General features: G+C 61.8%; 101 protein-coding genes and 2 pseudogenes (2 of these 103 running past the window's edge). 41 read left to right on the forward strand and 62 right to left on the reverse strand.

The features are described from left to right. The 3 genes in view from BLL36_RS07930 to BLL36_RS07940 are tightly spaced (each overlapping or abutting the next) and all read left to right on the forward strand, a layout consistent with a single transcriptional unit that may run on beyond the window. Positions 1–1,308: the 3' end of an efflux RND transporter permease subunit gene (locus BLL36_RS07930; RefSeq protein WP_076950900.1), read on the forward strand. 1,914 nt of this gene lie to the left of the window's left edge; 1,308 of the gene's 3,222 nt are visible here — the last part of the coding sequence; the start codon falls outside the window, past its left edge; the stop codon is at positions 1,306–1,308. Beyond that, entirely contained in the window at positions 1,298–2,467 is a 1,170-nt protein-coding gene (locus tag BLL36_RS07935; RefSeq protein ID WP_076950901.1) for an efflux RND transporter periplasmic adaptor subunit, read from the forward strand. The genes BLL36_RS07930 and BLL36_RS07935 overlap by 11 nt, the downstream gene beginning before the upstream one ends. Then, positions 2,451–3,863 (forward strand): efflux transporter outer membrane subunit, encoded by a 1,413-nt coding sequence (locus BLL36_RS07940; protein WP_076950902.1) that lies wholly within the window; start codon positions 2,451–2,453, stop codon positions 3,861–3,863. The genes BLL36_RS07935 and BLL36_RS07940 overlap by 17 nt, the downstream gene beginning before the upstream one ends. 162 nt (positions 3,864–4,025) lie before the next feature. On the opposite strand, the gene BLL36_RS07945 is transcribed toward BLL36_RS07940, so the two are convergent. The 4 genes from BLL36_RS07945 to BLL36_RS07960 form a co-directional block, all read right to left on the reverse strand. Next, the gene (locus BLL36_RS07945) at positions 4,026–4,856 is read right to left on the reverse strand and encodes a TIGR03915 family putative DNA repair protein (RefSeq protein WP_076950903.1); all 831 of its coding nucleotides are present in this window, start codon (positions 4,854–4,856) and stop codon (positions 4,026–4,028) included. Further along, entirely contained in the window at positions 4,853–6,073 is a 1,221-nt protein-coding gene (locus BLL36_RS07950) for a putative DNA modification/repair radical SAM protein (RefSeq protein WP_076950904.1), read from the reverse strand. The genes BLL36_RS07945 and BLL36_RS07950 overlap by 4 nt, the downstream gene beginning before the upstream one ends. Before the next feature lie 66 nt (positions 6,074–6,139). Then, positions 6,140–7,477, reverse strand: a complete 1,338-nt coding sequence (locus BLL36_RS07955) for a lysine N(6)-hydroxylase/L-ornithine N(5)-oxygenase family protein (RefSeq protein WP_076950905.1) — start codon at positions 7,475–7,477, stop codon at positions 6,140–6,142. Between the two features lie 119 nt (positions 7,478–7,596). After that, complete coding sequence (locus BLL36_RS07960; RefSeq protein WP_076950906.1) at positions 7,597–8,079, reverse strand: sigma-70 family RNA polymerase sigma factor; 483 nt, start codon at positions 8,077–8,079, stop codon at positions 7,597–7,599. Between the two features lie 369 nt (positions 8,080–8,448). On the opposite strand from BLL36_RS07960, the gene BLL36_RS07970 reads away from it, so the two are divergent. The 14 genes from BLL36_RS07970 (at position 8,449) to BLL36_RS08040 (ending at position 24,492) form a co-directional block, all read left to right on the forward strand. Beyond that, positions 8,449–9,618, forward strand: coding sequence for an efflux RND transporter periplasmic adaptor subunit (locus BLL36_RS07970; RefSeq protein ID WP_076950908.1), 1,170 nt, complete (start codon positions 8,449–8,451; stop codon positions 9,616–9,618). 1 nt (position 9,619) lies between these two features. Beyond that, positions 9,620–11,590: a MacB family efflux pump subunit gene (locus BLL36_RS07975; RefSeq protein WP_076950909.1), complete on the forward strand. Its 1,971-nt coding sequence runs from the start codon at positions 9,620–9,622 to the stop codon at positions 11,588–11,590. Beyond that, positions 11,583–12,986, forward strand: coding sequence for an efflux transporter outer membrane subunit (locus BLL36_RS07980; RefSeq protein ID WP_076950910.1), 1,404 nt, complete (start codon positions 11,583–11,585; stop codon positions 12,984–12,986). The genes BLL36_RS07975 and BLL36_RS07980 overlap by 8 nt, the downstream gene beginning before the upstream one ends. A gap of 104 nt (positions 12,987–13,090) precedes the next feature. After that, positions 13,091–13,834, forward strand: coding sequence for an alpha/beta hydrolase family protein (locus BLL36_RS07985; RefSeq protein ID WP_076950911.1), 744 nt, complete (start codon positions 13,091–13,093; stop codon positions 13,832–13,834). Positions 13,835–13,941: 107 nt separating this feature from the next. Continuing rightward, complete coding sequence (locus BLL36_RS07990; RefSeq protein WP_076950912.1) at positions 13,942–14,712, forward strand: FadR/GntR family transcriptional regulator; 771 nt, start codon at positions 13,942–13,944, stop codon at positions 14,710–14,712. A gap of 351 nt (positions 14,713–15,063) precedes the next feature. Beyond that, positions 15,064–16,266 (forward strand): ABC transporter substrate-binding protein, encoded by a 1,203-nt coding sequence (locus BLL36_RS08000; RefSeq protein ID WP_076950914.1) that lies wholly within the window; start codon positions 15,064–15,066, stop codon positions 16,264–16,266. A 59-nt stretch (positions 16,267–16,325) separates the two neighbouring features. After that, positions 16,326–17,186: a branched-chain amino acid ABC transporter permease gene (locus tag BLL36_RS08005; protein WP_076950915.1), complete on the forward strand. Its 861-nt coding sequence runs from the start codon at positions 16,326–16,328 to the stop codon at positions 17,184–17,186. Position 17,187: 1 nt separating this feature from the next. Then, on the forward strand, positions 17,188–18,198 hold the full coding sequence (locus BLL36_RS08010) for a branched-chain amino acid ABC transporter permease (RefSeq protein WP_076950916.1): 1,011 nt from the start codon (positions 17,188–17,190) through the stop codon (positions 18,196–18,198). Further along, a complete protein-coding gene (locus BLL36_RS08015; RefSeq protein ID WP_076950917.1) occupies positions 18,195–18,944 on the forward strand; it encodes an ABC transporter ATP-binding protein in 750 nt (249 codons plus the stop codon). Before BLL36_RS08010 ends, BLL36_RS08015 begins: the two co-directional genes overlap by 4 nt. Further along, entirely contained in the window at positions 18,944–19,639 is a 696-nt protein-coding gene (locus BLL36_RS08020; RefSeq protein ID WP_076950918.1) for an ABC transporter ATP-binding protein, read from the forward strand. The genes BLL36_RS08015 and BLL36_RS08020 overlap by 1 nt, the downstream gene beginning before the upstream one ends. Positions 19,640–19,652: 13 nt before the next feature. Beyond that, positions 19,653–20,921, forward strand: a complete 1,269-nt coding sequence (locus BLL36_RS08025) for a Zn-dependent hydrolase (RefSeq protein ID WP_076950919.1) — start codon at positions 19,653–19,655, stop codon at positions 20,919–20,921. After that, positions 20,918–22,321, forward strand: coding sequence for an amidase (locus tag BLL36_RS08030; RefSeq protein WP_076950920.1), 1,404 nt, complete (start codon positions 20,918–20,920; stop codon positions 22,319–22,321). The genes BLL36_RS08025 and BLL36_RS08030 overlap by 4 nt, the downstream gene beginning before the upstream one ends. 244 nt (positions 22,322–22,565) lie before the next feature. After that, a complete protein-coding gene (locus BLL36_RS08035; RefSeq protein ID WP_076950921.1) occupies positions 22,566–23,429 on the forward strand; it encodes a LysR family transcriptional regulator in 864 nt (287 codons plus the stop codon). A gap of 58 nt (positions 23,430–23,487) precedes the next feature. Next, entirely contained in the window at positions 23,488–24,492 is a 1,005-nt protein-coding gene (locus BLL36_RS08040; RefSeq protein ID WP_076950922.1) for a LacI family DNA-binding transcriptional regulator, read from the forward strand. On the opposite strand, the gene BLL36_RS08045 is transcribed toward BLL36_RS08040, so the two are convergent. From BLL36_RS08045 to BLL36_RS08095, 10 genes are all read right to left on the reverse strand, one after another. Next, positions 24,489–25,214: an SDR family oxidoreductase gene (locus BLL36_RS08045; protein WP_076950923.1), complete on the reverse strand. Its 726-nt coding sequence runs from the start codon at positions 25,212–25,214 to the stop codon at positions 24,489–24,491. The two genes, BLL36_RS08040 and BLL36_RS08045, sit on opposite strands and share 4 nt — an antisense overlap. Before the next feature lie 140 nt (positions 25,215–25,354). Continuing rightward, positions 25,355–26,887: an FGGY-family carbohydrate kinase gene (locus BLL36_RS08050; RefSeq protein ID WP_076950924.1), complete on the reverse strand. Its 1,533-nt coding sequence runs from the start codon at positions 26,885–26,887 to the stop codon at positions 25,355–25,357. Between the two features lie 2 nt (positions 26,888–26,889). Then, the gene (locus tag BLL36_RS08055) at positions 26,890–27,969 is read right to left on the reverse strand and encodes an alcohol dehydrogenase catalytic domain-containing protein (protein WP_076950925.1); all 1,080 of its coding nucleotides are present in this window, start codon (positions 27,967–27,969) and stop codon (positions 26,890–26,892) included. A 24-nt stretch (positions 27,970–27,993) separates the two neighbouring features. Next, entirely contained in the window at positions 27,994–28,986 is a 993-nt protein-coding gene (locus BLL36_RS08060; protein WP_076950926.1) for an ABC transporter permease, read from the reverse strand. After that, positions 28,952–30,460: a sugar ABC transporter ATP-binding protein gene (locus BLL36_RS08065; RefSeq protein WP_076950927.1), complete on the reverse strand. Its 1,509-nt coding sequence runs from the start codon at positions 30,458–30,460 to the stop codon at positions 28,952–28,954. The genes BLL36_RS08060 and BLL36_RS08065 overlap by 35 nt, the downstream gene beginning before the upstream one ends. Positions 30,461–30,523: 63 nt before the next feature. Then, the gene (locus tag BLL36_RS08070) at positions 30,524–31,447 is read right to left on the reverse strand and encodes a substrate-binding domain-containing protein (RefSeq protein WP_076950928.1); all 924 of its coding nucleotides are present in this window, start codon (positions 31,445–31,447) and stop codon (positions 30,524–30,526) included. 1,083 nt (positions 31,448–32,530) lie between these two features. Then, a complete protein-coding gene (locus BLL36_RS08080) occupies positions 32,531–33,973 on the reverse strand; it encodes a hypothetical protein (protein ID WP_076950929.1) in 1,443 nt (480 codons plus the stop codon). 131 nt (positions 33,974–34,104) lie between these two features. Then, complete coding sequence (locus BLL36_RS08085) at positions 34,105–35,139, reverse strand: lipocalin-like domain-containing protein (RefSeq protein ID WP_231998989.1); 1,035 nt, start codon at positions 35,137–35,139, stop codon at positions 34,105–34,107. 133 nt (positions 35,140–35,272) lie between these two features. Further along, entirely contained in the window at positions 35,273–37,735 is a 2,463-nt protein-coding gene (locus tag BLL36_RS08090) for an ABC transporter permease (RefSeq protein WP_076950930.1), read from the reverse strand. Between the two features lie 2 nt (positions 37,736–37,737). Beyond that, a complete protein-coding gene (locus BLL36_RS08095) occupies positions 37,738–38,406 on the reverse strand; it encodes an ABC transporter ATP-binding protein (protein WP_076950931.1) in 669 nt (222 codons plus the stop codon). A gap of 274 nt (positions 38,407–38,680) precedes the next feature. Between BLL36_RS08095 and pmrG the strand changes: the two genes are divergently transcribed. Together pmrG and arnT are read left to right on the forward strand one after the other, a co-directional pair. Then, positions 38,681–39,343, forward strand: coding sequence for a lipopolysaccharide core heptose(II)-phosphate phosphatase PmrG (gene pmrG / locus BLL36_RS08100; protein WP_076950932.1), 663 nt, complete (start codon positions 38,681–38,683; stop codon positions 39,341–39,343). Positions 39,344–39,520: 177 nt separating this feature from the next. Beyond that, positions 39,521–41,203 (forward strand): lipid IV(A) 4-amino-4-deoxy-L-arabinosyltransferase, encoded by a 1,683-nt coding sequence (gene arnT, locus BLL36_RS08105; RefSeq protein ID WP_076950933.1) that lies wholly within the window; start codon positions 39,521–39,523, stop codon positions 41,201–41,203. Here the strand turns inward: arnT and BLL36_RS08110 are convergent. From BLL36_RS08110 to BLL36_RS30410, 6 genes are all read right to left on the reverse strand, one after another. Next, entirely contained in the window at positions 41,175–41,885 is a 711-nt protein-coding gene (locus tag BLL36_RS08110; RefSeq protein WP_076950934.1) for an ATP-binding cassette domain-containing protein, read from the reverse strand. The two genes, arnT and BLL36_RS08110, sit on opposite strands and share 29 nt — an antisense overlap. Further along, entirely contained in the window at positions 41,885–42,622 is a 738-nt protein-coding gene (locus tag BLL36_RS08115; protein ID WP_076950935.1) for an ABC transporter permease, read from the reverse strand. Before BLL36_RS08115 ends, BLL36_RS08110 begins: the two co-directional genes overlap by 1 nt. Before the next feature lie 8 nt (positions 42,623–42,630). Then, positions 42,631–43,824 carry a YcaO-like family protein gene (locus BLL36_RS08120; RefSeq protein WP_076950936.1) on the reverse strand — a complete coding sequence of 398 codons (1,194 nt, stop codon included), beginning with the start codon at positions 43,822–43,824 and terminating at the stop codon, positions 42,631–42,633. Next, a complete protein-coding gene (locus BLL36_RS08125) occupies positions 43,811–44,617 on the reverse strand; it encodes a SagB/ThcOx family dehydrogenase (protein WP_076950937.1) in 807 nt (268 codons plus the stop codon). Before BLL36_RS08125 ends, BLL36_RS08120 begins: the two co-directional genes overlap by 14 nt. After that, positions 44,614–45,471 (reverse strand): McbB family protein, encoded by an 858-nt coding sequence (locus BLL36_RS08130; RefSeq protein WP_076950938.1) that lies wholly within the window; start codon positions 45,469–45,471, stop codon positions 44,614–44,616. The genes BLL36_RS08125 and BLL36_RS08130 overlap by 4 nt, the downstream gene beginning before the upstream one ends. Before the next feature lie 92 nt (positions 45,472–45,563). Next, a complete protein-coding gene (locus tag BLL36_RS30410; RefSeq protein ID WP_157697313.1) occupies positions 45,564–45,731 on the reverse strand; it encodes a hypothetical protein in 168 nt (55 codons plus the stop codon). 895 nt (positions 45,732–46,626) lie between these two features. Here BLL36_RS30410 and BLL36_RS08135 point away from each other — a divergent pair. Beyond that, a complete protein-coding gene (locus tag BLL36_RS08135) occupies positions 46,627–46,902 on the forward strand; it encodes a DUF6124 family protein (RefSeq protein WP_076950939.1) in 276 nt (91 codons plus the stop codon). Positions 46,903–47,069: 167 nt separating this feature from the next. Here the strand turns inward: BLL36_RS08135 and BLL36_RS31015 are convergent, their stop codons facing one another. Further along, a complete protein-coding gene (locus BLL36_RS31015) occupies positions 47,070–47,210 on the reverse strand; it encodes a hypothetical protein (protein WP_157697314.1) in 141 nt (46 codons plus the stop codon). Positions 47,211–47,244: 34 nt separating this feature from the next. Continuing rightward, entirely contained in the window at positions 47,245–48,177 is a 933-nt protein-coding gene (locus BLL36_RS08140; protein WP_076951014.1) for a pyridoxamine 5'-phosphate oxidase family protein, read from the reverse strand. A 168-nt stretch (positions 48,178–48,345) separates the two neighbouring features. On the opposite strand from BLL36_RS08140, the gene BLL36_RS08145 reads away from it, so the two are divergent. Then, a complete protein-coding gene (locus tag BLL36_RS08145; RefSeq protein WP_076950940.1) occupies positions 48,346–49,422 on the forward strand; it encodes an aldo/keto reductase in 1,077 nt (358 codons plus the stop codon). A gap of 240 nt (positions 49,423–49,662) precedes the next feature. After that, positions 49,663–50,874, forward strand: a complete 1,212-nt coding sequence (locus tag BLL36_RS08150) for a DUF1835 domain-containing protein (protein ID WP_076950941.1) — start codon at positions 49,663–49,665, stop codon at positions 50,872–50,874. Positions 50,875–50,916: 42 nt separating this feature from the next. Here the strand turns inward: BLL36_RS08150 and BLL36_RS08155 are convergent, their stop codons facing one another. From BLL36_RS08155 to gabT, 3 genes are read right to left on the reverse strand one after another with little or no spacing between them, the layout of a single operon-like run. After that, entirely contained in the window at positions 50,917–51,405 is a 489-nt protein-coding gene (locus BLL36_RS08155; protein WP_010449292.1) for an Lrp/AsnC family transcriptional regulator, read from the reverse strand. Positions 51,406–51,450: 45 nt separating this feature from the next. Beyond that, the gene (locus BLL36_RS08160) at positions 51,451–52,095 is read right to left on the reverse strand and encodes an HAD family hydrolase (RefSeq protein ID WP_076950942.1); all 645 of its coding nucleotides are present in this window, start codon (positions 52,093–52,095) and stop codon (positions 51,451–51,453) included. Positions 52,096–52,142: 47 nt separating this feature from the next. Next, on the reverse strand, positions 52,143–53,435 hold the full coding sequence (gene gabT, locus BLL36_RS08165) for a 4-aminobutyrate--2-oxoglutarate transaminase (protein WP_076950943.1): 1,293 nt from the start codon (positions 53,433–53,435) through the stop codon (positions 52,143–52,145). 194 nt (positions 53,436–53,629) lie between these two features. Here gabT and BLL36_RS08170 point away from each other — a divergent pair, with 194 nt between their 5' ends. Then, entirely contained in the window at positions 53,630–54,556 is a 927-nt protein-coding gene (locus tag BLL36_RS08170; RefSeq protein ID WP_076950944.1) for a 2-hydroxyacid dehydrogenase, read from the forward strand. Positions 54,557–55,307: 751 nt separating this feature from the next. On the opposite strand, the gene BLL36_RS08175 is transcribed toward BLL36_RS08170, so the two are convergent. The 12 genes from BLL36_RS08175 to BLL36_RS08230 all read right to left on the reverse strand — a co-directional run bounded on the left by BLL36_RS08175 (position 55,308) and on the right by BLL36_RS08230 (position 69,336). Continuing rightward, positions 55,308–56,387, reverse strand: a complete 1,080-nt coding sequence (locus BLL36_RS08175) for a tartrate dehydrogenase (RefSeq protein WP_076950945.1) — start codon at positions 56,385–56,387, stop codon at positions 55,308–55,310. Between the two features lie 20 nt (positions 56,388–56,407). Beyond that, positions 56,408–57,868, reverse strand: coding sequence for an NAD-dependent succinate-semialdehyde dehydrogenase (locus BLL36_RS08180; RefSeq protein WP_076950946.1), 1,461 nt, complete (start codon positions 57,866–57,868; stop codon positions 56,408–56,410). Positions 57,869–57,985: 117 nt separating this feature from the next. Continuing rightward, on the reverse strand, positions 57,986–59,143 hold the full coding sequence (argE, locus tag BLL36_RS08185) for an acetylornithine deacetylase (protein WP_076950947.1): 1,158 nt from the start codon (positions 59,141–59,143) through the stop codon (positions 57,986–57,988). Between the two features lie 17 nt (positions 59,144–59,160). After that, positions 59,161–60,294, reverse strand: a complete 1,134-nt coding sequence (locus BLL36_RS08190) for an NAD(P)/FAD-dependent oxidoreductase (RefSeq protein ID WP_076950948.1) — start codon at positions 60,292–60,294, stop codon at positions 59,161–59,163. After that, entirely contained in the window at positions 60,291–61,667 is a 1,377-nt protein-coding gene (locus BLL36_RS08195) for an FAD/NAD(P)-dependent oxidoreductase (protein ID WP_076950949.1), read from the reverse strand. Before BLL36_RS08195 ends, BLL36_RS08190 begins: the two co-directional genes overlap by 4 nt. Further along, positions 61,649–61,957 carry a (2Fe-2S)-binding protein gene (locus BLL36_RS08200; RefSeq protein WP_076950950.1) on the reverse strand — a complete coding sequence of 103 codons (309 nt, stop codon included), beginning with the start codon at positions 61,955–61,957 and terminating at the stop codon, positions 61,649–61,651. Before BLL36_RS08200 ends, BLL36_RS08195 begins: the two co-directional genes overlap by 19 nt. Beyond that, entirely contained in the window at positions 61,954–63,795 is a 1,842-nt protein-coding gene (locus tag BLL36_RS08205) for an ABC transporter ATP-binding protein (RefSeq protein WP_076950951.1), read from the reverse strand. The genes BLL36_RS08200 and BLL36_RS08205 overlap by 4 nt, the downstream gene beginning before the upstream one ends. A gap of 1 nt (position 63,796) precedes the next feature. Then, entirely contained in the window at positions 63,797–64,672 is an 876-nt protein-coding gene (locus BLL36_RS08210; protein ID WP_076950952.1) for an ABC transporter permease, read from the reverse strand. After that, positions 64,669–65,625: an ABC transporter permease gene (locus tag BLL36_RS08215; protein ID WP_076950953.1), complete on the reverse strand. Its 957-nt coding sequence runs from the start codon at positions 65,623–65,625 to the stop codon at positions 64,669–64,671. The genes BLL36_RS08210 and BLL36_RS08215 overlap by 4 nt, the downstream gene beginning before the upstream one ends. 13 nt (positions 65,626–65,638) lie before the next feature. Further along, a complete protein-coding gene (locus tag BLL36_RS08220; protein WP_076950954.1) occupies positions 65,639–67,276 on the reverse strand; it encodes an ABC transporter substrate-binding protein in 1,638 nt (545 codons plus the stop codon). Positions 67,277–67,370: 94 nt separating this feature from the next. Then, positions 67,371–68,645, reverse strand: coding sequence for an NAD(P)/FAD-dependent oxidoreductase (locus tag BLL36_RS08225; protein ID WP_076950955.1), 1,275 nt, complete (start codon positions 68,643–68,645; stop codon positions 67,371–67,373). 22 nt (positions 68,646–68,667) lie between these two features. Then, the gene (locus BLL36_RS08230) at positions 68,668–69,336 is read right to left on the reverse strand and encodes a haloacid dehalogenase type II (protein ID WP_076950956.1); all 669 of its coding nucleotides are present in this window, start codon (positions 69,334–69,336) and stop codon (positions 68,668–68,670) included. 593 nt (positions 69,337–69,929) lie between these two features. Here BLL36_RS08230 and BLL36_RS08235 point away from each other — a divergent pair. Both BLL36_RS08235 and BLL36_RS08240 read left to right on the forward strand, forming a co-directional pair. Then, the gene (locus BLL36_RS08235; RefSeq protein ID WP_076950957.1) at positions 69,930–70,781 is read left to right on the forward strand and encodes a GNAT family N-acetyltransferase; all 852 of its coding nucleotides are present in this window, start codon (positions 69,930–69,932) and stop codon (positions 70,779–70,781) included. A gap of 22 nt (positions 70,782–70,803) precedes the next feature. Next, positions 70,804–71,517, forward strand: coding sequence for a cupin domain-containing protein (locus tag BLL36_RS08240; RefSeq protein WP_076950958.1), 714 nt, complete (start codon positions 70,804–70,806; stop codon positions 71,515–71,517). Between the two features lie 3 nt (positions 71,518–71,520). Here BLL36_RS08240 and BLL36_RS08245 read toward each other — a convergent pair whose 3' ends face one another. Then, positions 71,521–72,009: an Hcp family type VI secretion system effector gene (locus BLL36_RS08245; protein WP_076950959.1), complete on the reverse strand. Its 489-nt coding sequence runs from the start codon at positions 72,007–72,009 to the stop codon at positions 71,521–71,523. Between the two features lie 184 nt (positions 72,010–72,193). Here BLL36_RS08245 and BLL36_RS31630 point away from each other — a divergent pair, with 184 nt between their 5' ends. Genes BLL36_RS31630 through BLL36_RS08255 form a run of 3 tightly spaced genes read left to right on the forward strand, consistent with a single transcriptional unit; the run spans position 72,194 to position 73,495 of the window. Beyond that, positions 72,194–72,484 (forward strand): hypothetical protein, encoded by a 291-nt coding sequence (locus tag BLL36_RS31630; RefSeq protein ID WP_394329476.1) that lies wholly within the window; start codon positions 72,194–72,196, stop codon positions 72,482–72,484. 13 nt (positions 72,485–72,497) lie between these two features. Further along, positions 72,498–72,929 carry a hypothetical protein gene (locus tag BLL36_RS31640; protein WP_394329477.1) on the forward strand — a complete coding sequence of 144 codons (432 nt, stop codon included), beginning with the start codon at positions 72,498–72,500 and terminating at the stop codon, positions 72,927–72,929. Then, a complete protein-coding gene (locus tag BLL36_RS08255; RefSeq protein WP_231998915.1) occupies positions 72,926–73,495 on the forward strand; it encodes a hypothetical protein in 570 nt (189 codons plus the stop codon). The genes BLL36_RS31640 and BLL36_RS08255 overlap by 4 nt, the downstream gene beginning before the upstream one ends. Positions 73,496–73,501: 6 nt before the next feature. Here BLL36_RS08255 and BLL36_RS08260 read toward each other — a convergent pair. Then, positions 73,502–73,735 (reverse strand): annotated as a pseudogene (locus tag BLL36_RS08260) (LysR substrate-binding domain-containing protein); the annotation flags it as partial. A 4-nt stretch (positions 73,736–73,739) separates the two neighbouring features. Here BLL36_RS08260 and BLL36_RS30415 point away from each other — a divergent pair. Together BLL36_RS30415 and BLL36_RS08265 are read left to right on the forward strand one after the other, a co-directional pair. Next, positions 73,740–73,943 (forward strand): annotated as a pseudogene (locus tag BLL36_RS30415) (sarcosine oxidase subunit beta); the annotation flags it as partial. Positions 73,944–74,104: 161 nt separating this feature from the next. Then, positions 74,105–75,565, forward strand: coding sequence for an aldehyde dehydrogenase family protein (locus tag BLL36_RS08265; protein ID WP_076950960.1), 1,461 nt, complete (start codon positions 74,105–74,107; stop codon positions 75,563–75,565). Positions 75,566–75,571: 6 nt separating this feature from the next. On the opposite strand, the gene BLL36_RS08270 is transcribed toward BLL36_RS08265, so the two are convergent. The 14 genes from BLL36_RS08270 to BLL36_RS08335 all read right to left on the reverse strand — a co-directional run bounded on the left by BLL36_RS08270 (position 75,572) and on the right by BLL36_RS08335 (position 87,456). Further along, a complete protein-coding gene (locus BLL36_RS08270; protein WP_076950961.1) occupies positions 75,572–76,345 on the reverse strand; it encodes an OmpA family protein in 774 nt (257 codons plus the stop codon). Positions 76,346–76,354: 9 nt separating this feature from the next. After that, positions 76,355–76,747 (reverse strand): DUF4398 domain-containing protein, encoded by a 393-nt coding sequence (locus BLL36_RS08275; RefSeq protein ID WP_076950962.1) that lies wholly within the window; start codon positions 76,745–76,747, stop codon positions 76,355–76,357. 443 nt (positions 76,748–77,190) lie between these two features. Further along, positions 77,191–79,410, reverse strand: coding sequence for a type II secretion system secretin GspD (gene gspD, locus BLL36_RS08280; RefSeq protein WP_076950963.1), 2,220 nt, complete (start codon positions 79,408–79,410; stop codon positions 77,191–77,193). After that, positions 79,407–79,931, reverse strand: a complete 525-nt coding sequence (locus BLL36_RS08285; protein ID WP_076950964.1) for a general secretion pathway protein GspN — start codon at positions 79,929–79,931, stop codon at positions 79,407–79,409. Before BLL36_RS08285 ends, gspD begins: the two co-directional genes overlap by 4 nt. Next, complete coding sequence (gene gspM / locus BLL36_RS08290) at positions 79,928–80,539, reverse strand: type II secretion system protein GspM (protein WP_076950965.1); 612 nt, start codon at positions 80,537–80,539, stop codon at positions 79,928–79,930. The genes BLL36_RS08285 and gspM overlap by 4 nt, the downstream gene beginning before the upstream one ends. Next, on the reverse strand, positions 80,514–81,557 hold the full coding sequence (locus BLL36_RS08295) for a type II secretion system protein GspL (RefSeq protein WP_076950966.1): 1,044 nt from the start codon (positions 81,555–81,557) through the stop codon (positions 80,514–80,516). The genes gspM and BLL36_RS08295 overlap by 26 nt, the downstream gene beginning before the upstream one ends. Next, entirely contained in the window at positions 81,554–82,279 is a 726-nt protein-coding gene (locus tag BLL36_RS08300) for a type II secretion system protein GspK (RefSeq protein ID WP_076950967.1), read from the reverse strand. Before BLL36_RS08300 ends, BLL36_RS08295 begins: the two co-directional genes overlap by 4 nt. Continuing rightward, positions 82,276–82,905, reverse strand: a complete 630-nt coding sequence (locus BLL36_RS08305; protein ID WP_076950968.1) for a prepilin-type N-terminal cleavage/methylation domain-containing protein — start codon at positions 82,903–82,905, stop codon at positions 82,276–82,278. Before BLL36_RS08305 ends, BLL36_RS08300 begins: the two co-directional genes overlap by 4 nt. Next, entirely contained in the window at positions 82,902–83,264 is a 363-nt protein-coding gene (locus tag BLL36_RS08310; protein WP_076950969.1) for a prepilin-type N-terminal cleavage/methylation domain-containing protein, read from the reverse strand. Before BLL36_RS08310 ends, BLL36_RS08305 begins: the two co-directional genes overlap by 4 nt. Then, the gene (locus BLL36_RS08315; protein WP_076950970.1) at positions 83,261–83,692 is read right to left on the reverse strand and encodes a GspH/FimT family pseudopilin; all 432 of its coding nucleotides are present in this window, start codon (positions 83,690–83,692) and stop codon (positions 83,261–83,263) included. Before BLL36_RS08315 ends, BLL36_RS08310 begins: the two co-directional genes overlap by 4 nt. A 9-nt stretch (positions 83,693–83,701) precedes the next feature. Next, positions 83,702–84,127 (reverse strand): type II secretion system major pseudopilin GspG, encoded by a 426-nt coding sequence (gspG, locus tag BLL36_RS08320; protein ID WP_024076412.1) that lies wholly within the window; start codon positions 84,125–84,127, stop codon positions 83,702–83,704. Positions 84,128–84,147: 20 nt separating this feature from the next. Further along, positions 84,148–85,350 (reverse strand): type II secretion system inner membrane protein GspF, encoded by a 1,203-nt coding sequence (gene gspF / locus BLL36_RS08325; RefSeq protein ID WP_076950972.1) that lies wholly within the window; start codon positions 85,348–85,350, stop codon positions 84,148–84,150. After that, positions 85,347–87,077 (reverse strand): type II secretion system ATPase GspE, encoded by a 1,731-nt coding sequence (gspE, locus tag BLL36_RS08330; protein WP_076950973.1) that lies wholly within the window; start codon positions 87,075–87,077, stop codon positions 85,347–85,349. The genes gspF and gspE overlap by 4 nt, the downstream gene beginning before the upstream one ends. 154 nt (positions 87,078–87,231) lie before the next feature. After that, positions 87,232–87,456: a hypothetical protein gene (locus tag BLL36_RS08335; RefSeq protein WP_076950974.1), complete on the reverse strand. Its 225-nt coding sequence runs from the start codon at positions 87,454–87,456 to the stop codon at positions 87,232–87,234. Positions 87,457–87,967: 511 nt separating this feature from the next. On the opposite strand from BLL36_RS08335, the gene BLL36_RS08340 reads away from it, so the two are divergent. Continuing rightward, positions 87,968–90,718, forward strand: a complete 2,751-nt coding sequence (locus BLL36_RS08340) for a beta-glucosidase (RefSeq protein ID WP_076950975.1) — start codon at positions 87,968–87,970, stop codon at positions 90,716–90,718. A 147-nt stretch (positions 90,719–90,865) separates the two neighbouring features. On the opposite strand, the gene BLL36_RS08345 is transcribed toward BLL36_RS08340, so the two are convergent. The 6 genes from BLL36_RS08345 to BLL36_RS08370 form a co-directional block, all read right to left on the reverse strand. Next, the gene (locus tag BLL36_RS08345; RefSeq protein ID WP_076950976.1) at positions 90,866–91,480 is read right to left on the reverse strand and encodes a TetR/AcrR family transcriptional regulator; all 615 of its coding nucleotides are present in this window, start codon (positions 91,478–91,480) and stop codon (positions 90,866–90,868) included. A gap of 74 nt (positions 91,481–91,554) precedes the next feature. Next, positions 91,555–92,343: a Fe(3+) dicitrate ABC transporter ATP-binding protein FecE gene (gene fecE, locus BLL36_RS08350; RefSeq protein ID WP_076950977.1), complete on the reverse strand. Its 789-nt coding sequence runs from the start codon at positions 92,341–92,343 to the stop codon at positions 91,555–91,557. Between the two features lie 4 nt (positions 92,344–92,347). After that, positions 92,348–93,316, reverse strand: a complete 969-nt coding sequence (locus BLL36_RS08355) for an iron chelate uptake ABC transporter family permease subunit (RefSeq protein ID WP_076950978.1) — start codon at positions 93,314–93,316, stop codon at positions 92,348–92,350. Beyond that, on the reverse strand, positions 93,313–94,302 hold the full coding sequence (fecC, locus tag BLL36_RS08360) for an iron-dicitrate ABC transporter permease FecC (RefSeq protein ID WP_076950979.1): 990 nt from the start codon (positions 94,300–94,302) through the stop codon (positions 93,313–93,315). The genes BLL36_RS08355 and fecC overlap by 4 nt, the downstream gene beginning before the upstream one ends. Before the next feature lie 2 nt (positions 94,303–94,304). Continuing rightward, positions 94,305–95,219 carry a Fe(3+) dicitrate ABC transporter substrate-binding protein gene (locus tag BLL36_RS08365; protein ID WP_394329478.1) on the reverse strand — a complete coding sequence of 305 codons (915 nt, stop codon included), beginning with the start codon at positions 95,217–95,219 and terminating at the stop codon, positions 94,305–94,307. Between the two features lie 429 nt (positions 95,220–95,648). Next, a complete protein-coding gene (locus tag BLL36_RS08370) occupies positions 95,649–98,054 on the reverse strand; it encodes a TonB-dependent receptor (RefSeq protein WP_076950981.1) in 2,406 nt (801 codons plus the stop codon). Between the two features lie 445 nt (positions 98,055–98,499). On the opposite strand from BLL36_RS08370, the gene BLL36_RS08375 reads away from it, so the two are divergent. Then, positions 98,500–99,351, forward strand: coding sequence for a lipopolysaccharide biosynthesis protein (locus tag BLL36_RS08375; protein WP_083735269.1), 852 nt, complete (start codon positions 98,500–98,502; stop codon positions 99,349–99,351). 150 nt (positions 99,352–99,501) lie between these two features. On the opposite strand, the gene BLL36_RS08380 is transcribed toward BLL36_RS08375, so the two are convergent. The 3 genes from BLL36_RS08380 to BLL36_RS08390 form a co-directional block, all read right to left on the reverse strand. After that, the gene (locus BLL36_RS08380) at positions 99,502–101,742 is read right to left on the reverse strand and encodes a TonB-dependent receptor (RefSeq protein WP_076950982.1); all 2,241 of its coding nucleotides are present in this window, start codon (positions 101,740–101,742) and stop codon (positions 99,502–99,504) included. A gap of 109 nt (positions 101,743–101,851) precedes the next feature. Beyond that, the gene (locus BLL36_RS08385) at positions 101,852–102,253 is read right to left on the reverse strand and encodes a ParB N-terminal domain-containing protein (protein ID WP_076950983.1); all 402 of its coding nucleotides are present in this window, start codon (positions 102,251–102,253) and stop codon (positions 101,852–101,854) included. Positions 102,254–102,278: 25 nt separating this feature from the next. Further along, entirely contained in the window at positions 102,279–103,169 is an 891-nt protein-coding gene (locus tag BLL36_RS08390) for an HpcH/HpaI aldolase/citrate lyase family protein (RefSeq protein ID WP_076950984.1), read from the reverse strand. Between the two features lie 613 nt (positions 103,170–103,782). Between BLL36_RS08390 and BLL36_RS08395 the strand changes: the two genes are divergently transcribed. The 9 genes from BLL36_RS08395 to BLL36_RS08435 form a co-directional block, all read left to right on the forward strand. Continuing rightward, on the forward strand, positions 103,783–105,177 hold the full coding sequence (locus tag BLL36_RS08395) for a Y4yA family PLP-dependent enzyme (protein ID WP_076950985.1): 1,395 nt from the start codon (positions 103,783–103,785) through the stop codon (positions 105,175–105,177). A gap of 14 nt (positions 105,178–105,191) precedes the next feature. After that, positions 105,192–106,235 carry a PLP-dependent cysteine synthase family protein gene (locus tag BLL36_RS08400; RefSeq protein WP_076950986.1) on the forward strand — a complete coding sequence of 348 codons (1,044 nt, stop codon included), beginning with the start codon at positions 105,192–105,194 and terminating at the stop codon, positions 106,233–106,235. Between the two features lie 36 nt (positions 106,236–106,271). Then, positions 106,272–107,423 (forward strand): NAD/NADP-dependent octopine/nopaline dehydrogenase family protein, encoded by a 1,152-nt coding sequence (locus BLL36_RS08405; protein WP_076950987.1) that lies wholly within the window; start codon positions 106,272–106,274, stop codon positions 107,421–107,423. A 36-nt stretch (positions 107,424–107,459) separates the two neighbouring features. Next, positions 107,460–109,310, forward strand: a complete 1,851-nt coding sequence (locus BLL36_RS08410) for an IucA/IucC family protein (RefSeq protein WP_076950988.1) — start codon at positions 107,460–107,462, stop codon at positions 109,308–109,310. Between the two features lie 13 nt (positions 109,311–109,323). Next, positions 109,324–110,568: an MFS transporter gene (locus BLL36_RS08415; protein ID WP_076950989.1), complete on the forward strand. Its 1,245-nt coding sequence runs from the start codon at positions 109,324–109,326 to the stop codon at positions 110,566–110,568. Between the two features lie 15 nt (positions 110,569–110,583). Continuing rightward, the gene (locus tag BLL36_RS08420) at positions 110,584–111,768 is read left to right on the forward strand and encodes an aminotransferase class V-fold PLP-dependent enzyme (RefSeq protein WP_076950990.1); all 1,185 of its coding nucleotides are present in this window, start codon (positions 110,584–110,586) and stop codon (positions 111,766–111,768) included. Between the two features lie 85 nt (positions 111,769–111,853). Then, positions 111,854–112,369, forward strand: a complete 516-nt coding sequence (locus BLL36_RS08425) for a sigma-70 family RNA polymerase sigma factor (RefSeq protein WP_076950991.1) — start codon at positions 111,854–111,856, stop codon at positions 112,367–112,369. Then, a complete protein-coding gene (locus tag BLL36_RS08430) occupies positions 112,370–113,347 on the forward strand; it encodes a FecR domain-containing protein (RefSeq protein WP_076950992.1) in 978 nt (325 codons plus the stop codon). Positions 113,348–113,442: 95 nt separating this feature from the next. Next, positions 113,443–115,343, forward strand: partial view of a TonB-dependent receptor gene (locus BLL36_RS08435; RefSeq protein WP_076950993.1) — the 5' portion only. It continues 514 nt past the right edge of the window; 1,901 of the gene's 2,415 nt are visible here — the first part of the coding sequence; its start codon is at positions 113,443–113,445; the stop codon falls past the right edge of the window.

Below are 115,343 nucleotides of genomic sequence, written 5' to 3' on the forward strand. Positions count from 1 at the left end.
GGCATTGACATGGCCTACAGCAGCAGCGGCACCATCGGCCCGCAGGATGGCGATATTCAGGTCAGCCTGAAAAAGCACCACGCGCCCACCGCCGACTACGTGAAAAAACTGCGCGAAGCCTTGCCGCAAAGCTTCCCCGGCAGCCACTTTGCGTTCCTGCCCGCTGACATCAGCAGCCAGATCCTCAACTTCGGCGCCCCTGCCCCGCTGGACGTGAAGATCTCCGGGCACAGCGATGAAGAGAACCGCGCCTATGCGGTGGAACTCGAACGCCGCTTGCAACACGTAGCGGGCATCGCCGATCTGCGACTCCAGCAGTCCACCGGCTACCCTTCGTTACAGGTCAACGTCGACCGCATGCGCGCCAATGGCCTGGGCATAACCGAGCGCGACGTGACCAACAGCATGGTTGCCTCACTCGCCGGCAGTTCGCAGACCGCGCCGACTTTCTGGCTCAATCCGGCCAACGGCGTGTCGTACTCCATCGTCGCCGCCACCCCGCAATACCGCCTCGACAGCCTGCCCTCGCTGGAAGCCCTGCCGGTGACCGGCGCCGACGGCCAATCGCAGATCCTTGGCGGCCTGGCCAGCATTTCCCGCGTGCAAAGCCCGGCGGTGGTGACCCACTACAACATCGAACCGACCCTGGACCTGTACGCCAACGTACAAGGCCGCGACCTCGGCGGCGTGGCGCGCGATGTGCAAAAAGTATTGGATGACAGCGCGTCGCTGCGCCCCAAAGGCGCGGTGATCAGCCTGCACGGGCAGATCGATGCGCTGCATGAGGCGTTCAGTGGCTTGAGCCTGGGCCTGCTCGGCGCGGTGGTGCTCATCTATCTGCTGATCGTGGTCAATTTCCAATCCTGGGCTGACCCGTTTGTGATCATCACCGCGCTACCGGCGGCGCTGGCGGGAATCGTGTGGATGCTGTTCCTCAGCGGCACCTCGTTGTCGGTACCGGCGCTGACCGGGGCCATCCTGTGCATGGGCGTGGCCACCGCCAACTCGATCCTGGTGGTGAGCTTCTGCCGCGAACGCCTGGCCGACCATGGCGATGCGTTGAAGGCTGCGCTCGAAGCCGGCTACACGCGCTTTCGTCCGGTGTGCATGACCGCCCTGGCGATGATCATCGGCATGCTGCCCCTGGCGATTTCCGAGGAGCAGAACGCCCCCCTCGGGCGAGCCGTGATCGGTGGTTTGATCTTCGCCACCCTCGCCACGCTGTTGTTTGTTCCCGTGGTCTTCAGCCTGGTCCACGGTCGTCACCCTACTCGCGCAACTGCTGGAGACACGCCTCATGTCGTCTGATCAAAAACCCTCGCGCAAGCGTCTGATGCTCATGGGGGCGGGCGGCCTGACCCTGGCCGCCCTGTTGGTCGCCAACGGCCTGCACGCCCGCACGCTGCACGAACGATCGGTGAGCGCCTGGACCGAAACCGCCGCCGTCGCGCAAGTGATGGTGTTCCAGCCGCAACAGAACGTCGACGGCGATACCCTGCGCTTGCCCGCGCACCTGGAAGCCTGGAGCAAGGCACCGATCCACGCCAGGGTCAGTGGCTATCTGAAGGACTGGAAGGCCGACATCGGCAGCCAGGTCAAGGCCGGGCAGATTCTCGCCGAGATCGACAGCCCCGACCTCGACCAGCAACTGGCCCAGACCCACGCCCGCCTGGTACAGGAGCAAGCCAATGCACGCCTGGCCGAAACCACCGCCACGCGCTGGCAGCACCTGCTGGCCAGCCACTCGGTGTCGCGTCAGGAGGCCGACGAAAAAACCTCCAATGCCGCCGCTGCCAAGGCCAATGCCGAAGCCGCCGCTGCCGACTACGCCAGGCTCACCGCGCTGGAAAGCTACAAGACCCTGCGCGCGCCGTTTGCCGGCACCATCACCGCGCGCAATACCGATATCGGCCAGTTGATCAAGGCCGACAGCGACAGCGATCCAGAGCTGTTCGACCTGGCCGACACCCACCAATTGCGCCTGTATGTACCGGTGCCGCAGAACTACGCCGGTGCCATCCGGCCTGGCCTTGAAGCCGAGCTGAGCGTGCCCGAACATCCCGGCGAACACTTCAAGGCGCGCCTGATCGGCGACTCTACCGCCATCGACCGGCGCTCCGGCACGCTGCTCGCGCAGTTCGTGGCAGACAACCCCAACGGCCAATTGCTGCCCGGCGATTACGCCGAAGCAACCTTGCCGATGCCAGCGGACACCCATGGGGTGAGCATCCCGGCCAGCGCGTTGATATTCCGCGCCCAAGGCACCCAAGTGGCGCTGCTGGACGCGCAGAACCATGTGCACCTGCAAGGCATCCACATCGGCCTGGACCTGGGCGAGCGCCTGGTGGTCGACCAGGGCCTGAAACCCACCGACCGCGTGGTCGACAACCCGCCCGACGCCCTGCGTGAAGGTGACCCAGTGCAACTGGCCAACGCCTCGGGAGGTATGCATGCGCCCGCGGCTTAAACCCATCGCAGCCTTGATGCTGCTGGCGTTGCAAGGCTGCTCGATGGCGCCCGCTTACAAGGCGCCGACGGTTGACCTGCCCACCCACTATCGCGAACAGACCGGCGATGGCCCTTGGCACAGCGCGCAAACGTGCGACCTACTGGCGCCCGAGTGGTGGAAACTCTACAACGACCCGCGCCTGGATGACCTGCAACAGCGACTGCTCAAGGCCAACCCGGACCTGGCAGCGGCACTGGCGCACTTCGATGCGTCCCAGGCGTACGCCAGCCAATTGCGGGCCGGGTTGTTCCCGCAGATCACCGCCAGCGCGCAACCCCTGCGCCAGCGCCAATCAGACTCACGGCCACTGCGCGGGAGTACGCAACCGTCGGTGTATAACAGCGACACCGCCGGTTTTTCGCTGGGCTACGACCTCGACCTGTGGGGCAAAGTCCGCAACCAGGTGGCCGCCGGCGATGCCCAGGCGCAGGCGTCTGGCGATGATTTGGCCGCCGCGCGCCTGAGCCTGCAGCATCAGTTGGCAACCTTGTACGTGCAGCTCAATGGCCTGGACGCACAGGCGCGGATTCTCAACAGTTCGCTGCAGGATTTCAGCCAGGCGCTGCAACTGACCCGCAGCCGCTATGAGGGCCAGATTGCATCGGAGCTGGACCTCACTCGTGCGCAAAACCAGTTGGCCCAGGCCAAGGCACAATGGGATGACGTGCGCGGCCAACGCAACCTTACCGAGCATGCCATCGGAGAATTGGTGGGTGTGGCCGCCAGTGATTTCACATTGGCGCCGAGCCAAGGGTTAATGAAACTGCCGAAGACGCCTGCGCAATTGCCAAGCCATCTGCTGCAACGGCGCCCGGACATCGCGGCGGCGGAACGCCGAGTGTTTGCCGCCAATGCCAATATCGGCGTGGCCAAGGCGGCGTGGTATCCGGATTTCAGCCTGACCGGGCTGATCGGCGGGCAGACGCAAGGCGTCGGCAATCTGCTGTCGGCGAGCAATCGCTACTGGGCGCTGGGGCCGCTGGTCAACATGCCGATCTTTGATGGCGGCCGACTGAGCGCCAATGAGCGCCAAGCCAACGCCGAGTTTGAAGAAGCCTCGGCGCACTACCGTAGCCAGGTACTCAAAGCGGTGCGGGAGGTGGAAGACAACCTGGCGCAACTGCGGGATTTGCAGCAGCAAGCGCAGGATGAACAGGCAGCGGCGGATGCCGCGCAGCACACCCAGTCACTGGCGATGAACAGCTATCAAGCCGGGGCGGTGAGTTACCTGGATGTGGTGACCGCGCAGACAGCGGCGTTGCAGGCACAGCGGACATTGCAGGCTGTACAGACGCGGCAGCTGCAGGCGAGCGTGGGGCTGGTGACTGCCTTGGGTGGCGGTTGGCGGCGCTGACTTGCCTCGATTGACTTGTGTAGTGAGCGGGCTTGTCCCGCGCTGGGTGGCGAAGCCGCCCCAAACCAGGCGATTCGGTTTTAACTGGAACCTTGAGGTGTCTTTGTTGGGGCGGCTTCGCCACCCAGCGCGGGCGGTGCGACGATTCGCCAAGCCCGCTCACTACAAAGGGCTCGGGATTTTCTTCCCGGGCCGGGCGCCAATCAGTTTTGCCTGGCCGTCCTTCTGCTTCCCCGTGCGCGCTTCACTGATCAAGCCCGGGATCAACTTGCCCTCCGGCAGGTTCTTCCAGAAGCGGCTCGGCAAGTGCCCCTCCATCACCTTGGGGTTCAACCGCGCCGGGTTGAAGATGTGGCTGTAGTAGGTCAGCCACATCGCACTGTGCGGGTCCTCGACATTCTGCGCCAGTTGCCGCCATGCCTCGGGGCACTCGCGCTGGTGGATAAACTGCTCACCGTCGTAATACACCCCGTCCAGCGGCGTGGCGATCATCCAGCGATGGCGCCCCATGCGCCCGACAAAATGCTGGCTGGCGGATTTCAGGATGTCGTGCGCCGGTTCGTGCCAAGCCACGTATTCCGGCAAGTCGGGGCCCGCATCCGCGGGTAAGGCGATAAAGCGCACAAACGCATGCAGGTGGTGCGCTTCACGGCTGACCTGCTTGATCCGCCGCTGCAACTCACTGCCCAGCTTGTCCCCCGCCAGCATCGCCGTGCGGTCGCCATGGCTGACGCGCCACAACACTTCATACAACAGGCTCCAGCGCTGGTCGCCGTGGTAACACGCGGCCGATTCCAGCAGTTCCAGCAAGGCCTTGGGCACTCGTGTCTGGAACGGCCCCAGCCCTTCGGGAACGGGCTGGTCAGTGGCAAACAGATCGGGCACTTCGGCTTCACCCCAGCTCACCTGGCTGGGGTCGACCTGATGGCTGAGCAACCAGCGCGCCTGCTCGCGCCAGGTGCTGAACAGGTTGCCGCATTCCAGGCTGATCATCCCCACAATCCCATCTGCTGCGGCGCCGGGCGGTCGCGCAACTGCTCGCGCAGCAACACGCTGGTGCTTTCGGCCTGTTGCGGGTGGTAGTCACTGGTGATGAAGAATGGCTTGGCCTTGGCCAGTACGCAGCGCATGCGTGCCAGGTCTTCGAAGCGGATCTTGCGTTCACGGCGCAGGTCCACCAGGCGCTGGGTGGTGCGCAGGCCAATGCCCGGAATGCGTGCGATCAAGGTGGCTTCGGCGCGGTTCAGGTCCAGGGGGAACACCTCGCGGTGTTCCAGGGCCCAGGCCAGCTTGGGGTCGATATCCAGTGCCAGGTGGCCGGGGCCCTTGAACAGCTCGTTGGCGCTGAAGCCATAGCTGCGCAACAGGAAGTCGGCCTGGTACAGGCGGTGCTCGCGCATCAAAGGCGGTGCCGCCAGGGGAACGCTCTTCGGGCTGTTGGGGATGGGACTGAACGCCGAGTAATACACGCGACGCAGCTTGAAGTTGCCGTACAACGCCTCGGCACCATGCAGGATGGTGCTGTCGTCGGTATCGTCGGCGCCGACGATCATCTGCGTGCTCTGCCCGGCCGGCGCGAAACGCGGCGCACGGGGTTCGTTGAGCACCGTCTGCTCGCCGGTGTAGATGGTCTGCATGGCCTGCTTGATCGAGACGATCTGTTTTTCCGGCGCCAGGGTCTGCAGGCTCGCCTCGGTGGGCAGCTCTATGTTCACGCTCAGGCGGTCGGCATAACGCCCGGCTTCGGCGATCAGCGCCGGGTCCGCGTCGGGAATGGTCTTGAGGTGGATATAACCGCGAAAGTCATGCTCTTCGCGCAACAGTTTGGCGACCCGCACCAACTGCTCCATGGTGTAGTCGGACGAACGGATGATGCCGGAGCTCAGAAACAGCCCGCTGACGCAATTGCGCCGGTAGAAATCCAGGGTCAGGGTGACCACCTCCTCCGGGCTGAAACGCGCGCGGGGCACGTCGCTGGAGCGGCGGTTGACGCAGTATTGGCAGTCGTACAGGCAGAAGTTGGTGAGCAGCACCTTGAGCAACGACACGCAGCGCCCGTCCGGCGTGTAGCTGTGGCAGATGCCCATGCCATCGGTGGAACCCAGCCCCGCCTTGCCCTCGGAGCTGCGCTTGGGCGCGCCGCTGCTGGCGCACGAGGCGTCGTACTTGGCGGCGTCGGCGAGGATGCTGAGTTTTTCGATCAACTGCATGGAAGGTTACCGATACTGGTTTTTTGTACAGTATCAGCCAACCCTCCTGCTCACAAGCGCAGCTGGTCAGCTCGCGGTAGCCAGCAACAAGTCCTGCACCGAGCGGCCCTGGCCACGCCCACGCTCCAGTGTATACAACGAGGCCGCAATTTCATCCGCCCGGATCGGCAGCACCGACAGCAAGGTATCGCTCAAGCCGTGGCTGGCCTGGCTGAAACCCTGGATATAGATACCGGCGTTGCAACGCTCATCGGTGACGATGCGGTAGTCCCGCGCCACTTCAAAGTCGCCCAGGTAGGCTTCCAGCGGCGCCAGCAAGGCGCGGTGCGTCTGGCGCTCGTAGCCGGTCGCCAGGATTACCGCATCATAGTGATTGACGCTGGTTTCGCCGCTGGCATTGTTGCGCAGCGCCAGTTCGATACCCAGCGGGCCGGCGGTGGCCTTTTCGACCACGGTCATGGTACGGAACGCCTGGCGGGCGATGCCGGAGACTTTCTGACGGTAGAAGATGCCGTAGATACGCTCGATCAGATCCAGGTCAACCACCGAATAGTTGGTGTTCTGGTACTCGGCGACCAGGCGCTCGCGCTCGGCGCCCTCCTGCTGGAACACCAGGTCGGTAAAGGCCGGCGAGAACACTTCGTTGACGAACGGGCTGTCATCGGCGGGCTTGAGCGCCGACCCGCGCAGGATCATGTCGACCTGCACCGACGGGAAGCTGTCGTTGAGGTCGATAAACGCCTCGGCCGCGCTCTGGCCTCCACCGATGATGGCGATACGCATGGCCTTGCCCTCGACGCACGGCTGCGCGGCCAGGCGCTCCAGGTATTGCGAATGGTGGAACACGCGGTTATCGCCCTTGAGCGCCTTGAACGCCTCGGGAATGCGTGGCGTGCCGCCGGCGCTGACCACCACCGAACGGGTGGTACGCACATGCTGCTCGCCCAGCGCATCGCGGGAAATCACGCGCAGTGCTTCAACCTGCTGCTGATGCAGGATCGGCTCGATGGCCAGCACTTCCTCGCCATAGCGCGCCTGGGCCTGGAACTGCCCCGCCACCCAGCGCAGGTAGTCGTTGTACTCCATGCGGCACGGGTAGAAGGTGCCCAGGTTGATGAAGTCCACCAGGCGGTCGTGGGCCTTGAGGTAATTGACGAAGGAATACGGGCTGGTGGGGTTGCGCAGGGTCACCAGGTCCTTGAGGAACGAAATCTGCAGTTCGCTCTGGGTCACCAGGGTATTGCCGTGCCAGCGGTAGTCGGCCTGTTTGTCGAGAAACAGCACGTCGAGTTTGCCCTGGGCCTTTTCGCGCTCCTGCAGGGCGATGGCCAGCGCCAGGTTCGAAGGGCCGAAACCGATACCGATCAGGTCGTGAACCGCGGGCGAAGCAATTGCCTGTGTCATTCCAGTGTCCTCTGGATAAGCCCCTTGGCGGTGGGGCGGGAATACCTTCAAGACCTGCACAACAGGTCATGTGTTGATAGGAAACGAGGACAGTGAAATAAAATTTAACTAACAGCGGGTCAGCAGGCTTCCCACTCGCGCATCCGCACCCGGCAGTGCTTCATGGCGTTGACGATGTGTTTCTCCACCAGCGCGCGGGAAATACACAGGCGCTCCGCGATCTGCAGGTGGGTCAGGCCCTCGAGCTTGCGCAGCAGAAAGCTGTCGCGACAGGCCGGCGACAGCTCGGCCAAGGCACGTTCGAGCAGTTCCAGGCGCTGGCCATGGTCGTGCTGGGTGTGCGGCGAGCTGGTGGCGAAGCGTTCTTCGGCGTCAAGCACCTCCAGCGGTTCGACCTGCCGCAAGGCGTTGCGGCGGTGACCGTCGATCACCAAATTGAGGGCGGTGCGGTACAAAAAGGCGCGGGGTTGTTCGATGGGAACCTGGCTGGAACGTTCCAGCACCCGGACATAAGCGTCATGCACCACATCTTCGGCCACCTGACGGTTGCCCAGCTTGGCGTTGAGGAAACACACCAGCTCGCGATAGTAGTTTTCCAACATGACTCCCGACCGCCGGGTGGCGGCATTAGGCCCTTGGGTGCGAAAGAAGACAGCGTTTGTAGGAGCGAGCTTGCTCGCGAAGGTCGTTAACGATAACGCGCACATTCAGGAAGAACGCATAGCCCGGGCGCTCTTCGCGAGCAAGCTCGCTCCTACAAGAAATCAAGCCACTCAGTAATGGCAGATTGGCTACGTGCAATTTATAGTAATTCTCATCTACTTTTAAGCACACTTGCATCAATGGACGATAATTTTTCTTCAAGGGAGCTGTAACCGCTTGTGTAACCGCCTAAATTTGCGTGCAATTCCCTCGTTTACTTGTCAGCTCCCCGCAACCGCGGTCCGAACTTTCCTGGCTGGAACCAAAGCATGAAACGCCCTCGACCTGCCCGACGCGCCTTGCTGGCTATCGCGTGCCTGCTCCCCATCATCGCCATCGCGGCCTGGCAGGTGCTGCCGCCGGGGCGTGACGCGCTCACCACCGTGACCGTCAGCCGCGGCAACATCGAAAACAGCGTGACCGCCCTGGGCACCCTGCAACCACGCCGCTACGTGGACGTCGGCGCCCAGGCATCCGGGCAAATCCGCAAGATCCACGTCGAGGCCGGCGACCAGGTCCAGGAAGGCCAGCTGCTGGTGGAGATCGACCCGTCCACGCAACAGGCCAAGCTCGATGCCAGCCGCTACGCCATCGAAAACCTCAACGCCCAGTTGCAGGAGCAGAGGGCCCAGCACGAGCTGGCGCGCCAGAAGTACCAGCGCCAGCAACGCTTGGCCGCTGGCAACGCCACCCGTGAAGAAGACGTACAAACCGCCAGCGCGGAACTCAAGGCCACCCAGGCCCGGATCGACATGTACCAGGCCCAGATCCGCCAGGCCCGGGCCAGCCTGCGCAGCGACGAGGCGGAACTGGGCTACACGCGCATCTACGCGCCCATGGCCGGCACCGTCGTGGCGGTGGACGCACGGGTCGGCCAGACCCTCAATGCGCAGCAGCAGACCCCGCTGATCCTGCGCATCGCCAAATTGTCGCCGATGACCGTGTGGGCAGAAGTCTCCGAGGCCGATATCGGCCACGTCAAACCCGGCATGACCGCGTATTTCACCACCCTCAGCGGCGGCAACCGACGCTGGACCAGCACCGTGCGGCAGATCCTGCCGATCCCGCCCAAGCCGTTGAACGAAACCCAGGGCAGTGGCAGCCCCAACAGCTCCAATAAAAGCGGCAGTGGCCGCGTGGTGCTGTACACCGTGTTGCTGGACGTGGACAACAGCGACAACGCACTGATGGCGGAGATGACCACCCAGGTGTTTTTCGTCGCCAGCCAGGTCAAGGACGCCCTCACCGCACCCGTTGCCGCGTTGCAAGGCACTTCCAGCACCGACCGGCAGGTCGCGCGGGTCGTGTTGAAAAACGGCCGTATCGAAGAACGTCACGTGCAGCTGGGCATCAGCGACCGCCTGCGCGTCCAGGTGCTCGACGGCCTGGACGAAGGCGATCAACTGCTGATCGGCCCGGCCGACGGCAGCGGGGGTTGAGTTGACCACGCCCCTGATCGAACTCAAGAACATCCGCAAATCCTACGGCGGCGGCGATAGCCCGCAGGTTGACGTATTGCGCGGCATCGACCTGTCGATCCATGCCGGGGAATTCGTCGCCATCGTCGGGGCCTCGGGCTCGGGCAAGTCGACCTTGATGAATATCCTCGGCTGCCTCGACCGCCCCAGCATGGGTGACTACCTGTTCGCCGGGGAAAACGTCGCCCACCTGGACAGCGATGAGCTGGCCTGGCTGCGCCGCGAAGCCTTCGGCTTTGTGTTCCAGGGCTACCACCTGATCCCCTCGGGGTCGGCCCAGGAAAACGTCGAAATGCCGGCGATCTATGCCGGCATCAGCGCCGCCGAGCGCCACGCCCGCGCCAGCGCCCTGCTCACGCGCCTTGGCCTGGCCGAACGCACCGGCAACCGTCCGCACCAGCTTTCCGGTGGTCAGCAGCAGCGGGTGTCCATCGCGCGCGCGTTGATGAACGGCGGTCATATCATCCTGGCCGACGAACCCACCGGCGCCCTCGACAGCCACAGCGGCGCCGAGGTCATGAGCCTGCTGGACGAACTGGCCGGCCAGGGCCACGTGGTGATCCTGATCACCCACGACCGCGAAGTGGCGGCGCGGGCCAACCGCATCATCGAGATTCGCGACGGCTTGATCATCAGCGACTCGGCCGATGGCAGCGATGCCGCACCGGCACTGGCGAACGGTGCGTTGCAAGCCGTGGACCTGCGCCAACGCCTGGCCGACGGCGCCGAGCACAACGGTGCGTGGAAAGCCGAGCTGGTGGACGCGGTACAGGCGGCCTGGCGCGTGATGTGGATCAATCGCTTTCGCACCGCGCTGACCCTGCTGGGCATCATCATCGGCGTGGCGTCGGTGGTGGTGATGCTGGCAGTGGGCGAAGGCAGCAAGCGCCAGGTCATGGCGCAGATGGGCGCGTTCGGTTCCAACATCATCTACCTCAGTGGCTCGTCGCCCAACCCGCGTACGCCGCCGGGTATCGTCACCCTCGAGGACGTCCACGCACTGGCGGCGCTGCCCCAGGTGCAGCGCATCATGCCGGTCAACGGCAGCGAGGCCGGGGTACGGTTCGGCAATGTCGACTACATGGCCTACGTGGGCGGCAATGACACCAACTTCCCGCAGATTTTCAACTGGCCGGTGGTCGAGGGCAATTACTTCACGGCCGAGGACGAGCGCGCCGCGGCCACGGTGGCGGTGATCGGGCATCGGGTGCGCGAGAAGCTGTTCAAGGGCGAAGTCGACCCCATTGGCCAATACATCCTGATTGAGAACGTGCCGTTCCAGGTGATCGGCGTGCTGGCGGAAAAAGGCGCCAGTTCCGGCAACAAGGACAGCGACGACCGCATTGCCATCCCCTACACCGCCGCCAGCGTGCGTCTGTTCGGCAGCTACAACCCCGAATACGTGGTGATCGCGGCGGCCGATGCGCGCAAGGTCCGCGAGGCCGAGCTGGCCATCGACCAGCTTATGCAAAGGTTGCACAACGGCAAGCGTGATTACGAGCTGACCAACAATGCGGCAATGATCCAGGCCGAAGCGCGCACGCAGAACACGCTGTCGCTGATGCTCGGTTCGATTGCGGCGATTTCCCTGTTGGTGGGCGGTATCGGCGTGATGAATATCATGCTGATGACCGTGCGCGAGCGGACCCGTGAAATCGGCATCCGCATGGCCACCGGGGCGCGCCAGCGCGACATCCTGCGCCAATTCCTGACGGAAGCGGTGATGCTGTCGGTGGTCGGCGGCCTGTGCGGCATTGCCCTGGCCCTGCTCGTGGGCGGCGTGCTGGTGCTGGCAGAGGTGGCCGTACAGTTTTCCCTGGTGGCGGTACTGGGCGCATTTGGTTGTGCCCTGGTCACCGGTGTCGTATTCGGCTTCATGCCGGCCCGTAAAGCTGCCCGGCTCGATCCGGTTAAGGCGTTGACCAGTGAATAAACGATCCCTCTGCGTGCCCGGTCTGTGTGTGCTGCTCGGCGCCTGCGCCGGCAACCCGCCCGCTATCGACAGCGGCCTCGCACCGCCGGCCGCCTGGCAATATGCCGAGCGCGACGCCGCGCAAGCCACCAACCGGCAATGGTGGACGCAATTCGGCAGCCCGCAGTTGAACCGTCTGGTCGACCTGGCCCGCCGCGACAGTTTCGACGTGGCCGCCGCCACCGCCCGCGTGCGTCAAGCCCAAGCCAGTGCAGTGATCGCCGGCGCGCCGTTGTTGCCAGAGGTCAAGTTCAACCTCACCACCAGCCATCAGAAATTGCTGAGCGGCCCGGGGGGACCGGATCTGGATGCCTCACAAAGCGACGAAGCCGTCGACAACTTCGGCGCCAATCTCACTGCCAGCTATGAAGTGGATTTCTGGGGTGGTCGCGCCGCTGCGCGCGACAGCGCCCTGCACAGCCTGCGCGCCAGCGAGTTCGACCAGGCGACCGTGGAACTGACCCTGCTCGGCAGCGTGGCCGACCGCTACGCGCAAACCCTGGCCGCCCAGCAGCGCGAGCAGATCGCCGCGCTGAACCTGGCCAACGCGCGCAACGTGCTCGGCCTGGTGCAGACCCGCTATGACGCAGGCTCCGCCACCGCCCTGGAACTGGCCCAGCAAAAAAGCCTGGTGGCCGGCCAGCAGCGCCAACTGCCGCTGATCAAGCAACTGGCCGAAGAGTCGCGGATCACCCTGGCCGCCCTCCTCGGCCAGCCGGTGCAGGCTCTGCAACTCGGTGCCGAGCCCTTCGCGGCGCTGACCTGGCCGACCATCGGCACCGGCGTGCCCAGCCAGTTGCTCAGCCGCCGGCCCGATATCGCCAAGGCCGAGGCGCAACTGGCGGCCGCACAAGCCGACGTTACCGTGGCCCGGGCGGCCATGCTGCCCGCCATCACCCTTGGCGCAACCCTGGGTTCCGACGCCTACAAGGTCGCGGATGTCCTGCGCAGCCCCTACTACACGCTGACCGCCGGCCTGGTCGGCCCTCTCTTCAACAACGGCCGTTTAAGCGCTGAACGCGACAAGGCCCGCGCACGCCAGGATGAGCTGCTGCAAACTTATCGCGGCGCGATCATCAACGGCTTTGCCGATGTGGAAAAAGCCCTCAGCAGCATTACCCGCCTCGACGAGCAACGCCAATGGCAAAGTGAAGAACTGCAACAGGCCCAGAGCGCCTTCCAGATCGCCGAAAGCCGCTACCAGGCGGGCGCCGCAGACCTGCTCACCGTGCTGGAAACCCAACGTACCCTGTACGCGGCCCAGGACCAGAATGTGCAATTGCGCCTGTCACGCCTGCAGGCGAGCATCGCGCTGTACAAGGCGCTGGGTGGCGGTTGGCAGACGCAGATCCGATAAACAAAACTCCAGTTTCGTACGTCAGCTGTCTTCTCACCCTACATTAATCGACCAAAGGTCCTTGGTAAAAAAGCCGCTCTCACCCGGCCGCCCAGGACCTCTCGATGACTGTTGCAAAATACCTGACGTGCGCCTGCCTCTGGGTGACGGCCAGCGCAGCCCAACCGCTGATCCCACCTACCGCCATCGACTGGCTGCTGGACTGCCCCCTGCCCGGCGCGGAACGCCTGGACCCAGAAGTGCTGCAACGCACCCAATGCGGCATCGTCACCGTGCCGCGCAACCACGCCGCGCCCCGACTAGGCAGCCTGCGCCTGTACCTGACCCGCGTCGGCGCCCGTGACCCGCTGAACCGCGAAGGTGTGGTATTTGCCCAGGCCGGCGACGCCGTTAAAAAGAACCAGGCCGGCACCTTTGTCATTCATCTGACCAGCCTCTGGGGCGCCTACTCCAACCCGGCCTATCGCACGCTGGTCAACCGTTACGACGTCATTGAACTGAGCCCTCGCGACCTCAGCAACGAAAACGGCATCGAGCAGGCCGCCCAGGACATGGAGTTCGTCCGTACCCAACTCGGCGACGCCCAACTGCTCTACCTGGGTAACGCCGACGCAGCCCGCCTGGGCAACCATTACGCGGCGCTGTTCCCGGAGCGGGTTGTGCGCATGGTGCTGGTCAACGCGCAACAAGCTGAAACGGCGGCGCCCCATGTGGCGCAACTGCGCCTGAAAGAGCCGGACAAACAGGACGCCAGCGGTTGTATCAACCGCTGGGCCGGTGACTTCCTGGTGTTCGGCAAGCAACCACCACCGTCCACGCGTTGCCTGGATCCAGGCAACGGGGAGTAGCCATCCGTTTGCGACCTTCTGCCATTGAAAACGACACCCAACGTTGACGCTGCGTCGCGATCGTTATTAAGTGCTATTTATCCGCATTAATACGATAAATCGAACCCATGCTAAGCCGCCCGCTGCGACGCAAACGCCAGAAGCTGTCCGATGTGATCGTCGAGTCGGTCAAGCGCTCCATCGTCACCGATGCGTTGAAGCCCGGCGACCGCCTGCCCACCGAACGTGAGCTGATGGAAAGCTTCCAGTGCTCCAAGGGCTCGGCCCGCGAAGCGCTCAAGGCCCTGGAAGTGGAAGGCCTGGTGAGCACGCGCACCGGGCCCAGCGGCGGCGCCTACCTGAACCAGGCCGGCACCGAGCCGGCCAGCCGCGCGTTGCGCAACTACCTGCACTTCCAGCATCTGGATGGCGAACAGGTGTACCAACTGCGCAAAGTCATTGAAGTGGAGCTGGCGGTGTCAGTGCTCGGACGCCTGAGCGAAGACGACTACCAGGCCTTGCAAGACAACGTGGACTTTTGCAGCGCACCGGAAGACAGCGAGGCCGGCCAGCGTGAGCAACGCCTGGCGGAACTGGAGTTCCACAACCTGCTGGCCAAGGCCTGCCCCAACCCGCTGCTGAGTTTCATGGCGCAGTTTCTCAACGACCTGCTGCGCGACCTGGTGGTGCTGAAGAAGGCCTACAAGCCCAAGCGCAAGCAGTTCGACGCGGCCAACCTGGACTACCACAAGCAACTGCTGATCGCGTTTCGCGCCGGGGATGAAAGCGCGGTTCGCAGCCTGATGCATGAGCACATGTGCGATGCCGAACACCATATGACCGCGCTGGAAGGCCAGGTCAGCCCGCATTTTTTGCTGGAGTTCGATCACCGTCCCTGAACACACCAGAGTTTCCCATTTGGAAACCCAACTTGTAGTGAGCGGGCTTGTCCCGCGCTGGGCTGCGAAGCGGCCCCAAACCAGGCGAATTGGGTTTGTCTGAAACTGCGCGGTGTCTTTATTGGGGCGGCTTCGCCACCCAGCGCGGGACGAGCCCGCTCACTACAGGGAGATTTGTCAGCCGTTGAAAGATGTGTCGATACCTATGCGCATCGCAGGCAAGCCAGCTCCCACAGTTGACCGAGTTGATCTGATAAATCGCATCACCCAATAACAGGCCTGCCCACAGGCCCTTGCTCCACCGTATCGCCATTGCCACTCCTGCCAATAACTAAACCAGGGAGTCACCCCATGCAGCGTCGTACGTTGTTGAAAGCCAGCCTCACCGCAGCAGCCGCCCTCAGCCTTCCGCTGGGCATACGCTCTGCATTCGCCGCCGAGCCTTTTACCTTTTACGGCCTCAAGTCCATGTCCGGCGCCTTTGCCAGCTATGGCAAGTTTGCCGACATGGGTTCGCGCCTGGCGGTGGAACAACACCCCGAGATTCTCGGTCGCCCGCTCAACTACAAGGTCATCGACACCGAAGGCAACGCTGGCAAGGCGGTGCGCAAGGTCCAGGAAGCCATCCAGCAGGACGGCGCGCGGTTCTTCCAGGGCTGCACGTTGTCGTCATCGGCCCTGGCGGTGGCCAAGGAAGTCGACAAGGTCGGCGGCGTCTTCATGACCCCGGTGGGTGCCGATGAAGTCACCGGCAAGGACTGCAACCCCGCCACTTTCCGCTGGTCGGTGCCCACCTACGGCGCGATCCGCGAAACCATGGTGCCGCTGATCAAGCTGCTGCCGCAGGCCAAGCGCTGGTACACCATCACCCCGCAATACGTGTTTGGCGAAGCGCTGCTCGAAGGCGCAAAAACCGTGCTCAAGGACAACGGCCTGGAACACGTCGGCAACAGCTACCACTCGTTGCAGGAGCAGGAATTCTCCGGCTATCTCACCAACGCCATCGCCGCCAAACCCGACGTGCTGGTGCTGCTCAACTTCGGCAGCCAGTCGTCCAACACCCTGCGCCAGGCGGTGAACTTCGGCATCAAGGAGCGCATGAAAGTGCTGCTGGTGTGGTCCGCCGGCCTTGATCAATTCCAGGAGCTGGGCAGTGACCTGCTTGAAGGCGTGTACCTCGGCGCGCAGTACTGGCACCAGGTCGACACCCCGCTCAATCGTGAACTGGTCAAGCTGACCCAGGCCAAATACGGCATCAACCCCACCTACCCGCTGGCCGCTGACTACATCAGCACCAAGGTCATGCTCGAAACCATCGTCTCAACCGGCAGCTTCGACGGGAAAACCGTGGCCAAGGCCATGCAGGGCCTGAGTTTCGAAGGCCCCACCGGCAAGGAATCGATCCGCGCCGGCGACCACCAGGTGATCAAGGATTACTACCTGCTGATCGGCAAGGCCAGCGGCGACATGGCAGACAAGGATGACCTGGCCAAAGTGCTCAGCGCCGGCCAGTCGTTCCCGCCGGTGGACGCCACGGGCTGCACGCTGGCCTGATCCTGACCCGTTGCATACGACAGGGTCGCCCGCGCGGCCGCCTGTTCGAGGATTCCTGCATGCTTAATCTGTACCTGTTCCAGATACTCAACGGCCTCGGGCTGGGGATGATCTACTTCCTGATCGCGGTCGGGCTGACGATCATTTTCGGCCTGCTCAACTTCGTCAACTTCGCCCACGGCGCGTTCTTCCTGCTGGGTGCCTACATCTGCTACACCGCCGTGAGCCTCACCGGCAACTTCTGGCTGGCGCTGCTGATTGCGCCGCTGGTGGTGGCCGCGCTGGCCTGGGCCATCGAGCGATTATTGATCCAGCGGATTTACCACTTGCCGCACATGTTCCAGATCCTGGTGACCTTAGGCATAGCGCTGATCATCCAGGAAGCCAGCGTGATGATCTGGGGCCCGGTGGGCAAAAGCGTCGCGGTGCCGGAACTGCTGCGCGGCGTGCTGGTGGTAGGCGACTTCGTCTACCCGTACTACCGCCTGTTCCTCATCGTGTTTTCCGGGCTGGTGGGCCTGGGCCTGTGGCTGCTGCTGGAACGCACACGCTTCGGCGCCTTGGTGCGCGCCGGCAGTGAAAGCACCGAAACCGTGTCGTTGCTGGGCACCAATATCTTCCGTTTGTTTTCGATGACCTTCGCCCTCGGCGTCGCCTTGGCCGGTGTCGCCGGCGTGCTGTTCGCGCCATTGCGCGGCGCCCAGCCCTTTGTCGGCCCCGAGATCCTGGGCATTGCCTTTGTGGTGGTGGTGATCGGCGGCATGGGCTCGTTCAGCGGTGCGCTGGTCGGCGGTTTGCTGGTGGGCGTGGTGCAAAGCCTGATGACCACACTCTGGCCCCAAGGCGCGAGCCTGATGATCTATGGCGCGATGGCCGTGGTGATTCTGGTTCGTCCCTACGGCCTGTTCGGGAGAGCCTGACATGAGCGAGAAAAACCCCCTGCCGTTTGCCAAGACCCAATCGCGCGCGATGCTGCTGTGGGTCCTGGCGGTGCTGATCGGCCTGCCGTTGATACTGCCCTCGGCGACCCTGGCCACCGAGATCCTGATCTTTGCCATGGCTGCGCTGGCCTGCAACCTGTTGCTGGGCTACACCGGACTGTTGTCGTTCGGCCAAGGCATCTTCTTTGGCGCCGGCGCGTATTGCGCGGCGCTGCTGATGATCCACCTGCAACTGGGCCTGTTCACCGCGTTGCTCGGCGCCGCCGTCGCGGGCGGTTTCCTGGCGTTGCTGGTGGGCGCCCTGGCGATCCGCCGCACCGGCATCTACTTCGTGATGCTGACCCTGGCGTTCAGCCAGATGGCCTACTTCGTCGCCTACACCCTCAGCGACTGGACCGGCGGCGACAACGGCCTGCTCAGCGTGCCGCGTCCGGAGATCCGTATCGGTGACACCGTGCTGCTGTCGCTGGTCGACGCCCGCGCCTTCTACGGTTTTGTCGCGGTGCTGTTCCTGCTGATCTTCATCGGTGCACGCCGGGTGATCGCCTCGCCGTTCGGCAGCACCTTGATGGCGATCCGCGAAAACGAAACCCGCGCCTCGGCCATCGGCTACGACACCCGGCACTTCAAGATCCTGGTGTTCGTGCTCTCCGGCGCCGTCACCGGCATCGCCGGCGCGTTGTACGCCATGCTGCTTCACTTTGTGCCGCTGTCGAACATCGACCTGGCGATGTCCGAGAACATCCTGATCATGACCATCGTCGGCGGCACCGGCTCGCTGTTCGGCTCATTGCTGGGCGCCGGTTCCATCGTGCTGCTCGGCGACTTTCTCTCCGACCTGTGGCCGCGCTGGCTGATGCTGCTGGGGGTGATCCTGATCCTGGTGGTGATCTTCATGCGCGGCGGTTTGTGGGGCGGCCTGGCGTCGCTGTTCGACAAGGTGCGCGGCAGCCGCAAAACCGCTGTCGTCGCCAAGGAGCAAGGGCTATGAGCATCCTGCTGGAAACCAAAGACCTGGAACTGGCCTACGGTGCCTTCCATGCGGTGAACGGCGTGAACCTCAAGGTCGAAGCCGGCACCATCCACACCATCATCGGGCCCAACGGCGCGGGCAAGACCAGCCTGTTCCACTGCCTCACCGGTGAACGCCAGGCCACCGCCGGAGAGATTCATTTCGACGGCAAGAACCTGATGCGCAAACCCGCCCACGCTCGCGTCGGCCTGGGCATGGCGCGCTCGTTCCAGCTCACCAGCCTGTTCCAGAACCTCAGCGTACGTGAAAACCTGCGCCTGGCCGCACAGGGCCGTGACGGCGCCCGCGCGCTGAATTTCTGGCGCCGCGTCGACAGCAAACACGAACACCTGGAGATGGCCGACCAGGTGCTGGAGCGCCTGCAACTCAGCGCCCGCGCCGACACCCTGGCCGGCGAGTTGTCCCACGGCCAGCAGCGGGTGCTGGAGGTGGGCATGTCGATCTGCTCCAAGCCCAAACTGTTGATGCTCGACGAGCCCACCTCGGGCATGGGCATCGACGACATTCCGATCATGACCCAACTGATCAGCGACCTCGGTCGCGATCACACGGTGCTGTTGATCGAACACAACATGAGCATTGTCATGTCCATCAGCCAACGCATCACCGTGATGAGCCATGGGCAGATCCTGGTGGAAGGCACGCCGGAATTCGTGCGCGCCGATGAACGTGTGCGCACCGCTTACCTGGGGGAGGCTGCCTGATGCTGATCGTCGAGAATATTCATTCCTACTACGACAAGAGCCACGTGCTCGAAGGCGTGTCGCTGACGGTCAACCCAGGCGAACTGGTGACGCTGCTCGGCCGCAACGGCGCCGGCAAGACCACCACCCTGCGCAGCATCCTCGGGATTATTTGCCCGCGCCAGGGCCAGATCCACTTCAATGGCCAGGCCCTGGTGGGGCAGAAAATCTTTGAGATCGCGCGCCAGGGCCTGGCGCTGGTGCCGGAAAATCGCGGGATTTTCCGCCTGCTCACGGTCGAGGAAAACCTGCGCATCGCCGCACGCAAGACCAGCCGTTGGCAGCTTGAAGACGTCTACATCATGTTCCCGCGCCTCAAGGAACGGCGCAAAAACGCCGGCCACGCACTCTCCGGCGGCGAGCAGCAAATGCTCGCCATCGCCCGCGCGCTGCTCAACGACCCCAAGCTGCTGATCCTCGATGAGCCCACCGAAGGCCTCGCCCCGGTGATCGTCGACGAGTTGGTGAAGATCTTGCGCAAGGTCAAGGACGACGGCCTGCCGGTGCTGCTGGTGGAACAGAACCTGATGGTCTGCGACAAGCTCGCCGACCGCCATTACGTGCTCGAACAAGGCCGCGTGGTCTACGAGGGCAGCGCCGCCGACTTCCGGGCCGACCCGAGCATCAAGAACCGCTATTTGGCCCTGAGTGCCTGACCGGAGAACGCTGATGAATAGTTTTGCGCAACCGCTCCAGAGCAACGCCCCGCTGATCAACCGCGACCGCCTGTGGCAATCGCTGATGGACTTGGCGCAACTGGGCGCCACCGCCAAGGGCGGCGTGTGCCGCCTGGCCCTCACGGACCTGGACCGCCAGGCCCGCGACCTGTTTGTGCAGTGGTGCGAAGCCGCCGGGTGCAGCGTCAGTGTCGACGCCATCGGCAATATCTTCGCACGCCGCGCCGGGCGCAATCCCGCCCTGCCCCCGGTGATGACCGGCAGCCATATCGACACCCAACCCACCGGCGGCAAGTTCGACGGTTGCTACGGCGTGATGGCCGGGCTGGAAGTGATCCGCACGCTCAACGATTTGAACATCGAAACCCAGGCGCCGATTGAAGTGGTGGTGTGGACCAACGAAGAAGGTTCGCGCTTCCCGCCGTGCATGATGGGCTCCGGGGTGTTTGCCGGTCAGTTCGATCTGCAGGACACCCTCGACAAACTCGACGATCAGGGCCTGTCGGTAGGCGCCGAATTGCAGCGCATCGGCTATGCCGGCCCGCGCGCGGTGCTGGGCCATCCGGTCGGCGCGTATTTCGAGGCGCATATCGAGCAAGGCCCGGTACTTGAAGACCAGGCCACCACCATTGGTGTGGTGATGGGCTGCCTGGGCCAGAAATGGTTCGACCTGACCCTCACCGGCGTCGAAGCCCACGCCGGCCCGACGCCGATGCACCTGCGCAAGGACGCCCTGGTGGGCGCCGCCGAAGTCGTCAGCGCGGTCAACCGCATCGCCCATCAGCAGCAGCCCCACGCGTGTGGCACGGTCGGTTGCCTGAGCCTGCATCCGGGGTCGCGTAACGTGATCCCAGGCCAAGTGCAGATGACAATCGACTTGCGCCATCTGCATGCCGACAGGCTGCAAGCCATGGTCGATGAAGTGCGCGGCGTGATCGAAGCCACCGCCGCCCGCCACGGCTTGAGCTTTGAACTGACGCCCACCGCCGATTTCCCGCCGCTGGACTTCCACCCGGCGTGCGTCAACGCCGTGCGCGACGCTGCGAGCGCCTTGGGCCTGAGCCATATGGACATCGTCAGCGGTGCTGGCCACGACGCGATTTTCGTCGCCGAACTGGGCCCGGCCGGGATGATCTTTGTGCCGTGCGAAGGCGGCATCAGCCACAACGAAATCGAAAACGCCGCGCCGGATGACCTGGCGGCGGGCTGCGCGGTATTGCTGCGCGCCATGGTCAAAGCGGCGCAGGGGGATGTGGCATGAGTGAGATTGGCCAACTGACGGCGGTGCAATTGCTGCAGCGCTTTCGCGACAAATCCTTGTCGCCGGTAGAGGTCACCAAAGATGCACTGCTGCGGATTGAGCGCTACAACCCGGTGGTCAATGCCTACTGCCATGTCGACCCGCAAGGCGCACTGCAGGCCGCACGCGCCTCGGAACAGCGCTGGTTCAAGGGCGAGCCCTGCGGTGCGCTGGACGGCGTACCGGCGTCGATCAAAGACCTGACGCTGACCATCGGCATGCCCACCCGCAAGGGCTCGCGCACCACATCCGCCGAAGGACCGTGGGACATCGACGCGCCCTTCTCCGGCTTTATGTGCAAGGCCGGCGCGGTGCTGCTGGGCAAGACCACCACGCCCGAATTCGGCTGGAAAGGCGTCACCGACAACCCCTTGTACGGCATCACCCGCAACCCCTGGGACACCCGCACCACGGCGGGCGGCTCGTCCGGCGGCGCGGGCGCGGCGGCAGCGTTGAACCTGGGCGTGTTGCACCAGGGCAGTGATGCCGGCGGCTCAATTCGGATTCCCTGTGCGTTTACCGGCACCTTCGGGATCAAGCCGACCTTCGGTTATGTCCCGCAATGGCCGGCCAGCTCGATGACGATTCTGTCGCACCTGGGGCCGATGACCCGCACCGTGGAAGACAGCGTGCTGATGCTGCAGGCCGTGGCGCAACCGGATGCGCGGGATGGCTTGATCGGCGCGCCACGCAGCACGCCGTGGCTGACGCCGGGTACTGACCTGAAAGGTTTGCGCGTCGCCTATAGCCCGAACTTCGGTTACGTGGACGTCGACCCGCAAGTGGCCAAGGTGGTCGCGCAGGCGGTGGAAGGGCTGGTGCAACTGGGCGCCCATGTCGAGCAGATCGACCCCGGCTTCAGCGATCCGTTGGAAGTGTTCAGCACCCTGTGGGCAGCCGGCGCCGCACGCCTGACCAGCGCAATGACTGACGCACAAAAACAGCTGCTGGACCCAGGCTTGCTGCGGATCGCACAACGGGGTGAACGGTTGAGCCTGGACGACTTCAACGCCGCCCTCGAAGCGCGCGCAGCCCTGGTGGCGCGCATGGCCGCATTCCATGAGCATTACGACGTGCTGGTGTCGCCGATGCTGCCGATCACGGCGTTCGAGGCCGGGCACGACGTACCGCCCGGATCAGGCCTGGCGCAGTGGACCGAATGGACCCCGTTCACCTACCCCTTCAACCTCACCCAGCAACCGGCGGCATCGGTGCCGTGCGGGTTGGCGGCGAATGGCTTGCCGGTGGGATTGCATGTGGTGGGCGCGCGGTTTGCGGATGATACGGTTTTGCGGGTTTGCCAGGTGTATGCAAAGGCCTTTCCCACCGAGCACCTCCAAGCCCCACGAACCCTGAGCTGAAACGCAATAAAACTGTGGGAGCTGGCTTGCTCGCGAATGCGGTGGGTCAGTTTGATCGTTCCAACGCTCCGCGTGGGAATGCCGCCTGGGACGCTCCGCGTCCCGCCGGTCAACTCAATATGTGCAGGTGACGCAGAGCGTCACGGGATGCATTACCACGCGGAGCGTGGGAACGATCAGCCAGCTCCCACAGTGTTGACTGCATTCCACTACAATGCCCCTCATTCATCTCCCGGGGGGCTTCATGGACATCGAACTGGCACGCACCTTCCTCGAAATCACCCGCTGCGGCAGCCTGGCCGCGGCCGCAGAGAAACTGCACGTCACCCAGACCGCCATCACCGCACGGGTAAAAAACCTGGAAAACCAGCTCGGCAGCACGCTGTTCGTGCGCAACCGCGCAGGCGCCAGGCTGACCGCCGATGGCGAGGCTTTCGTGGTGTACGCCAATCAACTGCTGCAAACCTGGGAAGCCGCCAAGCGTGACCTGCCCTTGCCGGAAGGCTATCGCAATGTGCTGCACATCGGTGGCGAGGTCAGCCTGTGCAACCCGTTGATGCTCGGCTGGGCCCAGGCCCTGCGCCAGCACATCCCCGGGCATGCGCTGCGCACCGAAGTGCGGGAAGGCGACTACCTGCTGCGCCAGCTGGAACTGGGCGTACTCGACGCCGCGCTGGTGTTCCAGCCGCAATACTGGCCGGGCTTGCAAGTGGAGCAGGTGCTGGAAGAAAAACTGATCCTGGTGCAGTTGGTCAGCACGCCGGACCCGTATGTGTATATCGACTGGGGCCCGGGCTTTCGCCAGCAGCATGACGCCGCCCTGCCCGACAAGGCCCGCGCCGCGCTGAGTTTCAACCTCGGCCCGCTGGCGTTGCAATACATCCTGGAAAACGGCGGCGCCGGCTATTTCCGTACCCGTGTGGTGCAGAGCTACCTGGACAGCGGCGTGATGCAGCGCGTGCCCAAGGCGCCGGAATTCAGTTTCCCCACCTACCTGGTGTATTCGCGAGCGCGGGATTCGGCGGTGTTGCAACAGGCACTGGCGTTGCTGCGCGACGTGGTCAAGGCCGAAAGTGACTGGTCGCAGCGCTGGGACCCGTTGATTTGAATCACTCTGCGCCCGCGCGCATGCTAGCCTGCGGGTGTGTCCTTTCGCAGCCCTATCGATGAACAAGAAAAAGCCCGTCACCATCAGCGACATCGCCAAACGCGTCGGCATGACCACCATCACCGTGTCCCGGGCGCTGAGCAAACCCGACCTGGTCAAGCCCGCCACCCTGGCCCGCATCCTCGAAGTCGCACGCGAGCTCGACTACGTGCCCAACGCCTTCGCGCGCGGGCTCAAGCGCAGTGAAAGCCTGATCATCGGCGTGATCACCGCGTCCGTGGACAACCCGTTCTACAGCGAAATGATCAAGGCGATTTCCCGCGAAGCCAAGCAGCACGGCTACACCATCATGCTGGTAGACACCGACGAGCTGGAAGAACTGGAAAGCAAGGCGGTGGACACCCTGCTGGGCTACCGCGTGGCGGGGATCATCCTGTCGCCGGTCTCCGACGAACCGAGCTACCAACCCGACTACCTGGAACGCTTGGGCAACGGCAAGACGCCGGTGGTGCTGCTCGACCGCACGCTGCACGACAGCCCGTTCAGCCGCGTGGTGCTCGACAACTACCACAGCGGCATCCAGGCCGCGCATTACCTGTTGCGCCAGACGCCCGATCTCAAGCGCCTGCTGGTGCTGACCGGGCCCGAGCACTCACGCATCACCGTCGAACGCCTCAAGGGCCTGCGCGAAGTGCTCGCCGAACACCCCCAGGTGCAGGTCGAAGTGCAGGCCGGCGACTACACGCTGATGCCGTCCTACCTGCACACCCTCGACTACCTGGCCGAGCACGCGGCGCCGGACGCGATCATGGGCTTCAACCAATTGATCACCCTCGGCGCGCTGCGCGCGTTGCGCATGCACAATATCCCCCACGACAGCCTGACCATCTGCGGCATCGACCGCCTGCCCTTCGCCGATATCTTCGGAGTGCCCATCGCCTGCGTGGCCCACGATGCGTCGCTGGCCGGCAGCAGCGCGGTGCGCCTGTTGCTCGACCGCCTGCAAGACCCGCACAAACCACGGGACAAGGTAGTCATCGCCGGCCGCCTGGAAAACGGCTAGCGGCTGGTGTAGCCGCCGTCGATGGGCAGGCTGACGCCGCTGATCATGCTGGCGGCGTGGCTCAGCAGGAACAGCACCGGCAAAGCGACTTCCACGGTTTCGGCAAAACGCCCCAATGGGATGGCCGCCAGCGCCGGGTCGCGCTTGGATGGCTCGGACCAGGCCATGGTCGCCATCGGCGTCAGCGTGACCGTGGGGTTGACGCTGTTGACGCGAATTCCGAAGCGCCCCCATTCAGCACATTGCACGCGGGTGATCGCATCAAGCGCGGCCTTGGATGCGCAGTAGCCGAGGTGATCGTCCAGCGCCACCAGCGAGGCCTGGCTGGAGACGTTGACGATACTGCCGGCGATCTGTGCCTCGATCATCTTGGCCGCCACGCGACTGGCGACTTGCGCGGCGGCGCGGGCGTTGACGTTCATCACCTGGTCGAACGCCTCGGCGCTGATCGCCGCCGCCGGCTCCAGCCGCGAAATGCCAGCGCAATTGACCAGGCCGTGCAACGGCGGCAGGTCTTGCAGGGCTGTGTCGAGGGCGGCGCTGTCGGCGATGTCCAGGCACAGGCTGTGGCAGCCGAGCCCGGCCAGGGCCTGCGCGTTGCGGCCAAGGGCAAAGACCTCGGCGCCGCTGGCGATCAGTTGCAGGGCGATTTCACGGCCGATGCCGCTGCTGGCGCCGGTGACGAGGATGCGGTGGTGGGTGAAGTCAAAGGTTGCGTTCATAGATGTAAATCTCAAGAACAATGAAGATCCCCTGTGGGAGCTGGCTTGCCTGCGATAGCGGTGTATCAGTCGCAAATGTGCTGGCTGAATCACCGCTATCGCAGGCAAGCCAGCTCCCACATTTTTTGGACCGTGGTGAATCAGTGGGTTTGCAGGTTGTGCATGATCGGTTTCAAGGCGGGATACAGTTTCAGGTATTCGGCAAACGCCAGGTCATACGCCTCGACGTGTTCCGCCTTGGGCTCAGCCCGCAGCTGCAGCTGCACCCAGCCCTTCTCCATCGCCCCGTCGCTCACCAACCCCACCGTATGCGCAGCCAACAAGGCCGCACCCAACGCTGCTTCCACTTCCTGGACAATGGTGTACACCGGGTACCGCGTCACGTCCGCGATGATCTGCATCCACAGGTCCGAATGGCTGGCGCCGCCCACCACGATCAAACGCGGGTCCAGCGAATGCGCGCCGCGGGTGCCGGCTTCGATGTTATGCCGCAGGGCAAAACTCACCCCTTCGAGCACGGCGCGGTACAAATGGATGCGGCTGTGGTACAGGTTCAGCCCGACAAAGCTGCCACTGGCGCGGTCATCCCACACCGGGCTGCGTTCGCCCATCAGGTACGGCAGGAACAGCAAGCCCTCGCTGCCCGCCGGGATGTTCATCGCGCTCTGTTCCAGCAGTGCCAGGCTGTCCTGGCCGGTGGCCTTGGCCTGTTGCTCCTCGGCCTGGCAGAACTGTTCGCGAAACCAGCTGACCGAAGCGCCGGCCGTGATCGCGCCGCCGAAGATGTACAGGTCGCGGTGGCCGTTGTAGACGTGGGGCATGCTCACCAAGCCGTGATGGGCGTCCACCTGTTGGTTCAGGTAGCCCCAGCACATGCTGGTGCCGATCATCGCCACATGGTTACCCGGCTGCGTAACGCCCGCCGCCAATGTCGCCATGGCGGCGTCGACGCCGCCGGCGAGAATCGGCGTGCCCGCATGCAGGCCCAGGCGCTGCGCCCAAGTCTGGAGCAAACCGCCGACCACCTCGCCGGAATACACCAGGTGCTGCGGCATCATTGCCGGCGGAATTCCCAGGGCATCGAGCATTTCGACAGACCAGCCGCGCGCCTTCACGTCGTAGACACCGCCGATATTGCCGGCGCTGCTGTGGTCCACGGCGAGCTCACCGGTGAGGCACCAGTTGATATAACTGTTGGGCGGCAGCAGGTAACGGGTACGCGCCCACACCTGCGGCCGGTGCTGCTTGAGCCAGAGCATCTTGGTGAACCCGTAGTAGCTGTCCACCGAGTTGCCGGTGACCTCGAACAAGCGCTCCAGGTCCGCGTGTTCGCGCACCCAGGCCACCTGCTCGCCAGCGCGGCGGTCCATCCAGATCAGGCACGGGTGCAGCGGTGTCATCTGCGCATCCACCGCAATCCCCGAACCGCCATACAGGCTGCTGATGCACAGCGCCTTGACCTGGTGCGCCGCCACGCCGGCCTTGGCCATGCACTGCGACACACAGGCTTCGACGGCGTCCAGCCAGACCTGCGGCCATTGCTCGGCCCAGCGCACTCTGGGGGTATCCACGCGATACCCCTGGCTATGCTGGGCGATGATCGCGCCTTGCGCATCGACCAGCAGTGCCTTGGTGCTCTGGGTCCCTATGTCGACACCCATCACGTAGTTCATTGTCAGGCCACCGGCTTCAACAGCACCTTGATCGACTTGGTCGAGTTGGCCAACTCGAACGCTTCGGCGTAGTCATCCAGCGGGAAGTCATGGGTGACGATGCCTTTGGACGTCACCAGGCCGCGCTCGAACAGGTCGATGGCGATCGGGTAGCAGTAGGGCCCGAGATGCGCGCCGCGCACGTCCAGTTCCTTGCGGTCGCCGATGATCGACCAGTCGACGCTGGTCTCGGCGCCGAACACGCTGAACTCGACAAAACGCCCGAGCTTGCGGATCAGATCCAGGCCCTGGGTCACGCCGGCCGGCACGCCGGTGGTTTCGATGTACACGTCACAACCGTAGTTGTCGGTCAGGCCGTTGATGATCTCGCGGGCGTTGTCGCGCGTCGGGTTGATCACCACGTCGGCGCCGAATTTTTTTGCCAGCTCAAGGCGCTCGTCGACCATGTCGATCACCACCAGTTTCTTCGGGGTCTTCAACGCGGCGACCTGGACCATGCACAGGCCGAGGGTGCCGGCACCGGCGATCACCACCACATCGTCGAGCTGGACATCACCGCGGTTGACCGTGTGGATCGAACACGCCATGGGCTCCACCAGCGCCGAGTCTTCCAGCGACACCGATTCGGGAATCTTGTGCACGATGGCCGTCTTGGGAATGCGCATGTACTGGGCCATGCCGCCTTCGGCCACCTCACGCTGGAAGCCGAAGATGTTGTGCACTTCGCACATCCAGTACTTGCCGGATTTACAGAAGCGGCACTTGGCGCACGGCACGATCTGCTCGGCGATCACTTTGTCGCCCACCGCGACCTCGAAGTGCTCTTCGGCGCCCTCGCCCACTTGCTCCACATAGCCAAAAAACTCGTGCCCCGGCACGACGGGCGCCTTGACCCACGGGTTGTCGCCGCCCCAGAACATCGCCGCGCCCGAATGGCACTTGCAGTCACTGGCGCAGATGCCACAGGCGGCGATGCGGATCACCAGTTCATTGGCGCGCGCCTGGGGCTTGCCGATGCGTTCCAGGCGATAGTCTTTGGGGCCGTGGCAGACGACGGCTTGCATTTGGGTGAGCTTGTCCATGATTTCTGACCTGTCTTGAGGAGTTTATTGATGGCGCTGACGGCTGATAAAGATCGCCAGCAAAATGATCCCGCCCTTGATGACGCTCTGGACGTAGGGCGACACGCCGAGCATGTTCAGCCCGTTGTTCAACACGCCCAGCAGCATGGCGCCGAGCAACGTGCCGACAATCACCCCGCGCCCGCCGGCTATCGATGCGCCGCCCAGCACCACGGCGGCAATCGCATCCAGTTCGAACGACACGCCGGCATTCGGCTGGCCGCTCATCAGGCGTGAGGTCAACACCAGCCCGGCAACCGCCGCCGTAAAGCCGCTGATGCCGTACACCAGCAACTTGAAGCGCGCCGCCCGCACGCCAGACAAACGCACCGCTTCTTCATTGCCGCCGATGGCGTAAATGTAGCGGCCGATGCGCGTGTGTTGCAGCAGCACATAGGCGGCCAGGTACGTGATCAGCATGATCAGGATCGGCACCTGGATGCCGAACAGGCTTTCGCGGCCAAAGAACGCAAACCAGTCCGGCAACCCGGAAATCGGGTAGCCGTCGGTGTACATCAGGCCCAGGCCCCGGGCGATGCCCATGGTCGCCAGGGTGACGATGATCGGCGGCATATGCAGGTAGGCCACGAACAGGCCGTTGCCAATGCCGAAGGCCACCCCGACCAGCATTCCCGCGCCAATCGCCACGCCTGGCGGCAAACCGGCGACCATCAAGCCGGCGGTGAGCGTGCCGGACAAGGCCATCACCGGCCCCACCGACAAATCGATGCCGCCGGTGAGAATCACGCAGGTCATGCCCACCGCGATAATTGCGTTGATCGAGACCTGACGGGCGATGTTCGACAGGTTGCTGGCGGTGAGGAAGGTGTCGCTGGCGAGGATCATCACCAGCGTCACTACCACCAGCCCCACAAACGGATAGAACGCCGGCGAGCGCAGCAGCTGCGCCAGGTTCAGGCGTAGCCGGCTGTTATCGCCGCGGCTAATGGACGTATTCACTTGAGCCCCCTGTTGCATGGCGCATGACCTCTTGAGGATTGACGGCAGACGCTTCGAGTACCTTGACGATGGCGCCCTTGTGGAACACCGCGACGCGATCGCACATGCCGATGACTTCCGGCAATTCGGAGGAAATCATGATGATTGCGTAGCCCTGTTCGGTGAGGCTGCGCATCAGCGCATAGATCTGCGCCTTGGCACCGACGTCGATGCCACGGGTGGGTTCATCGAACACCAACACGTCGCAGTGGTGGTTGATCCAGCGTGCGATCACGACCTTTTGCTGGTTGCCGCCGCTGAGGTTGAACACCCGGCTTTCGCTGCTGGGCGCCTTGATCGACAGCTGTTTCATCAGGCCCTCGACGCTGGCGCATTCGCGGCTTTTGTCGATGAGGCCCGAGGCGTTCTGGTATTTGGGCAGGTTGTTCAGCGAGATATTTTCGCGAATGCTGAAGTCGGTGATCAGCCCTTCGCTTTTGCGGCTTTCCGGAAGCAGACCGATGCCGTGGGCGAGCGCTTGCGCCGGGTCGTCAAGGGTGATTTTTTCGCCGCGCAGCCACACGTCTTTGCTCACCGACGGCAGCGCGCCCATCATGCCCAGAGCCAGTTCGGTGCGGCCGGAGCCGACCAATCCGGCAAAGCCGAGGATCTCGCCCTTGTGCAGCTGGAAACTGTTGCGCGGGCCGTTGCGCACCAACTGGATGTGCTTGACCTCCAGCAGCAACGCGCCGCGTTCGGTGGTGGGCTTGGGCGGAAAGCTGCATTCCAGGCGCCGCCCGACCATCATCTCGACCAGGCGGTCGATGTCGCTGTCGGCCACCTCGGTAACGCCCACGTTGCCACCGTCGCGCAACACGCTGATGCGGTCGCACACCTGGAAAATCTCCTCCAGGTGATGGGAGATAAAAATCACCGCCACGCCCTGGCGCTTGAGCTCGCGCATGATCCCGAACAGCAGCTCGGCTTCGCTGGGCGTGAGTGTCGCGGTGGGCTCATCGAGTACCAGCAGGCGCGCATCCAGGGCCAGAGCCTTGGCGATTTCAACGAACTGCTGCTCGGCCACGCTCAGGTGCTTGACCGCACATTGCAGGTTAATGCTGACGCCCAGGCGCTTGAACAACGCCTCGGATTTCTCAACCATTTCGCGCTTGCGCAACAGGCCGAAACGGTTGTTCAACTCGTGGCCGAGAAAGATGTTTTCCACCGCCGTGAGGTAGGGAATCAGGCTGAATTCCTGGAACACGATGCCGATGCCGGCGGCAATCGCGTCGCGGTAAGTCGAGAATTGCTGTACCTGGCCATCGATCAATATGCGGCCTTCGTCCTGATGCTCGACGCCGCCGAGGATCTTCATCAGGGTGGATTTGCCCGCGCCGTTTTCGCCGAGCAAGGCATGGATCTCGCCGCGCTCGACCTGCAGGTTGATGGACTTGAGCGCCTGCACGCCCGGGTAACGCTTACAAATATTTTCCAGCTTCAGAAGACTGCTCATACCGCCGACCTCGTATTCAGAAGGAGACCTCAAGCCCCACGGGTTGCGTGGGGCCTGGGTGACTTACCAGCTGAAATCCTTGGCCTTGGCCTGGTCGATCAGGGTGATGTCCACCGGAACCGTGGCCGGCACGTGCGCGCCCCACTTCCTGGCCAGGGCAATGCCCAGGGCGAGGCGGATCTGATCGCGCGGGTATTGCGCCGAGGTGGCGATAAACTTGCTGCCTGGCTTCTGAATGGCCTTGATGGCCTCCGGCGCGCCGTCGACGCTGACCAGTTTCACGTCCATGCCGCTGGCTTCGATGGCCGACAGCGCGCCGAGCGAGCCGTTGTCATTCACGCTGAAAATGCCCTTGAGGGTAGGCTGGGCCTGCAGCATGTTCTCGGTGACCGTCAGCGCCTGGTCACGTTCCTGCTTACCGTTCTGGATGCTGACAATCTTCATCTCCGGATGCTTGGCCACGGCCTCTTTGCAACCGCGCACGCGCTCCAGGATCGGCACCACGGCAATGCCGTCGAGGATCGCGATATTGCCTTTGCCACCGATGTTTTTGGCCAGGTATTCACAGGCCTGGAAGCCGGCGTCGAAGTTTTTCGAACCGACAAAGGAGTCCAGCGGCCCTTCCGCCTGGGCATCGACCGCCACGACCACCACACCGGCGGCGTGGGCGGATTTGACGGCCGACTGCACACCCACCGAATCGGTGGGGTTGATCAGCAGGATATCGATGCCTTTTTGCAGCATGTCTTCGACGTCACTGACCTGCTTGGACACGTCATGGCGGGCGTCGGTGATGATCACTTTCGCGCCGATGCTCGCCCCGGCTTCTTCCAGGGCGTTTTTCATGGTGACGAAATAGGGGTTGTTGATTTCCTGGAAGGACGCGCCGATGCGGATCGGCTTGGCAGCCTCGGCGAAAGCGGGAGCAGCGGTGCCGAGGGTGATGCTTACAGCCAATAAACACAGGGTTTTCGGAAGCATTTTCATGGCGTAGTTCTCTGTTTTGTTTTTATTTTTAGAGCAAATGTTATCGTTAACATTTTGTCAGAAGCTAGCAAGGAAATGAGGGCTGTGCAAGGGGCCATTGGTCAGTCGGGGTACGAATGTGGGTGGGGTTGGCTACCGTGGCGGCCTTTGGGCCGACCAGGTTGTTGGGTTGGACCTGTATACATATCCGTTATTTGGGTCATGGCGGCTATGGGTTCCGCCCTTACGGCGGGTCACTTTTGGAAAAGAGCCCCAAAAGTAACCAAAGGGCTCTTGCCCCACCACTCGGCACCTCGCCCAGGCTCGGTGTGCCCTCACTCCGGCTTGAATCCGTGGGCCGCCGCAATGGGCCATCCATGGCCCAGTGCGGCTAACCCGGCGTCCTGCCGGGTTACCCACGGATTCAAACCTGCGTTCGGCCAGCGTGGTTGACGGGGCGCCTGAGATCAAGATCAAAAGCCAGATCAAGAGCAGATCAAGAGCAGATCAAGAGCAGATCAAGAGCAGACTGAGGTCTACCTAATGTGTGTAGATCAAACTGTGGGAGCGGGCTTGCTCGCGAATGCGGTGTGTCAGTGACTACATCTGTTACTGATCCACCGCTTTCGCGAGCAAGCCCGCTCCCACAGTTTTAACCGAGTACACCAGCCCCATCACCGGTCGGCTCTAAGGCCGCCGCGCTCTTGCTTTTGATCTCGGATCGCCCCGTCAACCACGCTGGCCGGAATTCGACAGTGATTTGGGGGGTAAACCGGCAGGGATGCCGGTTTAGCCGCCCACGCGCCATGGATGGCGCGTGGGCGGCGGCCCCCAAAATCACTGTCGGATTACGGGCATGCCGAGCCTAGGCGAGGCACCGAGTGGTGGGGCGAGGACCTTTTGGTTACTTTTGGGTCCTTCCAAAAGTGACCCGCTGTAAGAGCGGAACCCTAAGCCGCCGTTACCGCAGCAACGGATATGTACACCGTCAAACCCAACAGCCTGGTCGGCCCGAAAGCCGCCACGGCAGATACCCATCTCACTTTCCCAGCAAAAAGGGGACAGCCCTGTCAGGCTGCCCCCCGGTTTATTTACACCATTGAATCAATGGATGATGTCCTGGGTGCAGATATGCCCAAAGGTCACGTAAGACACGTTATCGCCCCCCACGCCCACACCTGGAAACTCGTCCAGCTCAATACGCCAGCCACCGAAGTTGAAGGTAGTGTCCCAGTTGTAGGAAACGCCCGTGCTGCTATCGGCGAACTGCACCCGGTTTTCGCCGAAGCACTCACCGAGACCGGCGGTGGCCTTGGACGTGCCCGAACTGTCGGTGGTGGCCCTGAAGTCGGTCCAGTTGAAATCGGCCCCTTCGAAGTGCTTGTCGACACGCAATACCGGCGTGACACCCAGCAGCGGTGTACCCGTGGAGTCGGACCAGTTGGTGGACCAGGTCAAGGTCCGTGCGGCCTGGGTCGCCATCCAGTATATCGATGCCGGTACCCGCACGATGTAGTCCCCCTTCACGTCCGAGGTATTCAAACGCGGTGTGGAGCCCAGGCTCAGCTGATAGGCCTTGGTCGGGTCCTGTGCCACGCCAGGATTGGCCCGCACACGCACTTTCACGGTAGTGCCCGGCGTAACGCTTGGGTAAGTCGAGGTGGAGCCGGCCGGCACGGTGACCCAGTTGGCGCCATCGAAACGGTCGAAAATCCACTGCTCACGGCTGCCGTTCTCGTCGCCGGCCAGGTACATGCTCACACTTTGGCCGCGCACCGCCTTGAAGTCGAAGTAATCGACATCGTTGGCGCTGTCGAGGTTGCCAGTGACCTTGTTCATCGAGTCCGGCAGCACAAAGGCTGTCTGCGCGGTGTCGTTGGGCTCGTAGGCATCGATGTTGGCGTCTACCGCCACGCCAAAGCTGAACTGCGAGTTGCTGGCAACCTTGGCCACCATGTACCAGTAGTAATCACCGGCCGGCAACACACCGTCGAGGTATTCATCGGCACTGCCCGCCGCATCCGATGAGCCCACTACGCTGAGGTTACCCTGGCCGTCGTCCTGGAATAGCGTCAGCGACATATCGGTGCCCGCGCTCTGGTTGACCAGCTGCACCTGGATCCGCGCGTTCTGCGGCAGGTTGAAGTGATAGGCGAACTCCTCACCCTGCCCTACGCCGTCAATGGTGTAGAGGGTGTTGATGTCCAGGGTGGGAAACAGCGGCTCGAAGGCAGCGACGGCAGCACTTTTCGGCGCGGCCTGGCTCGGTTTTTTCAACTCGGCGATGACGGTATTGAAAGGCGCGGTCTTAACCGCCTGGGTGACAGCCTTGGACTGGCCGGCCTGGGCTGCCTGAAGTTTTTGCTTGAGGCTGGCCGGGACCTTCGCCGCGTCCAGCTTGCCGCCGGATTTGAGCGCTTTATCCACGGCCTGCCTGACCGCTTCTGCGCTGAGTTTTTGAGGGGTTTGCTCGGCCAGGGCAAAGGCCGAAACGAAGCAGGAGGCCGCCAGGGCCGCGCCCAGCATAAAGGCTTTTTTCGATTTCATTTTTTATCCATCCATAGTTAAAAACTGAAGGTCAGGTGACATCCGGTCACCTGGGATGGAATGTAGGATACAACTGGATGTATGTACAGTATTTTTTGATAATCCAAGAAATAAAGCCTACAGAAACCGCCCTAATACCCGGTCATCTCCAGATACCCCACCCCGCCCTCAAACTGCACCGGCCCCTCCCAGTACGGAATACTCAGGTTCATCCAGGCGTTCGGGTTGACGGCACGGGTAATGATATCCAGCTGTTTGCCCGGAATTTTCAGCGACCAGCGTGTGGGAATCTTGCGGCCGTCGATGTCGGTGGTTTCCAGCGGCGTCAACTGGATGTCGGCGTTGTGCAGGGTTTGGGTACGGCCCTCGCGATCGATCCAGGTGCCGGTCAGGTAGGCCGCCCCGTCGGTTTGGCGCACGCGGAACAGCATCACCTGCTCGCCACGGTCCAGGTGCAGGGAGAACCAGTCCCAACCGGTCTGGTTGGCGGTCAGCGGTTGGCTGCTCCATTCGCGGTCGAGCCAGGCCGGGCCGGTGACCTGATAGACCTTGCCGTTGATGCTGACGCTGCCCTTGGCGTTGAAAAACGGCTGGCTGTAGTAATACGACGCCTGACCCTGGTCGGATTTGCGGCTGTAGCCGTTGTCGCCCTGCAGCACCAACGGGCGTGTGGAAGTCAGGTGCAGGTCGTAGGCGAACTGCGCGCCGCCGGCCTTGAGTTGCATGTCCGACAATGGGCTGGCGGCGCCGGGGCGGGTGGCGAACGTCCAGTCGTCGATCCAGGCGTCGAACGGCACCGCCTGGGCGCCGGCCTGGCCGACGCCACCTCGGGCGAAGCGTTCGGCCGCGTAGTGGCGGGTGGCGGACGTGACGGCGGCGTGGCCAAGCCAGAGGGTTGAATCGCGCCAGCCTGCCTGGGTCGGTCCGGCCTTGAGGGCGTTGCGAAACAGCGTCCATTGCACGCCGAATGCATTGCCTTGCGCATCCTTGAGGTTGGCGGTGACGTACCACCACTCGATGCGATAGCCGGCATGAGGGCCATGGTCTTCAGGAAAGCTGAACACTTTGCCGGGCACCACCTGGACGAAGTCCGCCGCGTCACTGCCCAGGCCGGCAAAGCTTTCCTCGGGGATGGGGGCCTTGTCACAGGCGCTCAGCAACAACAAAACCAACCCTGTAGGAGCGAGCTTGCTCGCGAAGCTCGTCAACGATAACGCGCCCCCCCTGGCTGCACGCGGTGCCTGGAATACCTTCGCGAGCAAGCTCGCTCCTACAGTGAGCAGGGCTCGACACAGGAGGTTAATCTTCATTGGCAAACGTCCTCAACAAATCCGCCGGACGGCTGCGGTACAACTGCCACAACGGCCAGGCCGAGGCCAGCAAAGTCGCGAGCAACGCCAGCCCCAGTAATTGCGCGAGCTGCCATGGAAACACCTGCAACGGCAGGCGCCAACCGAAAGCCTGCACATTGATCACTGCATCCAGGCACCAGGCCAACAGCAGCCCGAGGGGCAAGGCCAGCACCAGCGTCAGTACCGCCAGCAGCCAGGTCTGGCCCAGGTTGAGCAGCATCAATTGCCGCCGGGTAACGCCCAGCGCCCACAGCGGTGCAAGTTGGCCCAGGCGGCTCTGGCTCTGGGTCAACAGGCTGATAAACAGTGCTACGCCGGCAACGCCCAAGGTCAGGCTGTTGAGCGCGGCCGTGGCGGCAAAAGTACGTTCGAACACCTGGCTGGACCAGCCCTTGAGTTGTTGTTGATCGATGATGCGGCTGTCTTGCAGGGCGAACTCGCGTTGCACCTCACGTATCAACGGCGCCACATCCGACGGTGCCACGCGCAGGTTGAAACGCGCCGGCGACAGCCCCGGCCAGTGCGCCAGCAAGTGGTGGGCATTGACCAGGACGTGGCCCTTGGGGTTGCCGTAATCGGCGTAGATGCCCACCAACCTGGGCGCCCATACGCCCTGGGGCGTGGGGATGCTCACGGTATCGCCGAGCTGCACGTCGAGCCTGCGCGCCAGTTGCTCGCTGAGCATCAGCGTGTCGCCTTGCTGCAGCTGGTCCCAGGGGTCGCCTGTCGCCTCGAGCAACGGCCAATGCTGGCGATAGGTCGGGTCGTCGACCACGCCAAACAGGTCCGCCGGCCACCCCTGCAATTGCACCGCGACCTGCCAGGTGGGCAGTACGGCCCGCACCAACGGTTGCTGCGCCAGCCAACCGCCGAGCTGCCGCGCCTGCGCCGGGTCTTGCGGGTTGAGGTACAGCTCGGCGGTGAGACGTTGCTCCAGCCAGTTGTTGAAGGTGTGACGAAACCCCGAGGTCATGGAGCCCGCGCCGATATTCGCGGCCAGGGCCAAGAGCAACGCCATCAGGGCCAGGCTCAGGGCCGGCAGTTGCTGGCGGCAGTCCGCGAGAAACCATTGGCCAAGCACCGAGCGGCTGCGTCCCAATACCGCCTTGAGCAGGCCATTGAGCACCACCGGCAAACCCAGGGCGGCACCCAGCAACAACGCGGCCATCAGCACAAAACCGGCGGCAAGGCTGTCACCCAGCCACAGCGCCAGCACGGCGATCAGCAGCGCTGCAACGGCCACCCAACCTTGACGTCGCAACCAGCGCCCATGCGCCTCATGCCAGGCCTGGGCATTGGCCAGGGCCAGCAACGGCAAGCGGGCCGCCCGCCAAAGGCTGCTGGCACCGGCCAGCAAAGCACCGAACAGGCTCAAGCCAAGCCCCGCCGCCCACCACCACGGGCTCAGATTCAATTGCCCTGGCAGCTCGGCGCCATACAGGCCACGTAGGCTGGCGGCCACATCCGGCAGCAGCAGGCTGGCCAGCAGGTAGCCGCTGGCCACGCCGAGCACGCCCCCCAGCAGGGACAACACACCGAGTTCTACGCTGAGGCTGAGGATCAACATCCGCACACTGACCCCGCAGGCGCGCAACGTACGCAGCAACCCGCGCCGTTGTTCCAGGGCCAGGCCGATGGCGGCGTGCACGATAAACAAACCCACCACAAAGGACAGGAAGCCCAGTGCATCAAGGTTAAGGTGAAAGCTCTCGGTGAGGCGCGCCAGGTTATTGTCCTCGCCCTGTTTGAGTTGCAACCCGGCGGGCGGCGTGGGCTGGCCAGCGGCGAAGGCGTTGTCCAGCAGCAGGCGCGACAGGCGCTCGGGCATGTCCAGCACGGGTTGGGCGAAACCGATGTCGGTGAGCAACAGGCCGGGGGCCATCTGCGCCTGGGCTTGCAGCGGCGGCAGCGAGTGGCCATTCAGGGTGATCGGCTGCTGGCCCTCGTTCAGCCCCAAGGCCTGCAAGGTCTGCGGCGCAATCCAGGTACGCCCGGGCGGGTCAAAAAATGCCAGCATCTGCGCCTGGCTCAAGCGCTGCCCCGCCACCGCGCCACTGCCGGGCAATGACAGCGGGTCGATGCCCATCAATTGCAGCCGTAGGTCTTCCAGCCCCTTGAGCTGCACCCGCCCCTGCACCACCGGGGACACCGGCCACCCGGCGCGGCGCAACTGGGCAAACAGCGCTTGGGGGAAACTGGCACCGTCCGGCGCGCTGAGGCTGGCCTGGGGTTCACCGCCGACCAACTGGCTGGCACGGGCGTAGCTGTCACGCGCCTGGCTGTTAAGGGCTTGCACGCCAATCAGCAGCGCGGTGGCCAGCCACAAGCCGGTGAGTACGCTGAAAAACTGCACGGGGTGGCGGCGCCAGTGGCTGAGCAGCGCGCGCAAGGTCCACTGGAACACGGCCATTTTCAAGCGGCGCCCGCGGGTACGACACGACCGCGGTGCAGCACCACCTGCCGGTCCAGCCGCGCGGCAATGCGCGGGCTGTGGGTGACCATCAACAGGCTGGTGGGGCTGTCGCGCAGCAGGTCCAGCAGCAGTTGCAGCACCTCGTCGCTGGTGGCTTCGTCAAGGTTGCCGGTGGGCTCGTCGGCCAATAACAGGCCGGGCCGCGACGCCAACGCGCGGCCCACGGCCACCCGTTGCTGCTGGCCACCGGAGAGTTGCTCCGGGTAGCGCTTGAGCAGATCGCCCAGGCCCAGGCGCTCCACCAACTGCGCCTGCCATTGCCGGTCAAACCGGCCCGCCAGCCGCGCCTGGAACGCCAGGTTGTCCTCGACCCGCAAACTGCCGATCAGGTTGAACTGCTGAAACACCAAGCCAATTTGCGTACGCCGCCAATGGGCCAGTTGCGCCTCGCTGAGTTGGTCGAGGCGTTGCTCACCGACCTGAATGCTGCCGCCATCCACCCGATCCAGCCCCGCCACCAGGTGTAACAGGGTGCTCTTGCCGCTGCCCGACTCGCCCATCAACGCCAGGCTGCTGCGCTCGGCCAGGTGCAGATCCACACCCGCCAACACCGCCAACGGGCCCTGGGGCGTGGCATAGCTTTTAAACACACCGTGCACCTGCAACATGACAACACTCGCTTGATGGGTGGCTATCGAGAATAACGGCTGTCGCTCAACGCCACGCAAATTTTTCACATGGATTTCACCGGCTGCCCACCCGGCCCACTCTACAGTGCCGGCCATGGTCATTCGCCGGCAACGTGCGGCTATTACGCTTGACCACTTTCAACCGCAACCTGTTCAGCGAAAAGACAGCCCCCCTGTGCCAGCTTCCGGCTCCACTACAGGCATTCGCCAACAGGTTGCGACTCACTGACACGACACTGCCCATGGTGATGATGTGGTTAACCTTACCTTGACCAAACCGCGTTCGCGACGGGCCTTTATCAAGCGCCTGCAACCGCTGTGGCTGGGGACCGCGGTGGTGGGTTTGCTGCTCGCCGGCAACCTGCTCTGGCACGCTTCGCCAACGGACCTGGGCATCGGCAAGCGCCTGCTGACATCCCACGTGCTGCCCCTGTGGCGTGACGGCGACCTGATCGTGCTGGTGCGCCATGAAGAGCGCTGCGACCGCTCGGCCAACCCTTGCCTTGGACCTGTTGAAGGCCTGACCATCAACGGCAGCCAGCAGGCGCAAAACCTGGGAAATGCCTTTAGAGCACTGGGCATGGACGGTAGCGACGTACTCGCCAGCCCGGCCATCCGCACCGCCCAGACCTTGCGTTTCATGTTCGGCAAAAACGAGCTGACCTCCGGCCAGCAAGCCGTCTGTGGCGCGGCCATGGGCGAAGAACTGCTGAGCCACAAAACCCCGGGGCGCAACCTGGTTTTCGTCACCCACAGCGGCTGCATTGCCGACTTCGAAAGCACCCTTGGCTTTCCCCACGCCACGTTTCCCCAATACGGCAGCGCGCTGTTCGTGCAGGTACTGCCCAACGGCACATTCAAGCCCTTGGGTATCGTCAACAACCCGGATTGGCCCACCGCATTGAAGCAACTCTAGCCACGTTCCCGCCGGCCTGTTCAGTAAAAAGACAGCGCTGTTCTGGCATGTTGAGTTGCGCCCTTTATTCAAGGCCGTCATGAATTTCTTCCGTAACCCAGTGAATGCTGTGACCTCTTCTTCCATCAGTTCATTACTTCAACAACCCACCACTAAACGTCAGGGAGCGACGTCTGCATGACTCGATTAAAACCCCTGCCAATCCTGTTGCTGGCCTTTGCCGCGTTTTACCTGCTGCCCCTGGGCTTGCACGGTTTATGGACGCCCGATGAAACCCGCTACGCCCAGATCAGCCAGGAAATGCTCCAGAGCGGCAACTGGATAGCGCCGCATTTCATGGGTATCCGCTACTTCGAAAAACCCGCCGGCGGCTACTGGTTGATCGCCCTGGGCCAGGCGGTGTTCGGCCAGAACCTGTTCGGTGTGCGCATCGCCTCGGCGGTGACAAGCGGCCTGAGCGTGCTGCTCGCCTACCTGATTGCCCGCCGCTTGTGGAATGACCCGCGCAAAAGTTTTGCCTGCGCCCTGCTCTACCTGAGCTTCGGGCTGGTTGCGGGGCAAGCGGGCTATTCCAATCTCGATCCGCCATTCACCCTGTGGGTCAACCTGAGCCTGGTGGCCCTGTGGTTTGCACTCGACAGCGCCACACTGCGTGGCCGTCTAGGGGCCTGGGCGGTCGTGGGCCTGGCCTGCGCCATGGGTTTGCTGACCAAGGGCTTCCTGGCCTGGGTGCTGCCGGTGCTGGTTGCCGTGCCATACATGCTCTGGCAACGCCGCCTGGGCGAATTGCTGCGCTATGGCCCGTTGGCCATGCTGGTGGCGGTGCTGATAAGCCTGCCGTGGATGCTGGCGGTGCATTTGCAGGAACCGGACTTCTGGCGCTTCTTTTTCTGGAATGAACACATTCGCCGCTTCAGCGCCGACAACGCGCAACACGTGCGGCCCTGGTGGTTCTTCCTGCCGATCATCGCGGTGTCGTGCCTGCCTTGGGCAGGACTGCTCCCCGCCACCTTGCGCAAGGCCTGGCAGGAAAAACGCCACCCCGCGATCCTCTTCCTGGCCTTGTGGTTGCTATTGCCCCTGGGTTTGTTCAGCCTGAGCAACGGCAAACTGCCGACCTACATCATGCCGTGCCTGCTGCCCCTGGCATTGCTGATGGGGCATACCCTGGTCGACCTGATCAGCAGCGGCCGCGCCCGCACAATTTGCCTCAACGGCCTGCTCAACTTCGTGATCGGCATGGTCGCCATGATCGGCCTGATCTACCTGCAAATCGCCCGGCCGCTGTACAGCAACAGCCACGCCGAGATGTTCAGCCTGTCCCTGGCCTTTATCGTCTTGCTGGGGTGGGTCCTCAGCAACCTGCTGCAAGCGTTTCGCCCGCTGACGCTGTGGGCGATGCCGGCCCTGGGCATCGGGCTGTTGGTGATACTGCTGCCGGCGAGCATGCCGGGGTGGATCGCAAATAACGAAATGCCCGACCAATTTGTGCTTGAACACCTGCAGGAACTGCAGCAGACCAACGCCCTGCTGAGCAACGAACTCGGCAGCGCCAGCGCCCTGGCCTGGCGCCTGCAGCGTCCGGAAGTGGCGCTGTACGACACCGAGGGTGAGTTGCGCTACGGCCTGCAATACGCCGGCGCGGTGCACCGCAAAGTGGAACTGGAACAGGTCCAGACCTGGCTAAACGACGCGCGCCAGCACGGCTCCGTAGGGGTACTGATGCGCGTCAGCAGCACCAGTGAAATGCGCGAGGCAGGGCAACTGCCGCCTGGCGGCAAGCGATACTACAAGGGCTGTCTGGAACTGATCCTGTATCCGCAGTTGCCCGCTACTCACGCAGGCTCGCCGCCTGAATAAAAGCTTCATCCAGGCTCTTGGCACCGTACGCACTCATAAAGCCTGGTGCGTCGTTGAAGCGATTGAAGCGGCGCTGGCTGAGCATGTAGAAATCATCGCAGTGCGCGACGATCTCATCGACGTTGTGCGATGAAACCAGCACCGCCACACCCTCCGCCGCCGCCCCCTCCAGGCATCGCCAGATGTGATAGCGAAACTCAGGATCGACACCCGCGGTGGGCTCATCGAGTATCACAAGGTCAGCGTTGGCGCAGAGCAGCGACAAGGTGAAAAACCAGCGCTTTTCGCCGTAGCTGCAGAGCGAGGATTTTTTGTTCCAGATTTCACAGTAACGCTGCGCAATGCCAGGGCTCCATTGCTCGATTTTATCCAGCGCATGTGCTTGGGTGACCTGGGTGTCGGCGCAAAAAAGCATGGTCATTTTGAAGATGTCGAACATGCGCAATACGGCGGGCGTGCTGATGACTTGCGACAGATAAAGCAGCTTCGAAAAAGAGTTGGTTATCTCGCCGCCATCCATTTTCTTCAGGCCACAAATCACGTCAAAAAAGGTGGTTTTACCGGAGCCGTTAGGGCCCAGCAGACCGGAGATCGAACCCGCCTTAACTTCGAGCGAGGCGTTATCGAACAAAGTATGGGATGCATATCTGACATCAAGCGAACTTACGATTAGCCGTGCCATCAGTAACGACTCCAAACAGGGTTAACCCGGAGAAAGCGAACCATTAGTAGAAATGTAATCCCAAATAAAACACCCACTATCAGGACAACCCATCCGTGTTCTGCCACCGCAGCCAACATAATATTGTTTGCCCATCCCATCGGATTAAAAAATCGAATGACGGCAAGAGTGGGGTGTGAAGAACTGACACTTACGATACCGAGTGCCAACATTGCCAAGGATAAAATTGAATAAATCGTGCTGGCGTTCTGAAAACCTACGGGGACCAGCGTCAATAAAAGCGAAGGGATGGAGAAGAGGAGGAAACAAATATAGAACCGTCCGATGATGTCGAGGTATTCGGCGACTTGGACAGAGGACTGCCGCGTCAATACGTAGAAAACGGAGCAATACAGTATTGAAACGACCGAATAGGCAAAAAACTGCCCGGCAAGGAAGATGATTTTCGTACGAGGGGTATAGACGAAAGACCGTAGAAAGCCGCTTTCTCTGCGGCCTACGATGTAAAACGCCAAACCGAAGAACGCCACACTTGAAGACACGAAAGCGTAAAACCAGGAAGTGCTGGACATGTAATCGTCGTACGCGCCACTCACTGGCGCCCTCGTGTACGTGATCAGATAGTACGTCACTACCGGAGAAATGACTGTCCAAAACAATGCGACAGGCTCTTTCAATTGTTCTTTGATGAACAATAGCGCTAACAGAATGGGTTTAGACATAGAGTGCAGAGTCATTACTCACCTCATGGAAACGGAACCATTTTTTCTGACCGAGAGCCCAGTATTGAAGACTTAAACCCTCTAGAGTATTTATTTACTGAATTAAAGTTTTTTGAGTTATTCATATGAAGAAATAGATCAGGAGAAACGTATTTAACAAAAATCCCTCCTTTTCCATCAACCCGTTCAATTTTTGAATAAAAATAGCCAAAAACATCCAGTCGCCTTAATACATCTAACAATCGCGGCAGTGTGAAATCCTGCGAGGGCCTGGAACTTCCACACTCCAAAACATCGGTAATGTCCTGATAGGTCTCGTAAGTATTGCAACTTAGAAAATAGCGAATATAAGAATCTTCGAGCATTTCTTGTCTAGAATCAGTCGCAATAAATAAATTCATAAAACGAAAAGTCTGCCATAACTCAAGCAAGGACTTCTCCATTGCCACAGACATATCCAATGCATAAGCCAACCCTGCACAATATTTAACGTGATGACTAACATTGCTTTGCCCAAATACAACCAGCATACAAACCCCGGGAAATCTAACGTCTGAGATATCTAAAAATGTAATTTCTCCTGAAGCTGCAAGAGCGTTATATAGATGCCGAACCTCTTGCCTCTTCAACAGCTCTTTGGCATGCATTGAGGAAATCCGAGTACAGCATTTTTTCGTGAGCCAGAACCTGATAAGAAACTGGCGTTCTAGATACTCCTTCACGGCCCCAAAAAAGGCGATATTTGGGTTCCAATGAAAGCTGCATCCACATGTATCTCGGAGAGGATAGAATAAGCTGTCTTTACCTAATCTATACGATGAAAGCGAAATACAGGCGGTCGGAATAAAACATCTTGAAAAGTCAGAGGCTCTAACAACTTCACTCAAGGAAAATTCATACCCCTCAACCTCCGCACACGACGTTTTTTTTGATGCCGTTTGTACAAGTGCTTTCGAAAAACTACAAACCTCATGGTCTGCTAAGGTTTCACTGAGACACCCGCGCTTTATTGAAACGACCTCTCTGTAAAAATGACGACGCTCAAAATATTCACCTAAGGCGGTTTTGATCGAGTTGGAACCACCCCCAACCCCCGATCCATTTACCGAAAAGGCGTCTGAAACTTCAACAGAGTGAGGTAGAGTGAGAATGCACGCAGGCTGAAAAAGGAGTATTCCCGGCAAATCCGGCTTATGCATTGCATTAATAAGTTTCATGCTGCTTGCCTATAAAATGAACGCACATTGGGAAGAACAGGGCTGGATTTATTCCTAAGGCCTTACAAAGCATCGAGTCTGTGTATGCGGACCAAAGCCGACACGCCAACCCCAAAGATTTAGCTTGAAGTTCGACAAGCATGTAAATTGAGCCAACTTCCATCAGCGCCATCCGGTACCCACGATACCGATATTTGAACAAATTTTTAGGCATATAAACTGCGTAAATTAGCGCGAGGCTGGGCATTCCAATGTCATGAGATAAGGGCAGCAGTGCTGCTTTCAACTCTTCGATGTCCGTCCCAATCTGCATTACTTCGAATTTTCTGGATCCGGGAAGCAAATGGAGAATTTTTCCTACGCAGGGCCAATTAGAATTTTCCTCAGTCAGCGAGCAGAGGAAAATTTCTGCAGGGTAAAGCGCCCCCCCGCTAGGATATCCTCTTTTATATGAGTCACTACTCCGTGAAAGTAGTGGCCACATCAGTTTTTCAACGTCCGAGAAATTCAAAGGCAGAGGTGAAAAATGTTTACAAGACTCATTTCTGTACGATGACTTCTCTCTGTCCTCTTGGGACAGCGTCATCTCCACCGTTAGATTCATATCGGGATAAAAAGTCAGTTCATTCCCGGTCAGTTGGGCAAGATGCTTTTCATCCAAACGATGAAGGCACGTACGGTCTTTAATCGCGTTATGAAAGGTAAAATTCCCCTTACAATGAAAATCAAGTACATCCTCATAGACCGAAGGATCTATGAATCTAAAATAGTAATCATGAGGAATATTTTTCATCCGTCCGCCCTCAAGCAATCACACATATACCAGTGCGAATTAGACTCTTCAAAAACCTGGCCATCAACCAATTGGAGGTAGGAACTGTGCAGGACATTATCTTGGTACTTAAACCCGTCACTATGCTCGGTGAAAAATCTTATTTTTTTGCTAACCGCACCGACAACAATCATTTCCTGATATAGACTTAGTGCATTAGCAGGAATACCTACTTGTCGATTCCTACAGAACGATAGAATGCTTGACCAGTTGTTCTTTGCTGGCATTATCGCCTCATTATTAATAAGTCTATCAACGGCACAGAAATGACAAGGGTTTCCTATTTCTGGTATATAAGGTTGCCCTATGCAAAAAACGCTACCCATTTGCCAGCAAACGCATATAGCGCTTTTAGGTGACGCACGCGCTAGATCAAAATATAGATTCTTGACGCTTTCATAATCATACGAATAGCACAACAAGACGATAAAAAATCTGAACGTCTTATCCGGGTCAACCAGTCCACTTTTGAACGATTTAAATTCCAAACAGCCAGGCAGCTCGCCCCTGAATAACTCTTCTACGTCAACCTTACCTTTCCAGTCATGGATAATGATCGTTTTTTCAAAGTACATTTCTTCAACACATTTGAATGGAATGATTTTTTCCAAAAACTCGAATGCGTCATTTTGAACTAATCCATTTTCCGCGAGTACTTCATCCAACTCTACCTTAGTCATTACATTCGATAATTTTAATTTTCTAAGCACATTGAGCAGAGGCTCTGAATGGATTTTAGAAATTCCGACGTCAGACACGACAAGACTTTCTTTGTCAAGGTTCAGAATTTCATAATTGGGTATTATTATATTCATGGCGCGATATCCCGTAGAGGTTTTCTGGCAAGCCAGAAAACCTCAGTAGGTGAGTGAATACTGAGTCTACTCATCCGCAGCTGGGGGCTCCGTTATCGAATTATGGCAACCGCCACTTCCTCCATTACATCCGCCGCCGCCGCCACATCCTCCGCTACCACCGCACCCGCCTTGGCTCCCAGACGCACCGGCGTTACCTGCATACGGGTTGAATCCAGACTCACTATCAAAACTAAAAACAAACTCTCCAAACTTTTCATTGTTCATTTCGATTCTCCACTTTAGGTACAACTCACTTTTCGCCGCTTAGCAACAAGCGACAAAAATAAATCTAGCCTTTTCGGAAAAAATCGCAATTTATAAAAAAAGGCAATGTAGGAAAGTTACCTACTATCATTAGGAATTTTCACTCACTAATATCGGACGCCCGACGGTTGCGAGATAATATTAAAACTGCTCCGCACCTTGCTTAACAAACTCGTTTTTTTATTAAATTAATGCCTTACGAACGTATTCGCCTATAAGAAGCAGTAAGGTCCAACGCAGAGGTTTTTTGCAGGACAATCGCAATTCCCACAAAGATATAGAAAACAATCCGACAAATGGCACTGTATGGTCCGTTCTCCAATGTTTTTTGAACCTGACTGGACTGCGCTTCGTCGCCAAGCAACGCGTCCGACTTATTGGTTGGCATCCATGCAGCACCTTCCTCTCCTCCCGGCTGCGAATAGGGCCTGCACGAGTAAGAAACGGCACGGTAGCCTGGATTGCAGGCAAAATCGCGGGCAAGGACCAGGACCAGCAGAGCTAACGTTAAGGGTTAGGGCAGTCTGGGAATCCAACATATGGCACCATTTCAATGGTGCACCAACAACCGTCGGACCGCTCTTACACAACTTTCGGGTTGCGTCTGATGAGACTCGCCGCTAACCTTCGCGGGTCGCTGCAAATTCAGCGAATGGGTGTGGTAGCCCAGTTTTTTCATAGACCCCAAAACGCTCAAGGGCGTTTTTTTGTGCGGGCTGCTTTGTGGCGGCTGTGCATGGGAGGCTTCGGCCTGCCGGGTTTCTATGACCGGTCTACCACCCCGTGTACAGTCGCCTCCTGACTTCGTGTGGTAGCGAAATGGAGGTGCTCATTCATAGGAGCTTCGCCATGAAAAAGGTCACACCCAATCCCCCGCCGTCCACATTGGACGACAATCCGCAAACACCTCCCGATGTCATCTTCACCGTTCGTCCCGGTCTCAGTACTGAAGCTGCGTTGAGCAATGCCAGCGAGATGCTTGAGTCAGCCACCGTCTGCGCCTACGACTGCGCCGAGCGCCTTGATAGGCAAAGCCGCAAGCAGGTGCTTGCAGTGGTGCAGATGATCGAGATTGCGCAGTTGTTGGTCGATGAGGCGCTGAACCGGGAATGCCCGGTGGCCTGAACTCAAGAACATAGCCCCTCGAACGAAGCGAAACGCTGTGGGAGTTATCGAGCGTTGGCGCGGCTGCGATGAGGCCTAGTCAGACGGTCAATTCGTCGACTGACCGGACGCCTTCGCAGCCTCGCCAAGGCTCGACAGCTCCACATGAGATTGCGGAGCCTGTGGTATCACCAGCCGAACACTTTCTGCCCATCCACACCGATCAAATGTGGGAGCTGGCTTGCCTGCGAAAGCGGTGTATCAGGTCCCATTTCTTCCAGCAGTGCCGCCGCCTTCGCAGCCTCGCTAAAGCTCGACAGCTCCCACATTTGATCTCCACAGGCTGCGCGAAATGTTGCGTGGCTACCAATGCCCCATCCCCAGACTGAACGGCGAAAATTCCGCAAACACCCACCTCAACGCCAACGCCGCCGGGCGCCGGACCACATATTCCACGGTTACCGTCCACACGCGTTGGGCGCCCTCGAACAGCGCCACTTGCGGGCCGTCGAGGATCAACGATGTGCGTCCGGACAGTTGCAGCACATCGCCCGATGCAAAATCGATGAACAACAACCCCGCCACCGGGTTCACCTGCAGATTACCCAGGGTGTTGAAGAACAGGTTGCCGGCGAAGTCGGGGATGGTCAGTACGTTGCCTTCAACCCGCACAAAGCCGGTGTTGCCGCCCCGGTGAGAAACATCCACCGAGCGCTGGCCGTGCACCTCGATGTAGCTGGCGACGAAGAAGGTGTCGGCGTTGCGGATCAAGGCCTGTGCCGCTTCGTCGAGCCCGTTCAAGCGTTCGACCAGGGTGCCGGGTTTGCGGGCGACGGCGTCGACTGGCCGCAGTTGGATGTACTTGGGGCAGTTGCCGAAGGCCTGCACCACGTCGACCGAAAAGCCCTCATGATCGAGCGCGCCGATACGCCCATTCATGCGGTTGCGGCGGCGGGTGTTGAGGTCGATGCCCAGCAAGCCTACCGATGCGCCGGGCTGCAGTGCGTTACGCGCCGGATCGCCCACCGACGGCAGGCTGTCGATCTGCAACGTCAGCGGGTCCGGCGAGTGGGCGAAACCTGGTGCGCCTTCAATCATCGTGGCCCAGGGAATGCCCTGCTCGTCCACCACCCCCAGCATCAGGTACGGCAACAAGGGATAGAAATCCCGATGTTGTTCCGGCAAGTGATCGCGAATTACCTTGGGCCCGATCATCGCCATCCGGTCGGCCACGCCAACTGCTGCTTGCATCTGCCGTTCGCCGGCATGCCAGGGAGTTTGTTCGATCGGGTTCATGGCACGCACCAGTGGAATCACCAGAATCAACAATCCAGCATTTCACCGGATGAAGCAATCCGGTCGGCGCGTTGGTGAGACAGCCGCACGAAGTTTTCACGAAAAAATTCAAACTATCGCCACCCCTGTCGTTCACACGTTCACGTGCAACGCAAAGTAGGAGGCGACATGCAATACCGACAACTGGGCCATTCCGGCCTGCTGGTATCCGAAATCATTCTGGGCACCGTGCCCTTTGGCGGTCGCGCCGAGTTTGAACAATGCGGATCAGTGGACGTTCCGCAGGCCAAGCGTATGTTCGACATCGCGTTCGACGCGGGTGTGAACATGGTCGACACCGCCGACCTCTATTCCCACGGGTTGGCGGAAGAAGTGGTCGGAAAGGCCCTGGGCGACAAGCGCAACGAGATTCTGCTGGCCACCAAAGGCCGCAGCCCCGTGGACAAGAATCCGAACAACTCCGGCTCATCGCGCTATCACTTGATTCGTGCGTGCGAAGCCAGCTTGAAACGCTTGGGCACCGACCATATCGACCTGTACCAATTGCACAACTGGGACGGCATGACGCCCATCGAGGAAACCCTCGAAGCGCTGCGGCTGCTGGTGGGCTCGGGCAAAATCCGCTATTTCGGCACCAGTAATTTCACCGCCTGGCAAATGATGAAAACCCTGGGCAAGGCCGAGCTGCACGGCATGCTCAAACCCATCACCCAGCAGATCTACTACACCCCGGAATCCCGCGAGGCCGAGTATGAGCTGCTGCCGCTGGCGCTGGACCAGCACGTGGGCACCCTGGTGTGGGGGCCGATGGGCGAAGGCTTGTTGACCGGTTCGACCCGGCGCGGGCACAAGCCGCCCGCCAACACCCGCCAGGGCAGCGGCTGGCCGGAACCCTATGTGCATGACCAGGAGCGCGCGCTGGACATCATCGAGACCCTCGCCGCCGTCGGCGATGAGCACGGTGTCTCGGTTGCCCGCACATGCCTGGCCTGGCTCAAGGATCGACCGGGCATCACCTCGCTGATCATCGGCGCCCGCACCGAAGCGCACCTGCGCGACAACCTGGCGGCCACCGAACTGAAGCTGACCGAGGAACAATTCTCTCGCATTGAAGCGGTGACGCGTCGCCAGCCGTTGTATCCGTATTGGCATCGGTTTACCGCCGGGATCGACCGTTTTGACCCGGCGGAGCAGCCGTTTCTGGCGGAGCATCAGAAGACCATGGATGCGCGTAAGGACAAGTAGCGCAGACACACAGCAGATCAAAAACTGTGGGAGCGCGGTGCGACGATTCGACTTGCTCGCTCCCACATTTGCTCTGTGTGAAACCAGTGATTTGCAAACGAACACGACACCTCCTATATTTCCCGCCTGGCGCTCTCTACGCCACCTTCCGCGGAAAGGGCTGCGCCCAAGACCTTGCAACACCCTCTTTTTCTACGACTCCCCACCTTGAAGCGGAAAAGGTTTGTGCAAGGAGATCGTATGTCCCGTCACTTCAACACCAATGGCCGCCTCAACCTGGAGCAGCAGCGCAAGCGCGCCAAGGAACTGTTGCCGCGCCTCAAAGCCCAGGACCCGAACGCCACCCTGTCCCAGGCTCAGTGGGAGATTGCCAAACAGCTGGGTTTCAGCAGTTGGCCCAAACTCAAGGCGCATGTGGATGCCATCGACTTCGCCAGCCGCCACCCCGACTTCGCAGCCAGCGATGAAGCCCGCACCACGCACTGGCGCTGCGGCAATGATATTGCGCACAGCCTGCAAGTTGCCGGGTTCAAGGGGCAATTCCAGATGCTCAGCGATCCGCTGTGCATGGGCCCGGTTCGCGACTTGCCCGACGACGAATTCCGCGCCATGCGCAGCGCCTTTATCAGCCAGGCCTTTGCCATCGACGCAGCCCAGGTAACCCGCCGCGTCGCCGATGAATACGACCAGCTCGCCACGTTGGGCACCGTCGAGCACAGCGTGCTGTGGTGCGAGGCGGATGCCTACGACCAACTGTTCCTGATTCGCGCGCTCGCCGGGCTGGCGCAGGCGCCGCGCAAGCTGGAGCTGATCGAAGTCGACCGTATCCCGGGTGTCGAACGCTTTATCGGCATCGGCCAGTTGGCCCCTGATGTACTGGCCTGGCTGTGGCCGCAGCGACGGCTGATCGGTGACGACGCGGTGCAATTGGCCAGACAAGCCTGGTCGGCGTATTGCGCACCGTCACCCGAGGCCTTGGCCAAGCTGGCCCACGGCACCCATGCCGCCCTGCCTTTGCTGGCACCCGCGCTGTTGCGCCAGTTGCAGGAATTGCCGGGTATCCGCGATGGCTTATCGCTGACCGAACGCCTGGCCCTGACCTGCATTGCCGAGGCCGGGCCAGTGCCCTTCGGCCGGGTGTTCGCCGAGTTAATGAGCAAGCGCGAGCCGCTGCCCTTCCTGGGGGACATGATGTTTCATGCGCTGTTGCGGCCGTTGATCGACGGCGAGCAGCCCTTGCTCATCGAAACCGAGACGCACCAGGACTGGCCACGACGCCCGCTGGCACTGACCCCATTGGGCCATGACGTGCTCAACGCACAGGCGTATTGGCCCGACCATGCTTCGCACGAGCGTTGGGTGGGCGGCACCTGCATCAGGCCCGGCAAACCTCATTGGACGGTGGATGCATACAATCGTCCGGTGCGGCGTACCCAACCTTCAGTCACATAAGCAAGGGCCTATAAACCGAGGTCGCCTGCCAGGCAGGCGATTTCAATGCCGCAGCAACTTGCGCAGCGGCACGCCGTCCTTGAGCACCGGGGACTTGATCACGATATAGCTGAAGTACTTGGAAATGCCGATGTTCTTGTCCAGCAGGCTTTCGACCACTTCCTGGTAGTGCTGGATGCTGCGGGTCATGAAGCGCACCAGGTAATCGTAGCCGCCGCTGATCAAGTGACATTCGAGCACTTCATCGACCAGGCGGATGTTGGATTCGAACTTGGCGAAGTCTTCACGCTTGTGATCGCTGAGGGTGATCTCGGTAAACACTGTGACCGAATCGGTAATCTTGGCAAGGTTCAAGTGCGCCTTGTAGCTGGAGATATAGCCTGCCGACTCCAATCGCTTGACCCGTTGCAGGCACGGGCTGGCGGACAGGCCCACGGCGTCGGCTAGGCTGACATTGGTCATCCGGCCGTCTTTTTGCAGTTCGACCAGAATGCTGATGTCGATCCGGTCCAGCTTGACTTGCCCTTCCATTGCGTACCTCTTGACTGCCATTTGTAAGACAATCTTCTAGCAAAATCAGCGCCGTAAAGACAGCTGATGCTGCGCCACCAGATCCGCCATGCTGTTGATGCAGTAGTCCGCCGCGCACGGCGAGGGCTGCCGGGCGCGATGGCGGCCGATCAGGCAGCGGTCCAGCGCCACCTGCGTGCCGACCGATGGTCGAGTGATATGCAGCGTCGGCTGCTCCTCTGCGCCTTGGCGATTGAGCCATTGTGGGTCCTCGGCCAGGGAAATGAAGTCTTCCGGTGCAATCCCCAGCCGCTCGCACAACACGCCGCGGTCTTGCGCATCGCGGTCGCCGCGGACCAACAGGCGATAGAACTTGCGCAAGTACAACATCGCGCCCGGCGCATCTTCGAACAATGACCAGTTGCCTGCCGAACGGGCAAAGCTCATGCCCTCCTCCCAACTGGCGTGCTGCCCCCACGTCTCGGCGAGTTGGCGATGGGCGAAACACAACACGCCACTGAAGCCCAGCTCGGCGAAGCGCGGGTAGAGCGTAGCCACCACCTCGTTGAATTCGGCCAGCACCTGTTCCCTGGACGGCTGCCCGCCACGGTTATCGAGCAGCGGTTGCAAGGCCGCCCACACCCCCGAGTCGCGGTCCACCAGCACTTCATCGCAATCGATCAGTAACGCTCGATAATCTGTCAGCCCCATGGTGGGTCAAGCCTCCTTGATGCGTTTGGCCCATAGCGGGCACAGCCTCAGTTCAAGACCCGTGCCAAGGCCGCGTCGAGAATCTGCAACGCTTCGTCAATCTGAGCTTCAGTAGTCACCAGCGGCGCGAGGAAGCGCAGCACGTTGCGGTACACACCGCATTTGATCACCAGCAAGCCACCGGCACGGGCGGCATCGATCACCCGTTGGTTAAGCTCGGCATCCGGGGTGCGCGCCGGGTCATTCTTGATCAGCTCGATGGCCAGCATGAAGCCGGTACCGCGTACATCACCGATAACCGGATAGCGCGCCTGCAAACCGAGCAGGCCCTGGCGCAGGCGTTCGCCCAGCACCTGGCTGCGCGCCAGCAATTGCTCTTGTTCGAACGCATCGATCACCGCCAGCGCCGCCGCGCAGGCCAAGGCATTGCCGCCGTAGGTGCCACCGAGACCGCCGGGCAGCGGTGCGTCCATGATCTGCGCCTTGCCGACCACCCCGGACAACGGCAAGCCGCCGGCCAGGCTCTTGGCCACGGTGACCAGGTCGGGCTGGATACCGGCGTGCTGGAAACCGAACCAGGTACCGGTGCGACCGAAGCCGGTCTGGATCTCGTCGAGGATCAACACGATGCCGTGCTTGTCCGCCAACGTGCGCAGCGCCTGGAGAAACTCCGGCGGCGCGGCGAGGAAACCGCCATCGCCCTGCACCGGCTCGATGAGGATCGCCGCCACGCGTTCCGGCGCCACTTGGGTCGCCAGCAATTCATCGAGGGCCTTGAGTGCGACCTCGCTGGTCACGCCGCGATACGCATTCGGGTAAGGCGTGTGGAACACTTCCGGTGCAAACGGCCCGAAGTTCTGTTTGTAGGGCTGGCTCATGCCCGTGAGCGTGGTGCCCAGCAAGGTACGGCCGTGGAACCCACCGCGAAAGGCGATGACCGCCGAACGATTGGTATGGGCGCGGGCGATTTTCACCGCATTTTCCACCGCCTCGGCACCCGAGGTGAAGAACGCCGCTTTATAGGCCTCCTGCCCGCCGATCATTTCACACAGGCGCTGGGCCAGGTCGAGGTAAGGCTGGTAGGCCACCACTTGGAAACAGGCGTGGGACACCTTCTGCAACTGGGCTTGCACGGCAGCCACCACCTTGGGGTGGTTGTGGCCGATATTGAGCACGCCAATGCCGCCGACGAAATCCAGATAACGCTTGCCATCCACATCCCACAACTCGGCGCCCTGCGCGCGGTCGATCACCAGCGGGTGCGCGGTGACCAGCCCACGCGGCACGAACTGCTCGCGCTGACGGAGCAAATGAGGGGTTTCGTCGACTTTGCTATTCATGGCATTTCCCATCGTGAGTCCGGCAACCGGGAGGTGGTTGCGATGCTCTCCAGATTACGGTGTGCGGGCAACGCACTACGCCGAACTTGCCCCGCAGGACATTCGTATCGACTGTTTTGCCCCCGCGTTTCAACAGATCCTGCGCCGGGCTTTGGGCGATGATGATCGCTACCTTCATCGCGCAGGAAATACCCATGGCCTTGCTCTATAAAGCCGACCCGGTACGTGGCCAACACTGGCAGGCGCTCTTTGCCGAACAGGCGCCGGATATTGCCTGGCGCGCCTGGCCGGACCTCGGCAACCCCGCAGAAATCGAATACCTCGCCGCCTGGACGGCACCGGACGACGTGGCGCAATTGCTGCCCAACCTGAAAGTGTTGTTTGCGCTGTCGGCCGGGGTCGATCAGCTCGACCTTTCGCGTTTGCCGCCTGATTTGCCCGTGGTGCGCCTGCTGGACCCCGGCATTACCCGTGGCATGTGCGAATACGCCAGTTGGGCGGTGCTCAGCCTGCACCGGGATATGTTGCGCTATCGCCAGCAACAGGTTACGCGGTGCTGGCAGGCGCACCTGTTGCAGCCGGCGGCCAACCGCCGCGTGGGCGTGATGGGCTTGGGTGCCCAGGCGCAGCAGATTCTGGCGACACTGGCGCCGCTGGGGTTTGCCTTGTCGGGCTGGGCGCGCAGTGCGCATCAGATCGCGGGGGTGGACTGCTACGCCGGTGAGCAGCAATTGCCGGCATTCCTGAGCCAGTGCGACATTCTGTTGTGTGTGCTGCCGTTGACCGAGCAGACCCAGGGGATTCTCAACCATCGCCTGTTTGACCAACTGCCCCGTGGAGCGGCATTGATCAACATGGGCCGTGGCGGGCATCTGGTGGAAGCGGATTTGCTGGCTGCGCTGGGCAGCGGGCACTTGAGTGGCGCCGTGCTGGATGTGCTGCAGGAAGAGCCGGCACCGGCGAATCATGCGTTCTGGGATCACCCCCAGATTGTGCTCACTCCCCACATTGCAGCGATGACCCAACCGCACAGTGCGTTTGGAGTGTTGCTGGAAAATATCCGACGGTTCGAGCGCGGTGAGGCGATGGTGGGTGAGGTGGATCGATCACTGGGTTACTGATGATCAACATAGGGAGGTTGTCGTCGCAGAGATTACGCTCGCCGGCACAACCTAGCTCCCCCTGAGACAGCCAAGCCCCTGTGGGAGCTGTCGAGCTTTAGCGAGGCTGCGAAAGCGGTGGGTCAGGCAATGAAGATGTCGGCAGTGCCGCCGCCTTCGCAGCCTCGCTGGGGCTCGACAGCTCCCACAGTTGATCTCGGCCGTTGCCGGAATTGCGCTCGCAGGCACAGCCCAACTTCACCTGACACAGCCGAGCCCTTGTGGGAGCTCCCGAGCTTTAGCGAGGCTGCGAAAGCGGTGGGTCAGGCAATGAAGATGTCGGCAGTGCCGCCGCCTTCGCAGCCTCGCTGGGGCTCGACAGCTCCCACAGTCGATCTCTGTTGTTGCTGAGAGTGCGTTAGCAGGTACAACTGAAATCCCGCCGACGAAGCAGATCCCTGTGGGAGCTCCCGAGCTTTAGCGAGGCTGCGATAGCGGTGGGTCAGGCAATGAAAATGCCAGCAGTACCGCCGCCTTCGCAACCTCGCCGGGGCTCGACAGCTCCCACAGTCGATCTCTGTTGTTGCTGAGAGTGCGTTAGCAGGTGCAACTGAAATCCCGCCGACGAAGCAGATCCCTGTGGGAGCTCCCGAGCTTTAGCGAGGCTGCGATAGCGGTGGGTCAGGCGACGAAAATGCCAGCAGTACCATCGCCTTCGCAGCCTCGCCGGGGCTCGACAGCTCTCACATTCGAGCGCCGGTTTTCGACTGCGTCACAGCCTGGCTGCAATCGCCAGCCCTACCTCCTGTGTCGAACCCTTCCCGCCCAAATCCGGTGTAATCGGTCCTTCGGCAATCACCGCCTCGATCGCCCGCAAAATCCCATCATGCGCCGCCCGATAGCGTTCATCGCCATTGCCCAAGAAATCCAGCATCAACGCCCCCGACCAGATCATCGCTATCGGGTTCGCAATGTTCTGCCCGTAGATATCCGGCGCCGAGCCGTGCACCGGTTCAAACAGGGACGGAAACCGCCGCTGCGGGTCCAGGTTCGCCGAGGGCGCAATGCCGATTGTTCCCGCGCACGCCGGTCCCAGGTCCGACAGGATGTCGCCAAACAGATTCGACGCCACCACCACATCAAAGCGATCCGGTTGCAGCACAAACCGCGCGCACAAGATATCAATGTGCTGCTTGTCCCAGGCCACGTCGGGATAATTCGCCGCCATCAGCGCCGTGCGCTCGTCCCAGTACGGCATGCTGATGGATATCCCGTTGGACTTGGTCGCCGCCGTCAAGCGCTTGCGCGGGCGGGCCTGGGCCAGGTCGAAGGCAAACTTGAGGATGCGATCGACACCCCGCCGGGTGAATACCGACTCCTGCAACACGAACTCATGCTCGGTGCCTTCGAACATCTTGCCGCCCACCGATGAATATTCACCCTCGGTGTTTTCGCGGATAACCACAAAGTCGATGTCCCCCGGCTCCCGCCCGGCCAGCGGGCATGGAACGCCGGGAAACAGGCGCACCGGGCGGATATTCACGTACTGGTCAAAGTCACGGCGGAACTTGAGCAGCGAGCCCCACAGGGAAATATGGTCCGGGACTTTGTCCGGCCAGCCCACCGCGCCAAAGTAGATCGCGTCGAAGCCCTTGAGCTGTTCGAACCAGTCCTCGGGCATCATCTGCCCATGCTCCAGGTAGTAGTCACAGTGGGCCCAGTCGAGCACTTCGATGCTCAGGTCCAACTCCCAGACCTTGGCGGCCTGCTCCAATACCCGCAGCCCTTCGGGCAACACTTCCTTGCCAATGCCATCGCCGGCAATCGCCGCGATTCTGAATACCTTGCTCATGGATCACCCCTCATTAACTGTCAGTTCAGGCCGCCGATGTGGAAGGCTTTGACTTCAAGGTACTCATCCAGGCCGTACTTGCTGCCTTCGCGGCCCAACCCGGATTGCTTGATGCCGCCAAACGGTGCAATTTCCATGGAGATGATCCCGGTGTTGAGCCCGACCATGCCGAACTCCAGCGCTTCGCCGAAACGCCATGAGCGCTGCAAATCCTGGGTGAAATAATAGGCGCCCAGGCCGTACGGCGTGGCGTTGGCCAGCGCGAGCGCCTGGGCTTCATCGGTAAAGCGCATCAGCGGCGCCACCGGGCCGAAGGTTTCTTCATTGGCCAGCAGCATTCCGGCGTGGGTGTCGCCGAGCACCGTGGGCTGCACGAACTGGCTGTCGCCGCTGGGGATCGCACCGCAGAGCAGCTTGGCGCCCTGGCCCAGGGCATCGTCGATATGCCGCGCGACTTTGTCGACCGCCGCACGGTTGATCAGCGGGCCGATGGTCACGCCGTCTTCCAGACCGTTGCCGACCTTGAGCTTGCCCACCTCTTGTACCAGGCGTGCGGCGAAACGCTCGTAAATCCCTTCTTGCACCAGGATGCGGTTGGCGCACACGCAGGTTTGCCCGGCGTTGCGGAACTTGCTGATCATCACCCCCGCTACCGCCTGCTCCAGGTCGGCGTCGTCGAACACGATAAACGGCGCGTTACCGCCCAGTTCCAGGCTCAGGCGCTTGATGTGCTCGGCGCTCTGGCGCATCAACAGGCGGCCGACGGCCGTGGAGCCGGTAAAGGAGATCTTGCGCACCGCCGGATTGCCGGTCAGCTCCGCGCCGATGCCGGCGGGCAGCCCGGTGATGACGTTGAACACGCCCGCCGGAATGCCGACGCGGTCAGCCAGCACGGCCAGGGCCAGCGCCGACAGCGGTGTGAGGTCCGACGGCTTGACGATGATCGGGCAGCCGGCGGCCAGCGCAGGCGCGCACTTGCGGGTGATCATTGCGTTGGGGAAGTTCCACGGCGTGATCGCCGCGCACACACCCACCGGTTGTTTCAAGGTCAACAGACGGCGATCGCCACTGGGCGCCTGCATGGTTTCACCGTAGACCCGCCGCGCTTCCTCGGCGAACCATTTGACGAAGCCGGCACCGTAGCGCACCTCGCCCTTCGCTTCGTTCAGGGGCTTGCCCTGTTCGCTGGTCATGATCAGCGCCAGGTCTTCAAGGTTGTCGATCATTGCCTGGAACCAACGCTCCAGCAGCGCCGCACGCTCGGCCGCAGGGCGTGCGCGCCAGGCGGGCCAGGCCTGTTCGGCGGCGTCGATGGCACGCCGGGTGTCCACCGCGTCCATCGCCGGCACCTGCGCGAGCAACCGGCCGTTGGCGGGGTCGCGGATATCCAGGGTGGCACCGCTGTCGGCGGCGATCCACTGGCCATCCACGTAGGCGAGTTCAGCCAGCAGGCTGGGGTCTTGCAAGCGATTCTTGAGCATGGTCGAGTCCTGATCCGAGACAGGTTCCAGTCTAGGGAACCGCCACGGATGAGGATGCCGAAAGCGCGGCTCAAGCAGCGCGGCATGCTGAATTTGCGCGCCGCACGGCAGGCTCTGCTAGGCCGTCAGCGAGCCGAGCAAGCCTTGCAGGAAGCGCTCGCCGGCGTCCATCTGGCTGATCTCGATAAACTCGTCGGGCTTGTGCGCCTGCTCGATGGAACCTGGCCCGCACACCACCACCGGCACTTCCAGGCGCTGCTTGAACAGGCCGCCTTCGGTGCCGAACGAGACCTTGGCAGTCCCCGTACCCGGCGCGGCGAATTGCCTGAGAAAGCGTACCGCCTCGACGCTGGGGTGGGTATCGAGACCGGGGTAGACGTTGACGGTTTCGATCTCGATGGCCGCGACGCTGGAAAGTTTTTGCGCCTCGCGCACGATCACTTCGGCACGCTCGCGCATCTGGTCCAGGAACTGATCCAGGTCGTCGGCCGGCAAGTTGCGCACCTCGAAATCCAGGCTGCACAGGTTAGGCACGATGTTCAGCGCCTTGCCGCCGATAATCTGCCCGACATGCACGGTGCTGTAGGGCACGTCGTAGTCGGTGTCCTGGGCGCCATGTGCTTGCAGTTGCCGCTGGCTTTCACGCAGGGCGGCGATGAAGTCGCAGGCCACATGGATGGCGTTGACCGAACGCGGGGCCAGCGACGAATGCGCTTCCTGGCCACGGCAGAGCGTGCGGTACGAACCCTTGCCCTTATGGCCCAGCACAAACTGCATGTTGGTCGGTTCACCGATCACGCACAAAAACGGCCGCACCGGCGCCAGGTGCAGCACGTCGAGCAAGCGCCGTACGCCGACGCAACCGATCTCCTCGTCATGGGACAGGGCCAGTTGCAGCGGGCGGTTCAGGCTGTGGTCGGCAGCCTCGAGCATGGCGTCGATGGCCAGGGCGATAAAGCCCTTCATGTCGCAACTGCCCCGCCCGTAGATGCGCCCGTCCTGCACGGTGGCGGCGAAGGCGGGAAAAGTCCACGCCTGCCCCGCCGCCGGCACTACGTCAGTGTGCCCGGACAGCAACACCCCGGGTTGATCCTTGGGCCCGGTGCTGGCGAACAGGTTGGCCTTTCTGGCGCTCTGGTCCTTGACGATCAACGACTCGATGCCCTTGGTCAGCAGCAGCTCGCGCACGTAGTCGATCAGGGCCAGGTTCGATTCGGACGACACCGTGTCAAAGGCCATCAGCCGTTTGAGAATCTCGAGGACGCGGGGTTTCATGAGGCCTGGCTCCGTTGTTAGGCCGGTAAGGCGAACCGGGTGATTGAGAACGGCGCGATCGGGGTGCTGGTGCTGCCGGTGCTGAGCAGTTCGGCCATCACATCCCCCACGCCAGGGCCGAGCTGGAAGCCGTGGCCGCAAAAACCGAAGGCATAGAACAGCCCGTCGACGGTGCCACTGGGGCCCATCACCGGCAGCGAGTCCGGCAGGTAGCCTTCGATGCCGCTCCACACACGGATGATGTTCAGGTTACCCACGCCCGGCAGCAGGCGGCGCATCTGGCTCACCTGGTTGAGGATGCTGCGCGGCTCCACATAGGCACGGCGGTTGAGCATGTCCGGCTTGCTGCGGTAACCGCCGCCGATGACGATATTGCCGCGCGGGATCTGGCGAAAGTAGATCACCTCTTCGGGGATTTTGGTGTACACACCAATTACCGTCGGCAAGGCGTAGGGCACCGGCTCCGTGACTGCCATTTGCGGGCCATGGGTATCCAGCGGCACCGGTTCGCCGAACTGCGCCGAGAGTTTCTGGCCCCAGGCGCCTGCTGTGATCAACAGTTGCGCGCTTTGGAACTGGCGGCCGTCGGTGGTGGTGACGTGGAAATCGCCGCCGACCTTCTGCACGTCGGCGACCTCGGTGCGCTCTTCTATCCGTGCGCCCAGACGCGTGGCGGCGCGTGCAAACGCAGGCGCCGCCAGGCGCGGGTTGGCATGCCCGTCGTGTGGCGCGTAGGAGCCGCCTTTGACGTCGGGGCCCAGAAAGCCGAAACGCTGGAGCAGCTCGGCGCCGCGATAGATCCGCAAGTCCAGTTGCGCCGCTTCCGGTGCGGCGGCATAGGCCTCCAGCTCGGCGATTTCGTCTTCGCGGTAACACACGCGCATGTGCCCACTGGGGATGAATTCAAGATCATCGTCGATCAGTTCCGGCAGGCGTTTCCACAGCGCCCACGAACGGTTGGCCAGGGCCAGTTGACCGAGGAAGCGCCCTTGCCGTCGCACGTTGCCGAAGTTGACGCCGCTGGCGTACTGACCGATCTGGTCACGCTCCAGCAGGATCACCGACTGCCCGCGCCGGCGCAGGAAGAACGCCGCCGCCGAGCCCATCAACCCGCCGCCGACAATCACCACATCGGTTTTTTGCACAGTCATGGCGCGACCTCCTCGATCAGCATCGACAACGGTTTGACCGGCGCCTGGCCGCGCTGGCGCCCGACTTCCTGCACCTGCACACCGGCGGCGGCGGCAATCACTTCGGCGCCGGCGTGGGCGCAATAACGCCCCTGGCAACGGCCCATGCCCACGCGGCTGAATGCCTTGGCGCGGTTGACTTCACAGGCACCCTTCTCGTTCACGGTGCGGCGCAGTTCACCGGCACTGATCATTTCGCAGCGGCACACGATGGCGCTGTCGGGCAGCGCCTTGGCCTGCTCGCTCGGCCACGGGAACGCCTGGGCCAGGCCAAGGCGAAATTGATCCATCACCGCCAAGGCTTGCTGGTGCCCGTCTCGCAAAGCGCTGCTCACCGGTTGCTGCAGGTCCTCGAGCAACGCCAACGCCACCAGGCGCCCGGCGTGCTCGGCGGCGTCGGCGCCACGGATCTTCGCGCCGTCACCGGCCGCGTACACGCCCTTTACCGAGGTGCGGCCGGCGTCGTCGGTCGCCAGCCACCACTGGCTCGACGCCTGATCAAACGCCATGGCGCAACCGGCCAGGTCGCCCAACTGGGTCTCGGGCCGCAGGTGATAGCCCAGCGCGACGGCATCGGCCTGCACCGTCGCGGTCCGGCCGCTGCCGGTGGTGAAGCGCACGCCCATTACGCCCTGACTTGCATCGCCAAGTACTTGCAGCGGCTTGATCCCCAGGTGCACCGCCACCTTGGCGCGGTACAGCTGCGCCAGCAGCTTGATCCCGGTGAACAGCACGCCCGGACGCGCCAGCAGCTTGGGCAAGGCCTTCAAACGCAGGCTCAGGGGCGATGTATCGAGCACCGCCGCCACCTCGGCACCGGCTTTGACATATTGGCTGGCAACCAGATACAGCAAGGGCCCGCTGCCCATGAATACCACCCGATGGCCGATGGACACGGCCTGGTTTTTCAAGGCGATCTGCGCGCCGCCCAGGCTGTAGGTGCCCGCCAGATGCCAGCCCTCGATGGGCATCAAGCGATCGGTGGCGCCGGTGCAGAGGATCAGCGCGTCGTAATCCACCGTGCGATGCCGGCCCTGGCTCACGCAGCACAACTGCCCCGGCGTGAGGTTCCACACCAGGGTATCGGGACGGTAGTCGATGGCCTCGCGCAGGCGGTCGAAACTCTGGTGCAGGTCCTGGGCCTTGGCGGCTTCTCTGCCGTACAGCGTGGCGTAGTCGCGGGTGAACCCTTCTGGCTGGCGACGGTAGATCTGCCCGCCGTCGCGGCGATTTTCATCGATCAGGATCGGTTTGATGCCGGCCGCCAGCAAGGTTTCGGCGCAACGCACGCCGGCCGGTCCGGCACCGACGATCACTACCCGTGCAGTGGCCATGTTGCCTCCGGTTGTGTGGTGACAATGTCCAGCCCGTCACGGACTTCATTGGAACAGGCGCGCAGGCGTTCGCCGGCGCGGGTCCACACCCAGCAGTCCTGGCAGGCGCCCATCAGGCAGAAGCCGGCGCGGCGCCCGCTGTCGAATTCGGATTGGCGCAGCGCAGTGCCGTGAGTCAGCAGCGCGACCATCAGCGTGTCGCCCTGCAAGGCCTGGATGGGCGCACCATCCACTGTCAGGCTGACCGCCGGCCGGCCCTGTTCGGCCAGCCTCACAAAACGCCCGTTCATGCATACGCTCCCAAGTTGATGGTGGTGGCGCCCTGCTGCGTGTCGCGCAACCGGGCGCTGTCGTGGTGGCAAAGAATTTCACCGCCGTTGTCCAGGGCGCGACGCTTCGGCGCAGTGCGGTTGCACAGGCCATCGACGCGTACCGGGCAGCGATCGAGAAAGGTGCACAGTTCCTGCACGTTGGCGCGCTCGCCAACCGGCGGCAGCGCGCCGCTGGTGGCGCCGCAGTGCTCCAGCCAACCCTGGCGCAATTCGGGTACCGAGTGGATCAGCAAGTCGGTATACGGATGGAACGGCGCCTCGGCAAACGACTGGCGGCTGCCGGCCTGCACCTTGTGGCCGCTGTACATCACCACAATGTCATCGCACAGCGCGCGCACGGTGGAGATGTCATGGCTGATGAACAGATACGACACGCCGAGTTGCTGGCGCAGGTCGCGCAGCAGTTCAAGGATCGCGGCGCCGACCACCGTATCCAGGGCCGATGTGACTTCGTCGCACAGGATCAGATCCGGTTTGGCCGCCAATGCGCGGGCCAGGTTGACCCGCTGCTTCTGCCCGCCGGACAGTTCGTTGGGGCGCCGTTCGGCGAGCTCGCGGGGCAGGCGCACCAGGTCGAGCAGTTCGCCGATGCGCGATTGCAGCGCCGCGCCTTTGAGGCCGAAGTACATTTTCAGCGGCCGGCTGATAATGCTCGCCACGCTGTGCATGGGGTTGAGCGCGGTGTCGGCGTTCTGGAACACCATCTGGATCCGCCGGAACTGTTCCGGCGTACGCTCTGCGAGGCTGCCGCCCAACGCTTGGCCATCGAAGGTCAAGCCACCCAGGGCCGGCGTCAACAACCCTGCAACCACGCGGGCCAGGGTGGATTTACCCGAACCCGACTCACCGATCACACCGATGGCCTGGCCGCGTCGCACGGTCAGGTCGATGTCTTCCAGCACCCGAATCGACGGCATGCCGTGCATGTTCTTGTTGCCGTACCCGGCGGTGAGGCCGCTGATGGTCAGCAACGGTACGTCCTGGGCGATGCCGCATGGCGGGCGAAGGGTGGTGTCCGGGCGTGCGGCGGCGAGCAGGCTGCGCGTGTATTCGTGGGCCGGGGCCTGGAGCAGCGGCGCCGTGGCGCTTTGCTCAAGGATCTGCCCGCCATTGAGCACCACGATCTGGTCGGCCATTTGCGCGACGACCGCCAGGTCGTGGGACACGTACACCGCCGTCGCGCCACGTTCACGCACCACACGCTTGAAAGCGCGCAGCACGTCGATCTGGGTGGTCACGTCGAGGGCGGTGGTAGGCTCGTCAAGCACCACCAGCAACGGATCGCTGATCAGCGCCATTGCCGCCATCACCCGTTGCAGTTGCCCACCGGAAACCTGGTGCGGGTAGCGTCGAGCGATACGTTCGGGGTCGGGCAGGGCCAGGTCGCGAAACAGCCCGATCGCCTTGGCGTGCAGCTCGGCGCGGGTGCCCAGGCCGTGAATCAACGCGCCTTCCACCACCTGGTCGATCAGCCTCTTGGCCGGGTTGAACGCCGCCGCGGCGCTTTGCGCGATATAGGACACGCGGTTGCCGCGCAGGCCTTGCAGCTGTTTTTCGCTGAGGGCGAGCATGTCGTGTTCGCCGACCTGCACCACTCCGCCGGACAAGCGACAGCCACGCCGGGCATAGCCCAACAACGCCAGGGCGATGGTGGTCTTGCCCGAGCCGGACTCGCCGATCAGCGCCAGCACTTCACCTTTTTCCAGGGAAAAACTCACACCCTTGACGATTTCCACGTCGCCGTGTTCGCCACACGCGACCACGCGCAGGTCTTCGACACGAATCAATTCGGTCATTTCAATGGCCTCCCGTGCGGCGACTACGTCGGGACGACAGGTAGTCGATCAACAGATTCACACCGATGGTCAGCGTGCCGATGGCCAGCGCCGGAATGATGATCGCCAGCGCGCCCTGGTTGAGCCCGCCGATGTTTTCGCGCACCAGCGAGCCAAGGTCAGCGTCCGGTGGTTGCACGCCGAGGCCGAGAAAGCTCATGCCGCTGAGCAACAGCACGATGTAGCCAAAGCGCAGGCCCAAGTCGGTCAAGACCGGGTTGAGCATATTCGGCAGGATCTCCATGCACGCCACATACAGGCGTCGTTCACCCCGGGTTCGCGCCACCTGCACATATTCCAGGGCCTCGATGTTGACGGCCATGCTGCGGGCCACGCGGAACGAACCGGGGATGTAACTGATGACGGCGGTGCAGATCAGCAGCGTGACGGACGAGCCGAAGGCCGAGACCATGATCAGTGCGAGCATTTTGCTCGGGATCGAGATGAAGGCATCCATGATGCGGCTGATGATTTCGTCCAGCCACTTGGGCGAGACCACCGACAACAGCGCACAACCGGTGCCCAGGGTGCTGGCCAGCAATGCCGCGACCAACGCCAGGCCGACCGTGAAGCGCGCTCCCACCAGCACCCGGCTGAGCATGTCGCGGCCCAGGTAATCGGTGCCGAACGGATGGGCAAGGCTGAAGCCTTCGAAGATATTGTCGGACACCACCTCACCCACCGGGTGCGGTGCCAGCCAGGGGCCGAACAGCGCCGCCAGCAGCCAGGCCACGCACACCACGGCGCCCAGCAGCCCAAGCCACGACGGGCCGCTGGAAACCTTGGCGAGTGCCAGGGCCGACGAGACAGGCTTTGACTTCGCAATGAGCGTGTTCATTGGTTTCTCAGCCTCGGGTTGGACAGGATTGCGCACAGGTCGGCGAGCAGCACCAAGGCCAGGTAGGCCGCGCAGAACAACATGGTGCAGGCTTGCACCAGCGCCATGTCACGGTTGGTCACGGCATCGACCATCAAACTGGCGATGCCCGGATAGTTGAAGATGGTTTCGACGATCACTACGCCCCCCAGCAGGTATGACAGGCTCAGGGCAATGGCGTTGGCAATCGGCCCGATCGCATTGGGCAAGGCATGGCGCAACACGATGCGTATCGGGCTGACGCCCTTGAGCCGGGCCATTTCCACGTAGGGGCTGTCGAGCTGGTCGATCACGGCGGCGCGGGTCATGCGCGCCATTTGTGCCACGATCACGCAACACAGGGTCATCACCGGCAAGGCATAGGTGCGCATGAATTGCAGCGGCGAGGTGATGTCGCTGGCGTAGGACAGCGCCGACAGCCAACCGAGGTTGACCGCGAAGATCAGCACCGCCAGGGTAGCCACCAGGAACTCCGGCACTGCGACCATTGCCAGGGTTACGAAGCTCAGGCAACTGTCGATACGCCCGCCGCGGCCCATCGCCGAGCCGATGCCGAGCACCAGCGCCACCGGCACCGACACCAGTGCCGTTGCGCCCGCCAGCATCAGCGTGTTGGGCACCCGCCCCGCCATCAACTCACCCACCGGCATCGCGTTGGACACTGACACGCCCATGTCGCCGGTGAGCAGGCTCATCAACCAGTGCAGGTAGCGCAACACACCGGGCTGGTCCAACCCCAGTTTCAGGCGCAGTGCCGCCACCTGTTCAGGGGTCGCGAACTGGCCGAGGGATTGTTGCGCCGCGTCCCCCGGCAGTACGGCCGTGATCGCAAACACGACCATCGACACGATCAACAGGGTCACGACCCCGGCGCCGAAGCGCCGGCCGATCAACCACAGGGTATTGCTATTCATCGCACTGCCCTCCTCACGCGTCCAGCCACACCTGCTCGGCGAACATGTAGCCCATGAAGCCGCCCAGCGGGTTGGCGTCATAGCCTTTGATGCGCTGGTCGACGCCGTCGATGTTGCTGATGAACACCGGCACGCCGATACCGCAGTGGTCGTGCACCAGGGCCTGCATGTCGCCATACATCCTGGCGCGCTTGGCATCGTCGGTTTCGCCACGGGCCAGCATCAGCAGTTGGTCGAACTGCTCGTTCTGCCAGCCGGACTCGTTCCATGGCGCCTTGGACTGGAAGAACTGCGAGAACATCACGTCGGCGTTCGGCCGTGGGTTGATGTTGCCGAAGCTCAACGGGTGCTTCATCCAGTGGTTGGACCAGTAGCCGTCACTGGGCAGGCGGTTCACGTTCAGGGTGAGCCCGGCCTGTTTGGCCGATTGCTGCAACAGCACGGCGATGTCCACCGAGCCGGTGGCGGCAGGCGACGCCATGACGGGCATGGTGATTTTTTCCATGCCGGCCTTCTTCAGCAGGAACCTGGCTTTTTCCGGGTCGTAGACCGTCTGCGGCAGGTCGGTGTTGAAGTAGCGCGAACCCGGCGCGATCGGATGGTCGTTGCCGACCACGGCAAAGCCACGGAACACCGCGGACTTGACCTGTTCACGGTCCAGCAGCAGCTTCATGGCCTGGGTGAATTCAGGGCTTTTGCCGGGCAACTGGTCCTGGCGGATGATCAAGTCAGTGTAGTTGCCCGACGGTGCATCGACGACGCGGTGTTTGGCACTGGCGGCAATGCGCGTGGTGGAGCGCGGGTTGACCTCGTTGATCATGTGCACATCGCCGGACAACAGCGCATTGACCCGCGACGGCTCGTCGCCGATGGCGATGAATTCGATTTCGTCGAGGTACGGCAGGCCCGGTTTCCAGTAATTCTTGTTGCGCACCGCAATCGAGCGCACACCCGGCTTGAACTCGCCGACCGTGAACGGCCCGGTGCCGATGCCTTTGCTGAAGTCGGTAGTGCCTTCGGGCACGATCAACAGGTGCGACACGGCGAGGATCGACGGCAGCTCGGCGTTGGGCGCGCTGAGACGGATCTGCACTTCGTTCGGGCCGCTGGCCTTGATTTCGGCGAACTGCTCCATCAGCGGCATGACTTTGGAGCCGGTAAGCGGGTCCTTGTGACGGCTGAGGGAGAACACCACGTCGGCTGCGGTGAGGCTCTTGCCGTTGTGGAAGGTCACGTCCTTGCGCAGGGTGATGGTCCACAGCGTGGCGTCGGTGTTGTCGATGCGCTCGGCCAGTTGCAGTTGCGGCACCAAGTGCTTATCGAAACGGGTCAAGCCGTTGTAGAACATGAAGTGACGCACGTAGTCGGTGGACAGCGCGCCCTTGGCCGGGTCGAGGGTATCGGCGGTGGAACTGGACATGCCGGCAACACGGATTCTGCCGCCTGGCTTGCCCTTGCCCGCCGGCGTTGCCTCCTCGGCGAACAGCTTGCCGGCGGCGCCGAACAGGCTGCCTGCGCCGGCCGCGGCGACACCCGCCACGCCGAGCATCTGCAGGGCGTTACGGCGCGACATGCCACGGTTGAGGCTTTCGAATACCCGCAGGCTGTCCTGGCCGGAGATAAGCTCGGGGGTGTTTTTGTTGTCAGTCATATCAAGGCTACCTGTCGATAATCGGAAGAATCGAGTGCTACGGATGTCCGCAGCGTCCTGGAAACACAAACGACGGTGACGCAACAACGGCAAATCAGTGCAAATAGTCCTGAAAGCGGTAATAAGCCCCCACGAAGGGCAGGAACCACGGCTTGCCGAAATGCCCCGGGATCGCCGGCCAGTCCAGTTCGCCCCACGGGTTGGCCGCCGTGTTGCCGGCCATGACCTCGGCCATCACCTGACCCATGTGCACCGACATCTGCACGCCATGGCCGCTGTAGCCCATGGAATGGAACACACCGCCATGCTGGCCGGCGCGGGGCAGGCGATCGGACGTCATGTCCACCAGCCCGCCCCAGCAGTAGTCGATCTTCACGCCGGCCAACTGCGGGAACATGTTCAACATTGCGGCCTGCAGCACCTTGCCGCTCTTGGCGTCGGAGACGCTGTCGGACATGGCAAACCGCGCACGTCCGCCAAACAGCAGGCGGTTGTCCGGGGTCAGGCGAAAGTAGTTGCCGATCATGCGGCTGGTCACATAAGCCCGGTGTTGGGGCAGCAGTTGATCGATCAGCGCTTGGGGCAAGACTTCGGTGGCGATGACAAAGCTGCCCACTGGCACGATTCGTCGGCGGTACCAGCCCAGGTCGCCGTGCTGGCAAGCGCCGGTCGCCAGCAGCACTTGCCCGGCATGCAGCGAACCCTTGGCGGTATTGACCTGGTAACCGCCGGCCTGGGGCTTCCAATCCTTGACCGCGATGTGCTCGTAGATCATTGCGCCGCGTCGCGCCGCCGCTTCGGCCAGGCCGACGCCAAAGCGGCCGACGTGCATCTGCACGCCGTTGCGCTGCAACAAGCCGCCGTGGAACTGCGCCGAATTGACTTCGGCACGGGTCTGCTCGGCGCTGAGCAATTCGACATCGGCATCCACCTCCTGGCGGATCAACTCGCAGGTGCGGGCCAGCCCTTCGTAATGCATCGGCTTGGCCGCCAGCTTCAGCTTGCCGTTGCGTACCAGGTCGCAGGCGATCGCTTCCTGCTCGACCAGCGAAACCACGGTGTGCACCGCACTTTCATAGGCCTGGTAATAGGCGCGTGCCTTGGCCGCACCGAGGCTGGCATGCAGCCCGGCATAGTCTTGGGCCACCCCGGTGTTGCACTGCCCACCGTTGCGCCCCGAGGCCTCACCGATCACCCGCCCGGCGTCCAGCACCACCACGCTGGCGCCCTTGAGCGCCAATGCCCGCGCCGCCGCCAGGCCGGTGAACCCAGCGCCGACGACCGCCACGTCGACCTGCCCGGGCAAGCCGCCCGGTTGGGCACCGGTAAACGCCGGTGCGGTGTCGAGCCAATAGGATTCACTGCCCATGTCGTGCCCTCGAGGTGCGCGTTTACAGACCGACCAACGCCGGCAAGCCACCGATATCGGTGATCTGCTGGTAACCGTAGAACGCATTGCCCGGCACTTCGTGGCCACGGGCAACGAACGCCTTGTTCTTGATCTTCATGTCGTGGGCGGGCATCAGGTCGTAACGGAAACTGGAAGACACATGCAAGATGTCTTCCGGCCCGCAGCCGAGGTTGTCGAGCATGAACTCGAACGCTGCCAGGCGCGGCTTGTAGGCCTGTGCCTGTTCAGCGGTGAACACCTTGTGGAACGGCGCGCCAAGCTTGTCGACGTTGGACATGATCTGGCTGTCGCTGGCGTTGGAGAAAATCACCAGCGGGATCTTGTCGGCAATCTTCGACAGGCCAGCCGGCACATCCGCATGCGGGCCCCAGGTCGGCACGGCGTCGTAATACAACTGGCCTTCTTCGCGATAGTCGATACCCCAGCGCTTGCAGGTACGCGCCAGGGCGGTCTTGAGAATGTCGTCGTAGGGGCGCCAGTCGCCCATGACCTGGTCGAGGCGATAGGCCGAGAAGTCCTTGACGAACTGGTCCATCTGCTCGGGGGTGATGCGGTCGGCGAACAGCTCGCGGGTCATGGTGCCCATGTGGAAGTTGGTCAGCGTACCGTAGCAGTCGAACGTAATGAATTTGGGACGAAGAAAGCTCATGGAGTGCGGTCCTGAAGTCAGTTGAGTGTGGCAAGCGTTCGCTGCCCTGGCGGCGCGTCGGCCTCGTTGCAGCACAGCTTCATTACACCACTGTGAAATCAGCATATGCCGTCTAAAACGACCTGCGCTCAATACAAACCACCGTTTTGGTGGCTGGCCTCAGCAGACTTTGCGGTGCGCGCCAGGCTTGGGCAGGGCCTTTGTTTGTGCGCTTTTAGGGGGCTTTCTGATGGCGGAGGCTTAAGAATGGGGGGTGTGGGCGGCAGAAAGTGTGGCAGATTGCTCGACCTGCCCTGTAGTGAGCGGGCTTGCCCCGCGCTGGGAGGCGAAGCCGCCCCAAACCAGGCGACCCGGATCTATCCTGATACTCGGTGGTGTCCTTATTGGGGCGGCTTCGCCCCCCAGCGCGGGGCAAGCCCGCTCACTACAAAGCATTTGCTGCTGCGCGCCTGCACCAATTAAGTAGCAACTGTGGCCGCGCCTCGCACAGCCCGAGGAATCTACCGAATGCAGGCGCCCCTCTTGCCAGCCTTCAGACCAGATGGGATACAAGCAGCCAGCGACACACAAACCACGCAAAACGGAGGCTCGCCATGTCCGCCCTGCCACACCCCGCTTATACCTACCGCCCAATGACAGTGGCCGACCTGCCCGCCGCCCATGCCTTGTCGGTGCAGCTCAAATGGCCCCATCGCCTGGAAGACTGGGCGATGTTGCAACGGGTCAGCGACGGCTTCGTGGTGATGGACGGCGATCGCCTGATCGGCAGCGCCTTCACCTGCCCACAGGGCGATTACGCGAGCATCGGCCTGGTGATCGTCAGCAATGACTACCAAGGCCAAGGCATCGGTCGCCGTTTGATGGAAAAGGCCCTCGCCGCCTGCGATTCACGCACGCCCCTGCTCAACGCCACGCTCGCCGGCGCGCCGCTGTATGCCAGCCAGGGCTTTGTCGAGTATGGCCGGGTCCAGCAGCATCAAGGCCAGGCGCTGGTGCCCGACCTTGCGGCCTTGGCACCCGTCGAAAGCTGCCGTGCGCTGACCGCCGATGATCACGCCACGCTGCTGGCCCTGGCCAAGGCCGCCAGCGGCCTGGATCGCCGTGAAGTATTGCGCGACCTGCAGGTCGAACACGCGGTCGGCATCGAACGCGACGGCCAGTTACGCGGCTTCGCCCTGCTACGCCCGTTTGGCCGTGGCCGCTGCATCGGCCCGGTGGTGGCCGAGAACCTCAACCAGGCCAAACACCTGATCGCGGCGTTACTGGCGCAGGTCCCCGACACCTTCGTGCGCATCGACATCCCCGTGGCATGCGGCCTCAGCGACTGGCTCGAGCAAGCCGGCTTGAAGAACATCGACACCGTCGCACAGATGGCCCTCGGAACACCGCCCCAGGCCAGCCAGGGCGTGCAGCCTTTTGCCCTGATCACCCAGGCGATCGGCTGACTTCCCTCACGGAGCAATACCCATGTCATTACCCCAGATCCTGCTGTTGGCTCGCGCCGATGGCAGCCGCGTTGCCACGTCCTTCAATAACGCGGCGTTGAGCGCACTTGACCCGTTCGGCGACAATCGCCAGCTCGCCTGGCTTGGCGACGACGGTGTGTCCGCAGGCCGGGTGCGGTTCAGCGGTAACACCGTGATCGAAGACTTCCCCCACAGCGAGACGCTGGTGGTGCACGCCGGCCACGTGGTGCTCAGCAGCGCGGGACAAACGTTGCAACTGGGCGTCGGCGCCAGCGCTGTGATCGGCCGTGGCACCCACCTCAGCGTGCAGGCGAGCGAACAAAGTGAATGGGCGTTCTGCGCCCTGAACCTGTCCGACGCCCCGGCTCGCCCCGGCCTGACCTTTCTCGACCCCTGCACCCTGCTCAACCCCTCGGCCGCCCCGGAACCGGCGATCCTGATCGGCCCCACGCCGCAGTGTCGCGCGCTCAACCTGTTCGACGACGCGACCACCGAGTTGCGCATCGGCATCTGGGACTCAACGCCCTACGCCCGCCACGGCCGCCCGCACAAATTGCACGAACTGATGCACCTGCTCGAAGGCAGCGTCACGTTGCAGGATGACCAGGGTAGCGACCTGACCGTCAACCCCGGCGACACGGTTTTCGTAGCCAAAGGCGCACCGTGCGCCTGGACGAGCACGGTTTATGTACGCAAAGTGTATGCGGTGAAGTGAGCGTCAGATTTTCACGTTCTGCCGGATATTCCATCCAAACTTCACCGGCCCACCGTCCTTGGCGCCATCAGCCTTCTGCGGCTGGTAACTGACCTCGACAGTGGCAAAGTTCAGGGCGATGTTGTCATACAGCACATCGCCGTCGGATTCCGCGCCGGTGCTGTAGGATGCCACCATGACTTCCTTCAAGGCGATCACCAGATACTCCACCGGGTTGGCACCTCCGGCCTTGCGCACCACCAATCGTGCTTCGGGATAATGCTTGCCGCTGGCACAGGCCATCATCAAATTCGGGCTGGATCTGTCCAGCGGTTTCTTCAGGTTCAGGTTGCCAATATCAGCCTTGCCAACGCCACCACCTGTGCCGGAATGCATCGAACCCGTCTGCGACAAGCCCCACACCCAGTGGGTAACGTCAATTTCGTCCCGATGAGCCAGATCCCTTGACTCACCCTTGATATCGCCCAGTTTCAAAAACATATCGACGGCCATGTTTGGTCTCTGTCCTTGTACGCGTCGGTATTGACGCTGTGCGAACTTTTCCTTATTCGGCAGAGTACTCACAAGATGGTAAAGCTGGATCGGGAAGTGTCTGTCTGAAAAACGCGAAACCTCTGACATTAATTTGCGCCACTGCTTCTTTAACCTCTCGACTCCCGAACCCAGGAGTTAAGGAATGACAAGCGCCCTGTTCAAGGATGGCTTTCCCTCAGCCCATCGCACGACCCGCCAACGGTTGGAAAGCAGCATCGACCTGCAGCGATTGTTCTTTGCCATCGACACCGACCCGGCACTGATCGGCGCAGCAGTGGTGTATATCGATGAAGAATTCAGTGTGGTAACACTGCGCGATTTTCAGGCGGTTTGCAGCGTGCAGCCCAAAAAAGTAGTTCAGCGTGGTGATTACGTTTATTGGCCAGGCAGCCATGGCAGTCAGCGTCACTCAGTGTTTTATAGGCATTGGTAGGACCAGCGCAGAATTGATCGCCCCGCAAGCGCTCGACCGTCTCGATGACGAAGCCTGGTACCAGGCAGCAATTGCTGTACTGGACGGCATCGCGTTAGTTGGAATCGGGGCATCGGCCTTGACGGCAGTAAAAGCTATCAATTTCAGTACAAGGATCACGGGCAAATCTCTGCGAGAGGTACTCAGAGGGCTTACCCGACAAGAGCGGGCGAAACTCAATGACGAACTGCTCAAAATAAATGACCCGCGACTGACAACAAAATTGCTCAAACTGAAGCAAGCCGCTGGTACCGCCACCAAACGCATCAGCCCAACACACATGCAACGTGCCACGATCAATTACATAAGAGATGCAATGGCAGGAGCATCAGGGATTACCAGCAGCGCTATGTCTGGGAATGTCAGAACACTCGCTATCGGAATTTACGAAGAACTCAGCCAGTGAAAAAGCAGCGCGCACGAAAGATCCTAAAAGAAAAAGGGTATGCCGACAGCTCCGCTCCTGACGGGAAAACAATGAGTGAAGACGACTTCCATTACTCGATTTTCTACCTGATTGACCCAAGATTGCTGCGAAAACGCTACATCTACGTGATGGGTGGCTGGATACTCGCTGGATGTTTTTCAATTGCCCTGACCGGTTTGCTTGTATTGGATACTTATCTTTGCGGAGCAGCGGAAGATGCAACGTTACGTAACTGGTTTTTTAGCGGAATAGCGATCAGTGCGGTGTTCTGTATTGCACAAGCACAAGTGTTGTACGGCCACATTCATTGGGTCTGGATAAACGTAGGCGTCTATTGCTTCTGTTTTCTGGCCTCGCTGCTTTCAATCACCTACAACCCCGACATTTACCTCTACTTCATGTCTGTCCTCGCGCCCCTGACCGGTCTGCTAATCCTCAACAGCAACCGCTGCCGCGAACTACGCCATCAGATGATAGAAATCCGGCACAAGCGTGAAGCAAGGATTATCACGCTGAAACAACAGGGCAAATGGAAGTGGTGGTGATCCCCTTCACACCCTCAACGCATCCTCCAGAAACGCCACCAACGCCTGCACGCGTGGGCTGCGAAGCTTGCGCGACGGCACCAGCAAGTTGACCGGTGCGCTGTCAAAACGCCAATCGGCCAATACCCGTACCAGGCTGCCGTTGGCAATGGCCTCGCTCACATCCCATTGCGAACGCAGCACCAGCCCCAGGCCTTGCTCGGCCCAGCGCCGGGCGACGCTGCCATCGTTGCTCAACAGGACGCTCGTGGACGGGCTGTTTTATGCGTTTGGCTTCTGCGGCCATGGCTTCCAGCTGGGCCCGGGCGTCGGCGATGTGATGGCCGAACTGCTCAGCACCGGCGGCACCAGCACCGCCATCAGCCCCTTCGATATCCGCCGGTTCACCCAGCCATCGATGGCAGCACAGTTGCCCACCGGTCTTCTCAGTACAGGGAAACTCATATGAACCGGGCCTATGTGTAACGCGTGGCTAACCTGCCGGATTCAGCAGAATATTCCTTGCAGGCTTGAACTACGGCATCTTTCGCCTGGGTGGTTTTGTTAGCGTATCCAGACGCCCGGCCCCGCTGTTCGCAGCGCTTATCACCGCTCCAAGGAGCCCGTTGGATGACCACACACTCTTCGAATAGCGACAGCGTTGATCTGCCAACGTCCCAGCAGTTTTACATCAACGGCCGTTGGACGAACCCTGCCGTCCCGGCCAGTTTGCCGGTGGTCAACCCGGCCACCGAAGAGGTGGTGGCGCAGGTGGCGCGCGGCTCGGCCGAGGATGTGGACCGCGCGGTCGCGGCGGCGCGTGCAGCGTTCCCTGAGTGGTCTGCTCGCTCCGTCGAATCGCGCGCGCACGTCATCGGGAAAATCCATGAGCTGATCCTTGAGCGCAAAGAGGCACTGGCGCAGGCCATTTCGCTTGAGATGGGTGCCGCCATCGGTTTTGCGCGAGCCATGCAGGTGCCGCTGGCGGCCGAACACGTTCGCGTTGCACGTGACCTGTTGTCCAGCTATCGCTTTCGCACGGTCGAGAACGGTACTGCGATTGAACGCGAGCCCATCGGGGTGTGCGGCCTGATCACGCCCTGGAACTGGCCGCTGTACCAAATCACCGCAAAAGTCGCCCCAGCGATCGCCGCCGGGTGCACCGTCATCTTGAAACCCAGTGAACTGTCGCCCCTGAGCGCCCTGCTTTTTGCACAACTGCTGCACGACGCAGGCGTGCCGCCCGGCGTGTTCAACCTGGTCAACGGCAGCGGCCCGGAAGTGGGCGCCGCCATCGCTGCCCACCCGGACATCGATATGATTTCCATCACCGGCTCGAACCGCGCCGGTGCGCTGGTTGCGCAGGCCGCCGCCACGACCGTGAAGCGGGTCACACAGGAGTTGGGCGGCAAGTCGCCGAATGTGCTGTTGCCCGACGCAGACTTCGCCAAGGCCGTGCCGCTGGGCGTGCTGTCGGCGTTTCGCAACGTCGGGCAATCGTGCAGCGCGCCGACCCGGATGATCGTGCCCAGGAACCGCCTGGCAGAGGTCGAAGCCCTGGCGGCGCAGACTGCCAATGCACTGATCGTCGGTGAACCGCAATTGGAGGCGACCCAATTGGGCCCGATAGCCAACGAAGCACAATTCAATCGTGTTCAAGCGATGATCCAGGCAGGTCTGGATGAAGGGGCAAAACTGGTGTGCGGTGGGCCCGGACGTGCGCCGGGTTTTGCAAAGGGGTTCTATGCCCGACCGACTGTGTTCTCTGAAGTGGCCACGGCCATGCGCATCGCCCAAGAGGAAATATTCGGCCCGGTGCTCTGCCTGATTGCGTATGACACGGTCGATGAAGCGGTCGCGATCGCCAATGACACCGTCTACGGGCTGGGCGCCCATGTTCAGGGGCAGGACCTTGACCTTGCACGTGCCGTCGCGTCACGCATCCGGGCCGGGCAAGTACACCTGAACTACCCGGCCTGGAACCCCATGGCGCCCTTCGGTGGCTACAAGCGCTCGGGGAACGGCCGGGAGTACGGTGTCTTTGGTTTTGAGGAATACCTGGAAACCAAAGCCATCATCGGCTTTGACTGATTGCGCTTAACGCCGCGCGCTGACCGCCGAAGCGTCGTTGGACACGATGACTTCCACACGGCGATTCAACTGGCGTGACGGCGCGCTCAGGTTGTCGGCAACCGGGAATTGCTTGCCATAGCCGACCACCGCCATGCGCTCAAACCCCACACCGAGGCGCTGCAGGCCACGGGCGACCGCATGGGCACGCAGCTCGGACAAGCGCTGGTTGTAGGCATCGCCACCGGTGCTGTCGGTGAAGCCCTCTACGCGTACCTGACGTTCCGGGTTCTGCACCAGGAAGTTCGCCAGCCCCTGCAAGTCCCGTTGGCTGCCCGGCTTCAGCTCGGCCTTGCCGGTATCGAACAGCACGTCTCCAAAGGTGACGACCTGGCCACGCTCGGTCGGCTGGGCTTTGATCGCTTGCAGCGCCTTGAGCTGCGCGGTGCGCACGTCGAGCTGCACCTGGGTACGGTCGACCGCGATGTTATCGAGTTGGGCGTCGGTCTTGCGGCTGACGATGATCTGCTCGGCCAGGGCTATTTTCTGCGTCGCCAGGTAGGCGAGCTGGTCGATCTGCGGGTCGGTACGGCTGTGCAGCGACACCTGGTTGGCGCGGTCCAGCGCGTTGGACGCGATGCGCGTTTCGACCGCCGCCAGGGTGTTGGACTCGGGTTTCTCCTGCAGGCTGGAGAACTGGCTGCGCGCTTGCAGCAGTTGGGGATTTTCCGGAGGGGTGGCGCAACCGGCCAGCGCCAGGCCCAGGGCCGAAAGAACGGGAATGACTAAAGTGGCACGCATGGGGGATCCTCAGTGGGTAGTGGCGGGGGCGTCGAGCATTTCCTGCTTGAGCACCTGGATGCCCTCTCGCGCCTGCTTCAAGACCTGTTGCTTACGCACCGCAGTGGCCTTGGCTTCGGCCAGGCTGGCGTCGGCTTCGATCTGGTCGGCCAAGGCGTCGACTTCGACGTAATTCATTTCGCCGATGGCCTGCTCCATGCGCGCCAGTTTGTCCTGGGCGGTCTTCATCTCCAGCGGGGCGAACTGGGTCGCTTGTGCCGCAAGGGCACGTCCTACCGAATCACGGGCCAGGGAGATTTTTACCGCAGGCGGCGGCGTCGCGGCGCAGCCCGCCAAGGCACCGGCGACGATCACGGCCCAGGCCGAGCGGCGCAGGCGTTTGCTCACACTGGTCATCTTCATGTTTTGACTCCTAAGCATTCACTGAGGGCTTTGGGCTGATGGGAACAGCCTTGCCGTCTCGCTTGCATTCAAGCGACCGCGCCATCCTAGGAAGAAAAAAACGGGCAGGAAGAATGAAAAATCCCACTTAGTTGTGGGATTTCTCTCAGAGAAACAGGCTGTGTTCGAGCCGAGCGACAACCCGAAAACCTTGTCGGAAAATTCCGAGACGCGCAAACGCAGAAAGTCAGCCTGGATCATGGTTTTCTGTGGGAGCTGGCTTGCCTGCGATGCAGACACCTCGGTCCCTCAGGCACACCCAGTTTGATCGTTCCCACGCTCCGCGTGGGAATGCATCCCGTGACGCTCTGCGTCACCTGTACACATTGAACTGTCGGCGGGACGCGGAGCGCCCCAGGCGGCATTCCCACGCGGAGCGTGGGAACGATCAACAGAGGTCAAGCTCACTGAGCAGGCCGCAGCAATTGCATCTGCTGGCGATAGTCATCCGTCACCTGCCGCGCCTGGCTGCTGCTGGTGATGACCCTTGGCGTAATCAGCACGATCAATTCGGTGCGATCCTTGGATTTGCTGGTATTGCCAAACAACCAGCGCAACCCGGGAATCTTGCCAAGGTACGGCACCGCACTGACACTGTCGGCATTGTCCTGCTTGATCAAGCCGCCCAATAACACCGTCTGGCCACTCTGCACCGCCACCTGGGTCGATACCGAGCGCGTGGAGATGCGCGGGTTGGTTTGTGGGTCATTGCTGTTGGGCGGGTCCTGGGCATCGCTGACCTGTTGCTGGATGTCCATGTACACCAGGCCGCCCGGATTGATGCGCGGCACCACGTCCAGAATCACGCCGGTCTGCACATATTCGACACTGCTCAACGTCGTGTCGGAGGTGCCGGTGTTGACCGTGGTCTGGCTGATAGGAATGTTGTCGCCCACCTGGATCTGCGCCGGCTGGTTGTTCATCACCACCAGCGACGGCGCCGACAGCACCTGGGTGCGGCCGTTGGTTTCCAGGGCGTGCAAGGCCACTTGCAGGTTGGAGCTGACGAAGGAATAGAACAACGAATCCGCCGCGCCCAAACCTGCGCCGCCTGCGCCAAGCGCACCTTGGCTACCGGCGGTGTTGGCCACGGTGGTGCTGTTGGAATTACCGGCCAGGCGGCCCAGGTACCATTGCACGCCCAGGTCCAGTTCGCCGGTGAGTTTGACCTCAAGGATGCGCGTCTCGATCTGCACTTGCAGCGGTGGGTTGTCGAGGCGCTTGATCGCCGATTCGATCTCTTTCCATTGCACCGGCCGGGTGCGCACCAGCAGTTGGTTACTGCTTTTTTGCGCGGTGATGCGAGTGCCGGCGTCGAGGCTCTTGGCCGGGGCGTCTTCGGTGGTGCCCTGCTCGGGATTGTCCTGCTCGGCTTCGGGCTCCTGCTGCTCCTCCTCGGCGGGCGGCTGGTTGCTGTTCAGGTTGTTACTCAAGCCACCGGGCGTGCTGCCGGAGGTGCTGTTGGTGCCTGGCGAAGACAACGTCGCGGTGCGCAGACCGGGGGCGACCTTGGCCGGGGCATCGTCCTTGATCGCGCCCGTGCCGTAGATTTGCCGCAGGTATTTGGCCAGGTCGGTGGCCTTCATATTGCGCACATCGTAGACGTACATCTGCGGCTCGTTGCCGCCGCCTTCGTCGATGGTGTGGATCCAGTCGCCCACTTCGCTGAGGTATTGCGGCTGTGACGAGATCGCGACGACTGAGTTGGTCCGTTCGATCGGCAGGAACCGCACCATGCCCGCCAGGGGCATGCCGCTGTCGGGGCCGAACATTTTTTGCAGCTCGGGCATCAGCTCGGCCACCGAGGCGCGTTGCAGGCCGAACACGCCCACCGACATGCCCTTGAGCCAGTCCACATCGAAGGTGTCGATGGTGTCCTGGTAGTTGGCCAATTCCTCGGGAGTACCGGCCAGGCTCAGCACATTGCGCGCCGGGTCCACCAGCAGGAATGCATTCTCGCGGGCGAACGGCTTGAGCAGTTTCTGCATCTCGGTGGCCGAGATATAACGCAGTGGAAACAGCCGCGCCGAAAGCCCGCTGGACGGCTGCGACACGCGCATTTCAGGCACCAGCTTGCCCGCCACCGCCTGGTTGGCGGGCAGGATCACATAGCGGTTGCCCTGCTTGATCATCGCGTTGTCAGTCCATGACAACAGCGTTTCCAGAATCGACAATGCCTGCTGCTTGTTCACAGGTTTTGAGGTGGAAAAGCTGACGTTGCCCTTCACGCCCTGGGCGATGCTGTAGTTCTCGTGCAGTAGATCGCCCATCACGCTGTTGATCACCGCCTCGATCGGCTGGTCGGCGAAATTGAACACGATGTCGCCGCTGCCCTCCTCCTTCATCGCCGGCGCCGCTACGGGCGGGCGCACGAACTGCTGGTTACCGCGAATCAGTTGGCGTTGGGGCGGCGTCTTGGCCTGGGGCTGGCCGCTGTCGACCGGCGCCCGTTCGCTGGCCGGGTCTACCGGCGGGCGCTGGGAACCGGTGCCTTGCATCGCTTCGTGCAACAGCGCCTCGTCCGGGTCGAGATGCTCGGGGAATGTCCCGCAGCCACCGAGGGAAACGGCGGTAGCCAGACAAAACACGGTGGTGCGCAAAGCGCCGGGGAAAGTATCGATCAAGGGGCGGACTCGTGAGGAAGGGTAATCGGGGGGGTCGTGGACGGCGCCGGCAGACGCGGCGCGCGCAGGCTCAGGGTCTGCGCGCGGCCGTCGAGGACAAAGCGGGCTTCGCGGGGCGTGAGCTGTTCCAGGCGCCAGCCGTTGGGCAGGGTCTGGTTCTGATGAACCTTCAGCGGCGGGCCGTCCGCGCGTTTGAGCAGCGCAACACGCAGGTCGCCGTCGAGAACGATACCGGTCAGCGTCAGGCTCGACAGGCTGGTGACGGACGCCTGGCCGACCGTACGATCAGGGCTGCGGTCAGGGCTGAATAGCGGGGTTTGCCACGTACCCGCGAGGCTTTCCAGGGTGGCCTCGGGGGCCACTAGCACGGTGGCCGAAGCGTTGGCGCGGGCATCCGGCGCGGGCGCCGGCAACCACTGCGGCGCATCGCCGATGCTGCTGAAGATGCCGACCATCAACAGGCCCAACAGCCCGGCGATGCCAAGCAACAGCCACTCCAGGGGACGCAATGCATTGATCATCGGCGCACCTGCGGCGCGGCGGCCGGCTGCAGGTAGCCGCGCACCAACACATGCACAATCAACTGGCCGGCACCGCCGGTGGCGGGTGCGTTCGGCGGGCGGCGGATGCTCAGTTCGTCGATGAACAGAAAAGGCCGCTGGTATTCCAGCTCATGCAGGATCGCGGTCAAGGGTTCGATGGCGCAGTTGAGGGTCAGGCTGACTTTGACCTGGCGATAGGGCTCGCTGTCGTCCTGTTCCGGGGTGATGGGCATGCGCTGGGTGAGGCTGCAGCCGCCACCAAGGCCGGCGCGGCTGTTGATCAGGTCGGCGATGCGTTGCATCAGGTCCGCCGCGACCGCGCTGGGGTCATCACCGGGCAACAGGCTGGTGCTGCTGGCCGGGTCCTGGCGGGCTTGCTCCAACTGTTGGCGCACGCTATCGCCCTGGCGCAATACGCCGGCATAGCGTTGCTGCTGTTCACGTAACTGCTCGGCCTGCTCATCCATGGCGCGCAAGGGGCCGGCGAACCAACTGTCGACCAGCAGCCAATAACCGGCGCCAAGCACCAGGGCCAGGCCGATCAGGGCTGCGCCACGGCGTTCACGGGGTGTCAGTGGTCGGCGCATCGCCTGTCTCCTGGTGCAAGTGGGCGCGCAAGGAAAACTGATCCTTGCCGGTTTGCGCGTCGGGTTGAATCACCCCTTCGAACTGGGCGTTTTCCAGGCTGTGGCAGGCCTTGATCCGGGTGATCAGGGCACTGGCCTTGGCGCTTTGCCCGGAGAAGGACACGTCGGCGCCGTCGTTGACCTCCAACTGATCGAGCCAGGTATCGGACGGCAGGCAAGCGGTCAGCTCGTTGAGCAGCGCCGCCAACGGCGGCTGGGCGGCCTTGCGGCGGATCAGGTATTGCGCGGCGCCACGGGTATTGAGCAGTTGCTGGCGCAGCGCCTGGACCTCGGCGACCTGGGCTTTTTGCTCGCGTACGCTGTGCTGCATGGCGTCGAGCACACGTTGGCGGTCGTCGAGCCACAGCAGCATCGCCGCAATCAGCAAGGCCCCGCACAGCCACGGCAAACTGCGTTGCAAGCCCTTGCCCTGCGGTCGCTGACGCGGTCGCAACGGTACCGGCAGCAAGTCGATGCCCATGGGCGTGCCTGCGCCTGTGTCTACATCCACCGCATGGGGATGTAAACCCAGGGCCGCGCACTCAGTGAGCATCTGGTCCAGGCGCTCGCGCAGGATCGCGACCAGTGTCACCTGCAAGTGCGTGGGGGTGCGACGCTCCTGCCGCGCGACGAAATACAGCTGGTCGGGATCAAACGGGGTAAAGCGGTCCAGTTCATAGCCCACCACCGTGGACAGGTTGCGCGCGGCGGCCGGGGGCAATTGCAGGGTTTGCATCAGCACCGCGCCGGGCGCCAGCAGCAGCACCTGACGCGCGGGACCAGCGGGTTTTTCCACGGGCGCGGTCAACGGCCAGCGATAGACCTGCTCGGGGAGATCGTCTGGCAGTAACCACACCGGCAGGCAACCACGCAGTTCCTTGAGCCACAGCCGCCAGCCCAGTTGCAGCAGGCTGCCGCGCCAGCGTTGCGTGATGGGCTGCGCCAGCAACTGCAGGCGTGCGGATAACGGTTCGTTCATTCTTGCCAACGTAAGACTCGATAAGGTTGTGCGCTGCCTTGCGCGGGGCTCAATAAGACCGTGGCTTGCACGTGGGCGTGGTAGCCGCCGGGCCGTTGTGCGCGGCTGCCGATGACCAGCACATCACCGGCGTCGGCGCCCACTGCGCTCTGATGCGTCAGGTTCAGCGCGCGGCGCATCAACGGGCTGGCGAATGCCGGATCGGGCCGGTCCAGCCCACTCCACAGGCTGATCTCGGGCACCAGTGCGCTGTATAGCGCCTGGGTCATGCCCGGCAATTGCCGTACTTCTTCCACCACCCGGAACGGCGCCAGGCCCTGGTTGCGGCGCTGTTCCAGGGCCCTGGCGAGTTGATTGGCCTGGGCCTGGGTCGCGCCGCAGGCCAGGGCCAGGCGGGCGAAATCCGCCACCTGGGCGCTATTCAAATACAACTTGCCGCGCTCGCTGTGCAGGCTCACCTGCAGCTGGGCATCGTCGAACACCAAGCGGATTTCTCGCCCGTCAGCCACCCACTGCTTGCGCTGCAACGGGTCGGCCAGTGCCTGCATGGCCAGCGCCACACCCGCCTCGGCGGCCAGCACCGCCTGGGTGTGCTGGCGGTGCCAGGCCGCCTGGCGGGTTTCCAGTTGCACCCAGCCGGCCAGGCCGCCCAGCAACAGACTGAGCAGGGCCAGCACCCACAGCACCAGCAACAGCGCGACACCACGCTGATGCCTGATCATTCCGGTGCCCCGCCCGACAGGTTCAGGCGCAACGCAACCACTTGGGTGACCCACGGCACCGGCCCGTTCACCCGTGCGTCAATACGCACCGCGTAGGGCAGGCGCTTGCTCCACGGCCACTCGTTGATCCAGCCGGTGGCCTGGCCCTTGGGCGACACGCCGCGATAGCTGAACTGCAGATCCTCAACGTTTTTGAGCAACACCTGCGGTTCGCCGCGCGATGCTGGCACGCTGACCTGCGCCTGGGGCTCAAAGCGCGCGAACGCCACCTGCAAATCGCGTTGCGCCTCGGGGCCGGTCAACTGCAGGGTGAAGCGCTGAATCCCGCCACCGAGCACCCCTGGCAAGGTCGCGACAAACTGCATGCGCTGCGCGCTGCCGGCGAAAAAGCCATCGGTCTGACTGTCGTCCTCGGTGACATCCAGGGGCAACGCCTCACTGATGGAAGTGCGCAAAAACTGTTGCGCGGCGCGCATTTCATCCAGGCTCACCGTGTAGCGCTGCGCCTTGAGCACCGCACGATTGGCGCCCAGCAGCGCGCCACCGACCAAGGTCAGTAACACGCCGAGCAGACTCAGCACGATCATGATTTCGAGCAGGGTGAAGCCCTGCTGACGGCACTTCACAAGCCGGCCCCTGCCGCACGCAGTTTCAAGGTGCTGAAACTGGCGTGGCGCGGCCCCTCGCTGACCGTCAGGTCGAGGCGAAACAAGTGTGGCTGACCGATGCGCGTGGGTTGCAGGGCGATGCGCAGTTGCCAGTCGATGCCGTCCAACTGGCCGCTGCGCACACCCGCCGCCAGAGGCCCCGACGCTTCCTGATCCATCACGCTGACGGCGGCATGACTGAGCCGGTCGCTGTGGGCCACCTGCAATAGCGAGCGCGCGCTTTGGCCGAAAGCAACCAGCAGCACGCTGCTGCAAATCGCCATGAGCGTGAGCGCGGCGAGCATCTCCAGCAGCGTGAAACCGCTTTGGCGTTTCATGGCAGCGCCTTGGACTGCACGCTGCCGGTCAGCCAGCCAATATCGATGCGCCAACGCCGGCTGCCATTGGCCAGCAGCAGGTTGCCGCCGGTGGAGCTGCCATCGGCGTAGAACTCAACCGCAGAGCCTGCGTGCTCGGCGGTGTGCAGGGTCACTTGCAGGCCGGCCGGCCAATGTTTCAACGGTCGACCCGGCGCCTGGAAGCTCAGCGCATGCAGGTCAAACAGGGTCCTTTCGGTACGGCCGCTGATGATCGCCCGTGCGCGCGTGCTGCGCAGTGCCTCGACCATCTGCCCGACGGCCTGGCGCTCTGTCGCGGCACGCAAGCCTTGTTGCAGACCAAACCCAACCAACCCGGCCGCGATGCTGATCAAGACGATCACCACCAGCATTTCCAGCAAGGTAAAGCCGCGTTGGGGGTTGATCATGGTCGCGGATTATTCCCAGTTGCCCAGGTCGGCGCTGTAGCCTTCACCGCCGGGCTGGCCGTCCTGGCCGTAGAAGATCAGGTCAAAGGCGCCGTGTTCACCGGGGAAGCGATAGCCAAAGGCATGGCCGAACGGGTCCTTGAGGTCGGACGGCTTGGCGTACGGCCCGGCCCAGCCGGCGCTGTTGCCGGGCTTGTCGACCAGTTGTTGCAGAGTCTTGGGCGGCGAACCAACGTCCAGCCCGTAGCTTTCGATTTTCATGCTCAGGCTGGCCAGTTGCGCCTTGCCCGCGCCGTATTTGCCCTTGTCCACGTTGCCGCCGACCTGACGCACCACGATGGTGGCAACGATGCCCAGCAGTACGATCACCGCGAGCATTTCCAACAGGGTAAAACCGCCCTGGCGGCGGGCGGGCTTGAATCGGGTATGGCGCATAGGTATGGATCCTTGAGGGTTCATATATTGCTGGTCAGGCTCATCAGCGGCAGCATGATCGCCAGCATGATCACCGCCACCAGCACCGCCATGATCACGGTCAGGGACGGCACCAGCGCGGCGAGCAGGCGGTCGATGCCGCGTTTGGCTTCGACGTCGAACACGTCGGCGACCTTGAGCAGCATGCTGTCGAGTTCGCCGGCCTGTTCGCCGACTTCAATCATTTGCAGGGCCAGGTCAGGCAGCAGCGGCTGGGCACCGAAGGCGCTGGCCAGGGTTCCGCCGCCCTTGACGGATTCGGCGGCCTGGGCAACCTGCGCCTGCAGGGCGCGGTTGGTGCAGACCTGCCGGGCGATGACCAAGGCTTGCAGCAGCGCCACGCCGTTGCTGAGCAAGGTGCCCAGGGTGCGCGCCAGACGGGCGGCTTCGACCCGTTGCAGCAGTGGCCCGATGAGGCGAATGCCGAGGAGGCGGCGGTCATGTTTTTCCCGGCGTTGGGGGTCGCGCAGGCGCGCGGCGAGTGCCCAGATCGTCACGATCAGGCCGGCCAGCACGGCCAGACCATAGGCACCGAGGAATTGGCCGAGCGCCAGAATCACCTCGGTGATCAGCGGGATGGGCACGCCCAGGTCCTTGAAGATCGGCACGAACTGCGGCACCACGTAAGCCAGCAACAGGGCCAGCGAACCGAGCACGCCCACCACCAGGAATGCCGGATAGATCAGGGCGTTGATCACTTCGCCCCTGAGTAACTGGCTGCGTTCCAGATAGTCGCTGAGCTGGCGCAGGGTGTCCTCCAGCGCGCCACCCGCTTCGCCGGCACGCACCATGCTCAGGTATAACGGCGAAAACTGGCTGCCTTCCTCTTCCAGCGCCTTGGACAAGGGCTGACCGGCCTTTACGTGTTCGCGAATACGTTCAATCAACGCGCGGGTTTGAGGCTGGCCGGGCTGCTTGAGCAAAATCCCCAGCGAGCGTTCCAGCGGTTGGCCGGCGCCCAGTAACGTTGCCAATTGCTGGGTAAAACTGACCAGCGCCGCGCCGTTCAATTGACCCCGGCCAAAGGCGTTGCGCAACCCTTGGGCGCCCGCTGCATCGATCTGCAATAACAGCAAGCCGCGCTTGTGCAGCGCGGCGACGGCGGCGTCCTGATCCCGGGCTTCCAGGGTGCCGTTTTGCGCTTGGCCCTGGCTGTCGAGCGCGCGGTATTTGAACAGGCTCACGTGCCCTCCCCTCGGGTCACGCGCAGGACTTCCTCCAACGACGTCACGCCGGCGACGGCCTGGCGCAGGCCCTCTTCATGCAAGGTGCGCAGGCCGCCACGGCGGGCGGCAGCTTCCAGGGTGGCGGCATCGGCCTGGCGCATCAGCAGGCTGCGCAGTTCTTCGTTCATCACCAGCAGCTCGGTGATTGCGCTACGGCCATGGTAACCACCGCCCGGTGCATCGGCGCGGGGCCGGTAGAGCATGATCGGACGCTGGTCGGTAAACCGGTCCAGGCCGTGTTCGGCGATCAGTTGCGGCGGCGCTTCAAAGGCTTCGCGGGTGGCCGGGTCAAGGCGCCGCACCAGGCGCTGGGCCAGGATGCCGTTGACCGTCGAGGCGATCAGGTAGCTTTCGACGCCCATATCCAGCAAGCGCGTGATACTCGCTGCCGCGCTGTTGGTGTGCAGGGTCGACAGCACCAGGTGCCCGGTGAGGGATGATTGGATAGCGATGCGGCAGGTTTCCAGGTCGCGGATTTCACCGATCATGATCACGTCCGGGTCCTGGCGCACGATGGAGCGCAGCGCGCCGGCGAAGTCCAGGCCGATGGCCGGCTTGACCTGGATCTGGTTGATGCCTTCCAGTTGATATTCCACCGGGTCTTCAACCGTGATGATCTTGCGCTCGGCGGTATTGAGGCGCGACAACGCGGTGTACAGGGTGGTGGTTTTGCCCGAGCCGGTGGGCCCGGTGACCAGCAGGATGCCATGGGGGCGTTCCAACACTTCAAGAAAGGTTTCCAGGCGCTGGCCGTCAAAGCCCAGGCTCTGGAAGTCGAAGCTCACGGTCTGGCGATCAAGCAAACGCATGACCACCGATTCGCCGAAACTGGTGGGCACCGTGGACACGCGCAAGTCGAGTTCCTTGCCCTGGATGCGCAGCATGATGCGCCCGTCCTGGGGCAAGCGCCGCTCGGCGATGTCCAGGCGCGCCATGATCTTCACCCGCGAAATCACCGCCGCCGACGAGCTGGACGGCGGCGCCTCGGCTTCGTGCAGCACACCGTCGATGCGGTAGCGCACCTTGAGCTGGTTTTCGAACGGCTCGATATGAATGTCCGAGGCGCGATGTTCCACCGCGCGCTGCAGGATCAGGTTGACCAGGCGAATCACCGGGGCTTCGGAGGCCATGTCCTTGAGGTGCTCGATGTCTTCCAGCGCCCCGCCCTGCTCGTCGAGGTTTTCGATCAGGGTGCCCATGGCCGAGCGGCCCTGGCCGTAGTAGCGCTCGATCAGGGTCTCGACTTCATTGCGCGGGCCGATGGCCAGCCACACCGGCACGCCGCAGGCATAGGCGATGGCCTGGAACGGGTACACCAGCGACGGGTTGGCCGCCAACACCCGCAGGCCCCCCTGACTCCAGCCCGCGGGCACTACCTGGTAGTGGCGCATGAAGCGTTCGGTCAGCAGGGGCAAGGGGTCCAGCAACGGTGGCGCGGCATCGGCCAGCAGCAGCGGCGCGCCGAGCAAATCAGCCCAGGCTCGGGCCAGTTCCACTTCGGAGACCAGCCCCAGCCGGGTGAGCAGGCCGAGCAACTCGGTGTCACCGCCTTCCTGGGACAGGCGTCGGGCGCGCTCCAGGTCAACGGTTTTCAAGCCGGCGTGTTGCATCAGCCACGCGCACACCTGTTCGGTGTGCGGGATGTGCAGTTGGCAGGCATCGCGGGGCGTCGAGGGGCTGGGCATGGGTAAAAATCTGAGGGGCGATGTGCCAAGGGTCTGTGGGAAACACTTGTGGGAGCGGGTTTGCTCGCGAAAGCATTGCATCAGCTGCCGCATGTGCAGCTGATACACCGCTATCGCGGGCAAGCCCGCTCCCACAGGGGGACCGCACTTCCCGTTAGTTAGAGGTCTTCGGCGTCGCCTGGCTGCTGTTCAACGGCCGGCCACCCTTGGTGGTTTCGGCCTTCTGCTTTTTAGCCGCCTTGGCATCGTGGGTCTGGGTCAACACCGTGGAATCGGTGGCCCCGGATGTGGCATCAGCGTCCGTGGACTCAGCCGCCATTGCTGCGCCGCTTAGCGCAACGCTCAGTACAAAACCGGCACCCAACAGGGAAATCTTCATCAACATTCTCCAGATCAAAAAACAGCAGATCACTCAGGTGGCGCCTTGAACTCGCTCAAGACCCTACACCAAAGCGTTGTGTATTACAGCCTGTGTAAGGCATGGCACTTTAGAACCACCGAGCAATGCCACTACTTAGCCACGACTCGACAAATTTTCTTAAACCAATCGACTGGTAGGTTTAGAGATAGTTCCAGAACGTAAGAAATTATTTCTTATTTTACGCAAAAATTAGCTTTCGTTTGACTTATACCCGCAAGAATTGCCTTAATTATGCGGTTTTTACGATTTAAAAATGCCATCAAACGATATCAAATAGGCATTACGCACAATAACAATCAATATAATTACTACACTTTTAAAACTGCGAAATTCGCCAAATAGTTGCAATTAGCCATCGGTTAAAAATTGCGATCACGGGCAACTATTGCCCAGAAAAAAGTGACGAGCGCGCACAGAAATTCACACTTCTCGGCGCACCACGTTTACTGAACAGTTGTCGGAGAGACCCATGAATAAACGTAAAATGATCGGTGCCCAGTCGGCATTCGCCCTGTTGGCGCTGGCCGTGTCCCAGGTGCATGCGGCAACCAGTCCCGCTCTGGATGAGGGCCGCGTGAGCCGCGCGGAAAAGGCTGCGGATAAAACCCTGGCGAAGATGACCATGGAGGAGAAACTCGCCTACATCGGCGGCACCGGTGGTTGGGATGTCAAGCCACTGACCCAGTATGGCGTGCCACAGATTCACGGCGCCGACGGCGGCGTGGGCGTGCGCTACACCAGCGAAGGTAACGCGCAGGGCGTGGTGTACCCGTCCGGGCCGAACCTGGCCGCCAGCTGGAACCCGCGCCGCGCCATCGACCTGGGCCGGGCCTTGGGCTATGACACCGCCAGCGGTGGCTATCAGTTCGTCACAGGCCCAGGCGTCAACCTGTATCGCATGCCGTACAGCGGTCGCGCGTTTGAGTATCTGTCCGGTGAAGACCCGTTCCTCGGCGCCAGCCTGGCACCGGCGGTGATCAACGGGATCCAGTCACGCGGGGTGTGGGCCAACGCCAAGCATTTCGCCGCCAACGACCAGGAAAGCAACCGCTTCCACCTTGATGAAATCATCAGCGAGCGCGTGCTGCGCGAGATGACCCTGCCGCCGTTCGAGTCCGCCTCGAAGAACAGCAAGGTCGCGATGATGATGTGCGCGTTCCAGAAGGTGAACGGCGAGTTCGCCTGCCAGAACAAACACCTGATGCGCGACATCCTGAAGACCGAATGGGGCTACCCGGGCTTTGTGCAGAGCGACTACAACGCGGTGGTCAACGGTCTGCCGGCGGCACAGGCCGGCACCGACCTGGACATGATGGGCTACCAGATGAACAGCACGGTGCTCAAGCCGTACCTGGACAGTGGCGAACTGAGCAGCGCGACCATCGATGACAAGGTGCGGCGCATTCTCAAGCAGATCTACCTGTACAAGTTCGACAGCAAGGCGCCGTTGACCAGCCACAACATGAACAGCGCCACCAGCAACCGCGTGGCGCTGAACGCCGCCCGCGAAGGCATCGTGCTGCTGAAAAACCAGAACAACCTGTTGCCGCTGGACGCGAAGAAGGTCAAGCGCATCGCCGTGGTCGGCACCCTGGCCAAGTACGCGCCGCCCACCGGTTTTGGCAGCGCCAACGTGATGGCCGCCAACTACATCAGTGAACTGAGCGGCCTGCAGCAACTGGCGCCGGGCGCCAAGGTCGAGTTCATCGACGGGCTGTCTTTGGACCCGGCCACGTCGAGCTGGACCCATGCAGACAGCAATGGCAATCCTGTCAAAGGCCTGAAGACCGAGTTCTTCAGCAACACCAACTGGTCCGGTGACCCGGCCGCCAGCCGCACCGACGCGCATGTCGACCTCGACTGGTCCACCGACAGCCTGCCGGTGAACGGTGATACCGCCGCCACCTCGATTCGCTACAGCGGCCAGATCACCCCGAGCGTCAGCGGCGAACAGGTATTCAAGGTCCGCGCCGACGGTGCGGTGCGCCTTTACGTCAACGGCCAGAAAGTCCTCGACAACGGCGACGGCAAACCGCTGCCGAACAACAGCATCCCGCCGACCATCCCGGTGTTCGCCAAGGTCAATCTGGAAGCCGGCAAACCCGTCGACATCAAGCTGGAATACTCGCGTCGTAACGGCTACCTCTCGACCATGGGCGGCCTGGTCGGCGTGCAAATGAGCTGGGCTTCGCTGGTTGCGCCACAGGACCTGGCCAAGTACGACGCGGTATTGGTTGCCGCCGGTAACAGCAATGAATACGAAGGCGAAGGCTTCGACCACAGTTTCGACCTGCCGGAGTACCAGAACCTGCTGATCCAGAGTATTGCCAAGGTCAACCCGAACACCGTGGTCACCCTGCACGGCGGCACCGGCTTGAAGATGAGCGACTGGATCGATCAGGTACCGGCCGCGTTGCATGCGTTCTACCCTGGGCAGAACGGCGGCCAGGCCCTGGCGGAAATCCTGTTGGGCAAGGTCAACCCGTCGGCCAAGCTGCCGATCAGCATCGAACGCAACATCGAAGACAACCCGATCTACGCGACCTTCCCGAAATTCGACAACCAGGAAACCCTGGCCGAGATGAGCTACAAGGACGACCTGTTCCTGGGCTACCGCGGCTACGAGAAGAAAGGCATCAAGCCGCTCTACCCGTTCGGGTACGGCTTGTCGTACACCACCTTCGGCTACAGCAACATCAAGGTGAGCCCTGGCGTGGCAGTGGCGGGTGCGCCGATCAAGGTGTCGTTCGACCTGACCAACACCGGCAAGGTGGCGGGCGCCGAAGTGGCCGAGTTGTACGTGGGCCAGGCCAGCCCGAAAGTCGAACGCGCGATCAAGGAGCTCAAGGGCTACAAGAAGGTGTTCCTCAAACCTGGCGAGAGCAAGCGCGTGACCATCGAACTCAACGATCGCTCGCTGGCCTACTACGACGTGGCGAGCAAGCAATGGGTGGTGGATGCGGACAGCTTCAACCTGTCCGTGGGCGCGTCGTCCCAGGATATTCGCCTGAACGCCAAGTTGGTCAACCCGTTCCGCCAGGAACTGTCGACCACCACCAGCAACCCGTTGCCGCGCTCGGCGCTCAATTCGACGCTGCGTGACTCGACGGTGAAGACCGGCGGCGTGCTGCACCAGAATGAAGGTGACAGCGGCACCAGCGACGGTGATGGCTATGACATGAGCGATGACAGCAGCCAGGGCAGTGCTACCGGTAACTAACAGGTAAGAAGAGTGGTTTTTGTGGGAGCGGGCTTGCCCGCGATAGCGGAGTTTCAGTCGGCACATTTGATGCCTGACTCACCGCTATCGCAGGCAAGCCAGCTCCCACATTTGGATCTTCATACATCAGTTGCCTGCAGGGGCAACTCAGGTTCTGATGGCTGCATCGACCCGCGCAATATAACTATCGAACCGCGCCACCAGGTCCACCTGCTCGGGAAAACGCAGCCACTGGATCTGCAGGCCATCCATCATGGCCAGGATTTCCTGCACCAGCCCGGCGATGTCCACGTCACCGCGCACCTCCCCCGCCGCCACCAGGTCGGCAAATTGCGCCTGCATGCGCTGATGAATCGCCGCATACCGTGACTGGAACCACTCCCAGGCCGGATGCGTATCGAGCAGACTTTCCGCATTCAGGATGGTAAAGGCCCGCACTACCCCTGGCGCAGTGGCGTTCGAACGGTTAATCGCCCTCAGGCTGCCCAGCAGGCCGGACAGCGATTTCTCGGCCCGTACCTCATCGGCAATCCGCTGGTTAACCTCGTCGCGACGCTGCAACACGCCCATCAACAAGGAAATCTTGCTGGGAAAGTGATGCAACAGGCCGGCTACCGAAATACCAACAATTGCCGCTACCTGGGCCATCGAGGCACTGCTGTAGCCTTCCAGGGAAAACACCTGCAAGGCCGCATCCAGCAACTCTTCACGGCGTTTTTCACCTTTGGGGGCGCGACGGGTCTTGGGGGCGGGTTCTTTCATGGGGACGTCCTTGTGGGCAAGCTTGCACCGTATCCAAATTGCCCTTGAGCCGCAAATAAAGGATTGAAGACTCCTCAGTGAGCGCGGGTGCTTTTTTCCACCAGGCACATCGGCGTGCCGGCGATCGGCTCCTGCATCACTTGCACCTGAACATCGAACACCTGGCGCATCAACTCGGCACTGATGACTTGCGCCGGCGCACCATCGGCCACCAACTTGCCGCCGTGCATCACCGCCAGATGGTCGGCGTAGCGACAAGCCTGGTTGATATCGTGGAGCACGGTGATCACGGTCTTGCCTTCAGCGGCCAGTTCGCCCATCAGGTCGAGCAGTTCAACTTGGTGACTGATGTCGAGGTAGGTGGTGGGTTCATCAAGCAACACGATCGGCGCGTTCTGCGCCAACACCATCGCCAGCCAGGCGCGCTGGCGCTGGCCGCCGGACAGGTCGGCCAGCGCGCGCTCGGCCAGGTTGTCCAGTTCCAGGCGTTGCATGGCCTGGGTCACGTGGGATTGATCGCTGCCACTCAAACGTCCCCACAGTGAGTTATGCGGGCTGCGGCCATAGGCGACCAACTGGCGCACGCTGACACCCTCCGGCAGCGGCAGCACCTGGGGCAAAAACGCGATCTGCCGCGCCAGTTCGCGCGCGGACAGGCTGGCGTAGGCCTGGCCATCCAGGCTCAATTCGCCCTGGGTCGGCTTGAGGATGCGCGCAAACGCCTTGAGCAAGGTGGATTTGCCGCAGCCATTGGGGCCGATCAACGCAGTGACCTTGCCCGCCGGCGGCGCGAACGACAGGCCCTGCACGATGCGCGTGGCGCCGTAGCCGATGTCGAGTTGCCGTGCGTGGAGAATACTCATGTCATCAGCCCTTGAACCGTGCCAGCAACCAAAGAAAATACGGCGCGCCAATCACCGCCGTGAGCACCCCCGCGGGGATTTCGCTGGGCGCGATCAACGTGCGCCCCAGCGTATCGGCCAGCACCAGCAGCAGCGCGCCGATCAGCATCGCGGCCGGCAGCAGGTACTGGTGATGCCCGCCCACCAAGCGGCGCGCCATGTGTGGCGCGACCAGGCCGATAAAGCCGATCGGCCCGATCACCCCAACGCCCAGGCTGGTGAGCAGCACCGCGCAGGCCATCGCCAGCCAGCGTGTACGGCCCAGCGCGGTGCCGAGGCTGTGGGCCGCTTCGTCACCGAGGGCGATCAGGTTCAGCGGCTTGGCCAGGCACAGGCCCGCAGGGATCAGCACCAGGAAAGGCAGCACCAGCAGCACATGGTGCCAGTTGCGGCTCCACAGACTCCCCGTCAGCGCGAGCAAAGCAGTGTTGATATCCAGCGGATGGGACAGGATCAGAAACTCGGTGACGCTGGACAAGGTCACCGCAATCGCCACCCCGGACAGCGCAAAGCGCACCCCGGAAAAACTCACGCCGGTGTTGTACAGCGCCAGCAGCAACGCGCCGCCGGCCCCGCCCAGGCAGGCCACCAGCGGCAGCCAGGCAACCGGCAAGTGCGGCCAGCCGATGATCGCCACGGTCAGCGCCAGACCGGCGCCCTGGGTTACGCCGAGGATCTCCGGCGAGGCCAGCGGGTTGCGGATCACCCCCTGCACAATCGCCCCGGCCAGGCCGAAGGCCGCACCGGCAAGGATCGCGATCAGGCTGCGTGGCAGACGGTGGTTCCACACCTCGAAGTCCAGCGCGTCGTGGGCCAGCAGGCGGTCGAAGACGGTGCCGGGCGTGAGCCAGAGCGTGCCGGCGCTGAGGCTGATCAACGTCGCCAGCGCCAGCAGGCCCAGCAGCAGCCAGAGGCGCAGCCGTGGGCGGATCATAGGGCGCGCCTGGCAAGAAACAGGAAAAACGGTGCGCCGATCAACGCGGTGACCACACCCGCCGGCGTCTCCACCGGGAAGGCCACGGCGCGGCTGAGCAGGTCGGCGCCCAGCACAATCACAGCGCCCAATGCCGCGCTCAGCGGGACCAGCCAGCGGTAGTCATTGCCCAGGAACTGACGAAGGATATTCGGCGCAATCAAGCCGACAAACCCAATCGGCCCTACCGCACAGACACTCGCCCCCACCAGCAACAAACTGGCGATAAACACCTGCAACCGCAGGCTGGCGATGCCCACGCCCAGGGAGCGCGCGGCGTCTTCGCCGAGGTTGATCAGGTTCAAGCGTGGCGCACACCAAAGTGCCCACAGCCCGCCGATCAGGGTGCAGGGCCAGAGCAGTTGCACCTGCGCGGCGCCGGCATTGGCCAGGGAACCGGCCAGCCAGTTCAGCACGCTTTGCGCCTGGGCCTCGACCAGGATCACCGTGAGCCGGGTCAAGGCCGCGCATAACGCCGCCACCGCAACGCCGGCCAATACCAGGCGCCCCTGGGCCGTGGTCGGCGACCAGGCACCGCCGAGGCTGAACACCGTGACCCAGGCCAGCGCGCCGCCCAGGCACGTCATCAGCAATGCGCCACCGGCAAACGGCGGCGCGACCAGGCCGGTCGAAAACAAGGCCAGCCCCAGCGCCGCGCCTGCGGTCACGCCAAACAGGGAGGGCGAGGCCAGGCGGTTGCGCGTGATGCCCTGCATCAACGCGCCGGCCAGGCCCAGGCAAGCGCCGACCAGCGCGGCACACAGGGCACGTGGCACACGCAGCTGGGCGACGATATACGCCCGGTTACCGCCCACGCTGCCTTGATGAATCAGCCCATTCCAGGCGTCCGTCGCCGTGATCGTGAACGGTGACCAGCTCGACAACGAGAGCCAGAACAACAAGGCGCCCAGCATCACAATGCCTGCCGCCGCGAGACCTCGCCCCATGCCTATTGGCTCAGTACGGCTTTACCGCCCTTGAGAATCGCCAACGCGTCTTCGGCGATCTGCTCCGAGGCCAGCACGCCACGGTTGCGTGCCCAACTGTCGCCATCGACTTCGGCCACGTGCTGGTTACGCACGGCGCCGAGCACTTGCCACAGCGGCTGCTTGCTCCAGCTGTCGACGATGCTCGGGCGGCGGTAATGGCCGACCAACAGCCAGCCCGGGTCGAGGGCGAGCAATTGCTCCAGGCTGACGAATTCGGTAGGCGCGGCATTGGCGCGGACCGACGGGACGTTCAGGCCGATGGCCTGCAACACGCTGCCGGCATAGGAGTCCGGGCCGTGCACGGAGAAACTGTCTTCACGGGCGACGCCGAACAACACGCTGGCGCCCGCGGGAATCTGTTGCGCGATGGCCTTGAGGTTTTCTCGGTTCTGCTGGATACGCGCCTGCATCTGCGCGCTTTTGCCGAGGGCCTTGCCGATCAGCTCGGCGGATTTCAGGCTGCCCTGGTAATCCTCACCCCGCGACGGCAGCAACAGGGTTGGCGCGATACTCGCCAGGTCGTTGTACAACGCCTGATGGCGGTTGAGGTCGGCGACGATCAGGTCGGGCTTGAGCCGGGCGATTTCTTCGATGCTCGGCTGCGAGCGCAGGCCGACGGACGTCCACTGGCCGATGGCTTGGCGCACACGGGGCAGTACGCGGTTGGCATCGCCATCGTCGGCGGCGCCGACCGGGGTGACGTCAACGGCGGCCAGGCTGTCGAGAAACGAGAACTCCAGCACCACGACCCGCTTGGGTGCATCCGGCAGATGCACCGCGTGCTGGCCGTCGTTGAGATCGATGGGCGCGGCGCTCAGCAGGCTTGAAGACAACGCCAGGAGGCAGGCGGCAAGAGTGGGGATGGAGCGCAGCATTCGCATGACAAAGACCTCGGCGTTAAAGCACCCCAGCGGGACAGGCCGGGGAAAACGGCGGGTACTATTCCATATTGAGGCGGCGTGATCAAAAAACATTCTCATTAACGCCGCAAACAAAGTGCGGGCTTGCCTGCGATACACATAGGTATCTACACATCTTTGTAGTGAGCGGGCTTGCCCCGCGCTGGGTGGCGAAGCCGCCCCAATAAAGACACCGCCGAGTTCCAGATAGAACCGAGTCGCCTGGTTTGGGGCCGCTTCGCAGCCCAGCGCGGGGCAAGCCCGCTCACTACAGAGAGATTTTTCAACCTTTGAAAGTTGTGTAGATGCCTATGCTGCGATGCAAGCACCTCGGTATCTCAGGTACACCGAGTTGATGCCATCACCGGCAAGCCAGCTCCCACATTTTTGATCGGTGTAGACCCGTTAGAAATCGACCGTGGCCGACAGCAAGTAGGTACGCGGCGTCGACAAGGTCAACCCCGGCTCGCTGTCATCCGACGCGCCGGCCGAGCTCCAGTAGCGCTTGTCAGCCACGTTCTCCACGTTCGCGCGCAGGGTGATGTGTTTGTCGTCCACCTTGAAGCCATACCGCGCGCCGACGTCGAGGCGGTTCCAGGCGTCGATTTGCTTGACGTTGGACTGGTCCAGGTACTGCGAACTGGAGTAGATGCCACGACTGGTCAACGTCAGGCCTTCAAGGCCTGGCACATCCCATTCGGCGCCGAGGTTGACGTTGTATTTGGGGGTTGCCGGCGCGCGGTTGCCGTCGAAGGCGCCGTTGGTGGTTTCCTTGAGCTGGCTGTCGATGTACATCACCCCGCCGAGCAACCGCAGGCCCTTGAGCGGTTCGCCGAATACGCTGAGTTCCACCCCGTCGTTCTGGCGTTTGCCGTTGGGGCCGAACATGCGCGACGTGGCGTTGGTTTCATAGGCCGGTTGCTTGATACGGAACACGGCGGCGGTCACGGCGAACGCGCCGGCGTCGTACTTGGCGCCCACTTCGACCTGGCGGCTGATGAACGGCGGGAAGATTTCATTCTCGTTTCTTGAGGTGGACGGCGCGATCTTGCCCTGGCTCAGGCCTTCCATGTAGTTGGCGTACAGCGACAACGTGTCGGTGGCCTTGAACAGGAGGCCGCCCGATGGCGAGACCTTTTCTTCGTCATAGGCGGTGCGGCCTTTGACGCCATCGCTCCAGTCGTCCACCTTCACCCGCTGCCAGCGCGCACCCAGGGTGAGCAGCAGGCGATCATCGAAAAAACCCAGGGTGTCGGACAAGGCCACGCCGCTGAATTTGTTTTCGGTGTACACCTCGGGATCAAACCGCGTCGGCCGCGAGGGCGTCGGCGTTTGCACCGGGTTGTAGAGGTTGCTCGTGCCTTGCGCATAACGCGCGCCGCCGTTGGTGAAGTCCATGTAGAAGTAACTGGCGGCCAGGTTGACCTCATGGCTCACAGGCCCGGTATGGAACCAGTTGCGCACGCCTGCGGTGTAGGTGCGCACGTTTTCATCGCGGGTGAAATCCCGTGGCTGCACGCTGAACGCACCGGCCGCATTGGTCACGGACACGGCATGGCGCAGGAAGTCGTGGTTGCTTTTGCGCGCGCCCACACCGCCGTAGAGCATCAGGTTATCGCTGAGGTCGTACTCACCGTTGACCGTACCAAAGGTGTCGTTGGTGCTGGCCTTGCTCCAGGACTGTGCATAGTTGCGCCGCACATCGTTGGCACTGGGCACCGGCGCCGCGGCCGCCACCTGCACGCGTTCCTGCGGCGCGTCGGTGTCGCGTTCGGTGTGGCCGATGTCGGTGGAAAGGCGCACGCGTTCGCCACGGAAATCCAGGCCCAGCACGGCCATTTCGCGGTCGACGCTCTGGTGGTCCCACTCGGTGTCGCCGGATTGCTTCACGCCGTTGAAGCGGATGCCGAACTTGTTGTCTTCGCCAAAGCGTCGGCCCACGTCCACCGCGCCGCCGGCCTGGCTGTCGGAGGCCCAGTTGCCGGTGAACGAGTTGATGTCCTTGTCGGTGGCGCGCTTGGGCACTACGTTGATCCCGCCGCCCACGCTGCCGCGCGGTGAAATGCCGTTGATCAACTGGGTGGGGCCTTTGAAGATGTCGACGCGGTCGGCCATTTCCATGTCAATGGTGTAGGTCGGCAGCACGCCATAGAGGCCGTTGTACGACACATCGCTATTGAACAGGCTGAAGCCGCGGATGGTGAACTGCTCATAACGCCCACCGGCGGGGTTGGTGGCGCGTACCGACGGGTCGCTGGCGATCAGGTCGCCCAGGGTGCGGGCTTGCTGGTTTTTCGCCGCATCGGCGGTGTAGGTGGTCATGCTGAACGGCGTTTCCATGAAGTCCCGCGTGCCCAGCAAACCCTGGGAGCCACGGCGCGCCACTTGGCCACCGGCGTAGGTGTCGCCGTCGTACAGCCCGGTGGTGCCCAGAATCGACGTCGGCGCCAGTTCCAGGCTGCTGCCGTCCGGCGCCGGCACCAGCATATAGGCCTGTTCACCCATGGGTTGCAGTTGCAGGCCGGAGCCTTGCAGCAAGCGGGCAAAGCCCTCCTCCACGCCGTATTCGCCGGACAAACCGCCGCTGCTGCGCCCGCTGACCAGCGCCGGGTCCACCGACAGGTTGACGCCCGCCAGCCCGGCAAACCGGGTAAGCGCCGCGCTCAGGCTGCCGGCCGGCACTTGGTAGCTGCGGCGGGTGGCGGCGTCTTCGGCGACGCTCACGGTGGGGAATAACGGGCTCGCGCTGAGGCTCAGCAGCAGGCTCAACTTCAGCAACGGGCGCAAGCGCAAGGGTCGGACTGCGGACATGGGAGGAAGCTCTCGATTTTGTTCACTTGCCTGGAATGACAGGCGAGGTGAAAAAAGGGGACAGGCTTCGGCCAATTTTTTTCGGTACAGGGGCGGGAGCGGGCTTGCCTGCGATGGACATAGGTCTCTACACAACTTTCAAAGGCTAAAAAATCTCCTTGTAGTGAGCGGGCTTGTCCCGCGCTGGGCTGCGAAGCGGCCCCAAACCAGACGATCTGGTTTCATCTGGAACACTACGGTGTCCTTATTGGGGCCGCTTCGCAGCCCAGCGCGGGACAAGCCCGCTCACTACAATGATATGTAGATACCTATGCTGCGCAGGGGTCGCCAGCGCGCAGTATAGGCCGCTCCGGTTCGTCTCGATGCAGTCATATAGAAGGAACTCAACAGCAAACCTCCGGTCCGCTGATACACATATTTACATTTCACTGGACGGTTGGGCCGGATGAAACAGACATCACTCCTCGGCACTGGACCTGCGGGCCACGCCAAACAGGCTTTCTATACGCCCTTCTCCGGACCATGGCTGTCGACCACACGCCCGCTGGCCGTGCACCCGTTCAATCGCTGCCGGAACACCGAATCAGGCGCCGTATTCATCATTGCCTCCGGCCCTTCGGCCAAGTCGTTTCCCATCGAAAAATTTGCGCACGTGCCGATGATCACGATGAATGGCGCTATTTCGATGTTCAAGGACACTGATATAAAGCCGTACTTTTATGCCTGTACGGACCGAAGCTTTTCGCAGCAACAGCCGGATTTGTTCAAGCATGCCATGGTGGTCAGCCAGCGAGTCGCGCTGTGGGAAGAACAGGCGCGTTCGTCCCGTGTTCGTCCAACAGGAAAGTTCTATCCGTTATCCAAGGCCGAAAGACCCTCGTGGCTGGACTCCGCGCTGGGAAAACGCAGCGCGCTGGTCGTCAATCATTCCTGGCTCCCCACGCGTAAACGGCCGCTGGGGTTCAGCAAAGACATGAGCGAGGGCTTTTTTGATGCGCGAACCGTGGCGTATCTGGCCATACAGTTGGCCTACCACGTGGGGTTCACCCAGGTTTTCCTGGTAGGTGTGGATCTGGATGAGCGCTCAGGAAGGTTTTACGAAACCCCTGAATCCATAAAGTCGCCCTGCGGGCTCGACCAGCACTATTTCACGCGCATATTGCCGTCGTTTGAACTGATGTCGCGCAAAGTCATGGGCGATGACTTCATGGTTTACAACCTGTCCGAGGTGTCGAGAATTCCGGACAGCGTGGTTCCGCGTGTCACGCTTGGACAGGTTGAGGCCATGTTGGCGTAGCGTTGCGCAGACGCCGACCCTGTTGACCGAACAGGGTCGCGCGCAGCCGCCGTCAGCCAGCCCTTGGGGTGTCCTTGGCAAGCATCGGTTACCGATCGCGATGATCATGCCGATGCCTTACGGACGAAAAGGCCTGTCTGCCCTTCTACATCAAAAATCAACCGTGGCAGACAATTGCAGGGTACGCGGGTAACCCGGCGAAAACGCGCCATACGAGGCGACGCCTGACCAGTACTCGCGGTCGAATACGTTCTGCACCGTGGCCCGGAAGGTGGTCGGCCGACCTTCGATCTTCGTCGCATAACGTGCGCCGGCATCGAAACGCGTCCAGGAATCCAGCGCCTGGGTATTGGCCTGGTTGACGTACTGGCTGTCGGTATAAATGGCGCCGCCGGTCAGGGTAAATCCTTCCACCCATGGCGTGTCCCATTCGGCCCACAGGTTGGCCTGGACGTCCGGGACGCCGACCGGTTTGTTGCCGCGGTTGGCGGCCGTGGCCGAATCGGTCAGTTTGCCGTCCAGCAAGGTCACCCCTCCCATCAAGCGCGTACCTGGCGCCACTTCGCCGAACATGCTCAATTCGATCCCGCGGTTGCGTTGCTCGGCTTGTACCGAGAACAGGTTACCGGCGCCGATCTCACCGCTCGGTTTCTCGATCTGGAACAGCGCCAGGCTGGTCATGAACGTGCCGTGTTCATATTTCACACCAAGTTCATGCTGCTTGGATTCGTAAGGCGCAAATGTTTCGCCGGCGTTGGCCGCTGTCCCCGGAGCGATGTCACCTTTGCTTAAGCCTTCTACATAGTTGTAGTAGAGGGAAACGTCTTCCCAGGGCTTGACCACCACGCCAACCAGAGGCGTCGTGGCGTTGTCGTTGTATTTCGAGCTGACCGACCCTGCTGCGTTGTAGTTGCGCGATTCGATCTCCTGCCGACGCACGCCAAGGGTCAACTGGAAGCGGTCATCGAGCATGGACAATGTGTCAGTGAATGCAACGCCGGACAGTTCCGATTCGGAAATACGCAACACTTTCGGCGTGCCGATGTATTGCTTGGGCACATCGATCGGGTGGTAGATGTTCGAACGAATGTCAGTGCCGCTGGTGATCCCGCGGGACAACTCATCCTGATACTGCGTCGCCATCAGCGTAGTGGTATGAGTGATCGGGCCGGTGGCGTACACGCCACGGATACCGACATCGGCAGTCGAGCGATCAACGTTGAATTTGTAATAGCCTGGTGTGTTGCTGGTATCGCCAGCGTCGTTGACGATTTTAGGAACCTGATCGGACAGGCGCTTGACGTCTGACTTGCCGCCACCGGCATGGGCGAACACGGTCACCGTATCGCTCAGGTCATATTCACCGCCGAGCAATGCCGACTGTTCCTTGGTATCCGACCAACCCCATTTCTGCGGGAGGTTGGTGCGGCCATTCGGGGCAGATGGAACATCGACTTTCGGATCGATGGTGAAAGGTCGCGAGGCGCCCTCCCAGCTTTCTTTCTGACTGATGTAATCCAGGTTCAGGCGCAAACGCTCACCGCGATAGTCCAGGGCGATGGCACCGATACCCAGGTCCCGGTGTTGATCATCGACGGCGGTATCGCCGCCTTGCAGGTTGCCGTTGAAGCGCACACCGAACTGGTTCTCCGAGCCGAATCGACGGCTGAGATCGAGGTGAGCGCCGACCTGCGAGTCCGAGGCGTACGTGGTGGTGACCCGCGTCAGGTCTTCGTCGAGCGGACGCTTGGGAACGATGTTGATCACCCCGCCCACGCCGCTGTTGGGCGAAAGGCCATACATCAATGCGCCCGGCCCCTTGAGCACTTCGACACGCTCGGCGTACTCGGTGAAGACCCGGTAGTTGGGCGCGACGCCGTACACGCCGTCGAACGCCAGTTCACCCAGGTTGCCTTCGCCGATCGGGAAGCCTCGAATGAAAAACGAATCAACGATGCCGCCCGTCTGACCGGTCGAGCGCACCGAAGGATCACGCTCCAATGCATCGGCCACCGTTACTGTCTGCAGGTCGGCCAGGGTCTTGGCGGTGTAGCTGGTGACGCTGAACGGGGTGTCCATCACGTCCTTGTTGCCCATCATGCCGAGCCGGGCACCGCGCGCGACCTGGCCGCCGGCCAGTACCTCCGGCAACGCGCTCGGACCGTTGTCGCGGGCGTTGATGTTGGTGGGGTCGAGTGTGAGCGTATCGACGCCGTCATCGGCCGGCTTCGCCGTTGGAATATTCGAGGACTGGTCGGCGGCAACATCCTGCTGCCCTGGGCCGGCAGCCCAGGCGCTGGCGCTTCCTGCGACCAGAACAATATTCAACATGGCGGTGCGAATGGCGAGTGTTAGCACGCGCTCACCGCATGGGCGACTGACAACAGGCATGACGTGAGGATCCTTTTCAACAGGGAAAATGGTAATCACTCCTATTGCCAGTCGATCGGCGAAAAAGTATCACCCTCGATAAAATTATTTTTGGATGGGTCCGGGGGCGCTAGGCGTACAGCTGTTCCAGGGGTATCGCGACCACTGGCAATGCAGGGTCGAACGCATGCCGGGTCGTCTTGTACGGGAAGATTTCTCCCCGGGCGATGGTGGTGAATATCTGCGCCACTTCGAACACCTGCCCTGTCTGCCAATGCCGTACACGCACCCGCGGATCGGTGTAGTCGAGCTGGATGCACGGCACGCGTTTCAAGCCCAGTTGCAGAGCGGCGTTGAGACGGTGATTTCCGTCCATCACGATGCCACGCGAACGTTCGACGATGATCGGCTCCAGCCAATGTCCGGCGCGAGCGATAGCCTCCCGCAACAGCGTCACATTGGCCGGATCGACCTGCTCCGACTGCAGCACCTGGCACAGTGGCCGCAATGCAATCTGATAAACGTATTCCATGGTGATCTCCTGTTTCGCCAAGGGTTCAGCTGGCATCGGCGCGGACAATGGGCGCGTGCAGGCGGGCAAGCTCGAGCAGACGCTGGGCATGCTCAATCAGCGGCAAATCGACCATCTCACCGTCCACCTGCACGGCATGACTGCCCGTCGCCACGGCCCTCATCACCCGATCAGCCCAGGCCAACTGACGCGAGTCCGGCAGGAAAGCGCGCTGCACCGTGGACAGTTGCGAGGGGTGGATGCACAGCTTGGCGCCGAAGCCCAGCGAACGCGCGTAGTGCGAGTCCTGGCCAACGACTGCCAAATCGCTGATCGCCGGCGTGACACCGTCGATTGGCGACGGCAGATCGGCAGTGCGCGAAGCCAGCACGATGCGGCTGCGGGCGAATAGAAATGCCTCGGGTATCTGGGTGCAGTTGATATCGAGGGAAAAATCCAGCGAACCGAATGCCAGCCGCGCCAGGCCCGGGATCGCCGCAATCGACTCGACCTGCTGCAGACCTTTGGCGGTCTCGATGATCGCGACGACCTTCAGCCCCGACCGCCACGCCAGCAAATGTTCGACCGTTCGGCCCAGGGCCTGGGGACATTCGGCCTTGGGCAGGAAAATGCCGTCGCAACGCTCGGGGTAGCGCATGTCATTGAGCCATGTCAGGTCCTGACGGAACAGCGCGCTGCTGACGCTGTTGAGGCGGATGTAACGCTCGCAGGCAACGCTTGGGGTGGCCTCTTGCCAAGCCCAGATGGCAGCTCGGGCGGCGGGTTTGCTATCCGGGTGCACGGCGTCCTCAAGGTCGAGAATGATCGCGTCCGGCCCCGCTTCGACGGCTTTTGTAAAACGCTCGGGACGATTACCCGGTACGAACAGGTAGCTGATCGCGAGTGGGGTTTTGCTGTTGAGTCGATCCAATTGCATGGCATAGCTCCTTGGCGTGAACCATTCGTGATTTCTGAACATTTTCCGGCCCCTTCGCAGGCAGGTTTCTCTGCTCGTTCGGGGCTTCTCGCAACAACCCTTAATTTCTTATTGATCAATGAATTAAGGGAATTTTTTATTTCAGGGCGAACGCTTTCTTGAGCGTGTAAACACACGACCATTGATTCGCCTTCCGAAGGTCTTTATTCGAAAATATTTGAAAACCTTACTTGATAATCGTTCCTGTTCGCAATATTGTTCACGCCACCAAGAGACACTAGCTCCGTTTAAGAGCGGATATTCAGCACAGGGGTAAGTACCTATCAGTGATGGCACTTCAATGCCCACCACTGACCGTTTTTGGCGGATTGGCCATCAACTAGGCGGCCAATCTGAACATTATTAAAAACCTTATGGAATGGGGTTTTCATGCAGTTATTTCGTGAAGTATTTATGACAGGCGGCATGACAGATCCAACTTCAGATATTGCCTGGCATCCGCCTCCTATTGCTGTAAGCCTCGTTTCTAACGCGTAAAACACCTACAACTGTGCGAGAGCGCTCAGTTATATAACATCAATGGCTACGTTATTTTCGACGCCAGGGATCAGCTATGCCTATAACAAATTCACCGACGGCCGAACCTTTAACTGAAGTTCATCAGCCGGCCATGTTAAAGCCGCTTATCGACCCGATAATTTCCAGGCTTATCAATAACTTCCCAGACAAACTTGTAGCGCTTATCAAGCAACATGGCTCACCCTTGAATCTGGTTTGGCCCCATGCGCTTGAGTCAAATACACACGCCTTGCTCGCGGTATTGAAACAGTACAGCGTGCCTCATGCGATCTTCTATGGCGCCAAGGCCAACAAGTCTCAAAGCCTGCTCGTCGCGGCGGCAAATTCGGGGGTTGGCGTCGATGTGTCGAGCGTCCACGAGCTGCAGGCAGCGCTCAGAGCCGGTACACCTGGAGCCAGAATTTGCGCCACCGGACCGGCCAAAACCGCTTTTTTTCATCAGGCACTGGTTAGCTCAGGCTCACTGATCAGCATCGACTCGCTGGAAGAATTCGAACATCTGCAGTATGTGATCGAAGCACAGCCTACTCCGACCAAAGCCAGGGTTTTACTGCGTTACAGGCCGAAAACAAGCCCCCAGAGCCGCTTCGGCATGAGTTCGCAAGACTTGCTCGAAGGCCTCCAACGGCTGACAAAACACACGGATATTTTTCACTTTGAGGGTTTTCATTTCCATCTGGGCGGCTATGGGGTCGAATCCCGCGCACAAGCGTTGCGTGAAATCAGCGGGTTCGTGGAGGCTGCTCGGGAAATGGGCTTGAACCCGCAGATGATCGATATCGGTGGCGGCTTGCCGATACGTTATGTCGAGCCGCAGATATATGCCCGATTCCTACAGAACGATAATAAGCCAAGCCATTATTACAACCAGAAAGTTCCCGAGGCTTATTATCCTTACGGCAGCGACCTGACAGCCCCGCAATGGTTGGCATTATTGCTCGAGGCCGAGCACTCACCCGGAGTGTCCATCGCCACCTATTTAAAGCTGCAGAATATAACGCTGGCCCTGGAGCCCGGTCGGAGTCTTGTCGATCAAGCGGCAATTTCATTGTTTCGCGTCACCCGCACCAAGCAACTCGCCTTCAACAAAACCGTCATTTTTGTTGAAGGCAGTAGTTTCAGTGCATGCGAAACATGGTTCGCCTCTGAGTACCTGCTTGATCCGATCCTGATCAGCTCGCAACAACCACCCTACGCACCGATCCAAGCGTATATCGCCGGCCATAGTTGCTTGGACGACGACGTGATTACTTATCGCCTTATCAATTTTTCAACTGCACCCCGACCAGGCGATATATTGATTTACGTGAATACCGCCGGTTATCAGATGGATTTGCTGGAGAACGAGTTTCATCGCCACCCGCTGCCACGGCGGTTGACGGCGAGTTGTTGTACGCAAGGTCACTACGCATTTTCACCGGACTACTAAAGGGAACCATTGAAATGATCTTGAATAAAGTCTCGGAGCTTATTGGTAATACACCGATGTTGGGCATTGATGTTCCGGATACCAACGCTCGGTTGTTATTGAAAATTGAAAAGAACAATCCCGGTGGCAGTATCAAGGATCGCATGGCGCGCAACATGGTGCTGGCCGCGCTCAAGTCCGGTCGCCTGAAACCCGGTGGGGTGATCGTCGAATCGTCGTCCGGCAATACCGGAATTGGCCTGGCCATGACGGCGGTCGAATTCGGCCTGCATTTTATTGCCGTGGTCGATCATCACGCCGCCCAAGACAAGATCGCCGTGATGAAGGCGCTCGGTGCCGACATTCGCTTTGTCAAAGGCAGCTATCGCGAGGATGAAGTCGCAGTGGTCGAGCGTCAACGAATGGCGGCGGAGCTGGCCAGCGAGATTCCCGGCGCCGTGTTCATGAATCAGTCGGATAACGCGGCCAATGCGGGTGGCTACAGTGATTTCGTGCGCGAAACCATCGCCCAGGCTGAAGGTGTCATCGGTGCCTATGTCGGCTGCGTCGGCACGGGCGGTTCGATGACCGGTATCGCCCGCGGCTTGAAACTGCACGATCCCAACATTGTGACCGTCGCGGTAGAACCGGCCGGCTCGATCGTCTTCGGCCATCCCGGCTACCCCTACTACCAATCGGGCACCGGTACGCCGGCCGGCGACACCGTGGGTCTGGTGCTCGACTACAGCTGCATCGATCTGGGGGTGCAGGTCACCGACTCCCAGGCGTTCGAAACCGCCCGCTATATCGCCAGCCATCTGGCGCTGCTGGTCGGCGGCTCGACCGGCGGTGCCATTTTCAAGGCATTGGAACTGATCCACAAAGGCGTGCTGACCGGCAACGTGGTCGTGCCGATTGCCGACGGCGGCGAAAAATACCTGCATACGGTGTTCAATGATCAATGGCTGCAGGAACGCGACCTGATCGACCCCAGCATCGCACCACAGCTGGAAACCTGGCTGGGCAGGACCCAATGGCTGGAATCCGTCTCCGCGCCGCTTCAACTGAGCGTCGCATGACCCACTCCTCACACAGGAAAGCCTCTCGATGATCTGTTGAAAGTCGCCATTTGTGGTGGTGGCAGGACCGGCCATCTCAACGCCATCCTGTTCAAACAGCTGCCCAATGTTCAGGTTTCGATGCTCACCGGTAATCCGGAGATTATCGAACAGCACGCTCGCCACACGCCGATGCAGGCTTTGTTGCCCGACGGCTCGACCTTGACTGCCCGACTGGACCGGGTGACCGCCGACGCGAAAGCAGCGATTGAAGATGCCGACATTGTCATCATTACCGTGCCCGCCCACGTCCGCCCGCAAACCCTGCAGGCCATCGTGCCGCATCTAAGCGCCAGCAAGCCTGTGTACATCGGCGCCATTCCGGGCTTCTGCGGTTTCGACTGGCTGGCCGAAGCCGCCCTGCCCGATCGCCCGAACCTGGTGATCTGGGGGATGAAAGACGTCCCGCATACCGCATTCGAGCTGACACCGGGACGCTCGATCAAAATGGGCGGCGGCAAGAGCCAGCTGTATGTGGCGACCCATCCTCGCGAGTCGCAGGCATCCGGTCAGCAATTGCAGGGCATCCTGACCCGCTTGTACGACCCGTGCGTGAGGATGCTCGACCACTACCTGGAAATCACCCTGACCCCGGGTAACCCAATCATGCACAGCTCGGTGATCTACGGGCTGATCGGTCCTTATGGCCAGTGGCACCGCAAGATTTTCCCGCAACGCATGTGCTGGTGGTCCGAGTGTCCGGAACTGGGCGCCTACTTTCTGGAACGCATGGATCAGGAAAGTCAGGCTCTGTGCGCGGTGATCAGCCAGCGCCTGGGCATCGGCCTGTCCTCGGTCAAAGCGTTGAAACAGGAAATCGTCGAGGCCTACGGTGACCAGATCCGCGACCAGAGCAGCATGTTGTCGATTCTGCGCACCAATCAGGCCTACAACAATATTCTCGCGCCGATGGTGCCGGCCGCCGACAACCGCGCCGGCTACGTCATCGAGCGCGAGAGCCGCGCCTTCAATGAAGACGTCGCCTATGGGCTGGTGCTGCTTGTGGAAATGGCCAGGCGTTTGGACCTCAAGGTGCCCTACATCGAGGAAGTCTTGCAGTGGAGCATTGCCTACATGCAAGGCCTGCGCGACTCGGCGCTCGACTACTTTCCACGCCACTGGCCACGCGCGGCAAACGCCGCGGCTTGATCTCTTCAATTCAATTTCGACGAGTAGACCGCTGATATGGATGACTTCAAGACACTGATTGCCTACTCCCGCAAAAATGCCATGCGACGCTTGATTCGCTGCCTCTTTGCGGAAAACATTCTCGACCGTTCGGCCCTGAGTTTTGGGGCCGAAGGCAACCAGGCCAGCTACCCACTCAAGGGCAGCCGCGCCCACCTGGTCTTTTCGGACATAGCCAAAGGCCCGGCCGACACCGTGGTCAATGACGGTGACGTGGTACTGGTCACCGATGAAGGTGTCCGCCAGGTCATCACCAGCCATCAGGACATGCTCGATGTGTTGCGTGACAGCTTCGATTTCGCGCCCACTGATGAGGGTATGACCGGGCTCAAGGCCGACATGGAAAACAGTCTGACCAACGACGCACATGCCCGCCAACATCGCCAGCAATGGAACGCCCGGCTGCAAAAAGCCGTCAGGGATCAGGGGCTCGATAGCCTCACCGACTACCTGCGCCAGCATCTCAAGACCAAGGATGCTGCGATCCTCCTCGACCAGTGGGGTTCGCTGGAAGGCCATCCGTATTACCCGACATGGAAGGCGCGCCCCGGCTTGACTGATGAGGAGGTCGAGCAACTCTCACCCGAGTTCAACGCACAGGTCCCCCTGCGTATCGCGGCGTTGCGTGCAGAGCATGCAAAGAGCGAAAGCATGCCGCACGTGAGCGACTACCGCACCTGGTTCGCCGAGAATTTCCCGGCCCAATGGGAGCAATGGAAAGCCTCGCTCAACAGCAAGGGCCTGGATGAAAGCCAGTGGCTGCCATTGCCGATCCATAGCTGGCATTTGCAGGCCTACGTGCTGGAAAACTTCGCGGCGGAAATCGAAAACGGCATCCTGATTACCGACGGACCGGAGATTCCAACCCTGCCGACCATGTCGTATCGCACGATGATGCCGGTGCTGGACGAATGCGCGCCGTTGATCAAACTGCCCATTGCCGTGTGGATGACCAGCGAACTGCGCAGCCTGCAAGCCAAGTCGATTCACATGGGACCGCGCATCAGCACGGTGATCGGAAAAATACTGGAGGCCGAACACGGCTTCGACCAGCGCCTGGAAATCTTTGCGGAAGAGATCGGCGTGCGTTACAAAAACGCAGTCACTCAAGACGATCATCCCGGCCGTCATCTGTCAGTGGTCTATCGCGCCAGTCAGCAAGCGTTCGAACGCAGCGACGATTGCCTGCCGATTACCGTGGCGTCATTGTTCACTCGATTACCGGGTAGCGGTCGGCCGCTATTCACCGACCTGATCGAGCGTGATGGCGTGCGGGCGGATGCCGCACAGGTTGAAAACTGGTTCCGCGACTATGCCAAGGTGGTCACCCACCCGGTGGTGGCGATCTATCTGTTGTATGGCGTTGCACTTGAAGCCCACCAGCAAAACACCATGGTGCTGTTTTCCTCCGATGGCAAAGCACGTAGTCTGCTGATCCGCGATTTTGGCGATGGCCGCACGTATGCGCCACTGCTGGAAGGACGCGGCTACAGCCTGGCGCCGCATGTGCAGCCGGGTATCCTGCCGACGGTGTTCGCAGGCGACATTGAACCGGTGCGCATGTTCGTGCTTGACGCAGCGTTCCTTACCCACCTGCATGAAATCTCGCTGTGGCTGACCAAGGAGTATGGGTTGAACAACACGCGGCTGTGGCAGATATTGCGCGAGGAAACCGACCTTGCGTTCGAAGCCGTGCGCGACCGCGTCGAACCCGCGCTGTGGGAAACCGAGCATAAGGCGTTCGTGGAAGATCCATGGCCGACCCGGTCGTTGTTGCGCATGCATTTGATGCAGTACTCCAACTATCGTTTGCAGCACACCCTGTCCAACCCGCTCGCCAGCGTTTAGCCGAGGTCGTCCCATGTCCCATGCAGGTGTCATCCAGGGTTCGAGCGTACGAATCCTGATTTATCTTCTGTTTGCGATCCAGTTGGTGTCCATGGGCGCAATGGAGATGAGCGGGCCGTTCTGGCCTGTCCATCTGCGTGGGCTGACCTCCTCGGAGTCGGTGTTCAGCTTCGCCAGCATCGCCGTGTACGTCGGGCCGATGCTCGGCATTATTCTGACCAGTGCATTCTGGGGCCGTATCGGCGATCGATATGGCCATAAGTTGATGATGATCCGCGCCCTCGCCGGTTTGTCGTTGACCCAGCTTGGGCTGGCCCTCTTCAGCGACATCTGGGTCATTTTGATCCTGCGTTTTCTGCAAGGCGCGTTCGCCGGCTACATCGCGCCGGCGCAGGCCTACGGCGTCAGTATCGAAGCGCCTTCGCGGCGAGCCCGGCTTTTTGCGATCCTGCAAATTTCGACCAACGTCGGTTCCTTGCTGGGCGCAGTCGTTGGCGGTTTGATCCTCGATTACGCGACGTTCTTCTGGATCAACATCATCGCGTCGGCATTGTGTGCGGTGTGCACCGTGATCGCGGCCGTGACCCTGCCGGATGTACCGCCGGTGAAAAAAACACCGACGGTGGACAAGACGACCCCGGCGCGCCATTCAGGCAATCTCTGGCAAGGTTCCCCGTTATTGTCGCTGCTCGGGGTGATGGGCATTCTGTTGTTGGCGCGAATGCTGCCGCAAACCTCCTTTTCGTTGTACGTCAGCTCGGTATTCGCCGTCAGCAACTCGGTGGTCGGCCTGTGCTACGGCTTGCTGGCGCTGGGTTTCATTCTTTCGGCTACGGCCTGGTCGCGTTACTTCGAACACCGCGGTCAACAGGAAACCCTGCAGCGCATGACCTACGTGGTGATCGGCTGCATCGCTCTCACGGCTGTGGCCGGGGTCACGCGTAATGCTGTGGTATTTGTCGTTGCCTATTTCATATGGGGCGTGCTGTTGGGGGCTACCACGCCGGTGCTGATGGCCCTGATCTCGAAAACCGCCGATAGCTCGCAACAAGGCCATGTATTGGGAATCGCCCAGGGCACCGCGCAATTCGCCTCGATTGCCGGCATCTCGGCCGGCGGTTTGCTTAGCCAGGTCTATGGCTTGCAATACACCTATCTGTTCGTTTGCCTGGCCTACGTGGCGGCGCTGATCCCGATGGTCGCGTTGCGCTACTGGCCTGCGGCTATGCAACCGAGTCATGCCCCACCTGGGGATTGAGTAAGGAGCCTGTCTTTGAACATTGAACAACTGCGCGCCGACACGCCCGCTGTCGCGCAACTGATCCACTTCAACAATGCCGGCGCGGCGCTCATGCCCCAGCCAGTGATCGCCACCATGACCCGCCACATTCAGCTCGAAGCGACACTTGGCGGGTATGAAGCAGCCGGCCAGCAGGCGGCTGAACTGGAAAATGTCTATAGCGCCATCGGTCGCCTGATCAACGCACGGCCCGATGAAATTGCGGTGATCGAAAACGCCACCCGCGCCTGGGACATGGCCTTCTATTCGTTGCCGTTGAAAACCGGCGACGTGGTGCTGACCTCGACCACCGAATACGCCGGCAACTACATTCCCTATCTGCAACTCAAGCACAAGCGTGGCATCGAGATCCGCATCATCCCCAATGATGAACAGGGTCAGGTGTCGCTGTCGGCATTGAAGGACATGCTGGAGGACGATCGCGTTGCGCTGATCTCCCTGCCGGTAATCGCCACCAATGGCGGGCCGGTGCAGCCCGTCGAGCAGATCGGCGCCCTGGCCCGCGCGGCCGGCGTGCTGTTTCTACTCGATGCCTGCCAGGGTGTCGGGCAGATGCCCATCGACGTGAAGAAAATCGGTTGTCACATGCTCGCGGCCACCAGCCGTAAATACTTGCGTGGCCCGCGTGGAATGGGATTTTTGTATGTCGAGAGCGCGCTGTGCCAGAACCTGGAGCCGGCCTTTCTCGACCTGCATGCCGCGTCCCTGCTGACAGCCGACGCATACAGGATCCGCGCGGATGCACGCCGTTTCGAGAATTGGGAATGCAACGTCGCGGCGAAGCTGGGCCTCGGCGCGGCGGTCGAGTATGCCTTGGCACAAGGCATCGAGCCGATGTGGCAACGCATTCAACAATTGGCCGGGTACCTGCGCGGGCAACTGGCGCAGATTCCCGGCATCACTCCATGTGACTTGGGCCTTCAGCAGTCAGGCATCGTGACCTTCACGCATCAGGACAGCAGCGCCGAGCAGGTTCAACAGTGGCTGGCCGGTCAGGAAAAACGCATCAATGTCAGCACCTCTACGGTCCGCTCAACCCTGCTGGACATGCAGAACCGGGGCTTGCTCGAGGTCAGCCGCGCCTCTGTGCATGCTTACAACACCGAGGCGGAAATCGACACGATGATCGCCGCATTACGCCGTTTGCCGAATGCCTGAACAGGACACCAATCTGCGCTTGCGTCGTAGCTGGGTTGTAAACTAGCATTAGGAATACTTCTCAATTGCATGAAAATCTGCAGCCATGAGCGAAACCCTTCCAGCGAATAGCGACAACCACCTGCGCGTGATCGAAGCCCTGTACAGCGGCCATCATGGCTGGCTGTACGCAACGCTGCGAAAAAAACTGGGGAACGCCATGGATGCGGCGGATCTGGCGCAGGACACTTTCACGCGCATCCTTGCCTCTCAGGTCACCGTCATTGAGCAACCGCGTGCCTATTTAACCTGTGTGGCCAAGGGCATTCTGGTCAACTGGTACCAGCGCAAGGCACTGGAACGCGCCTATCTGGACGCGCTCGCCCATTTGCCCGAGCCGCAAGTGCCTTCGCCGGAATCGCGCTTCATGGTGCTGGAAACCCTGCACGAAATCGACGCGATGCTCGACGCCTTGCCGCCGTTGGTCAAAAGGGCCTTTCTGCTGTCGCAGATCAGCGGCTTGAAATACGACGACATCGCCGAGCAGTTGGGCGTTTCGCTGATCACTGTCAAACGCTACATGAAGCAAGCCTTCGTGCAATGCCTGTTGCTGGTGGAGTGAATGCTCACTCGCCGCCATGAGCCGCACCTCGATCATCAGGCCCTGGAAGAAGCAGCCGACTGGTTGATCCGCATGACTGAGGGCGAGCTCAATGAGACCGAACGCGGCGAATGGGAATGCTGGAGACTCAGCACGCCCGAGCGTGGTCGTGCATGGGCGCGCGCGCAGTTATTGCAGACCAAACTAGGCGGACTGCCGCCGTCACTGGCGATGTCGGCACTCGACCGTCCAGGCAGCCCGGAGCGGCGCGCGGCACTGGGTAAGCTGGCGATAATGCTGGCAATCCTGCCGGCCGGATGGGGCAGCTGGAAGCTGGCAGAATCCCAGCAATGGTCGGCCGACTATCGCACCGCAGTGGGCCAGCAACGCGAGCTGACCCTGGCCGACGGTACAAAAATCACCCTGAACACCGACACGTCGATCGACGTGCTGTTTGATACCAACCACCGGCTCATTCACCTGCGCGAAGGCGAAATACTGGTACAGACCGCTCCGGACATTGCCCCTCTGGCTCGGCCTTTTCTGATCAGCACCCGGCAGGGCCGTATGCAGGCGCTGGGCACGCGATTCAGCGTGCGCGAGCTGCAACCGCGCACTCACCTTGCCGTGCTCGAAGGCGCGGTGAAAGTCGAGCTGGCCGAAAATCGCCAGACTACGCCGCTGATCGTCAGGGCCGGTCAGCGCACGGATTTCTCTTCCGACACCTTTGGCCAGGTCACCGCTGCCGACCGCTATGTCGGCACCTGGGCCCAAGGCATGCTGATGGCCGACAACATGCGCCTGGCCGACTTCGTCGCCGAGTTCACGCGCTATCGCCGCGGTTTTGTACGCTTCGATCCGGCGCTCGCCAATCTGCGTATTTCCGGCGCCTATCCGATCAGCGACAGCCAGCGCACCTTGAACATGCTGGCGCAAACCTACCCAATCCTCGTCAGCGGCCACTTGAATGGCTACTGGGTCATGCTTTCCCCCGCCTGAGTCAAAAAAATCACCGTACAGGTGATACTTTTTTAGCGGTCGACTGGCTATTAGGGAGAAGCACCTTACCGTCCTGTTTATAGGTCCATCCATTCATGCTCGCTGCACGCCGCCTGCGCCCGGATCACCACTTCACATCAGCTATTCGCAGTGCGTTGCTAACCCTTGCCCTGATCGGTGCCGCCTGCCCGCTTGCCTCGGCCGCCGGGCCTGTGCAATTGGACTCGGTTGCGATCCGGGCCTACAACATTCCCGCCGGGCCGCTGGGTGCGACCCTGTCGAGCTTTGCCGTGGGCGCCGGTATAGCCCTGTCGTTCCAGCCCTCATTGACCGAAGGCCTGAGCAGTCCCGCGCTGACCGGCAATTACACCACACAGGAAGCGGTCAATCGCTTGCTGGCCGGCAGTGGCCTGGACATGGTGTTGCGCAGCGACGGCACCTACACCCTGGTGCAACGCCGAGTGACGCTGGATGAGACCGCGGTCATCGGCACCGGCAAGCGCCCCGATACCCTGCAAGAGGTGTATGCCGGTGGTCAGGTCGCCAACGGCGGGCGCTTGGGTATTCTCGGCAATACGGACGTGATGGACGCGCCGTTCAGCGTCAGTACCTACACCTCGGCGCTGATCAAGGATCAACAGGCCGTCACTGTCGGCGATGTGCTGGAACGTGATTCATCCGTACGTTCCACCGGCCAGGCCGGAGGGATCGTCGATTCATTCTTCATCCGTGGCTTTCCCGTCGGCGAGGGTAACCTGGGTGAGCTGGCCTTCGACGGTGTGTACGGTGTGGCGCCCAACTACCGGGTTTTTACCGAATACGCCGAGCGCATCGAACTGGTCAAAGGGCCCGGCGCCCTGCTCTATGGCATGTCCCCCAACAACGCGGTTGGTGGCGTGATCAATGTGGTGCCCAAGCGCTCTCTCGACGAAGACCTGACCCGTTTCACCGCCAGTTACGCCATGAACACTCAGCTCGGCGGGCACCTTGATATCAGTCGGCGTTTCGGCGATGAGCGCCGCTTCGGCGTGCGCATCAACGGCAGTACGCAACAGGGCGATACGGTGATCGACGATCAATCGCGTCACGTCGATATCGGTGCGATCTCGCTTGACTATCACGGCGACCGTCTGCGCACCAGCCTCGACTGGCTCAACCAGAAAGAAAGTTTCGACGCCGCTTCGCGCCCCTTTTTGATCGACTCGGGCGTGGACATTCCTGCCGCCGCCAACGGCCGCACCAACGTCAGCCAGGCGTGGGGCTGGTCGCAAACCCGTGACAAATCCGCGCTGTTCAGCGGCGAATACGACCTCAGCGATGCATTGACGGTCTTCGCTCACGCAGGTGGCGGCAAATCCGACGTGGCACGGATGTCCGACCAGACGCCGACCCTCATCAACTCGGCCGGCGATACCTCTTCGACTCCGGGATATTACAAATTCGAAGTCAAGCGCTACACCCTCGACACCGGTGCGCGCCTGAGCTTCGACACCGGGCCAATCAGTCACCGCACCACCGTACAGATCAGTCGTTATCGCGATGAGTTATCGCGCGGGATCATTTCCGGTGCGCCGATCCTGTCGAACATTTATCACCCGGTAGACCGCCAGAAACCTGACATCCCCAAGCCAGATACACCAAAAGTGTCTGAAAGCGAGCTGACCGGCGTGGCGCTGGCAGACACCCTGTCGGTGTTCGATAATCGGATCCAGCTGACCCTCGGCCTGCGCAAACAGAACATCAAATCCGACAATTACAACGCGGCCGGTGCGGTCACCACGTCCTACGACGACGGCCGGACTACCCCGCTGTTCGGTGCAGTGTTCAAACCCTGGGAGCATGTTTCGTTCTACTACAACTACATCGAAGGCTTGAGCAAGGGCGATATTGCGCCCTCGACCGCGTCCAACGCCGGTGAGATCTTCGCCCCTTACGTTTCCCGTCAACACGAACTCGGGGCCAAGGTCGACTACGGCACCTTCACCTCCACCATCAG

It is taken from the genome of Pseudomonas cedrina subsp. cedrina (assembly GCF_001983175.1).
GTDB lineage: Bacteria > Pseudomonadota > Gammaproteobacteria > Pseudomonadales > Pseudomonadaceae > Aquipseudomonas > Aquipseudomonas cedrina.

What these genes read in the sequence shown, in the direction of transcription:
- BLL36_RS08235 (WP_076950957.1), top strand. Translation starts at nt 69,930, where the DNA reads ATGTCCGCCCTGCCACACCCCGCTTATACCTACCGCCCAATGACAGTG.
- BLL36_RS08265 (WP_076950960.1), top strand. Translation starts at nt 74,105, where the DNA reads ATGACCACACACTCTTCGAATAGCGACAGCGTTGATCTGCCAACGTCC.
- BLL36_RS08060 (WP_076950926.1), bottom strand. Translation starts at nt 28,986, where the DNA reads ATGCAACAGGGGGCTCAAGTGAATACGTCCATTAGCCGCGGCGATAAC.
- BLL36_RS08410 (WP_076950988.1), top strand. Translation starts at nt 107,460, where the DNA reads ATGGATGACTTCAAGACACTGATTGCCTACTCCCGCAAAAATGCCATG.
- BLL36_RS08130 (WP_076950938.1), bottom strand. Translation starts at nt 45,471, where the DNA reads ATGAATATAATAATACCCAATTATGAAATTCTGAACCTTGACAAAGAA.
- BLL36_RS08395 (WP_076950985.1), top strand. Translation starts at nt 103,783, where the DNA reads ATGCCTATAACAAATTCACCGACGGCCGAACCTTTAACTGAAGTTCAT.
- BLL36_RS08205 (WP_076950951.1), bottom strand. Translation starts at nt 63,795, where the DNA reads ATGACCGAATTGATTCGTGTCGAAGACCTGCGCGTGGTCGCGTGTGGC.
- BLL36_RS08020 (WP_076950918.1), top strand. Translation starts at nt 18,944, where the DNA reads ATGCTGATCGTCGAGAATATTCATTCCTACTACGACAAGAGCCACGTG.
- BLL36_RS08150 (WP_076950941.1), top strand. Translation starts at nt 49,663, where the DNA reads ATGTCCCGTCACTTCAACACCAATGGCCGCCTCAACCTGGAGCAGCAG.
- BLL36_RS08010 (WP_076950916.1), top strand. Translation starts at nt 17,188, where the DNA reads ATGAGCGAGAAAAACCCCCTGCCGTTTGCCAAGACCCAATCGCGCGCG.
- gspE (WP_076950973.1), bottom strand. Translation starts at nt 87,077, where the DNA reads ATGCCCAGCCCCTCGACGCCCCGCGATGCCTGCCAACTGCACATCCCG.
- gabT (WP_076950943.1), bottom strand. Translation starts at nt 53,435, where the DNA reads ATGAATAGCAAAGTCGACGAAACCCCTCATTTGCTCCGTCAGCGCGAG.
- BLL36_RS08390 (WP_076950984.1), bottom strand. Translation starts at nt 103,169, where the DNA reads ATGCAATTGGATCGACTCAACAGCAAAACCCCACTCGCGATCAGCTAC.
- BLL36_RS07960 (WP_076950906.1), bottom strand. Translation starts at nt 8,079, where the DNA reads ATGTTGGAAAACTACTATCGCGAGCTGGTGTGTTTCCTCAACGCCAAG.
- BLL36_RS08065 (WP_076950927.1), bottom strand. Translation starts at nt 30,460, where the DNA reads ATGAGCAGTCTTCTGAAGCTGGAAAATATTTGTAAGCGTTACCCGGGC.
- BLL36_RS08415 (WP_076950989.1), top strand. Translation starts at nt 109,324, where the DNA reads ATGTCCCATGCAGGTGTCATCCAGGGTTCGAGCGTACGAATCCTGATT.
- BLL36_RS08370 (WP_076950981.1), bottom strand. Translation starts at nt 98,054, where the DNA reads ATGTCCGCAGTCCGACCCTTGCGCTTGCGCCCGTTGCTGAAGTTGAGC.
- BLL36_RS08155 (WP_010449292.1), bottom strand. Translation starts at nt 51,405, where the DNA reads ATGGAAGGGCAAGTCAAGCTGGACCGGATCGACATCAGCATTCTGGTC.
- BLL36_RS08215 (WP_076950953.1), bottom strand. Translation starts at nt 65,625, where the DNA reads ATGAATAGCAATACCCTGTGGTTGATCGGCCGGCGCTTCGGCGCCGGG.
- BLL36_RS30410 (WP_157697313.1), bottom strand. Translation starts at nt 45,731, where the DNA reads ATGAAAAGTTTGGAGAGTTTGTTTTTAGTTTTGATAGTGAGTCTGGAT.
- BLL36_RS07950 (WP_076950904.1), bottom strand. Translation starts at nt 6,073, where the DNA reads ATGCAGTTGATCGAAAAACTCAGCATCCTCGCCGACGCCGCCAAGTAC.
- BLL36_RS07940 (WP_076950902.1), top strand. Translation starts at nt 2,451, where the DNA reads ATGCGCCCGCGGCTTAAACCCATCGCAGCCTTGATGCTGCTGGCGTTG.
- BLL36_RS08380 (WP_076950982.1), bottom strand. Translation starts at nt 101,742, where the DNA reads ATGCCTGTTGTCAGTCGCCCATGCGGTGAGCGCGTGCTAACACTCGCC.
- BLL36_RS08135 (WP_076950939.1), top strand. Translation starts at nt 46,627, where the DNA reads ATGAAAAAGGTCACACCCAATCCCCCGCCGTCCACATTGGACGACAAT.
- gspM (WP_076950965.1), bottom strand. Translation starts at nt 80,539, where the DNA reads ATGCGCCGACCACTGACACCCCGTGAACGCCGTGGCGCAGCCCTGATC.
- BLL36_RS08040 (WP_076950922.1), top strand. Translation starts at nt 23,488, where the DNA reads ATGAACAAGAAAAAGCCCGTCACCATCAGCGACATCGCCAAACGCGTC.
- BLL36_RS07945 (WP_076950903.1), bottom strand. Translation starts at nt 4,856, where the DNA reads ATGATCAGCCTGGAATGCGGCAACCTGTTCAGCACCTGGCGCGAGCAG.
- BLL36_RS08365 (WP_394329478.1), bottom strand. Translation starts at nt 95,219, where the DNA reads ATGCTGCGCTCCATCCCCACTCTTGCCGCCTGCCTCCTGGCGTTGTCT.
- BLL36_RS08400 (WP_076950986.1), top strand. Translation starts at nt 105,192, where the DNA reads ATGATCTTGAATAAAGTCTCGGAGCTTATTGGTAATACACCGATGTTG.
- BLL36_RS08190 (WP_076950948.1), bottom strand. Translation starts at nt 60,294, where the DNA reads ATGACTGTGCAAAAAACCGATGTGGTGATTGTCGGCGGCGGGTTGATG.
- argE (WP_076950947.1), bottom strand. Translation starts at nt 59,143, where the DNA reads ATGAAACCCCGCGTCCTCGAGATTCTCAAACGGCTGATGGCCTTTGAC.
- BLL36_RS08175 (WP_076950945.1), bottom strand. Translation starts at nt 56,387, where the DNA reads ATGAGCAAGGTATTCAGAATCGCGGCGATTGCCGGCGATGGCATTGGC.
- BLL36_RS08315 (WP_076950970.1), bottom strand. Translation starts at nt 83,692, where the DNA reads ATGATCAACCCCCAACGCGGCTTTACCTTGCTGGAAATGCTGGTGGTG.
- BLL36_RS08425 (WP_076950991.1), top strand. Translation starts at nt 111,854, where the DNA reads ATGAGCGAAACCCTTCCAGCGAATAGCGACAACCACCTGCGCGTGATC.
- BLL36_RS08095 (WP_076950931.1), bottom strand. Translation starts at nt 38,406, where the DNA reads ATGTTGCAGGTGCACGGTGTGTTTAAAAGCTATGCCACGCCCCAGGGC.
- gspG (WP_024076412.1), bottom strand. Translation starts at nt 84,127, where the DNA reads ATGCGCCATACCCGATTCAAGCCCGCCCGCCGCCAGGGCGGTTTTACC.
- BLL36_RS31015 (WP_157697314.1), bottom strand. Translation starts at nt 47,210, where the DNA reads ATGTGGGAGCTGTCGAGCTTTAGCGAGGCTGCGAAGGCGGCGGCACTG.
- BLL36_RS08245 (WP_076950959.1), bottom strand. Translation starts at nt 72,009, where the DNA reads ATGGCCGTCGATATGTTTTTGAAACTGGGCGATATCAAGGGTGAGTCA.
- BLL36_RS08170 (WP_076950944.1), top strand. Translation starts at nt 53,630, where the DNA reads ATGGCCTTGCTCTATAAAGCCGACCCGGTACGTGGCCAACACTGGCAG.
- BLL36_RS08195 (WP_076950949.1), bottom strand. Translation starts at nt 61,667, where the DNA reads ATGGCCACTGCACGGGTAGTGATCGTCGGTGCCGGACCGGCCGGCGTG.
- BLL36_RS08055 (WP_076950925.1), bottom strand. Translation starts at nt 27,969, where the DNA reads ATGGACAAGCTCACCCAAATGCAAGCCGTCGTCTGCCACGGCCCCAAA.
- BLL36_RS08000 (WP_076950914.1), top strand. Translation starts at nt 15,064, where the DNA reads ATGCAGCGTCGTACGTTGTTGAAAGCCAGCCTCACCGCAGCAGCCGCC.
- BLL36_RS08230 (WP_076950956.1), bottom strand. Translation starts at nt 69,336, where the DNA reads ATGAGCTTTCTTCGTCCCAAATTCATTACGTTCGACTGCTACGGTACG.
- BLL36_RS08385 (WP_076950983.1), bottom strand. Translation starts at nt 102,253, where the DNA reads ATGGAATACGTTTATCAGATTGCATTGCGGCCACTGTGCCAGGTGCTG.
- BLL36_RS08025 (WP_076950919.1), top strand. Translation starts at nt 19,653, where the DNA reads ATGAATAGTTTTGCGCAACCGCTCCAGAGCAACGCCCCGCTGATCAAC.
- BLL36_RS08295 (WP_076950966.1), bottom strand. Translation starts at nt 81,557, where the DNA reads ATGAACGAACCGTTATCCGCACGCCTGCAGTTGCTGGCGCAGCCCATC.
- fecC (WP_076950979.1), bottom strand. Translation starts at nt 94,302, where the DNA reads ATGGGGCGAGGTCTCGCGGCGGCAGGCATTGTGATGCTGGGCGCCTTG.
- BLL36_RS07935 (WP_076950901.1), top strand. Translation starts at nt 1,298, where the DNA reads ATGTCGTCTGATCAAAAACCCTCGCGCAAGCGTCTGATGCTCATGGGG.
- BLL36_RS08200 (WP_076950950.1), bottom strand. Translation starts at nt 61,957, where the DNA reads ATGAACGGGCGTTTTGTGAGGCTGGCCGAACAGGGCCGGCCGGCGGTC.
- BLL36_RS08140 (WP_076951014.1), bottom strand. Translation starts at nt 48,177, where the DNA reads ATGAACCCGATCGAACAAACTCCCTGGCATGCCGGCGAACGGCAGATG.
- BLL36_RS08210 (WP_076950952.1), bottom strand. Translation starts at nt 64,672, where the DNA reads ATGAACACGCTCATTGCGAAGTCAAAGCCTGTCTCGTCGGCCCTGGCA.
- BLL36_RS07985 (WP_076950911.1), top strand. Translation starts at nt 13,091, where the DNA reads ATGACTGTTGCAAAATACCTGACGTGCGCCTGCCTCTGGGTGACGGCC.
- BLL36_RS07990 (WP_076950912.1), top strand. Translation starts at nt 13,942, where the DNA reads ATGCTAAGCCGCCCGCTGCGACGCAAACGCCAGAAGCTGTCCGATGTG.
- fecE (WP_076950977.1), bottom strand. Translation starts at nt 92,343, where the DNA reads ATGAGTATTCTCCACGCACGGCAACTCGACATCGGCTACGGCGCCACG.
- BLL36_RS08045 (WP_076950923.1), bottom strand. Translation starts at nt 25,214, where the DNA reads ATGAACGCAACCTTTGACTTCACCCACCACCGCATCCTCGTCACCGGC.
- BLL36_RS08005 (WP_076950915.1), top strand. Translation starts at nt 16,326, where the DNA reads ATGCTTAATCTGTACCTGTTCCAGATACTCAACGGCCTCGGGCTGGGG.
- BLL36_RS08355 (WP_076950978.1), bottom strand. Translation starts at nt 93,316, where the DNA reads ATGATCCGCCCACGGCTGCGCCTCTGGCTGCTGCTGGGCCTGCTGGCG.
- arnT (WP_076950933.1), top strand. Translation starts at nt 39,521, where the DNA reads ATGACTCGATTAAAACCCCTGCCAATCCTGTTGCTGGCCTTTGCCGCG.
- BLL36_RS31630 (WP_394329476.1), top strand. Translation starts at nt 72,194, where the DNA reads ATGACAAGCGCCCTGTTCAAGGATGGCTTTCCCTCAGCCCATCGCACG.
- BLL36_RS08225 (WP_076950955.1), bottom strand. Translation starts at nt 68,645, where the DNA reads ATGGGCAGTGAATCCTATTGGCTCGACACCGCACCGGCGTTTACCGGT.
- BLL36_RS08120 (WP_076950936.1), bottom strand. Translation starts at nt 43,824, where the DNA reads ATGAAACTTATTAATGCAATGCATAAGCCGGATTTGCCGGGAATACTC.
- BLL36_RS08340 (WP_076950975.1), top strand. Translation starts at nt 87,968, where the DNA reads ATGAATAAACGTAAAATGATCGGTGCCCAGTCGGCATTCGCCCTGTTG.
- BLL36_RS08220 (WP_076950954.1), bottom strand. Translation starts at nt 67,276, where the DNA reads ATGACTGACAACAAAAACACCCCCGAGCTTATCTCCGGCCAGGACAGC.
- BLL36_RS08345 (WP_076950976.1), bottom strand. Translation starts at nt 91,480, where the DNA reads ATGAAAGAACCCGCCCCCAAGACCCGTCGCGCCCCCAAAGGTGAAAAA.
- BLL36_RS08030 (WP_076950920.1), top strand. Translation starts at nt 20,918, where the DNA reads ATGAGTGAGATTGGCCAACTGACGGCGGTGCAATTGCTGCAGCGCTTT.
- BLL36_RS07970 (WP_076950908.1), top strand. Translation starts at nt 8,449, where the DNA reads ATGAAACGCCCTCGACCTGCCCGACGCGCCTTGCTGGCTATCGCGTGC.
- BLL36_RS08015 (WP_076950917.1), top strand. Translation starts at nt 18,195, where the DNA reads ATGAGCATCCTGCTGGAAACCAAAGACCTGGAACTGGCCTACGGTGCC.
- BLL36_RS08160 (WP_076950942.1), bottom strand. Translation starts at nt 52,095, where the DNA reads ATGGGGCTGACAGATTATCGAGCGTTACTGATCGATTGCGATGAAGTG.
- BLL36_RS08050 (WP_076950924.1), bottom strand. Translation starts at nt 26,887, where the DNA reads ATGAACTACGTGATGGGTGTCGACATAGGGACCCAGAGCACCAAGGCA.
- BLL36_RS08430 (WP_076950992.1), top strand. Translation starts at nt 112,370, where the DNA reads ATGCTCACTCGCCGCCATGAGCCGCACCTCGATCATCAGGCCCTGGAA.
- BLL36_RS08145 (WP_076950940.1), top strand. Translation starts at nt 48,346, where the DNA reads ATGCAATACCGACAACTGGGCCATTCCGGCCTGCTGGTATCCGAAATC.
- BLL36_RS07955 (WP_076950905.1), bottom strand. Translation starts at nt 7,477, where the DNA reads ATGACACAGGCAATTGCTTCGCCCGCGGTTCACGACCTGATCGGTATC.
- BLL36_RS08115 (WP_076950935.1), bottom strand. Translation starts at nt 42,622, where the DNA reads ATGACTCTGCACTCTATGTCTAAACCCATTCTGTTAGCGCTATTGTTC.
- BLL36_RS08310 (WP_076950969.1), bottom strand. Translation starts at nt 83,264, where the DNA reads ATGAAACGCCAAAGCGGTTTCACGCTGCTGGAGATGCTCGCCGCGCTC.
- BLL36_RS08240 (WP_076950958.1), top strand. Translation starts at nt 70,804, where the DNA reads ATGTCATTACCCCAGATCCTGCTGTTGGCTCGCGCCGATGGCAGCCGC.
- BLL36_RS08125 (WP_076950937.1), bottom strand. Translation starts at nt 44,617, where the DNA reads ATGAAAAATATTCCTCATGATTACTATTTTAGATTCATAGATCCTTCG.
- BLL36_RS08090 (WP_076950930.1), bottom strand. Translation starts at nt 37,735, where the DNA reads ATGGCCGTGTTCCAGTGGACCTTGCGCGCGCTGCTCAGCCACTGGCGC.
- BLL36_RS08180 (WP_076950946.1), bottom strand. Translation starts at nt 57,868, where the DNA reads ATGCTCAAGAATCGCTTGCAAGACCCCAGCCTGCTGGCTGAACTCGCC.
- BLL36_RS08270 (WP_076950961.1), bottom strand. Translation starts at nt 76,345, where the DNA reads ATGCGTGCCACTTTAGTCATTCCCGTTCTTTCGGCCCTGGGCCTGGCG.
- BLL36_RS08070 (WP_076950928.1), bottom strand. Translation starts at nt 31,447, where the DNA reads ATGAAAATGCTTCCGAAAACCCTGTGTTTATTGGCTGTAAGCATCACC.
- BLL36_RS08335 (WP_076950974.1), bottom strand. Translation starts at nt 87,456, where the DNA reads ATGAAGATTTCCCTGTTGGGTGCCGGTTTTGTACTGAGCGTTGCGCTA.
- BLL36_RS08035 (WP_076950921.1), top strand. Translation starts at nt 22,566, where the DNA reads ATGGACATCGAACTGGCACGCACCTTCCTCGAAATCACCCGCTGCGGC.
- BLL36_RS08285 (WP_076950964.1), bottom strand. Translation starts at nt 79,931, where the DNA reads ATGATCAATGCATTGCGTCCCCTGGAGTGGCTGTTGCTTGGCATCGCC.
- BLL36_RS08275 (WP_076950962.1), bottom strand. Translation starts at nt 76,747, where the DNA reads ATGAAGATGACCAGTGTGAGCAAACGCCTGCGCCGCTCGGCCTGGGCC.
- BLL36_RS08300 (WP_076950967.1), bottom strand. Translation starts at nt 82,279, where the DNA reads ATGATCAGGCATCAGCGTGGTGTCGCGCTGTTGCTGGTGCTGTGGGTG.
- BLL36_RS08110 (WP_076950934.1), bottom strand. Translation starts at nt 41,885, where the DNA reads ATGGCACGGCTAATCGTAAGTTCGCTTGATGTCAGATATGCATCCCAT.
- BLL36_RS08375 (WP_083735269.1), top strand. Translation starts at nt 98,500, where the DNA reads ATGAAACAGACATCACTCCTCGGCACTGGACCTGCGGGCCACGCCAAA.
- BLL36_RS08080 (WP_076950929.1), bottom strand. Translation starts at nt 33,973, where the DNA reads ATGAAATCGAAAAAAGCCTTTATGCTGGGCGCGGCCCTGGCGGCCTCC.